Origin of the sequence: Agromyces sp. NPDC058104 (assembly GCF_042884835.1) — a bacterium.
Taxonomy (GTDB): Bacteria; Actinomycetota; Actinomycetes; order Actinomycetales; family Microbacteriaceae; genus Agromyces.
Genome location: NZ_JBHVTD010000001.1, coordinates 1434872 through 1547632 on the forward strand (window position 1 = coordinate 1434872; position 112761 = coordinate 1547632).

Genomic DNA, 112761 nt, shown 5'->3' on the forward strand with positions numbered 1-112761 from the left:
GATCGCGATGAAGGCCGCGATGAGGGCGACGTTCACCCAGACGATCCTCCGGCGTCGGGATGCCTCGGTGCCGGCCTTCGCCGCGGGCTTCGGGGTGTTCTCGGTCATGGGGTGTTCCTCCGGATCGGTTGCAGGGGTCGGTAGTCGGGCGTCGGGCGTCGGGCGACGCGGCGGCTTCGAGTCTCGTGCCGTGCGTCGGCGTCGCGCCGCCACGGATTCCCGGGCGGCGCGACGCGACAGCGGCTGCGGCTGCGGCGAGCCGCTATCCACGCGGAGACGCGCCGAGCAGCTCCTGCATCAGTGCGATCTCGTCGGACTGGGTGGCGACGATGCGTTCGGCCATCGCGACCGCGTCGGGGTGCTCGCCGTCGGCGATCTCGGCCTCGGCCATCTCGACCGCGCCCTCGTGGTGCACGATCATCTGCTCGAGGTAGAGCCGCTCGGCCTCGGCGCCGGCGGCGGCCTCGAGCGCGGCGAGGTCGTCCTCCGACATCATGCCGTCGCCGTGGTCCATGCCGCCCATGTCGACCTCCTCCTGGCCCCATTCGGCGAGCCAGTCGCGCAGCCGGTCGATCTCGGGCAGCTGCGCCGCCATGACGCCCTCGGCGAGCGCCCGCACCGGGTCGCTCAGCTCGGGCTCGGCGAGCAGCAGCTCGCTCATCTCGACGGCCTGCTCGTGGTGCGGGATCATCATCGTCGCGAAGGCGACGTCGGCGCCGTTCGCGCCCGCCGCCGAGGCGGCGCTCGAATCGGTCGCGGGGGTGGAGGCCGAGCCGTCGCCGTGGTCCATGCCCTCCATCGAGGTGTCGGCGCAGCCGGCGAGCGCGAGCGCGGTGGCCGCCGCTGCGGCCGTGATCAGGAGCTTTCGTGCAGTTCGCATCAGTGTTCTTCCATTCGTCGGGGTCGATCGGGTGACTGCCGACGGGCATGGCGAAGCCACGCCCGTTCGACGGGCGCCGGGTTCGACTCAGGTGCGACTGATGGAGAGAACGGTGAGATCGGGTCGGTGCAGGTGCGAGGGGATGGCCCGGAGGAGCCCCGCGAGCAGCGCCGTACCGCGATCGTGCAGCCGACGGAACACGGCCGGTCCGCCCGCGAGCAGCACGAAGGCGACGAGCACGAGCAGCATCGCGCAGCTCATCACCATGAGCGCGCAATCGCTCAACGCGCTCATGCACGCCTCGTCGCAGGCGACGGCGTCACCGGCCGAGCCGATGACGGACGCGACGAGCGCCGTCGTGCCGAAGCCCGCGAGCACGTGGTGCTCCGCGGCGGAGACGGCGGCAGGCGACGCGGCGTGATCGCCGCCGCCCGGCTCGGTCGCTGCGTGCGCCTGCGCGCCGTGCGAGACGGCGACGGTGGCGGTGTGCTCGGCGCCCGCCCCCGCCGTGTGCATCGCGAGCAGCCCGACGAGCACGGCGGCCACGCCGAGCAGTGCGAGCAGTGCGAGCAGTGCGCGCCGCACCGCGTCGATGCGTGAACGGCCGGCGGCACGGGCCGCGCTCGACGACATCGCACCTCCTGGCCGGGACGCTCGCGGGTCACCGCGGCGACGCCGCGGACGAATACCCCCCGAGCGTACTGCACCGCGCGAGGCGGCCGGCTGGGAATCCGCCGGGCGCGAGCCGGTGCGCCCCAGCGCTCACCCTGCGATCGTCTGCAGCTTCGTGCGGATCTCCTCGCTCGTGTGCGTCTCCTGGTCGAGGTTGGCCTGGAGCAGCGCGAGCGCTTCGGAGGCGCCCATCGCCGAGACGGGCACGATCAGCGACTCGTACGCCGAGATCTCGTAGTGCTCGTTGCCCAGGGCGCTCGCGAGGGCGGCCTGGTCTCGCAGCTGTGGGGCGCTCCGCTCGAGCAGCGAGGCGGCCTGGCGGCTGATGCCCTTCGTGCTCGGCGAGGGCGCGGTCGACTCGCGCAGCTCGAGCAGGCGGAACACCTGCTGCAGGTTCGCGATCTGCTCCTTCGTCTCGTCGGCGTGGTGGCGGAACAGCTTCTTGATCTCGGCGGTCTTCACCGCGGAGGCCAGCTCGCCGAGCGCCGCGAGGGAGTCGTTCTCCATCGTCAGCGCCGTGCGCAGCTGGAAGTGCAGCAGCTGTTCGGGACGTTCCAGGGTCTGCTTGACCATGTCATCTCCTTCGATCACCGGCCACGCTCGCATCGTCGCAACGGGTGCTCAAGGGGATTGACATCGCTCCGGCCGACGGCCGCACGCGCTCCTGGGGACGGATCGGCCGATCACTCGGCGTTCGCGAGGAACGGCTCGTGCCGGTACTGCCCGTCCTCGAGGATCGCGACCGTCGCCTCGGGCACCTCGACGAAGGCGCCGGGCAGGTTGCTGAGCGGCTCGGACACGATGACGCGCGCGCGGGCGCCGAACCCCCGCAGCCGCTCCTCCTCGGGATACATCTCCTGGAGGGTCGCCATCGCGATCGAGTGGAACAGGGTGCGGGTGCGCCCCTGCGAGGAGTACCGGAACGCCCACACGACCGAGCCGTCGGAGACCGCGACGGTGCCCTGCATCGGGAACTCGACGCCGTGCGAATGGCCGATCTCCTCGACCTTGCGGACCGCGGCGGTCATCGCGGCGACCGGGTCGTCGCGCAGCCCCAGCGTGAGGGCGAGATAGAACAGCAGCTCGGAGTCGGTCGTGCCCCGGATGAGCGGGTAGAACTCGGGCGCCACGGCGAGCGCGAGGTCGCGCCGCACACGCGAGAGGCCGGCGAGGGCCCCGTTGTGCATGAACAGCCAGTTGTCGTGCCGGAAGGGGTGGCAGTTCGTCTGCTGGATCGGCGGCCCCGCCGCCGCGCGCACGTGCGCGAAGAAGAGCGGGCTCTCGATCGCGTGCGTGATCTCGCGCAGGTTCTCGTCGTGCCACGCCGGCTCGATGCTGTGGAAGAACGTGGGCGACGTCCCGGGAGCGCCATCGGTCGGGTACCAGCCGACGCCGAAGCCGTCGCCGTTGACGGTCTCGGCGCCGAGCGGCGAGTTCAGCGACTGGGCGACGAGCGAGTTCTGCGTGTCGAGGATGAGCTTCGAGAGTTGGATCGGCTCACCCGAGTACGCCAGCCAGCGGCACATGATGCTCCCTCCCCAGGGGGTTACGGATGCCTCTGGGGAGAGGGTACGCCCAAACCCCTCGTCGCGGCAGGCCGACGCGGACCCGTCGGCGACCGGCCGGCGCTCAGACGGTGGGGGCCGCCTCGAGGCGCCCGGATGCGACCGCATCGAGCAGCGCGCGGTGGTCGCGCTCGTTCTGCTCGGCGTACACCGCGGCGAACTCGGCGATCGCCCGGTCGAAGCGGTCGCTCGACCCGAGGTAGGCGGCGATCGCCACCCGGTCGCCCGAGCGGGCGTGCGCCCGGGCGAGCGTCGCGCCGCAGATGCGCGCGTAGAGCCGCACCGCGTCGGGAGGCATCGCCTCGAGGTCGGTCGAGCCCTTCCAGTCGTGCAGCTGCCGCACGGTGTAGTCGCGCTCGACACCGTCATGACCGGTCACCCGCTGCCACCCGAGGCACAGGTCGCTCGCCGCCTGCATCAGCCGCTGTCCGCGCACGACGCGCTCACCGTGATGCGCGAACTCGCTCTGCGGCAGGAACCGCTCGAGCACGGAGGCCTCCGCCTGCTTGGCCTGGAGGAGCAGCCGGTCGTCGTCGTCGCGCCCGCGCAGCAGCAGGATCCACGCCCGCATGCCGACGCTGCCGACGCCGACGACCTTCCGCGCCATGTGCGCGTAGCGGTACTCGGCCAGGGGGTGCCGCGCGAGCGGCAGTGTGGCCTGGTAGTCGCGCAGGAGCCGGCGGAGCTCCCGCTCGTCGTCCTCGGCTGAGCGGCCCTCGGGCCTGAGGTCCTCGAGCGGCACGATGAGCGGCGGGTCGGCCATGATCCGCAGCTCGCCGTCGACGACTCCCACCAGCTTGCTCGCCGCCCGGATGCTGTCGCGGGTGCGCGCCTTCGCGAGCCCCGCCTCGGCACGCTTCACCTGCTTCGAGTCGACGTGATCGGCACGGTGCTCGGCCTGCACGAGCGCGAGGAACTGCTCGGCGTCGAGGCGGTCGTACCAGGCGTCGAGCACCCGAGACTCGGCCGCGTGCGTCATCTGCTCGCGATAGCCGCGGGCCGCCGCGAGCGCGATGCTCCGCCGCTCCTTCGCCCCGAACCCGCGATGCCGCCCGGCGACCTCGCAGCTCGCCGCGAGACGGGCCACGTCCCACTCCCACGGGCCGGGCAGCGTCTCGTCGAAGTCGTTGATGTCGAACACGAGCCGACGCTCGGGGGTGCCGAAGACCCCGAAGTTCGAGAGGTGCGCGTCGCCGCAGAGCTGCACGATGAGCCCCGAGACGGGCATGGATGCGAGATCGGCGGCCATGATGAGCGCGGCGCCGCGGAAGAACGCGAACGCGGAGGTCAGCATGCGGGCGTGCCGGATCGGCACGAGCTCGGGCACCCTGGTCGCCGCCTGCTCCTCGAGCAGGCCGACCGGATCGGGCCGGTCGGGCGCCGGCGACCAGTGCGCCGGCGAGTCTCGCGGTACACGCCGCCTCGCGGCCCGCCCGAGCTCTGCACGAGCGGCGAAATCACTCGCATCGACCTTCGCGTCATCGCCCTCGGGCGATGCGACCGACCATTCCTCCATTGGCAGCCCGGCTTCCGATGATCCGTGGAGACGACGAGCGGATGCTCGGCACCAGTATCGCAGCGGCGTCGAACGGCGCACGGCGCGACGCTCCGCACCGTTCGCTAGCCTGTCGGCATGGCCGACGGCGACGCATCCGAGTACTTCCAGCCCGAGTCCCGTGCAGCATGGCGATCCTGGCTGCTCGAGCACCAGGGCCGAGCGGACGGCGTCTGGTTCGTCTCGTGGCGCACCGCCACCGGGCGCCCGCGCATCCCCTACGAGGACGCCGTCATGGAGGCGCTCGCGGTCGGCTGGATCGACGGCCAGGCGAAGACCCTCGACGACGAGCGGCACGGACAGTGGTTCTCGCCCCGCAAGCCGCGCAGCCCGTGGGCGGCGACGAACAAGGCGCGCGTCGAGCGCATCGAGGCCGAGGGCTACATGCAGCCCGCCGGTCGCGCCGCGATCGAGGCCGCGAAGGCGAACGGCATGTGGACCGTGTTCGACGACGCCGACCGGCTCATCGAGCCGCCCGAGCTGACCGCCCTGCTCGATGCCGACCCGGCCACCCGCGCGAACTGGGAGTCCTTCCCCGCGTCGGTACGGCGGTGGGCCCTCTCGCAGATCGCCCTCGCGCAGCGAGCGGAGACGAAGGCCAAGCGCATCGCGGAGATCGCTCGCAAGGCGGCCGCAGGAGAGCGCCCCGGTCCGCGCTGAGCCGACGCCCGACGGCCGGGCTACCCCTCGGCCGGCTCCTCGGCCTCGGCTTCGACGGCGTCGGGCGCCGTCGGGCACAGCGCGAGCTCCTGCATCTTCGCCGTCGCCTGCTCGAGCGACCACGGCAGCTCGACGAGCGGCTGCTCGCGGCCCTCGCTCGCCTTGGCCTTCGACCCGATGGAGGCGAGGGCGAACGCCGTCTCGCGTGCGAAGGCCTCGCCCGACGTCGAGTTGTTGAGCGCGATGACGACCGTCAGCCCGGTCTGGGGATCGGTGAACGCAGCGGTCAGCGACCCGGCCGACTCGCCCGCGGTGCCGCGCAACGGACCGTACTGGGCACCGCCGAGGCCGAACTGCTCCCAGACCGGCGCGTCGCCGCCGAGATGCTCCGTCGTCCACAGCTCGCGGGCGCTGTGCTCGCCGACGATGGCCCCGGTCGCGAACGCCTCGCTCAGCCGACGGGTGTCGTCGAGGTCGGACCTCGCCCCCGCTGCGGTGGCGCCCATCGAGCTCGACTGGGCGGAGTCGTCGTGGATCACCGTGCAGTCGAGCTTGCCGTCGGCGCCGGTTCCCGCCGCGTAGGCGCCGAGGCTCCCCTCGTGACGCGTGTCGCCGGGCACCGGGATCTCGGTGTCGTCGAGGCCGAGGGGCTCGAGCACGTATTCCTCGGCGAGCTGGGTCCAGTCGCGCCCGGTCGCCTCCTCCATGGCGCGGGCGAGCAGCAGCACACCGGTGCGCGAGTACGCCCATGCTTCGCCGGGCTGACCGGTACGGGTGGTCGCGAGACCGCCGGCGAGCAGCTCGTTCGGCGACCAGATGCGCTCGGGGTTCGTGACGAAGTGCGCCTCGAGCCCCGGGTAGTAGTCGGCGATGCCCGAGGTGTGGCGGCACAGCTGCTCGAGCGTGATGCCCTCGAGTCCCGGCACGCGGTCGACGTACTCGGAGACCTCGTCGTCGAGCGAGAGCGTGCCGGCGTCGACGAGTCGCAACAGGATGAGACAGGTGATCTCGGACGTCACCGTCGTGAGGTGGAAGCCGGTCTCCTCGGTCACCTTCGGCGAGTTCTCGCGGAAGTCGACGGTGCCGGTCGCGCCGGTCCATCCGCCCGACCACGGCGACCACACGCCGGCGACGCCGCCGCTCGAGCCGCTGAGCGCGACGGCCTGCTCGAGCACCTGGTCGAGCTGCTCGGCGACGTCGGCGCTGAAGGCGGCGTCGACGGGCTCGAACCGACTCGCCGGATCGACGGATCCGCCGGTGCACCCGGCGAGCGCGAGGACGGCGATGATCGCCGCGAGTGCCGAAGCCGCTCGCCGCCTGCCCCCAGTACGGTCAGCCACCGTGCCCCCTCAGCCGTGTGTCCGGTCAAATTGTAACCCGCGATGCGGGATTCGCCCGGCTGGGCGGGCGACGAGGGGGCGGTCGGAGCTCCCCCTCAGAGGGTTATGTCCGGACGCGCGCCGATGGTTCCAGACGCGTCGCTCCGAAGGCACGCACCGGGCGGCCGCACCGTCGCCCGGCCGCAGCCGCGCACGACGGCTCAGCGGGCGGCAGTGCCGATCTCGCGGGCGGCACCCGCCATGAAGCGCTCGACGTTGCGGTCGACGATGATGTCGCTCGGCCGCAGCGGCCGCTGCAGGTACAGGCCCTCGAGCGAGGTGAGCCGGCTCAGCGCGACGTAGCTCTGGCCCGGGCTGAAGACGCGCGGCCCGAGGTCGACGATCGCCGTGTCGTAGCTCGCGCCCTGCGACTTGTGGATCGTCACCGCCCAGGCCAGCCGCAGCGGGAACTGGGTGAACTCGGCGACGATCTCCTTCTCGAGCTTCTTGCGCGTCGGATCCCAGGTGTAGCGGTACTTCTCCCAGGTGACGGGCTCGATCTCGTGCTCCTCGCCGTCGATCTCGACCCGCACCTCGCGCTTCAGCGAGGTGATCGTGCCGATCGTGCCGTTCACCCAGCGCTGGCCCTCTGGGCCGATCGCCGTGTCGTTGCGGAGGAACATCACCTGCGCGCCGACCTTCAGCTCGAGCCGCTCGTCGGCGGGGAACGCCCGGCCGCCGAAGTCGCCGTTGACCTCGGCGGCGTTCGCCTTCGAGGTGCCGGGGAGGCGCTTCAGCGCCGTCGCGTTGATGCGGTTCACCGTGCTGTTCGTCGTCGCGAGCGTGATCGCGCCCTGCTCGGGCAGCGGGCGCCGGGCGCCGACCCCGTTGAGGACGCCGGCCATCTCGGCCGTCACCCGCCCGTGCCGCACGGCGTTCAGCAGCTGCTTGAACTCGTCGTCGTGCTGCCGGTGGATCTCGCCGAGCTCGAAGATCTTGAGGTCGGCCTCGCGCCACACCTTCGCGTCGAAGAACCACATCGAGTCGTAGGTGTCGGCGAAGTACGCCCGCTCGTCGGCGTCGCCTGGCACCGGCGCGAGCTGGTACGGATCGCCGAAGAGCACCACCTGCGCTCCCCCGAACGGCTCGAGCGGCCGCTGCCGCGCCTGCCGCAGCGAGCGGTCCATCGCGTCCATCAGGTCGGCGTTCACCATCGACACCTCGTCGACGACGAGCGTGTCCATCGCGTTGAGGATCTTGCGGACGGTGTCGTTCTGGTCGATGTCGTGGTCGGCGATGACCCCGATCGGCAGCCGGAACAGCGAGTGGATCGTCTGCCCGCCGACGTTCAGTGCGGCGACCCCGGTGGGAGCGCAGATCACGATCTGCTTCTTCGTCTGCCAGTTGAGGTGGTTCAGCAGCGTCGACTTGCCGGTGCCCGCGCGCCCGGTGACGAAGACGTGCTCGCGGGTGTCTTCGATCGCCTGGAACACCGCGGCCTGTTCGCGGGAGAGGGTCACGTTCTGCACGGCGGTCTTTCGATGGGGCGGATGTCTCGGGCCGACGCCGCACCGGGGGCCCGCGCGGCGGCGCTCCCACTGTAACCGCGACCGGGGGCGGCCCGGGCTCACGGGGCCGACTCCGTGGCATCCGCCTCGTTCGCACCGGCTGTGGAGATGCTCAGCTTCCCGCCATCGCGAAACATAGACTGTGCGGGTGGGGAATGCTGGCGAGGTGCGGGGCCGGGTCTCGGTGCTGGCCGTCGCCGGGTGGGCCGGGCTCGCCGCGCTCCTCGTCGCCGCCTTCCTCGCCGCGCTCGGCGGGTTGAACCAGTCGATCTACGGCGCCTCCAGCTTCGTCCAGGGCTACCTCGAGGCGATCGCCGACGACGACATCGCGACCGCGTCGACGACGCCCGGTGTCGCCCTCGACGACGCCACGCTCGAGGAGCTCGGCCTGCCGGCCGACATCTCGACGGCGATGCTCCGATCGGGGGTCGTCGAGTCGGCGCCCGAGGACATCGAGATCGTCGAGGACGTCACGAACCCCGACGGCAGCCACACGGTGACGGCGAGCTACCGCCTCGGCACCGAGATCACCGAGTCCACCTTCGAGGTGCGCCCGATCGAGCCGCTCTACGGGGTGCTCGCCCGGTGGGAGTTCGCCGACAGCCCGCTCGCCGTGATCGACGTGACCGCGGCCCACAACCCGCTCTTCACCGTCGGCACGCTGACCCTCGACACCCGCGCGACCAAGACGGGCGACGAGCTCGCCGCCTTCACGCAGGTCGCCCAGTACCTCGCGATCGCCCCCGCCGTCTACGAGTTCTCGTACGACTCGCCCCTGCTCGCGGCACCGCACGTGACGGTTCCGGCGAGCGCGGCCGAGCAGGTCGCCGTCACCGTCGACGCACAGCCCACCCCGGCGTTCGTCGAGCGGGTGCAGACGAAGGTCGACGAGTACCTCGCGGCCTGCGCCGCGCAGAAGGTGCTGCAGCCGGCCGACTGCCCGTTCGGCATCGAGATCGACGACCGGGTCACGAGCGAGCCGACGTGGAGCATCATCACGACTCCCCAGGTGACGCTCACCGCGGGCGAGGACTCGTTCGACATGCCGCCCACCGAGGGCGTCGCGCACATCTCGGTCGAGGTGCAGGACCTCTTCGACGGCCACTACTACACGCTCGAGGAGGATCGCCCGTTCACCCTCGCGCTCGCGGCGACGATCCGCCCCGACGGCTCGATCGCGATCCAGCTGCAGTAGCGCGGGCGGCTCCGCCCTGCCCTGCCCTGCCCTGCTGCTGCTGCTGCTGCTGCTGCTGCTGCAGGAGAATAGGCTCCATGGTGCCCTGACAACCGGGGATGGGGCCTGATCTCCTGCAGAAGCAGCGTGCCGGGCGGGATGCCCCGGGCCGGTCAGCGTTCGTCGTCGCGGGCGGCGATCGCGGCGAGCCGGGCGTTGTACTCCTCGAGCTCCGCGTCGCCCGTGCGGTCGGCGTGCCGGTCGCGGCGCTTCGACTCCTTCTCGTCGCTGCGCGACCACTGGAACGCGACCGTGATCGCGAGCGCCACCGTCGGGATCTCGCCGATCGACCAGGCGATGCCGCCGCCGAGCTGCTGGTCGGCGAGCGCATCGGTGCCCCAGCCCATCGCGCCGTACCAGTCGGCGAGCAGGAGCCCCGTGCCGGTCATGATCGCGAGGCCGAAGAAGGCGTGGAACGCCATCGTGCCGAGCAGCAGCAGGAGCCGGAACGGGTACGGCAGCCGGTACGGCACCGGGTCGATGCCGATGAGCGACTGCACGAACAGGTAGCCCGTGATGAGGAAGTGCACGATCATCCACTCGTGGCCGATGTGGTCGAACATCGTCCAGCGGAAGAGCGGTGAATAGTAGAACACCCAGAGCGAGCCGGCGAAGAGCACGGCCGCGACGATCGGGTTCGCGATGATGCCGGCGACCTTCGAGTGCACGGCGAGCATGATCCACTCGCGGCCGCCGCGCGAGCCGTCCTTCCGGGGCTTGATCGCCCGGGCCGCGAGCGTCACGGGCGCACCGGGAACGAGCAGCACCGGCACGGCCATCGTGAGCACCATGTGCGCGAGCATGTGCGCCGAGAACAGGTACTGCTCGTAGACGTTCACGCCGCCGTTCGTGACGTACGCGAGCAGCAGCAGGCCCGAGACCCAGAGCACGGTGCGGTACGCGGGCCACTTGTCGCCGCGCTTGCGGAGGCGACGGACGCCCGCGAGGTAGAAGAAGATGCCGAAGCCGCAGGCGAGCAGCCAGATGAGGTCGGGGTTCCACTCGGTGAAGTAGCGGAAGGTCTCGGGCCACGGCGGCAACGGTTCGCCCGTGAGGATCTCGGCGGGCGTGCGCGCCAGTTCGCCGGCCTCCTCGGAGACGGGGGTCGCGGTGCGTGCGAGCGCCGCCGCCACGCCCGAGGCGAGCCCCATGAACGCGAGCTCGGCGACGACGAGCCACCAGAACGCGCCGGAGCCCGAACCCGCGCCCCGTGACATCCGGCCGATGAGGAACCGACGCTGCGCCGCACCGAAGAGGCCCAACGCGATCAGGGCGGCGACCTTCACCACGACGAGCGCGCCGTACGGCGTCGCCAGCTGGTCGAACGTGCCGATGCGCAGCGCCGCGCTCGCGTACCCCGAGACGGCGACGACGATGAAGCAGATGAGCGCGACGGTCGAGTAGCGCGCGAGCACGACGGGCAGGCGCTTCGCGCCGAGCTCGCGCTGCAGCAGCACGATCGTGAGGAGCCCGCCGAGCCAGACCGCCGCGAAGACGAGATGCAGGCCGAGCCCGGTGACGGCGGCGGCGTGACCCGCAGCGCCGGCGGCGTGGCCCTGCTGCGCCATCGGCACGAGCGAGGCGACCGCGAGCACCGTCACGAAGACGAGCGCGGTGTGGTTGCGCACGGCGAAGCAGAGCACCGTCACCGCGGCCGCGACGAGGGTCGTGATGAGCCACGACTGGCCGAGCTCGATGGTCGTGACGAACTGCCCGAGCTTCTGCCCGAAGGCGTCGCTGAGGTCGAACGGCACCGCCGTGACGAGGATGAAGGTGAACAGCCCCGTCGCCGCACTCGCGACGGTCATCACGGCGGCCGAGGCGGCGGCCACGTCGAGCGCGAGGTCGAACTCGCGCTTCTTCGGGCTCAGCGCCCACACGGCGAGCACGAGCGCGCCGATCATGCCGGCGGCGCCGAGGTTCACGAAGAGCTTCGCGACGGGCACGCCGTATCGGGCCAGCGGCCCCGGGTCCTGGATCAGCTGTTCGGCGGCGCCTCCGCCGAACGAGAGTGCGGCGAAGGTCGCCACGAGGGCGACGGCGGTGAGCACGGCAGGGCCGAGCACTCGGACGGAGCGGGGCACCGAACCAGCCTAGACGGCAGAGGCTGGATGCCTCGTGGGCGACCCCGTGGCATCCCCGCCCCCCCCTGAATGCGTGCGTTCTCTCCCGGGAGGAGCGCGTGCGGCCTCCGGGAACGACGAAGGGGCGCACGGCTCACGCCGCGCGCCCCTTCGGGAAGGCCCTGGTTACTTGGCAGCAGCCTTGAGCTTCGAACCGGCCGAGACCTTGACCGAGTAGCCGGCCGGGATCTCGATGGTGGCACCCGTCTGCGGGTTGCGGCCGGTGCGCGCAGCGCGGTGCGTGCGCTCGACGGCGAGCCAGCCCGGGATGGAGACCTTGGTGCCCGAGCCCACGGACTCGGCGAGCGCCTCGAACAGACCGCCGAGCACGGCGTCGACGGTGGCCTGGCTCTGGCCGGTCGACGCAGCGATCTTCGCGACGAGCTCGGTCTTGTTCAGCGACTTGTCAGCCATTGAATGTCCTCCTCGGACGTTCGCTGTATGTACAGCACTTTGTTGAAGATTCGGGAACGAGCTTGCGCCGCCCCCGTGGCCTTGAGGCCGCCTCGAATGTAACAGAGATCCGCGGAATCTCGCGGATTTCCGGGCTTCTTGGGTGTTTTCCCACGGCGTGTCGGAGCCCCAGGAGCGATTCCGAGTCGCTCCTGGGGCTCGGGGCTACTTCAGGAACTTGAACTTCGCGGTGCGGGTGACCCCGTCGTCGAGCTGCAGCTCGAACGTCCCGCAGGTGCCGGCCCAGCTCTTCTGGGTCTTCCAGACGTAGACGTACTGCCCCGTGACGGCGTCGTAGCTCAGGCTGCTGCCGCCGGCCGTGACCGTCGTCTCGATGGCGTCGACGGCGGCCGCGCCGCAGGCCGTGAACACGACCTTCGGGTACCCGTCCGCGATGATGTCGAGACCCTGGTCGCCGCCGAGGCTGAACTTCATCGGCACGGCGCTGCCGGCCTTGACCGAGTTGACCACGCCGCCCATGTCGACCGGACGGAAGAAGCCGTCGAAGTCGTAGATCACCCGGTACCCGCACGACACCGCGGCCGACGCGTTGCCGGCCTTGTCCAGCGCCGTGCCTTCGGCCGCCGTCGCGGTCTTCCAGCCGACGCTCGAGGTGTCGAGCGGGATCGAGCCGCTCTCGTAGCCGTCGGCGATGCCCGAGCCGCCCGCCTCGTCGGTCGCCGTCCAGCTCGCCTCGGCGACCGAGTCGAGCAGCACCGGCTCGGTCGGGCAGATGAGCGCCACGACCGGCGGCGTCACGTCGACGACGGTGAAGGTGCAGGAGGCCTCGGCCGAAGGGTTGCCCGCCTCGTCGACCGAGGTGCCGGCCGGGGCGGTGGCGGTGTGCTCACCGAGCGTCGACGTGTCGAGCAGGATCGAGCCGCTCTCGTAGCCCTCGGCGACGCCGGAGCCGCCGTCCTCGTCGTCGGCGGTCCAGGTCGCGTACGCCTCCTCCCCCTGCGGGATGGGGTCGGTCGGGCAGAGGAGCGTCACGATCGGGGCGGTCTCGTCGACGGGGTCGACGACGACGCCGCAGTTCTCGACGCTCCAGCTCACGTTCACCGACGCGGTCCGCAGCTTGGTATCACCGTTGACCACCGTGCCGCTCGCCTGGTAGCTCGCCTGCCCGCTGAAGGTGCCGTTCGTGTCCCCCGCCGCGACCGTGATCGTGGAGGTGGTCTTCGCGCTGTCGACGGTCGAGTGCTGGTCGAGGCTCGCCCAGTCGCCCGGGAGCGTGATGGTCGGGGGGATCGGCTGCGTCGCCGAGACGTTCGTCTGCGCGGTGCGGGAGAAGGTCAGCGTGGATCCGCTCTGGAAGATGGTCGCGGCCCCGTTGCCCCCTCGATCGAGGTTCAGCTTCACGACGACGTCCCTGCTCGTCTCGCATCCGAGCACGCCGAGCTCGACGACCGGGGTCGAGACGACGAGGTCGTCGACGGTGACCGTCGATTCGAGGTCATCGGCGTACGCGATCGCCCCTCCGCCCAGCACGAGTGCGGCGGCAGCGGCCGCCCCGAACATCGATCTGCTCCAGCGCTTCATCCGCTTGCCCTCCGTCGTCGGTGAACTCCCATGCGTGCGCATGCGCCCACGGGTGCGTCAACGCTAGGGGCGGCGACGCGACCGGCAGCAGGCCCCCGTGATGGTGCCACCACAACGGGGAGTCCCCCGAAATCGACGAAAGAGGGGCGCCCCGGATCTCTCCGGAGCGCCCCTCTTCGTGAAGCGTGAAGCTACGTGCTCACCAGCTCGACTTGGTGATGCCGGGCAGCTCGCCGCGGTGCGCCATGTCACGGAAGCGGACACGCGAGACACCGAACTTGGTGAGCACGCCACGGGGGCGGCCGTCGATGGCGTCACGCGAACGCACGCGGATCGGCGAGGCGTTGCGGGGCAGCTTCTGCAGGCCCACGCGAGCGGCCTCGCGGCTCTCGTCGGTGCCGTTCGGGTCGACGAGCGCCTTCTTCAGCTCGAGACGCTTCTCGGCGTAGCGGTCGACGATCACCTTGCGCTGCTCGTTGCGAGCGATCTTGCTCTTCTTCGCCATGATTTAGCGCTCCTCTCGGAAGTCGACGTGCTTGCGGATCACCGGGTCGTACTTCTTGAGCACGAGACGGTCGGGGTTGTTGCGACGGTTCTTGCGGGTCACGTAGGTGAACCCGGTGCCGGCCGTCGAACGGAGCTTGATGATGGGACGGACGTCCTGCTGCTTCGCCATTAGAACTTCACCCCACGAGCCTGCATGTCACGGACGACGGCCTCGATGCCGCGAGCATCGATGACCTTGATGCCCTTGGCGGACACGTTGATCGTGATGTTGCGACGGAGCGACGGAACGAAGTACGTCTTCTTCTGCACGTTCGGGTCGAAGCGGCGCTTCGTCCGGCGGTGCGAGTGCGAGATGTTGTGTCCGAAGCCGGGAACGGCTCCGGTCACCTGGCACACTGCTGCCATTGGTTTCCTCCAATACCGAGGGGCGGATGCCCCTCCCAAGGTCTCTTGTCTGCTGACGTTCCCACGCCGAATCCCGCGATTTCTCGCGGGGAAACGATGGGGATTGTCGCGGTCTGGGCAGTGGATGTACCCAGCCAACGAGCCAGTTTAGCAGAGCGGCCGGTCGGGGCCGAATCGAGCGCGGATGCCCCGGGTTCAGGCGCTCGGGGTGTCATCGCCGTTGGCGCGGCGCGACAGCAGCGCCGCGAGCAGGAAGCAGACCGCGCCGATGAGCGTTCCGAGGTTCGCCCAGAACATGCTCACGAGCGTTCCCGTGTCGGGATCGACGTACGCACCGACCGCCGAGACGCCGAACGCGATCGACCCGAGCATGTTCAGCCAGGTGCCGTGCCACGAGCGCGCGTCGCGATCCCAGAGCTCTCCGCGATCGCGCGTCGCGACGATCGCGAACGCGCTCGAGACGAGGAACGCGACCGAGCCGAACGCGTCGGGGCGCCAGCCCGCACCGAGCCGCGACGGGTCGGCGACGGCCGCGGCGAGCGCGACCGCGGTGCTGACGTTGAAGCACAGCGTGCCGGCGAACTGCACGGCCGCGGCCCACCAGTCCCAGAAGTCCGCCCGATTGGTGCCGCTCCTCGGCACCCGCCGTCCGCTGAGGCTCAGCTGGATGAAGGCGGCGAGCGTGAAGAAGATCGAGCCGACGAAGAAGGTGATGCCGACCCCCACGGCGCCCGCCCACTCCGCGTAGAACGGGATCGCGCCGACGAGGAAGCAGAGCGAGCCGACGGCGAACCCCCACGCCTCGCGACGCAGGCGGAGGCGACGGCGGGGCTCGACCGCCGCCCCGGCCCCGTCTGAGGCGCTCACGTCGCGTCCGCGCCGGGCGACGACGGGGCCGACCCGGATCCGGCGCCCGGTGCGGCGTCCGACGCCGCGGGCGTCGCGACCTCGTCCTCCTGGTGCGTCCCCCGTCTGCCCTTCTCGGCGTCGCTGCGCCGATCCCAGCCGGGTCTGCGCGCCGCGTAGAAGATGAGCGGCGGCAGGCCGAGCACCACGATGACCGCGCCGACGATCCAGGGATACGCCGCCGTCGGGAACGCCGTGAATCCGTCGGGCGGGATGAACGCGAGCAGGAAGGCGGCGAGGCACGCGAGGAAGCCGACCCCGGCGATCAGGTTCATCGCCGGAACCCGGTACGCGCGCTTCACGTCGGGCGCCGTGCGCCGCAGCATGATCGCCGACACGAACATCAGCATGTACATGATGAGGTAGAGCGCCGCGGCCATGTCGATCAGCGCGACGAAGGCGGCGCTGACGTCGGGCACGATGATGAAGATCGCGGCGAGCAGGGTGACGATCGTGCCCTGCAGCATCAGGATGCCGGTCTGCACTCCTTCCTTGTTGCGCTTCTGCAGCGCCGGCGGCAGCAGTCCGGTCTCCGCCGCCGCGAGCAGGCCCTTCGAGGGCCCGGCGATCCAGGCGACCACCGAGGCGAGCGCGCCGGCCGCGATGAGCGCCGAGACGACCGCCGTCGCCCACTCGCCGACGCCCCAGTGCCCGAAGTACTCCTGGAAGGCGAGCATGATGCCGTTCGTAAGCCCGAGCTCCTTCTGCGGCACGGCGACGGCGATCGCGATCGTCGGCAGGATGAACACGAGGAGGATGAGGATCGCCGCGAGGAACACCGAGCGCGGGTAGCCGCGCCCGGGGTCGCGCATCTGGTTCACGTGCACGGCGTTGACCTCCATGCCGGCGTAGGCGAGCACGTTCGAGACGATCAGCACGATCGAGGCGAGGCCGGTGAACGGCGGGATGACGGCGGACGCCTCGAGCGGCACCTGGCTCTTCTCACCGCCGAACACCCAGATCGCCCCGAACACCACGAGGAGCGCGGCCGGCAGCAGGGTTCCGAGGATGCCGCCCCACGAGCCGAGCTTCGCGAACAGGTTGCCGCCGCGCAGGGTGATCAGCGTCGAGCCCCAGTAGAGCACGAGGATCACGACCGCGGTGAAGAATCCCGAGTTCGAGAGCGAGGGGTCGAAGAACACGAACGCCAGCGCCGCCGCGATGAACGAGAGCTGGGTCGGGTACCAGACGACGTTCTGGATCCACTGCAGCCAGACCGCCGTGAACCCCCAGCGGTTGCCGAGCGCCTCGCGGACCCAGACGTACACCCCGCCCTTCCAGCCGGTCGCGAGCTCGGCGGCGACGAGCGCGGTCGGCACGAGGAAGAAGATGGCCGGGATCAGGTAGAGCGTGATGCTGCCGAGGCCGAAGACGGCCATCGCGGGCAGCGAGCGGAGGCTCGCCACGACGACGAGCGTGAGCAGCGCGAGCTGGCCGACGCCGAGGAAGCTCGTGACGGCGCTGCGCGGGGCCAGGGGATGGTTCGAGGCGGCCCGCCCCGATGCCTCCGTTGCGGCCGTCGCATCTGCAGGCATGACGGCCCCCTAGTGGTGGAACCCCGGTCGCTGGCCCTCGACCGGCATCGGCGACTCGAGCGCGTCGAGGTACGCGGTCTCGGTCTGGATGTCGCGGAGCAGCTCGGCCGCGAGGTCCATGCTCAGCCCGTTGCGCACGACGATGCGCTGCACCGTGCGGTCGCTGAGGTCGTCGGGCAGCGGGTAGGCCGGAACGAGCCATCCCTTCTGCCGGAGCCGGTCCTGGAGGTGGTAGAGGTTCCAGTTGTCGGTGTGGCCGGCCTTCAGTCGCCACGCGAACACCGGGATGTCGCTGCCGTCGCTGACGAGCTCGAACGCGTCGATCTTGGCGATGCCCTTCGAGAGGTACAGGGCGACGTCCTGCGAGGCCTGCTGCACCGCCGTGTACCCGGTGACACCGAGCCGGAGGAAGAGGAAGTACTGCAGCAGCACCTGGGCGCCGGGGCGCGAGAAGTTGAGCGCGAGCGTCGGCATCTCGCCGCCGAGATAGCTGACGCGGAAGATGAGGTCGTCGGGCAGCACGTCGGCGGTGCGCCAGACCACCCAGCCGAGGCCCGGGTAGACGAGGCCGTACTTGTGCCCCGAGGTGTTGATCGAGTGCACGCGCGGCAGCCGGAAGTCCCACTCGAGGTCGGGCTGCAGGAACGGGGCGATCATCGCCCCCGAGGCGCCGTCGACGTGGATCGGGACGTCGAGCCCCGTCTTGGCCTGGAGCGCGTCGAGCGCGTCGGAGATCTCCTTGACCGGCTCGTAGGCGCCCGTGTACGTGACGCCCATGATGACGACGACGCCGATGGTGTTCTCGTCGATGTACGGCTCGAGCTGCGAGCCGTCGAGCTTCGGGTGCTCGTCGCTCACCGGCACGTAGCGGGGCTCGATGTCGAAGTAGTTGCAGAATTTCTCCCAGCAGACCTGCACGGCGCTCGACATGACCATGTTGGGCTTCGAGGCGTCCTTGCCGGCGGCGCGGCGCGCCTGCTGCCACCGGCGCTTCATCGCGAGGCCGCCGAGCATTGCCGCCTCGGACGAGCCGATCGTCGACGTGCCGATCGTCGTCTCGGGGTCGGGCGAGTGCCAGAGGGCCGCGAGCATGCGCCAGCACTTCTCCTCGATCGCCGCGGTCTGCGGGTACTCGTCCTTGTCGATCATGTTCTTGTCGAAGGCCTCGGTGTAGAGCGCCTTGGCCTCGTCGTCCATCCAGGTGGTGACGAAGGTCGCGAGGTTCAGGCGCGCGTTGCCGTCGAGCATGACCTCGTCGCGGATGATCTGGTAGGCGGTCTGCGGCAGCGACTCCCCCGGTGGGATCCGATGACGGTCGGTGAGCGTCGCCTCACCGGGCCGTGCGAACCTCGGGGTGTACTGGTTGTCGTCCTGCTCGGCCATCGTCGTCCCTCCCGGGCATCGCCGCTCGCGGCACCGAGTCGACGGCACCGCAGATGCGCGACGGACGGATCCGTTCCCCCCGAAAAAGCGCATCCGAGTGCGATGGTAGTCCGCGACCCCGCTCGGGCGACATGCAGATCGCGTGATTCCGCACCCCACTTCCGGGGGAACGGCGAACGGGCGAGCGGAGACCCGCGGCCTCCCCTCGCCCGTCTTCGCCGTCAGCGGGTGCGGCTCACTCGGTGAGCGAGTCGACGTAGTCGCGGTGCTCGTCCATCCACGCCTCGACGACGGGGCCGTAGTCGTCGGTGTCGGACTCGTTGAACATCGCGTTCTCGAGCGAGAAGAGCAGCTCCGAGTCCATCTCGAAGTCGGCGATCCACATCGCGAGCGTCGGGAAGCGCTCGACGAAGGTCTTGCCGCCGAAGGCGTGGATGCCCTCGGCGTCGCCGAGCGCCCCCTCGGGGTCGGCGAGGTCCTTGAGCGGGAACGCGTCGTACGCCCAGTGCGGTCGCCACAGGGTGACGGCGATGTTCTCGCCGTTCTTCGTCGCCGCGGTCAGCTCCGAGAGCATCGCGGGCGTGGAGCTCGTGAGGTACTCCATGCCCTCGAGGCCGTAGCCCGGGATCACGGCGTCGGTCGTCACGCGGTTGAGGCCCGATCCGGGCTCGATGCCGACGAGGCGGTTGCCGAACAGGTCGGCCTTGGCGGCGAGCTGGTCGAGCGAGTCGATGGGGGCGTCCTCGTTCACGGCGATCGTGAGCTTCGCGTCCTCGTTCCAGGCGCCGAGGTCGATGAGCTCGTCGCCGTACTGCTCGATGTAGTCGGCGTGCGTGATCGGCAGCCAGGTGTCGAGCGTGACGTCGTAGTCGTCGGTCGTGAGACCCGAGTAGACGGGGGCCGGGTCGGCGTACTCGAGGGTGACGTCGTAGCCCTGCTCGGTGAGCACGGCCTTCCAGAGCTCGCTCGCGGCGATGCCCTCGTCCCAGCCGTTGAAGACGGCGATCGTGAGGTCCTTCTGATCGCCGTTCTCGTGCGTCTCGGAGGCGGCGGCGCCGGCGGCGCAGCCGCCGAGGGCGAGGGCGGAGACGGCTCCGAGTGCGAGGGCTCCGGTGAGGGTGCGCTTCTTCATGTGTTCCTTTCCTCCCGTGTGCTGTGGCACGGGTGTTGGGGAGCGCCGCGCGAATCCGCGCGGCGATTCGAGTGCTCGGTCCGAGCGGTTCAGGGGGCGGATGCCACGGGGCGCGCCTCGCCCGCGGCGGGCACGGGCGCGGCAGGCGCGTTCGCGGCGGGCACGGGCGCGGTGGGCTTCGGCGCGGTGCCCGGGGCATCCGTGCCCGACGAGCGCTTCGCGCGCTTGGCACCGCGGCCGCGCAGGCCGCCCAGCGCGCCGGTGAGCCGATCGAGGATGATCGCGAGGATCACGACGGAGAGCCCGGCCTCGAAGCCGAGGCCGACGTCGATCCGGGTGAGCGACTGCACCACCTCGCCGCCGAGCCCGCCCGCGCCGACCATGCCAGCGATGACGACCATCGAGAGCGAGAGCATGATGACCTGGTTGACGCCGGCCATGATGCTCGGCATCGCGAGCGGCAGCTGGATCTGGCGGAGGATGCGCCACGGGGAGGAACCGAAGGCGTGGCCGGCCTCGACGACCTCCTTGTCCACGCCGCGGATGCCGAGCTCGGTGAGCCGGACGCCCGGCGCCATGGCGAAGACGATCGTCGCGACGATGCCGGGCACGACGCCGACCCGGAACAGGATGAGCGCCGGGATCAGGTACACGAACGCGGGCATCGTCTGCATGAAGTCGAGGATCGGGCGGATGATCTTCGACGCCGAGTCGGAGCGCGCCGCGAGGATGCCGATCGGCACGGCGATCGCGATGGCGATCGCACTCGCGACGAGCACGAGCGCGAGGGTGTCCATGGCGTTCTCCCACTGCCCGACGCCGACGATGACGAGGAGGCCGAGGATGGTGCCGACGGCGAGCTTCCAGCCCCGGAGGAGGAAGGCGAGCGCGGCGAACACCGCGATGACCGCGACGAACGGCGGTGCGGAGAGCAACAGGTCGACGGCATCGTAGAGGCCCGCGAAGATCGTGCGGACGACGGCGAAGAAGCCGCCGAGCACGTCGGTCACGAGATCGATCACGGTCTCGGCGAGCTCGCCGAGGGGCAGCCGGAAGTCGTTCACGCCGGGCTCCTCTCCCCCGCGGCGGCCGCGGGTCGGTGGTCGGTGTGCAGGAGGGCGTCGGGCGATGCCGGGGCGTCGGCCGATGCCGGGGCGTCGGCGTTCGCCGCCTCGGCGGCCGCCGTGCGGTGCAGCGTCGCGGTGATGACGTCGACCGGGATCGTCGCCGGGGTCGCGATGATCGCCTGCTCGGCGGTGTCGGTCGGCACGTTGCCGAGGGCGGCGAGCAGGGTGACGCGCGGCACGGCGCCGAGCAACCGGCCCTGGCCGTCGACGACGGCGAGCGGCAGCTGGCTCTCGACGGCGCTGCCGAAGAGCTCGGAGAGGTGCTCGTCGACGCCGACGACGGGATGGTCGTCGCTGATGACGCCCGCGAGGTCGCGCTCCCCTCGCTGCACGAGGCGCAGCACGTCGCGATCGTGGGCGACACCGAGGAGCCGGCGGCCGTTGCCGACGACGAAGACCATCGAGGTCTGCAGGTCGCGCATCGTCCGCAGCGCGGCACGGGGACCGGCCGACGCGGTGACGACGGCGCGCGGCGCCTCCATCACGTTGCCCGCGGTCAGCACCCGCGCGCGGTCGACGTCCTGCACGAACTGCGCGACGTAGTCGTCGGCCGGATCGGTCAGGATCTCCTCGGCAGTGCCGAGCTGCACGATGCGACCGTCGCGCATGACGGCGATGCGGTCGCCGAGGAACATCGCCTCGTTGAGGTCGTGCGTGATGAACACGATCGTCTTGTCGAGCTCCTGCTGGAGTTCGACGAGCTGCTCCTGCATCTCTCGTCGGATGAGCGGGTCGAGCGCCGAGAAGGCCTCGTCCATGAGCAGGATGTCGGTGTCGGAGGCCAGAGCCCTGGCGAGGCCCACGCGTTGCTGCATTCCGCCGGAGAGCTCGGCGGGCATCTTGTCGCCCCATCCCCCGAGCCCGACCCGCTCGAGGATCCGGTCGGCGCGGTCACGGCGCTCGGCGGGCGGGACGCCCTGGATCTCGAGGCCGTACGCGGCGTTCTCGCGGACCGTCCGGTGCGGCAGCAACGCGAAGTGCTGGAACACCATGGAGACCCGGCGGCGGCGCACGGCGCGCAAGCGCTTCGGTGCGACATCCGTGATCTGCTCCCCCATCACCGTGACGGTGCCGTCGGTGGGCTCGAGGAGCCCGTTCAGCATCCGGATCAGGGTCGACTTGCCCGAGCCCGAGAGGCCCATCACGACGAAGCTCTCACCCCGGCGCACCTCGAAGTCGGCGTCGATGACGGCAGCGGTGCCGAGCGTCGCGACCTCGTCGCGGCCGGCGCCCTGCTTCAGGCGCTCGAGGGCTTCGCGCGGCCTCCGTCCGAAGAACTTGGTCAGGTGACGCACCTCGAGGGCGGTCGTCTCCGGCAGCTGCGAGCCGGTGTTCGGGTTGTCTGGCATGGATCGGGCTCCCTGAGGGCGCGCCGAACACCGCGCAGGTGAAGGGTTGCGCGGTCGGTTCGGAATGCGCCGAACTCGTGGGTCACGGCCGGGTTGGCGGTGAATCGGACGCCCTGCGCTCAAGCCCGGCGCATGGTGCGATCGTCGGGCGAAACAGGGCGTCGTCGCGTCCGGCCATCGGGGCCGGACACCTCACCGCCGAACCATACGCTCCGATGATTCCCGTACGGGAATATCGGACCGCGGACTGGGCGATCGGTCTTGCAGGACCGTCGTCCACGCTATCGATGATTCGGAGCCGAACCCAAATCGAGCCGAATTATTCTAGCTTGATCAGGGGTTCTATTGCGCAGCGTCGGATGCCACGCGCTCGCGCGCGGCGAGCTCGGTGCAGTTCGCGCAGAGGCCGAAGACGTCGACCACGTGCGCCGCCTGGGTGAAGCCGTGCTCGGCCGCGACGCCCTTGGCCCATGCCTCGACCTCGTCGGCGGCGATCTCGACGGTCAGCCCGCAGTTGCGGCAGATCAGGTGGTGGTGGTGACCGGTCGTCGAGCACGCCCGGTAGAGCGACTCGCCCTCGGGCGACTGCAGTGAATCGGCTTCTCCGCTCGTCGCGAGGTCGCCGAGCGCGCGGTAGACCGTCGCGAGCCCGATCGGCGAGCCGCTGGCGTGCAGCGCGGAGTGCAGCGCCTGCGCGCTGATGAAGCCCTCGGTCGAGTCGAGCGCCTCACGTACGGCCTCTCGCTGCCAGGTGTTGCGTTTCATGCGATCCGTGCGCCTTCCGCGGTCTCGACGGGGATGTCGGTCCGCCTCCACGCTAGCCCCCGAAGCTTGGAGAGTCCCAGCGCCAGCAGGAAGAAGGCCGTCGCGGCCAGCGCGATCGACGGCCCGGCCGCCACCGCGAACGAGCGGGAGGCGAGCACCCCGAGCACCCCCGACGCCGCACCGATGAGCGGCGCGACGAGGAGGACGCCGCGGAACGAGCCGACCACGAGCCTCGCGGCGGCGGCCGGCGCGGCGATGAGCGCGATCGCGAGGATGGCGCCCACCGCGGGGAGCGAGCTCACCACCGACGCGGCGGTGAGCCCGAGCACGAGGAGTTCCACCGGCCACTCCCGGTAGCCCATGGCGCGGAATCCCGCCGGGTCGAAGGTCGAGAGCGCGATCTCCTTGCCGAAGAGGGCGACCAGCGCCATCGCGACGACGGCGACGCATGCCGCAAGCAGAATGTCTCCGTCGCTGACGGTCAGGATCGAGCCGACCAGGAGGCTCTCGGCGCGCACGGGCAGGCCCGGGATGAGCGCCTGCAGCAGCGCACCCGCCGCGAAGCCGCCGGTGAGCACGATGCCCGCTGCGACCTGCGCGCCCTGCCGGCGCACGCGGGCGATGCCCGCCATGATCACCACGAGCACGACCGAGGCGACCGCGGCTCCTGCCGGCACGCTGACGCCGAGCGCCGCCGCGGCGACGGCTCCCGGGTACGTGCCGTGCGTGAGCGCCTGCGCGAAGAAGGTGCGCTTGCGCAGCACCACGAGCGCGCCCACGAACCCTGCGCCCACGCCGATCACGATGGCCGCGAGCAGCGCACGTTCGAAGTAGCCCATCAGCGCCCCTCCCCCGCCGGTGCGGCCGGTCGAGGGCGGCTCGGAGCGCCATCGACGGGTGGCGCGGCGGCCGGCGCGCTCCCCCGCACCCACTGCCGCAGGCCGAACACGGCGAGCGCCAGCGCGTACCCGACGACGAAGACGCCGACGACGGTCGCCCCGGCCGGCAGGTCGATGCCGGCGCCGACCGACACCGCGAACCCGGCGGCGAGCCCGAGCCAGGCCCCGACCGCGGCGAAGAGCGCTGCGACGGGGAACAGCCACCACAGCCGCGCGGTGGTCAGGCGTGCGACGGCGCCCGGCACGATCAGCAGCGCGAGCACCAGCAGCGTGCCCACGGTCGCCGCCGCCGCCACCACGACGAGCGCGATCGCGGCGTTCAGCACGAGGTCGAGCATGAGCACCGAATCGCCGGCGGCCCGGCTGCCGCGCGCGTCGAATGCGCGGAACAGCTGCTGCTTCAGCGTCACGACGACCGCGAGCAGCGCGACGAGGCTGACCGCCACGAGCGGGAGCACCTGCTCGGGCGGAATCGTGAGCACCCGGCCGAAGAGCAGCGCCTCGAGCTCCCCCGCGTAGTCGTCGCTCTTCGACACGACGATGACGCCGACGCTGAACGTCGCGGTGAGCACGATCGCGATCGCGGCGTCCGAGGTGATGCCCGCCCGGTCGAGCCAGGTCAGCGCGAGGGCGCCGCCGAGCGCGGCGATCGCGGCCCCGGGCACGAGCCCGCTCGTGCCCCCGACTGCGAGGCCGATCGCGAGCCCGGGGAACACGGCGTGCGTGAGCCCGTCGCTGATGAACTCGAGCCCGCGCAGGTTCACGAGCACGCCCACGACTCCGGCGACGACGGCGAGCACGAGCATCACGACGAGCGCGCGGGCCATGAACGGAATCGAGAACGCGGTGAAGAGCGCGTCGGTCAGCGACATCCCCCGCCCCTCCCCTGCGGCCTCGGACGGCTATATACGCTCATCGGCATTCAGTGGCCCTCGTGGCCGGGCACGACCAGGGTGTGCTCGTCGATCTCGACCTCCACGCCCTCGAAGCACTCCTGCACGTTGCCCAGGGTGAGCACCTCGTCGACGGGGCCGAACGCCAGCTGGGTGCCGTTGACGAGCAGGACGCTGTCGCAGACCCGTCGCGCGAGATCGAGGTCGTGGGTCGAGACGAGCACCGCGACACCGCGGGCCTTCAGTTCGCGCAGCGTGTCGACGAGGGCGTCGCGGTTGGGCTGGTCGAGGCCGTTGAACGGCTCGTCGAGCAGCAGGAGCGCCGGATCCGACGCGAGGGCGCGTGCGAGCAGCCCCCGCTGGCGCTGGCCTCCGGAGAGCTCGCCGAACGGGCGCTTCGCGAGCTCGGCGAGGCCCACGGTCTCGAGGGCACGCGCAACGGCGGCGCGATCGCCGCGGCCCGGCCAGCGGAGCAGCCCGAGCCCCCGGTACCTGCCCTGCATGACGACCTGCTCGAGGCTGATCGGGAAGTCGGGGTCGAGGTCGGCCGACTGGGGCAGGAACCCGATCATTCCGCTGGCGGCATGCGACGCGCGGCCGGTGCCGAGCGGCACGCCGCCGAGCTCGATGACGCCGGCCGTGCGCGGCACGAGCCCCAGCACGCCCTTGAGCAGCGTCGACTTGCCCGCGCCGTTCGGCCCGATGAGCGCGACCGCCTCGCCACGGGCGATCTCGAGCTCGAGCTCGGAGACGCCCGCCCCGCCGGGGTGCACGAAGGCCGCACCGGAGAGGCGGAGTACGGGGGAGTCGCTCATGCGAGTCATCCTTGCAGGGCGGAGGGGAGCGCGGTAGGCGCGACGCCCCATGATTCGAGGATCAGCCGCGCGTTGTGGATCTGGCTGCCGAGGTACGTCTCGCCGTCGGTGCCTGCGGCTCCCAGTGAGTCGCCGTAGAGCGCATCGGGCCCCGAGTACACCGCGACCCCCGATTCCGCGGCGATCGTCTCGGCGGCCTTCGGCGAGAGGGATGCCTCGGAGAACACCGCCTCGACACCCGTCGACTCGATCTTCGCGACGAGGTCGTCGATCTCGGCGGCGCTCGGCTCGGCGTTGTCGTCGAAGCTCGGGATGATGCTGCCCACGAAGGTCACGTCGTAGGCGTCGACGAAGTAGGTGAACGCGTCGTGGTTGGTCACGAGCAGCCGCTCGGCCGCCGGCACCTGCTCGACGTTCTCCTCGATCCACGCGTCGAGCGCTTCGAGCTTCGCGAGATAGGCCGCCTCGTTCGACTCGACGCTCGCGGCGTCGATCCCCTCGACCGTCGCGAGCCCGTCGGCGATGTTCTCGACCATGTCCTCGGCGAGCTCGGGATCGGTCCAGATGTGGGGGTTCCCCGCACCGTGGTCGTGACCCTCGTGGTCGTCGGCGTGGTCGTGCGCCGCGTCGTCGCCCGACTCGTGGTCGTGATCGTGGTCGTCGGCGGCCTCGTCGTGGCTCGCGTCGTCGTCGTGGTCGTCCCCCGAGGCATCCGCGTCGTCGTCGTGCGCGTGGTCGTCGGTGCCGAAGAGCTCGATGCCCGTGCTCGCGTCGATCAGCACGCCGTCGAAGCCGGAGGCGTCGATCGCGTCGTCGAGCCAGCTCTCGAGCCCGCCGCCGTTGACGACGAGCGCGTCGGCGTTCGTGAGGGCCAGCAGCTGCGCGGCCGACGGATCGAAGCCGTGCGCGCTCTGGCCGGGGGAGAGGAGCTGCGTGACCCCGGCGTCGCCGCCGAGCAGTTCTCGGGTGAAGTCGCCCACCTGGGTCGTGGTCGCGACGATCTGCGGGCCGTCGGCACTCGTGGATGCCGCTGGGCTCGCGCACCCCGCGAGCGCGACGACCCCGGCCGTGGCGATGGCGCCCGCCCCCAGCAGGGCGAGGCGGCGGCGTGCGGCGATCGGGGTGCGCGTGTCCATGCTTCGAACCTACGCTTATTGATAATGATTGTCAAAACCATCAGCGAACCGCGGAGTGAGGGGGCGCACTCGCCCCAACCCGAGGAGTTCATCCGGCATTCCACGTCATCCTGCGCACCGCACTTGGCGCCTGTCGGGGGCGCGTGCGAGAGTGAAGTACGTGGATACGACGACGGCCCCGATCACGCTGCACCGATTCACCGTCGCCGACGCCGAGCGCGTGCTCTCCGGCGCGGTCGATCCGCACGACGGGTGGGAGGGGGCGTACGCCTTCACCGACGAGCCCGAGCTCCTCGCCGAGTACGTGCGCGCGGTCCGCCAGAACGGCGACCCGATGCCCTTCGGGCCCTACCTGGTGCGCCGCGGCGAAGACGGCCCGGCCATCGGGGGAGTGAATCTCCTCGGCCCGCCCGACGCCGACGGGGCGGTCGAGTTCGACTTCGGCCTCGTGCCCGCCGTGCGCGGCCAGGGGCTCGCCTTCCACACCGTCCTGGCCGCCGTCGAGCTCGCGCGGTCGACCGGGCTCGCCCGCATCGTGCGCGCCTCGGCCGAGGTCGCGAACCTGCCCGCGCGCCGCACGCTCGAGCGCGTCGGCTTCGTCGAGTCGAGCCGCACCCCCGACACGATCACGACCGAGTACCGCCTCTAGCGGCCGACGGCACGCGGCGCCTACTCGAGCAGGAGCGCCGGCTCCTCGATGATCGAGGCGACGTCGGCGACGAAGCGCGAGACGACGTCGCCGTCGACGACGCGGTGGTCGAACGAGCCGCCGATCGTCGTGACGAAGCGCGGGCGCACCTCGCCGTCGACGACCCAGGGCTTCTGCTTGATCGTGCCGAGTGCGACGATGCCGACCTCGCCCGGGTTGAGGATCGGGGTGCCGGTGTCCATGCCGAACACGCCGATGTTCGTGATCGTGATCGTGCCGCCCTGCATCTCGGCGGGCTGCGTCTTGCCCTCGCGGGCGGTGAGCGTCAGCTGCTCGAGCGCGGTCGCGAGCTCGACCATCGACATGTCCTGGGCGTTCTTCACGTTCGGCACGATGAGCCCGCGGGGCGTGGCCGCCGCGATGCCGAGGTTCACGTAGTGCTTGACGATGATCTCCTCGTCGGTCCACTGCGCGTTGACCGTGGGGTTGCGCCGCACGGCCCAGAGCATCGCCTTCGCCATGATGAGCAGCGGCGAGATCTTGATGCCGGCGTAGTCGGGCGAGGCCTTGAGCCGCTTCAGGTACTCCATCGTGCGGGTGGCGTCGACGTCGACGAACACCGACACGTGCGGTGCCGAGTACGCGCTCTGCACCATGGCGTTCGCGATCGCCTTGCGCACGCCCTTCACGGGGATGCGGGTCTCGCGATCGGCCGGCGCCTCGGGCGTCTGGATGTTGCGGAACACGCTCGCCTGGCTCGCCTCACGGATCACGTCGTCGCGCGTGATGTCGCCGATCGGCCCCGTCGGGGCGACCCGCGAGAGGTCGACGCCGAGGTCCTTCGCGAGCTTGCGGATCGGCGGCTTCGCGATGACGGGCACGCGCGAGTCACCGCGCGTAGGGGCGGCGGGCGCGACGGCGGATGCCACGGCACCGGCGCGCTCCGCCGGAGCCGGCGCCGCGGCGGATGCGGGCGGCGCGACCACGGGCGGCGCGGGCGGAGCGGGCGGTGCGGCGAGCTTCTCGTGCGCACCGCCGGGGGAGGGGTGGCGACGACGACGCGTGGCTGCGGGGCCGGACGAGCCGTGGCCGACGAGCACGGCACCGCCGCGCTCCTCGGCGGGGGCGTCGGGAGCCGCAGGAGTCGCCGGGGCGGCGACGGCGGCGGCACCGCCCGGGCCGACGGCCGGCGCAGCGGCGCCCGCTCCGTCGCCGCCCGACGCGGCGGTCGGCGCCGCGCCCGCGGCATCCGTCTGGATCACGAGGATGGGCGTGCCGACGTCGACCGTCCTGCCCTCCTCGACGAGGAGCTCGGAGACGACGCCCTCGAACGCGCTCGGCAGCTCGACGAGGGACTTCGCGGTCTCGATCTCGACGAAGACCTGGTCGAGCGCGATGCGGTCGCCGGGCGCGACGCGCCACTGCACGATCTCGGCCTCGGTGAGGCCCTCGCCGACATCGGGAAGGGGGAATCGGATCTCGCTCATCTGTCTTACCCTCGCAGTCGAGTCATGCCGTCGGCGACATGTCTGAATCGTGTCGTGTCAGTAGGCCAGCGCGCGGTCCACGGCTTCGAGCACCCGGTCGGGGCTCGGCAGGTACTCGGTCTCGAGCGAGGCGGGCGGGAACGGCGCATCGAAGCCCGAGACCCGCAGCACGGGCGCCTCGAGCGAGTAGAAGGCCCGCTCGGCGACCGTCGCCGCGATCTCGGAGCCGACCGACACGTTGCCATACGCCTCCTGGGCGACGACGAGCCGCCCGGTGCGGTGCACCGACTCGAGCAGCGGGCCGTAGTCGATGGGGGAGAGGGACCGCAGGTCGACGACCTCGATGCTCGTGCCCTCCTCGGCGGCGACGTCGGCGGCCTGGAGCAGCGTCGAGACCATCGCGCCGTGGCCGACGACCGTGACGTCGGTGCCCTGGCGCACCACGCGGCTCGCGTGGAGCGGCAGGCCCGCGTGGTCGAGGTCGACGGGCCCCTTCGGCCAGTAGCGGCTCTTCGGCTCGAAGAACAGGACGGGGTCGCGCGACTCGATCGCCTCGCGGATCATCCAGTACGCGTCGTGCGGGTTCGACGGGCTCACCACGCGCAGGCCCGGGGTGTGCGCGAAGTACGCCTCGGGGCTCTCCTGGTGGTGCTCGATCGAGCCGATGTGCCCGCCGTACGGCACGCGGATGACGATCGGCATCGTGACCCGGCCCTCGTGCCGCAGCGTCTGCCGCGCGAGCTGGGTCGTGATCTGGTCGAACGCGGGGAAGATGAAGCCGTCGAACTGGATCTCGCACACCGGCCGGTAGCCGCGCATCGCGAGGCCGATCGCCGTGCCGACGATGCCCGACTCGGCGAGCGGGGTGTCGAGCACCCGCTTCTCGCCGAACTCGGCCGAGAGGCCCTCGGTGACGCGGAACACCCCGCCGAGCGGCCCGATGTCCTCGCCCATCAGCAGCACCTTCTCGTCGGCGCGCATCGCGTCCCGGAGGCCCGCGGTGATCGCCTTCGCCATCGACAGGGTCTGCACGCCGCGCATGGCGCCGGCGGGCTCGTCGGGTGCGGGTGCGGGTGCGGGGGCAGGGGCCGGAGCCGCTGCGGGGGCGGCTGCGGCCGCCTCGGGTGCGTCGGTCACGCGAACCTCCTCGTCGATGCGGCCGGTCATGCCGCGTCTCCGTCGAACGAGTTCTCGAACTCGTCGAGCCAGGCGTGCTGCTCGACCATGAGCGGGTGCGGCTCGCTGTAGACGTGCTCGAAGATCGCGGTACGGGTCGGCCCGGTCAGCTCGAGCGCGCGGCGGCGCACGTCGGCGGCGACGTCGGATGCCTCCTGGTCGACCTCGTCGAAGAACGCGGCCGAGGCGCCGCGGCCCTCGAGCCACGTGCGGTAGCGGGCGATCGGATCGCGCTCGGCCCAGTACGCCACCTCGTCGTCGGTGCGGTACTTCGTGGGGTCGTCAGCGGTCGTGTGCGCGCCCATGCGGTACGTGAGGGCCTCGATGAGGCTGGGGCCCTGGCCGGCACGGGCCTCTTCGAGCGACTGGCGGGTGACCGCGTAGCTCGCGAGCACGTCGTTGCCGTCGATGCGCACGCCCGGCATGCCGAAGCCGCCGCCGCGCAGCGAGAGCGGGCTGCGCGACTGCCGCGACACGGGCACGGAGATCGCCCACTGGTTGTTCTGGATGAAGAAGACCTGCGGCGTCTCGTAGCTCGAGGCGAACACGAGCGCCTCGTTGGCGTCGCCCTGCGAGGTCGAGCCGTCGCCGTAGTAGACGAGCACGGCCGCATCGGTCTCGGGGTCGCCCGTCGCGGTCGCGCCGTCGAACTGCAGCCCCATCGCGTAGCCCGTGGCGTGCAGCGTCTGCGAGGCGAGCACGAGCGTGTAGAGGTGGAAGTTGCCGTTCTCCTCGGGGTTCCAGCCGCCCTGCGTGATGCCGCGCAGCAGTGCGAGGATGCGCACGGGGTCGAGGCCGCGGATCATGCCGACGATGTGCTCGCGGTACGACGGGAACAGGTGGTCCTGCGGGCGGGCCGCATGGGCCGACCCAACCTGGGCGGCCTCCTGGCCGGAGCTCGGCACCCACAGCGCCAGCTGGCCCTGCCGCTGCAGGTTCGCACCCGCGACGTCGAGGCGGCGCGAGACCGTCATGTCGCGGTAGAAGCGCTGCAGTGTCGCGTCGTCGAGCGCCTCGACGAACGGCAGGTAGGCCTCTGCCTCGGGGCTCGGGCGCAACTCGCCCTCAGGGGTCAGGAGCTGAACCGTCGGCGCGGTGAAGTCTCTCTCGCGGGCTGCCACCGTTCCACGCTACCCGCTACTCGGGACGCCCTTCTTGTGAAGCCGGTACAAGCTCACCGAGAATCCGGAGGAGGGTATCGACAGACTCCTCCTCGCCGATCGACACGCGGATGCCCGCGGGCGGGAACGCCCGGGTCACGAGCCCGGCGTCGAAGAGACGCTCGGCGACCTCGACGGTGGCCTCGCCCGCGGGCAACCAGATGAAGTTGCCCTGGGCGACCGGGATGGGCCAGCCCTGGGCGAGCAGCGCCGCGCGCACGCGGTCTCGGCGTTCGGCGATGACCCCGACGCGCTCGAGCAGCTCGGCCTCGGCGACGGACTCGAGCGAGGCGAGGGCCGCCGCGGTCGAGGCGGCGGTCACGCTGAGCGGGGTGATGGTCGCCCGGGCGGCATCGAGGATCGGCACGGGCCCGATCGCGTACCCGACCCGGAGTCCGGCCAGGCCGTAGGCCTTCGAGAAGGTGCGGAGGATGACGAGGTTCGGGTAGCGCCCGAGCAGGGTGGCTCCGTCGACGGACGCCTCGTCGCGGACGAACTCGATGTACGCCTCGTCGAGGAGCACGAGCAGGTCGGCGGGGACCTTCGCCATGAACGCCTCGAACTCGGCCGCCGTGACGATGACGCCGGTCGGGTTGTTCGGCGAGCAGACGATCACGACGCGGGTGCGGTCGGTGATCGCCGCGGCCATCGCATCGAGGTCGTGCCCGTGGTCGTCGCGATTCGGCACCTGCACGCTCGTCGCGCCTGACACGGTGACGAGGCCCGGGTACGCCTCGAAGGACCGCCACGAATAGACGACCTCGTCGCCGGGCGCGGCGGCAGCCTGGATGAGCGCCGCGAGCAGCGCGACCGAGCCGGCCCCGACGAGTACCTCGTCGGCGGTGACCCCGTAGCGCAGGGCGAGCGACTCTCGCAGCGCGAGCGCCGTGGCGTCGGGGTAGCGATTGATCGTCGACGCCGCGTCGGCGACCGCCTCGACGACGGACGGCAGCGGGTCGGACGGGTTCTCGTTGCTCGAGAGCTTGAACCCGTCGGCGGGAGCCGGGCGACCCTGGCGGTAGGGCGGGAGTGCGGCGATCTCGGGGCGCAGGCGGACGCCTGGTCCTCGCGGTTCCGGTGCGTTCACGCGATCCACCGTACCCCTTCGCCCCCGGCGCCCCATCTGACAGAGTGGGGGCATGCGGTTCATCGTGAAGGTCATCGTCGTCGCCCTCGCTCTGTGGCTGACGACGTTCATCGTCTCGGGCGTCAGGGTGGTCCCCTACGACGACACCCAGGTCGCGACGGTGCTCACCTACCTGCTCGTCGCGTTCATCTTCGGGCTCGTGAACGCCATCGTCGGCACGTTCATCAGGGTCGTCGCGTTCCCGATCTACGTCATCACGCTCGGGCTCATCTCGTTCATCGTGAACGGCCTGCTCCTGCTGCTCGTCGACTGGATCAGCGGGCTCATGGGCTTCGGCCTCGTCGTCGAGAGCTTCTGGTGGGGCGTCCTCGGCGCACTGGTGCTGGGGCTCATCAGCTGGCTGATCGGCCTCGTCGTCCGTCCGTCGAGCGACTGAGCGGCGCGTCGCCGGCCGGCACGGTCGGCATTGCCGACGCCGTCGACGGCTCGGGCGCCCCTGCCTGGTCGCGTTCGGCGATCCACTCGCTGACCGCACAGGTGCCGCCGCCGGTGAAGGCGAGCAGCTCGCGGAGCTCGATGAGCTCCGCCGCCTCCGAGGCATCGATGAGCGCGGCGGTGTCGCGGTAGCTCTCGAGCGAGTGCGCCGGCAGCACGCCCTCGTAGCGGTGCCCGTCGCCCAGCACGCTGCGGGTGACGGTCGTTCGCTCGGCCGACGGGTGGCCGGTGCCGCCGACGGCCGGAACGAGGTCCTCGTCGTGCGCGACGTCGAGCACGGGCGCACCCGCCCGTGTCGGCGCGGAGTCGCCGGGCCCGCCGAGGTTCACCCCGCCGACCGCGTTGATCCCCGGGTCCTTCACGAGCTCGTGCACGATGATGCCGCCGCCCGAGTGCCCGGCGAAGTAGACCGGGTCGCCCGGCGCCATCCCTGCAGCGCGCATCGCGTCGCGCACGGCTCGCTCGCCCGCGCCGGACTCGGCACCCGCCAGCCGCAGCGCGTCGAGCGGAGCGTCGTCGGCGATGCCGTGGACGTTCGAGACCATGTCGAAGGGCTGCCCGCCCGCGACGACCGTCGGGTCGACGGTGCCGCTGACGTAGACGACCCAGCGCGGATCACCCGGGTCGCCGTAGCGTTCGATGCGGATCTGCGGCCCCTCGCCGCCGGGGATGCGGGAAGCGAGATCGGCGAAGCCGCCCGGTGCCCGCACGCTGCGCTCGGGGCCTTCGGACGGGTGCCCGGCGGGGGCTCGGCCGTCTCCGGCGCGATCGACGCCCTCGGCTCGGCGCACCGAGACCGGGCCGTCGACCAGCTCCCTCGAGCCGACGAGCGCGGCGATGCCGAGCAGGATCGAGGCGCTCTCGGGTGCGCCGACGAGGCTGCCGAACCCCGACGCGATGCCGCCGCCGCCGGGGAGATGCGCTGCACCCGCCGCGAACTCGTCGGCCGAGTCGACCGCGGCGCGCACCGCCCGCACGAAGGTCGGATCGGAGAGCAGCCCGCGGTTCGCGGCGAGCCAGTCGCCGAGCGGAGTGCTGCCCCAGTCGTCGGCGACCGCGGCGTTCAGGCCCGCCGCCACCGCGGCACCGCCAGCGAAGGCCAGGCCGGCTGGAGTGGTGAGCGCCGAGCCGAGCAGGTACGCGACGAGGCCGCCGCCGAGCTGCCAGAGCCGGTCGACGGCGCGCTCGGCGCACCCGTATCGCTCGGCGCTCGCGATGAGCGCGGCACGAAGCGCCTCGCCGTCGGCCTCGCACCGCCGCAGCTCGGCCTCGAGCCCGTGCACGAGCGCGCCCGGACGGGGCTCGGCCCAACCGCTGCCGACGTCGGCGCCGATCGCCTCGAGCTCGCCGCCGTGCTCGCCGGCCAGGCCCCGCGCAGCCGAGATCGCGGTCGCCGCCCCGCCGAGCCTGGTCGCGTCGGCGAACAGCTCGTCGGTCGCGACGGCCGTCGAGGTGCCGCCCGAGATCGTGATGGCGTCGCTCACGAGCGCTCCGCCGCGCGACGCGCGAGCCGTGCCTCCTCGGCGAGCGCGGCCTCACGGTCGGCGCGCGCCCGGGCCTCGGCATCGCGCTCGGCCTGCTCGAACGCGGCGAGCTCGGTGTGCATGCGGCGGATCCGTTCATCGAGCTCGGCAGCCGCCGCATCGAGACGCTCGACCGCCCCGAGCACGCGCGCCCGCAGTTCGTGCAGGCGCTCGGCGTACCGATCGGCCGCCGCCGACCGCCACTGTCCGCCGTCGGGCGGTAGCATCGCCGCGGCCTGCCCGAGGTCGGTGCGCAGGCTGCCGAGGCGCCCTCGGACGGCGGTGGCCGTCTCGATCCGCTCGGCGGTGACGGTGCGCCCCGTGAGGGCTGCGATCAGGGCGTCTGAGGCATCCATGGGTGCCAGACTGACGACCGCGACGACGATCGACGCCGGTGCGAGGCGAAACCGTGCGCAGACCGAGCCCCTGCTCGGGCTGGGGAGGAGCGGTCGGATGCGCGGGCGTCAGCCGGCGAGGACCTGCTCGATCGCCGACCGGCCCAGCCGGGCGATCGGCCCGTCGCCCGAGTCGTCGAGCACATCGACGACGGCGCTGCCCCAGACGACCGCCCACCCGCGGGCGCGGCGCCAGGTCGCGGCATCGACGGGGCGTCGCCGCTCGAGCTCGCGCACGAACTCCGCCCGGCCCGCGGCGTCGAAGCTCAGCCAGGCCGTCGCCGGGTCGGTCGCGGGATCGCCGGCGGTCAGGTCGCCGAAGTCGATCACGGCGGCGAGGCCACCTGGCACCCCGAGCACGAGGTTGCCCGGGTGCAGGTCGCCGTGCAGCCAGCATGGTGCGCCCGCCCAGGGCGGGGCGGCGAGCGCGTCCTCCCAGGTCTCGCGGAGGCGCTCGACGACCCGACCGCCGAGCACGGCCTCGAGCCGCCCGCGGGCGAGGCGCTCGCGCATCGACGCGTCGCGCTCGGCGAGCGGCACCCCGCGGTACGGGTTGCGCGGCGCGCCGGCGGGCGCCGGGACGTGCATCGCGTCGACGAAGGCGGCGAGGGCCGGTGCGAGCTCGACACGCTCGGCGGGGGAGCGGTCGGCCGCGTGCACGCCGTCGAACCACGGAACGACGCTCCACGGGGCGTCGTAGCCGAGCTCGGGCGCCGGACGACCAGCCCGCACGGGCGCCGGCACCGGAACGGGCAGCCGCCCGGCCAGCGTCGGCAGCCAGGCCAGCTCGTGCTCGATGAGCGGAACCGCGACCCGACGGCGGGGCAGGCGCACGCCGAACACGGCCCCCGGGGCCTCCAGGCGGTACATCGCGTTGTCCCAGCCGTTGGCGACGAACTCCACGGGGCCGGCGAGGTCGGGGTGCTGGGTCTCGATCAGCCGCGACACGAGCGCTGCGTCGACGTGCAGCTCGGGCGCAGGGGCATCCGCCATCTCGTCACCTCACCCATTCCTGAAAGTGGCATTCTCCTCCACAATGGATGCCATGACGCGAGCGGAACCGTCGGGGGACGCCGCGCAGCCGTTCCGAGTCTCGTTCGTGTGCACCGGCAACATCTGCCGGTCGCCGATGGCGGAGGTCGTGCTGCGCTCCCTCGCCGAGCAGGCGGGGCTCGGCGGCGCCATCGCGATCGAGTCCGCCGCGACCGGCGACTGGCACGTCGGCGAGCCCGCCGACCAGCGCACGGTCGAGGCGCTCGCGCGGGCGGGCTACGACGGCACGCACCACCGCGCCCGGCAGTTCGACGCGGGCGACTTCCCCGAGCTCGACCTCGTGGTCGCCTTCGACCGGGGGCAGGCGCGCATCCTGCGCAACTGGGCGGCCGGCGCGGCCGAGCAGCACAAGGTGCGCCTGCTGCTCGAGTTCGAGCCCGAGCTCGCCCCACTGCAGGACGTCCCCGACCCCTATTACTCGGATGCGGGAATGTTCGATCGAGTCCTTGAGATGATTGAACGGTCGACCACGGCGCTCTTCCGGCAACTCGCGCCGGCTCTCAGACAAGGAATCCGATGACTTCGCTGCCTCCCCAGCCGCTCAGCCCCCTCGACGGACGCTACCGCTCGGCGGTCGGCGAACTCGGCGAGCACCTCTCAGAGGCGGGCCTCAACCGGGCGCGCGTGCACGTCGAGGTCGAGTGGCTCATCGCCCAGACCGACCGCGGCTTCTTCGGCTCGACCCCGCTCACCGACCACCAGAAGGCCGCGCTGCGCCAGGTCGTCGCCGACTTCGGCCAGCCCGACATCGACGAGCTCGCGACCCTCGAGGCGACGACGCGTCACGACGTCAAGGCCGTCGAGTACTACGTGCGCCGCCGCCTCTCCGACCTCGGCCTCGACGCGATCGCCGAGCTCACCCACTTCGCCTGCACCAGTGAAGACATCAACAACCTCTCGTACGCGGTGACGGTGCGCGACGCCGTGCAGCAGGTCTGGCTGCCCAAGTACCGCGCCGTGATCGCGACGCTCCAGGCGCTCGCGGTCGAGCACCGGGATGCCGCGATGCTGAGCCGCACGCACGGCCAGCCCGCGACCCCCTCGACCATGGGCAAGGAGCTCGCGGTCTTCGTGTACCGGCTCGGCCGCATCGCCGACCAGGTCGAGGCGACCGAGTACCTCGGCAAGTTCTCGGGGGCGACGGGCACCTTCTCGGCGCACCTCGTCGCCGCGCCGGAGGTCTCGTGGCCGACCGTGTCGCAGGAGTTCGTCGAGTCGCTCGGCCTCACCTGGAACCCGCTCACCACGCAGATCGAGTCGCACGACTGGCAGGCCGAGCTCTACGGCAAGATCTCGCACGCGAACCGCGTGCTGCACAACCTCGCGACCGACATCTGGACCTACATCTCGCTCGGCTACTTCCGGCAGATCCCCGCCGCCGGCGCGACGGGCTCGTCGACGATGCCGCACAAGGTCAACCCGATCCGCTTCGAGAACGCCGAGGCGAACCTCGAGCTCTCGAGCGCACTGCTCGACTCGCTCGCCGCGACGCTCGTCACCTCGCGCCTCCAGCGCGACCTCACCGACTCCTCGGCGCAGCGCAACATCGGCGTCGGCTTCGGCCACTCGATGCTCGCGCTCGACAACATCCAGCGCGGGCTCGGCGAGATCGACCTCGATCGCGCCCTGCTGCTCGACGACCTCGACCACAACTGGGAGGTGCTCGGCGAGGCGATCCAGACGGTCATCCGCGCCGAGGTCGTCGCCGGCCGCTCGACGATCGCCGACCCCTACGCCCTGCTCAAGGAGCTCACCCGGGGCAAGCGCGTGGGCGCTTCGGATCTGGCCGAGTTCGTGTCGTCGCTCGAGATCGGCGACGAGGCGAAGCAGCGCCTGCTGGCGCTCACGCCCGCCACGTACGTCGGCATCGCCGACGAGCTCGTCGACCGGCTGCCGTAAGGCTCTCGGCTGCGGCGGCACTTCGTCGCCCGCGCCACGTTCACGCCCTCTGCGCCAGTTGAACCGGTGCGGAGGGCGGCGAAGTGGTGCAGAGCGCGGCGCGGCGCGCGTGCAAGACGGGCGCGGGTCGGCACAGAGATCATGGTGAACGCGCGAAGGAGCCGAGCATGACGAGCAGAGCACTGCGGACGACGGTCGATTCACCTCGTCGCGGGCGCGTCGCTGCGTTCGTGCTGGCGACCACGGCGGTGTGCCTCACCGCGGGTTGCGCGGCCTCCGGCGCGATGCCGGCGCCGACGACGGCCACGGCCACGCCCACTCCGACGGCCGCCGCGTCCGACCCGATGAAGCTCATCGGCATGTGGCGCGTCTCGGACGCCGCGGGCGAGGAGGTGGACACTTGGCTGCGCCTCGACGCCCCCGAGTTCGCGCTTTGGCGCGACTGCGGAATGATCAGCGGCGGATGGCTCGCGGGTGAGCGCATCTTCCTCGCACAGACCCTCGGCGCGAGCGGGGACTGCGCGAGCGGCTCGTTCCCGGAGGTCGCGTGGCTCGACGAGGCGGCCTCGTACCGTGCGACCGACGATGGGTGGCAGCTGCTCGACGCCGACGGCGAGCCCGTCGCGTCGCTCGCGATCGACGGCGCCCCTGACTCGATCGACACCGTGGCGGAGTTCTACGCCGAGCCCCCGGTGATCGACGACCGTGTGCGCGCGTACTTCGCCGATCCGGCGCCGCTTCCCGTGGGGCTGACCGCGGTCGAAGCCGACGACCTCCTCGGCCGATGGGTGCCGGCGGGCGGGTCGTTCGCATCCGATCCGCACGTCGACTTCCTCGCCTCAGGCACGTGGACCGGATCGGACGGCTGCAACGGCCAGGGCGGACGCTGGGCGGTCGAGGGCGACGGCGAACTGCTCGTGACCTCCGGCCCCTCGACGCTCATCGGGTGCGACGGTGCGCCGGCCCCCGGATGGGTCGCGGGCGCTGCCAGCGCCGCCTTCGACGACACGGAACTGGTGCTCATCGATCGCGACGGCGCCGAGCTCGGGCGCCTCGTGCGCGACGATCGCTGAGAAAGCCTCCGCTAGTGCGTCGGGCCCTGCGGTGCGGGCGGCTCCGCCGGGCCGGTGTCGCCCTCGCCGAGCTCCGCCTGCTCGGCGGCGTTCGGCTTGATCGCCATCTGCAGCAGCGCGAGCACCACGAGCACGATGATGAAGACGGCGCCGGTGCCGATGAGGGCGATCGTCCAGTCGCGGGTCGCGACGAGCGAGATCACGCCGACGAAGACCGCGGCGATCGCGGCGCCCCCGACGTACTCGGCGGGGCGCAGCCGGTCGCTCCGGCTCGGCTTGTACTCACCGGGGGACTGGGTCACGACTGCTGCTCCGCTCCTGCCGCGGCGGGGCCGTCGGCGGTCTGGTTCGCGGCCCACTTGAGCGAGAGGCCGCCGATCACGAGGAACACCCCGAGGATCACGAGATAGCCGCCGAGGAGGCCGACCGCGGTGACGGCGTCGGGCGGGAGGAGCAGGAACACGACCGCGAGGACCGCGGTGAAGGCGCCGACGGCGATCCAGTCGCGGGCCGCTGCGGTGCGGCCGCGCGAGCGGAGGCCCGCGTAGAGCTCGACGAAGCCGGTGACGGCGGCCCAGACGCTCACGAGGTAGAGCAGGAACGGCAGCCCGCCAGGCACCGAGAGTGCGAGGAGGCCCGCGACCACGGTGACGACCGCGTTGATCGCGAAGAGCGATCGGATGCCGCGCCCGACCAGCAGCCGCAGCGACAGGGCGCCGACGACGAGACCGGACACGACGGCCCAGATGCCGAACACGAGCAGCCCGAGTTCGGGCGAGTGGTTCGGGGAGAAGGTGATGACCACGGCGGGGACGACCGCGAGGAGTCCGCGGACGACCGGGACGACCCAGTACTGCGGGCGCTCCGGGGATGCATCGCGGGCGGTGGCCACGGCGACCTCTTTCACATCGGAGGGGGTTACCGATCCATCCTACGCGGGAGCGAACCGGACGGATGCCTCGTGCGGGTCGAGCGCGAGGCATCCGTCCGTGGGCTCACAGCGCCCGCAGGATGTCCTCCACGCGCTGCTTCGCGTCGCCGAACAGCATCTGCGCGTTGTCGCGGTAGAACAGCGGGTTCGCCACGCCGGCGTAGCCGGCCGACATCGAGCGCTTGAAGACGACGACGTTCTTCGCCTCCCACACGCGCAGCACCGGCATGCCCGCGATGGGGCTGCCCGGGTCCTCGGCGGCGGCCGGGTTGACCGTGTCGTTCGCGCCGATGACGAGGACGACGTCGGTCGCCTGGAGGTCGTCGTTGATCTCGTCCATCTCCTCGACGATGTCGTACGGCACCTTCGCCTCGGCGAGCAGTACGTTCATGTGCCCCGGCAGGCGGCCGGCGACGGGGTGGATGCCGAAGCGCACCTCGACGCCGCGCTCGCGCAGCCGGCTCGTCAGCTCGGCGACCGGGTACTGCGCCTGCGCGACCGCCATGCCGTAGCCGGGCGTGATGATGACGGTCGTCGCGTCGCCCAGCAGGGCGGCGACGGCCTCGGCGTCGACCTCGCGGGTCTCGCCCTCGACCTCGCCGCTCGACGACGGCGCCGCGATGCCGAAGCCGCCCGCGATGACCGAGATGAATGAGCGGTTCATCGCCTTGCACATGATGTACGAGAGGTAGGCACCCGAGGAGCCGACGAGCGCACCGGTGACGATGAGCAGGTCGTTGTTGAGCAGGAAGCCCGCGGCGGCGGCGGCCCAGCCCGAGTAGCTGTTCAGCATCGAGATGACGACCGGCATGTCGCCGCCGCCGATGGATGCCACGAGGTGCCAGCCGAGCGCGAGGGCGAGCGCCGTGACGACGACGAGCAGCCACAGCTCGGGGGTGATCACGTACCAGACGGTGAGCACCACGAAGGCGACCAGTGCCCCGAGGTTCAGCGCATTCTTGCCCGGCAGCATGAGCGGTGCCGACTTCATGCGCGCCGAGAGCTTCAGGAACGCGACGATCGAGCCCGTGAAGGTGACGGCGCCGATGAAGACGCCGATGAAGACCTCGGCATGGTGGATGTCGAGGAGCGCACCGGTCATGCCGGTTTCCTCCAGGGCGCCGTTCCAGCCGACGAGCACGGCCGCGAGGCCGACGAAGCTGTGCAGCAGCGCGATGAGCTCGGGCATGCCGGTCATGGCCACGACGCGGGCGCGCCAGAGGCCGATCGCGCCGCCGACGACGACGGCGACGACGAGCAGCACGAGCCCCGTCGTCACGTGCGGCTCCCCCCAGGCCCCGGCGAAGGTGGCGTAGACGGTGGCGACGAGCGCGATCACCATCCCCGCGATGCCGTAGCTGACACCGGCCTTGGCGGTGTCGTGTCGGCTGAGCCCCGCGAGGCTCATGATGAACAGCAGGGCCGCGACGATGTAGGCGGCTCCGGCGATCGACGCCGGGGTCAGCAGGGAAGCGGTCTCAGCCACGGTCGGCTCCAGTCCTGCCCGCCGAGAACATCGCGAGCATGCGTCGGGTCACGGCGAAGCCGCCGAAGATGTTGATGCTGGCGAGCAGGACGGCCACGCCGGCGAGGATCTGCACGACGAGCACGTCGCTCGTGATCTGCACCATCGCGCCGACCACGATGATGCCCGAGATCGCGTTCGTCACGCTCATGAGCGGAGTGTGCAGCGCGTGCGCCACCTTGCCGATCACGTAGAAGCCGACGACCACCGAGAGCACGAGCACCGTGAAGTGCTGCGGAAGCGGCGGCGGGGCGATCGCGTTCACGGCGAAGAGCACGGCGATGCCGGCGGCGACCAGCACCACCTTCCTCACGGGCGACATGGGCCGCTTCGGCTCGGCGGCGGGCGCGGCATCCTGCGCGGTGCTCGCGGCGGATGCCGCGGCCGCGGGCGCCGCGGAGACCTGAACCGGCGGCGGCGGCCAGGTGACCGCGCCGTCGCGGGCGACCGTCACCGAGCGCTGCACGATGTCGTCGAAGTCGAGCACGAGCTCGCCGTCCTTGCCGGGCGTGAGCAGCTTCACGAGGTTCACGACGTTCGTGCCGTAGAGCTGCGAGGCCTGCGTGGGCAGGCGCGAGGCGAGGTCGGTGTAGCCGAGGATCGTGACGCCGTTCTCGGTGACGACCTTCTCGCCCGCGACCGATCCCTCGACGTTGCCGCCCATGCCCGCAGCCATGTCGACGATGACGCTGCCCGACTTCATGCTCGCGACGTCGGCCGCGGTGATGAGCTTCGGCGCCGGGCGCCCAGGGATCAGCGCGGTCGTGATGATGATGTCGACGTCGGCCGCCTGCTCCGAGTAGATCTCGGCGGCGCGGCGGTCGTACGCCTCGCTCGTCGCCTTCGCGTAGCCGTCGGTCGACTGCTCGACCTCCACCTCGACCTTGAGGTACTCGCCGCCGATCGACTTCACCTGGTCGGCGACCTCGGGCCGCGGGTCGGTCGCCCGCACGATCGCGCCGAGGCTCGAGGCCGCGCCGATCGCGGCGAGCCCGGCGACGCCCGCGCCCGCGACGAGCACCTTCGCCGGCGGCACCTTGCCCGCGGCCGTCACCTGGCCGGTGAAGAATCGGCCGAAGGAGTGGGCGGCCTCGACGACCGCGCGGTAGCCCGCGATGTTCGTCATCGAGCTGAGCACGTCCATCGACTGGGCGCGCGAGATGCGGGGCACCGCGTCCATCGCGAGGGCCGTGACGCCGCGCGCGGCGAGCGCCTCGAGCAGTTCGGGCTTGAACGCCGGGGCGAGCAGGCCCACGACCGTCGCCCCGGGGACGAGCCCCGCGATCTCGGCCTCGGTCGGGGCGTTCACCTTCAGCACCAGGCCGCTCGCGAGGGCCTCGGCGCCGTCGACGATCTCGGCGCCCGCCTCGCGGTACGCGTCGTCGGCGAACGCCGACGCATGCCCGGCCCCCGCCTCGACCACGACCTCGTACCCCAGGGCGATCAACTGCTTCACCGTCGCGGGCGTGGCGGCGACCCGTGTCTCGGGCGGCTGCTCGGTGACGACACCGATGCGCGTCATGCGGCTCTCCTTCTTCGTCGAAGCGTCCGCGTCGAGTGCACGGACCTCAGCGTGCAGCACCGTCATCGCGGTGCCGGCTGAGCCGCTGCGGCGACGGTGCTGCATTACGGCACCACATCAGGGTGGTGCTGGCCTCAGCGTAGAGCGCGCCGGCGAACGTCGGCCGAATATCTCACCGAATCGCCACGAAGGAATCGCAGATCTTTCGCCGCGCGGAACTTCGCTCCGGCGGCGGGGCGGGAATCGGGCATCCGATCGTCGACGACGACCGGATGCCCGGCCCGTCATTCGATCGCGTCGTCGGCCCGCTCGCGCACCGCCGTGCCGCCGTGCTCGGGGATCAGCCTGAAGTCGGTCAGCAGCTCGCCCACCTGCGTGCCGTCGAGCCGAGTGAACAGGCGTTCCCGCAGGAACTTCGGGCCCGGCAGCGCGACCTCCTCGCCGTCGCGCAACCGGCTCGTCGCCTTGAGCAGGTGTCGCACGTCGTACGTCGAGCCGAACACCTCGGGCACGCCGCGGTCGATGCCGAGCAGGCGGTAGGCGGCCTCCATGCCCGTGCGCACCGAGTACTCGGTCGTGAAGATGCAGTCGCGGGTCGTCTCGGCGAACTGACCGATGAAGGCGAAGTTCTGCGCACCGGCGGGCACCACGTCGGGGCGGTCGCCCGCCTTGCGCGGCATGAAGAAGCTCGTGACGTACGGCATCATCACCGGCACGGCCGTCGCCGCGTTCGCGGCGAGCTCGTCGATCTGGTCGACCGGCACGCCGAGGTGGTACAGCCACTCCCGGGTGATCTCCTCGCCCGTCGACTCCTGCAGGGTCTTGCCCGTGTAGTCGCCCGGCACGTCGACGAAGAGCCCGTAGACCCACACGACGATCTGGTCCGCGGGCTGCTGCTTGAAGTGCGGCTGGCGATTCACCGTCCAGCTCATCAGCCAGGCCGAGTCGCGGGCGGTGACGATACCGCCCGTCACGACCCTGCCGCTGAACGGGTCGCGCTGCGCGATCTTCTCGATGTACGCGGGGATCCGGGCGTCGAGCGTCGTGACCGTCGCCGACTCCCACTTCGTCTTCTGGATGTCGCCGCAGAACACCTCGGGCCGGCCGAACGAGGGATGCTTCGCCGCGATGCGCTGCCAGAGCGCCCACCCTGCGGCGGGCGACTCGTCGAGCTTCGCCGGGGTGTGCTGGTCGCCCTCGTCGGAGTTCTCGGTGAGGCCGCCGATGGTCGCGAGCACGAGGTCGTCGGGTCCGAGGTCGACCCCGCCCCGGGCCCCGTCCCGCACCCAGTGGATGCGCGTCGCCCGCTTCGTGGCATCCGTGCCCTGCCCGTTGCCGCCCTCGAACGCGAAGTCGATGTCGGTGACCTGGGTGTCGAAGTGGAAGGTCACGCCCTGGTCGAGCAGCCACTTGTACAACGGCAGCACGAGCGACTCGTACTGGTTGTACTTCGTGAACTTGAGGGCCGACAGGTCGGGCAGGCCGCCGATGTGGTGCACGAAGCGGTGGATGTAGAGCTTCATCTCGAGGGCCGAGTGCCACTCCTCGAACGCGAACATCGTGCGCCAGTACAGCCAGAAGTTGCTCTCCAGGAAGTCCTTCGAGAACACCTCGTCGATGCGCTTGTCCTCCATCTCCTCGCGGGTGGCGAGGAAGACCCGCACGATGTCCTTCTGCGCGGCGTCGTTGAGGCCGAAGAGCTTGTTCGTGTGCGCGTCCTGCCCCTGCGCCTCGGTGACGCGGCAGAGCGAGAAGTTCGGGTCGTCCTTGTTGAGCCAGTAGAACTCGTCGAGCACGCTCGCGCCCTCGATCTCGAGCGACGGCACCGTGCGGAAGGCGTCCCACAGGCACTCCATGTGGTCCTCCATCTCGCGACCGCCGCGGATGACGAATCCCTTCTCGGGCCGCTTGATGCCGTCGAGGGCACCGCCCGGCAGCGGCAATCGCTCGAGGATCGTGATGCGATCGCCCGACATCTGCCCGTCGCGGATCATGAAGAGCGCCGACGACATCGACGCGAGCCCCGCGCCGACGAACCACGCCGACGTGCCGTCGACCCCCTCGGGCTTACGCGGACGCGCGAACGCCTCGTAGTTGCCACTGCTGTAGTACATGCTTCCCCCTTCGTCGCGCTGCGACGATGCGCAGCGCACCGCTTCCGACGCTACCCGCGGATGCCCCGGGCTGCACCCGCACGGATGTGCACGCTCGGCGGACGGACGGACGTCTCGCCGAGCGGTATTCGCCCATCGAACGCAGCGTCCTAGTATCGAACGAACGGCGGGGGACGGCCCGCCACGGGATACGCGGGAGGTCGGCCGATGGCGGCGGAGAGCACGAGTGCCGGATCGCAGACCCTGAGCCGAGGCATCCGCATCCTCGAGATCCTCGCCGACACCGACCGCGCCCTCTCCATCGACGAGGTCGCGGCCGAGCTCGGGGTTCACCGATCGGTCGCCTACCGGCTGCTGCGCACGCTCGAGCACCACGGGCTCGCCTCGCGCGACGCGGCCGGGCGCATCGGCCTCGGCGCCGGACTCGCGGCCCTCGCCGCCGGCGTGCAGCGCGACCTGCAGCAGCTCGCGCTGCCCGAGCTCGCCGACGTCGCCGAGGAGCTCGGGATGACCTGCCTGCTCGCGGTGCTGCTCGACGGCGACGAGGCCGTCACGCTCGTGAGCGCGTCGCCCCGCCGTACCGCGGCGGTGTCGTACCGACCGGGCCACCGGCATCCGATCACCCGCGGCGGGCCGGGCAAGGCCATCCTCATGGGGCTGCCCGAGTCGCGCTGGCCCGACGACGTGCCCGAGGCGCTGCGCGCCGAGATCGCCGAGAGCCGCGCGCGCGGCTACACCGTGAGCCACGACGAGGTCGTGCCGTCGCTGCGCTCGGTCGCCGTGCCCCTCAGCCTGCCCGGTCAGCCGCCCGCCGCGATCGCGGTGATCCACGTGTCGTTCCCGCGGCCCGAGCCCGAGCTCGCCGAGCGGCTGCTCGTCGCGGCATCGAACCTGGGCCGGGCCTCGGGGGCCTGAGCGGGCTCAGCGCGCGGTCAGCGCAGCCCAGCGCAGCTCAGCGCAGCTCAGCGCGCGAGCATCTGCCCGGCGAAGAACTCGCCGAGCTCCGCGGTCGCGGTGAGCGGCAGGATGTTCGCCACATAGCCGTCGGGACGCACGACGACGACCGCGCCGTCGCGCGAGATGCCGCGCTCCTCGAAGATGTCGGTCTGGCACCAGACGCTCGGCCCGGCCGCGAAGACCTTCTCCCAGTCCATGAGGCCGAGCGGACCGGTCTTCGGGTGGAACACCCCTGGCGCGAGCGTGACGTCGATCTCGTCGTGGGCCTGCTGGTAGACCACCTTCACGTCGAAGACCGCGTCGGCGTCGGCTCCCTCGGGAGTGAAGCGTGCGAGCGGCGACTCGTCCGACGACATCCACGCCGCCCACGAGGCGAGCGCCGAGGCATCCGCCGTGCCCGTCGCGGTGCCGGCCGCGGCATCGGCGAACGCGTAGACGCGCCACCGGCCGTCGGCCTTCGCATGGTGGCCGAGGTGCACGACGTTGCCGTCGCAGACGAACGACACCTGCGACGACTTGAACCGCTTGCCCAGGGGGAACCCGGTGGCGAGCGCCTGGTGCTCGCCCGAGCCGACGATCATCGAGGGGCCGTACTGCGTCATGAAGCCCGACGGGAACTCGGCGGTGCCGAGGTAGAAGGTCGCGAGCTCCTGCGGGTCCGAGATCTCCTCGGGCTTGCGCGCCATGAGCGACGACCACTCGCGGTCGAAGTCGATGAGCTGCTGGGCGACCGGCTGCCGCTCGGCCGAATAGGTCGAGAGCAGCGACTCGGGCGCGAGCCCCGAGACCACCGAGCCGAGCTTCCAGCCGAGGTTGAAGCCGTCCTGCATCGAGACGTTCATGCCCTGGCCCGCCTTCGCGCTGTGCGTGTGGCACGCGTCGCCGGTGAGGAACACCCGCGGCGAGGCATCCTCGACGTCGCTCTCGCGGTCGTCGAAGTGGTCGGTCACGCGGTGCCCGACCTCGTAGACGCTGAACCACGCCACGTCGCGCACGTCGAGCGTGTACGGGTGCAGGATGTCGTTGGCCTTCGCGATGATCGCCTCGATGGGCGTCTTGCGCACCTCGTGATTGTCGCCTTCTGCGACCTCCCCCAGGTCGATGTACATGCGGCTGAGGTAGCCGCCCTCGCGCGGGATGTGCAGGATGTTGCCCGCGGCCGAGTTGATAGCGCACTTCGTGCGCCAGTCGGGGAAGTCGGTGTTCACGACGACGTCCATGACGCCCCAGGCGTGCGCCGAGATGCCGCCGAGGTGCTTGCGGCCGATCGCCTCGCGCACCCCGCTGCGGGCACCGTCGCACCCGGCGACGTACTTGGCGCGCACCGTGCGCTCCTCCCCGGCGCGCTCGCCCGCGGTGTACCGGACGCGCACCTCGACCGGGTACTCGCCCGCCTCGGGCGACCCCGCCTCGTGCACGGTGAGGCCGACGAACTCGATGCCGTAGTCGGGCACGATGCGGCCCGGGCCGTGGGCGGCGGCCTCGGCGAAGTAGTCGAGCACGCGCGCCTGGTTGACGATGAGGTGCGGGAACTCGCTGATCTTGTAGCCGTAGTCCTCGGTGCGCGAGGTGCGCACGATGTTCTGCGGCGCCTCGGGGTCGGGGCCCCAGAAGTTCATCCAGCCGATGTTGTACGCCTCGGCGATGATGCGCTCGGCGAAGCCGAACGCCTGGAACGTCTCGACGCTGCGCGGCTGGATTCCGTCGGCCTGGCCGAGCACCAGCCGGCCGTCGCGTCGTTCGATGATGCGGGTGACCACGTTCGGGTACTGCGAGAGCTGCGCCGACAGCAGCATGCCTGCGGGGCCCGAGCCGACGATGAGCACGTCCATCTCGTCGGGCAGCTCCTCGGGCCGGTCGATGCCGACTCCCGCCGCGGGCTGCACCCGCGGGTCGCCGGACACGTAGCCGTGGTGGTGGAACTGCACGGGGGGCTCCTCACATCGTCGTGTCGAGACATCCGTGAAGCTGGATGTCTCGGGCTGCTGTTCGATAATCGAACGTGCTATTCGTTTATCGCGCGAGCCCATGGTAGGTCGCGGCGCGGCGCAGCACAAGCCCGGCGGCGACCGGCGCCGGCCGACGCGGGGTCGGCCCGACGAGGATCGTCGCCCCGGCGGCGGAACGTGTGGGAGTGGGCGCGTCGCGCGGCTCGCTCGGCGGGTCAGCGCTGGCGGCTGAACCGGCTCGCGCCGATGATCATCGCCAGGCCGGCGCCGATCGCCGACACGAGCGGCACTGCGACGACGGCGAGGGCGATCGTGTTGGGGCGGAACCGCAGGCCGTCGGGCCCGCCGATGTACGCCCCGATCGGCACGGCGTAGCCGCCGCCACCGCCGCCGCTGCCCTCACCCCGACCGGCCGGGGTCCTGTCGTTCTCCGGCATGTCGCCGGAGCCCTCGCCTCCGCCGAACCCGAAGGCCACGACCGCGACCGGAACGAACTCGCGCCCGTCGATCGTCGACTTCTCGCCGTACGCCACCTTCGCGCCCCACCTCGGCACCGATTCCGCCAGGTTCTCGATGAGCTTCGTCATGCGCTCGACGGTACGCCCGTCACCCGCCCGCGGCTAGGGCCCGGTACCCAGCACCGCACCGCCGCCCGGTACCGGCGGAACTCGTCGCCGAAGCGCGCCTCGAGCTCGGCCTCCTCGAGCGGGCGCACGACGAAGTTCCAGAACAGCCCGCCGGCGATCGCGTACCCGACGACCAGCCACGATTCGAGAATGAGCCCGACCGCGACCCCCTGCGTGATGCCGGCGACCGCCATCGGGTTGCGCACGAAGCGGTACGGGCCGGCGACCACCAGGAGGTTCGCCGTCGCCGCCGGCAGGGGAGTGCCGACTCCGCGGGTCGCCATCGCGACCGCCGACCAGATGCCGAGTGCGCTCGCGAGGGCGAACACCACGGCGCCGATCGGGAAGAGCCAGCCCGGCGCATCGACGGCGAGCCCCCAGCGCTGCTCGAGCCACGCGATCACGACCGGCACGACCCCGAGCAGTACTCCCCAGAAGACGACGATCTGCACTGCGGTCGCCACGAGGTGAGAGCCCGTCCTCGCCGTCGCGTCGGCACGACGGAATCGGAAGGGCCCGACGAGCATCCACTCGGTCGGCACCCGCCCCAGCACCATCAGGCTGAGCGCCACCGCGGATGCCACGGACGCCGCCCCCATGAGCAGCACGCCCCAGCCGGCCTCACCGGCGACGGTCGCGTACGCCGCCAGCGCCCCGGTGACGATCAGCGTCCACCCCGTCGCGACGAACGCCGCCGCCCGAACGCCGCACGCGGCGACCGCCGAGGCGCCGACGAAGAGCGGAAGGTCGAGCACGGCGACGAGCACCGCGTCGAGCCCACCGAGCGTCGCCTCCCGCACGACGGGCACCGTGAACACCGCGATCCACCAGGCCAGCCCGGCGACCGCCTGCACCCCGAAGTACGCCCGGCCGAGTCGTTCAGTCATCGAAGACGTGCCAGCAGATCGGGCTCCGGCGCAACTGGTCCTCGAGCACGAGCTCGCGGATCTCGGGGGGCAGCTGCGCGCGCTGCCAGTCGCGCTCCGCGAGCCGCGCCGGCTCCGCGGCATCCGCCCCGCCCTGCTCGACCGCGGCGGCGACCGCCGCCCTGATCGCGTACGCCGCCGCGCCGAGCTCGTGCTCGGCGACGTGCGCGACTGCGACCGCCTGACCCACCGCCAGCGCGGCGAACTTCACCGGTGCCGGCTGGTCGCGCCCGGCGGCGTTCGCGTGGAACGCCGCATGGTGCGCCTCGCGCATCGGCACCTCGCCCCGCACCCACCCGCGGGCGACCTCGAGCACCTCCCGCGGGCGCGGGTCGTCGGGCCGGGCGCGCTCGAACAGCGGCAGTACGTGCTCGGAGCAGGCGATCGCCCACTCGGCGAGCCGACGGTGGTCGTCGTCGCTCAGGGTTCCGCCACGACGGATCGTGACGAGCCGGGGGTCGCGTTCTTTCGGAAGGATCGGCACCCTGCCATTCCTACCACCGGGCGGATCGCCGCCTCAGGCGCCGCGCAGCTCGGCGAGCAGCTTCTCGACGCGGCGCACGCGGGTCTCGGCGCCCTTCGCCTGCTCGATCACCCGCGCGTGCTGGCGACGCTGGCTCAGCGTCAGGCCATCGAACGCGGCCCGCGCGGCCGGGTCGGCCTCGAGCGCCTCGCTGAGCTCGGCCGGTTCGTCGACGGTGATCGGCTCGCCGTCGACCGCGAGGTCGATCCGGACCTCGTCGCCCACCTCCGCCCCGGTGGCCGCCCGATTGGCATTGCTGAAGCCGATGAGGTTGCGCCCCCGCATGATCGCGATGCGCGTGCGCCACGAGTGGTCGCCGATCGTGACCACGACCCTCGGGCGCGCCCCGCCGCCGAGCGCCTCGACGACCCCGGGCGGCACCTCGAGGCCGCGCATCTTCTCGTGCGGTTCGACGATCGCGGTGAACTGCTCTGTCATGGGGCCATCCTGCCTGCAGGCACCCCCTCGCGGCATCCGACCCGCCCTCGTAGGCTCGACCGCGTGAGCGAAGACGTGCGCAACCTCAGGAAAGCCCTCGCCTCGATCGCCGAGCCGTGGCAGCCGCACCGGCTGGCGAGCGTCGACGACACCGACGTCAAGGTGGTCAAGCTCCTCGGCGAGTTCGTCTGGCACACCCACCCCGACGCCGACGAGCTGTTCCTGGTGCTGAGCGGGGAGCTCACCATCCAGCTGCGCGACCGCGACGTGGTGCTCAGGCCCGACGACGTGTTCGTCGTGCCGAAGGGGGTCGAGCACTGCCCGCGCGCCGACGCCGAGGTGCACGCCGTGCTCATCGAGCGCCGCGGCACCGTCAACACCGGGGATGCCGGGGGCGAGCGCACCTCGCCGCTGCGCGAGCTCGACTGAGCCGCGCGCGTTCGCGGCGCCCGTGGAACGACGACGCCGCCCGCACCCCGTGAGGGGCCGGGCGGCGTTCGTGGTGGAGCACCGAGCATGCGGTCAGCTCATCTTGCGCTTGTAGATCGCGATCGCCCAGACGTAGGCGACGACGAGGATGCCGACGAGCCAGGCCAGTGCCACCCAGATGTCGCTGCCCACGGGCTGCCCGGCGAACAGCGCCCGGATCGAGTTCACGATCGACGTCACCGGCTGGTTCTCGGCGAACCAGGCGACCGGGGCGGGCATCGAGTCGGTCGGCACGAAGGCCGAGCTGATGAACGGGAGGAAGATCAGCGGGTAGCTGAACGCGCTCGCCCCGTCGACCGTCTTCGCCGAGAGGCCGGCGATCACGGCGAGCCAGGTCAGGGCGAGGGTGAAGAGCACGAGGATGCCCGCCACCGCCAGCCAGACCGCGACGGATGCCCCGGTGCGGAACCCCATGAGCAGTGCGACGCCGATGACGATCGCGACCGAGATCAGGTTCGAGACGAGCGAGGTGAGCACGTGCGCCCAGAGCACGCTCGACCGGGCGATCGGCATCGACTGGAACCGCTCGAAGATGCCGCCCTGCATGTCGAGGAACAGCCGGTACGCGGTGTACGCGATGCCCGACGCGATCGTGATGAGCAGGATGCCGGGGAGCATGTAGTCGATGTACGACTCGTCGGACCCCGTGTTGATCGCCCCGCCCAGCACGTAGGTGAAGAGCAGCATCAGCGCGATCGGCGTGACCGCGGTGGTGATGATCGTGTCGGGGCTGCGGAGAATGTGGGTGAGCGAGCGGCCGGTGAGAACCCGGGTGTCGCTCAGGACGTGGGTGGTCATCATGCTTCCTTTCCGTTGTCGCTTCCGGCGCCGACCAGCGTGAGGAAGACCTCTTCGAGCGTCGGCTGCTTCTCGACGTACTCGACGGTGGCGGCGGGGAGGAGCTGCTTGAGCTCGGCGAGGGTGCCGTTCTGGATGATCGTGCCCTCGTGGAGGATCGCGATGCGATCGGCGAGCTGCTCGGCCTCGTCGAGGTACTGCGTGGTGAGCAGGACGGTCGTGCCGCGGCCGGCGAGCTCCTTGACGGTCTGCCACACCTCGATGCGCGCCTGCGGGTCGAGACCGGTGGTCGGCTCGTCGAGGAAGATGATCGGCGGGTCGCCGATCAGGCTCATCGCGATGTCGAGTCGGCGCCGCATGCCGCCCGAGTAGGTGCCGGCCTTGCGTCCGCCCGCCTCGGTGAGCGAGAAGCGTGCGAGCAGCTCGTCGGCGATCGCGCCGGGGTTCTTGAGGTGACGCAGCTTCGCGATGAGCACGAGGTTCTCGCGACCGCTGAGCACCTCGTCGACCGCGGCGAACTGCCCGGTCAGGCTGATCGACTCGCGCACGTCGCCGGGTGCGCCGGCGACGTCGAAGCCGTGCACGGTCGCGCTGCCGGCGTCGGACTTGAGGAGCGTCGACAGGATGCGCACGAGCGTGGTCTTGCCGGCGCCGTTCGAGCCGAGGAGGGCGAAGATGCTGCCCCGCGCGACCTCGAAGTCGACGCCCTTCAGCACCTGGAGTTCCTTGAAGGACTTCTCGATGCCCTGGACCCGGATGGCGGGTTCGGTGACGGTGGTCATGACTGCTCCTTCTTCGCCTCGTCGATCGCCGTGTTCAGGCGAGCGCGCTCCTTGTCGATCCACTGCTTGCCGCCGTACGCCTGCGTGAACTCCTCGGCGAAGGCGACGGGGTCGTCGCCGACGATCTCGGCGACGGGCGTGCCGTCGATCGCCGCGCGCTCCCACAGGTCGGCGAAGTCCTCGAGCATCTTCACCATGGTCTCGCCGTCGGTGATGCCGCCGGCGTACATGAAGTACCGGTCGAGCGCCTTGGCGCTGCCGCGGTAGGGCTCGGGGAGGGCCTCGATGCGGGCCTTGTACTGCTTGTACTGCTTCTTCTGCTCGAGCGAGCCGGTGAGGGCTTCGATCCACTTTGCAGCCATGATCAGTTCTCCAATTCGTCGGTGTGGCGGAGCTGTTCGATACGTTCTGCGAGGAAGCTCCACGTCCTCCAGAACTCTGCGAGTTCGCCTCGGCCCTGCTCGTTGAGCGTGAAGACCTTGCGCGGCGGGCCCTTCTCGGAAGGCACCTTCTCGACGTCGACGAGACCGCGCTGCTCGACCCGCACCAGGAGGGCGTAGATCGTGCCCTCGGCGATATCGGTGAACCCGCGCTCTCGCAGCCGCGCCGTGATGTCGTAGCCGTAGGCCGGCTGCTCGGCGAGGATCGCGAGGACGATGCCCTCGAGCGTGCCCTTGAGCATCTCGGTCATCTGCTTGCCCATGGAACGCTCCCTTCTGCTTGCTACTCTGTGTCGCTGGTAATCAGCGTTGCTGACTACCACTAGAAAGTAACACTGAGTACCGGTACTTAGCAACACCGAATAGCAAGATTCTCGAAATTCTTTCGAGCGGTGTTCGGATGCCTCGGCGTGCCGCGGCTCGCCTCGACCGGGGACCGACGCACCCGGGCATGCCGCACTTCGGCGCGGCGGTGCCCATCGCGCAAGGCGATCAGGATTCGAGAAGCGGCCGCCGGCGAAGCTCCGTAGCGTGGTCATCACACCGCATGACACACACGAGAAGGAGCAGATCATGGCCACCCAGACCGACGGACTCTCGACCGAGGAACGCGCCGCCGTCAAGCAGCGCGCCGCTGAACTGCGGGCGCAGGCGAAGGCCGGCAAGAACCGCGAAGCCGGCGAGAAGGCGATTCGCGAGGCCATCGCCGAGATGCCCGACGACGACCGGGAGCTCGCCGAGGGCATCGACCGCATCGTCAAGGAGGTCGCGCCCCACCTCATGCCGAAGACCTGGTACGGGTTCCCGGCCTATACCGACGCCGACGGCAAGGTGGTCGTCTTCTTCAAGGCCGCATCGAAGTTCACCACGCGGTACGCGACGCTCGGGTTCGAGGAGGCCGCGAACCTCGACGACGGCGACCTCTGGGTCACCTCGTTCGCACTCCTGAAGTGGACCCCCGAGGTCGAGGCGCGCATCGCCGAGGTCATCCGGAAGGCCGGCTCGGAACGCTGATCGCCCCGATGGGGCCGCCCCGCCGAGCAGCGGCCCAGTATGTCGGCGGCCCGTGCGACGATCCTCCCGTTGATCGAGGCCGCGATCGGGCCGCGATCGCGGCCCGGCTCCCAGTGATCGGTCGACGTCCGAACGGCGAGTCGAGCGACGGGAGACGCGATGCGAGGCGAGGCGACCGTGCTGCACGCCGACCTCGACGCGTTCTACGCCTCGGTCGAGCAGCGCGACGCGCCCGCCCTGCGCGGCCGCCCCGTCATCGTCGGCGGTGGCGTCGTGCTGGCCGCGAGCTACGAGGCGAAGGCGCGGGGGGTCCGCACCGCGATGGGCGGGCGGCAGGCGCGCGAGCTCTGCCCCGACGCCATCGTGGTGCCGCCGCGCATGGACGCGTACTCGGCGGCGAGCAAGGACGTCTTCGCGATCTTCCGCGACACGACCCCGCTCGTCGAAGGCATCTCGATCGACGAGGCCTTCCTCGAGGTGGGCGGACTGCGCCGGCTCTCGGGGACGCCCGAGGAGATCGCCGAGCGGCTCCGGGCCCGCGTCCGCGCCGAAGCGGGGCTCGCGATCTCGGTCGGCGTCGCGCGCACCAAGTTCCTCGCGAAGGTCGCGAGCGCCGTGAGCAAGCCCGACGGGCTGCTCATCGTCGAGCCCGACCGCGAGCAGGAGTTCCTGCTGCCCCTCCCGGTCGAACGCCTCTGGGGCGTGGGTGCCGTCACGGCCGAGAAGCTCCACCGGCTCGGCATCCGAACCGTCGGCGAACTCGCCGAACTCGAGGCCGCGACGGCCGAGCGGCTGCTGGGTCGCGCGGTCGGCGCGCACCTCCATGCACTCGCCCGCCTGCGCGACCCCCGACCCGTCGACACGACCCGGCGCCGCGGGTCCATCGGGTCGCAACGAGCGCTCGGCTCGCATCCGCGGTCGCCCGAGGAGCTCGACCTCATCCTCACGCAGATCATCGACCGGCTCGCGCGCCGCTTGCGTGACCGCGACCGCGCCTGCCGGTCCGTCGTCCTCCGCCTCCGCTTCGGCGACTTCACGAGGGCGACGCGCTCGCGCAGCCTGCGCACGCCGACCGACCGCACCTCGGTGCTGCTGGGCCTCGCCCGCGGTCTCCTCGACGCCGCGCAGCCGCAGATCGACGCACGCGGCATCACCCTGATCGGCGTGTCCTTCTCGCAGCTGTCACGCGTCGACGAGATGCCCCCTGAACTCCCGATCGACTGGGGCGACGGGCACCGCCTCGACACGGTGCTCGACAGCGTGCGCGACCGCTTCGGTGCCACATCGGTCTCCCGCGCCGCCCAGCTCGGCCGCAACCCCGGCATCGAGGCGCCGCTGCTGCCCGAACACGAATAGCGCGCCCGTCATCTCGAGTGCGGGGCACCCGATCGAACACCGATACGGGGACGCTCGAGGGGCTGAGCTACATCGGCGCCATGTCGGCGAACTTGGAGAAGTGACCCTGGAAGGCGACCGTGATCGTGCGGGTCGGACCGTTACGGTGCTTCGCCACGATGAGGTCGGCCTCACCGGCCCGGGGGCTGTCTCGCTCGTAGGCGGCCTCGCGGTGCAGCAGGATCACCATGTCGGCGTCCTGCTCGATCGAGCCCGATTCGCGGAGGTCGCTGATCGCGGGCATCTTGTCGGCGCGCTGCTCGGGCCCACGGTTCAGCTGCGAGAGGGCGATGACCGGCACCTGGAGCTCCTTCGCGAGCAGCTTCAGCGCACGTGAGAACTCCGAGACCTCCTGCTGGCGGCTCTCGACGCGCTTGCCGCTCGTCATGAGCTGCAGGTAGTCGATGACCACCATCTTCAGGCCGACCTTCTGCTTGAGGCGGCGGCACTTCGCCCGGATCTCGACGAGGGTCATGTTGGGGGAGTCGTCGATGTAGAGGGGCGAGTCGTTGATTCGGCCGCGAGTCGAGGCGATCGTCGTCCAGTCGCGGGAGTCGACGGTGCCCTTGCGCATGTTCTGGAGGGGCACGTTCGACTCGGCCGAGAGGAGGCGCATGGCGATCTCGCTCTTGCCCATCTCGAGCGAGAAGAAGACCGAGGGCAGGCCGTTCGTGATCGAGGCCGCACGGGCGAAGTCGAGCGCGAGCGTCGACTTGCCCATGGCGGGTCGGGCGGCGACGATGATCATCTGACCGGGGTGGAACCCGTTGGTCAGGTCGTCGAGGTCGGCGAAACCGGTCGGCACGCCCGTGAACTTGCCGTCGGTGTGCTTGGCCGCCTCGATCTCGTCGATGGCGACGGTGACCGCCTCCGAGAGGGGCACGTAGTCTTCGGTCTCGACCGAGCCGGTCACCGAGTAGATCTCGGCCTGGGCGTTGTTGACGAGGTCGACGACCTCGCCCTCACCGGCGTAGCCCATCTGCACGATGCGCGTGCCGGCCTCGACGAGTCGGCGCAGCAGCGCACGCTCGGCGACGATCGAGGCGTAGAAGCCGGCATTGGCCGCGGTGGGCACGAGGCTCGTGAGCGTGTGGAGGTACTCGACGCCGCCCGCGCGCTGCAGGTCGCCGGTCTTGGTCAGCTCATCGGTGACGGCGATGACGTCGGTCGGCTCGCCGTGGGAGTACAGCGTGAGCACCGCGTTGAAGATGACCTCGTGCTTCGGCACGTAGAAGTCGATGCCGCGGATCGTCTCGATGACGTCGGCCACGGCGTCCTTCGAGAGCATCATGCCGCCGAGCGCGCTCTGCTCGGCGAGGAGGTCGTGCGGCGGAACGCGTTCGCCTCGTCGGGCGTCGGTCTCATCGACCGGTTCGGCGAGCCCGATGTGCGCGATCGACAACTCCATGACCTCCGTGTTCGGGCTCGTTCCGGGCGAGCGACCCGCGCCCGCACTCCAGTGTCATCGGAGCCACCGACACCGGCTCATCGACGCGAGGGGATCCACTCTTCGTGGGACGCTGCTTCACGATATGAGCGGCCCGTCCACAGCACAAGCCGCCCTGTGGATAACTCTGGGGAGAATCTGGGCGAAACGCCGTTCAACATGTGTATTCCACCTGTGGAGAACTGTGGAAATCGTGTGAATTACACGAGTTGAATTCAGCGTTGATCAGGACAAAAAACTTTGCACACCTGTGGGGAAAAACTTCTTCAGGAACATTCCCCACCCAGTTCTCCACCTGTGTACAACAGTCACAGGGAATCCCAATGTGGACTTGCGCGCGACCCTCGCGCGGGTGTAGGTGCGACGACCGGTTCCGGGCGCGCGAGACACCCGTCCGGGGGACCCCTCATCGGCGTCGATGCGCCTGCGCACCACACAGGGCACGACCCCCGACACGACGAAGCGGCGGCCGGGAGCCGAAGCTCCCGACCGCCGCTCTGCGATCTCTCGGGCGATTACTTCGCCGCGACCACCTGAAGGATGATCGTCGCGGTGAGCTCGTCGTGCAGACGAACCGTCGCCTCGTGGTCGCCGACCGACTTGATCGGCGTGGGGATCTGGATCTTGCGCTTGTCGACCGAGCCGAGGCCCGCGGCCTCGACCGCGTTCGCGACATCCGCCGTCTTGACCGAGCCGAAGAGGCGGCCGCCGAGGCCGGCCTTGACGGCCAGCTTGACCTTGCCGGCCTCGAGCTTGGCCTTGAGGGCCTGCGCGTCTTCCAGCGAGTGCAGGGCACGAGCCGCGCGAGCGGCCTTGATCTGCTCGACCTGCTTCTCGCCACCGCGGGTCCACGGCGTCGCGAAGCCCTGGGGAACCAGGTAGTTGCGCGCGTAGCCGTTCTTGACCTCGACGACGTCGCCGGCCGTGCCGAGGCCGGTGACCTCGTGCGTGAGAATAACCTTTGCCATTGTCGTGCTCCTTAGCGGCCGGAGCCCGAGTAGGGCAGGAGCGCCATCTCGCGCGCGTTCTTCACGGCGCGGGCGATGAGGCGCTGCTCCTGCACGGAGACACCGGTGATGCGACGGGCGCGGATCTTTCCACGCTCCGAGATGAACTTGCGAAGGGTCGCAACGTCCTTGTAGTCGATGATGCCGACCTTGATCGACTTCGCCGGGGCGGCGTTCTTCGCGCCCTTCCCGCGGCTCGGCTTGCGGCGATCGCCGCTGCTCTTTCCAGCCATTGGTTTTCCTGTCTTGAGGATGCGGGCCCGAGGGCCCGCCGAATATTAGAAGGGGGTCTCGTCGCCGTAGCCGGTGCCGGGGGTGTTCCAGACATCCCCGCCGCCCTGCTGCTGCTGGGCTGCCGGAGCGCTGGGCGCCCACGCGTCGTCGGACTGGCCGCCCCCGAAGGAGCCGCCGCCGACCGCACCGCGGTTGGACTGCGCACGAGTGACGGTGGCGGTGGCGTACCGGAGCGAGGGACCGATCTCGTCGATCTCGAGCTCCATGGTGGTGCGCTTCTCGCCTTCCTTCGTCTCGTAGGAACGCTGCTTGAGACGCCCGGAAGCGATGACCCGGGAACCCTTGGTGAGTGAACCGGCGACGTGCTCGGCGAATTCACGCCAGCAGCTCGCGCGCAGGAACAGCGCTTCACCGTCCTTCCACTCGTTCGCCTGACGGTCGAACGTACGAGGAGTGGAGGCGATGGTGAAGTTGGCAACCGCCAGGCCGTTCTGCGTGTAACGCAGCTCGGGATCTGCAGTGAGGTTGCCCACCACGGTGATGATGGTCTCGCCGGCCATGGGGACTAGGCGTCCTTCTTGGCGGGGGCCTTGGCGGCGGCGGCGGCCTTCTTGGCGGCCTTCGCCTCCTGGGCCTTCGCGTGAGCGGCGACCTGGGCGATCGCCTCTTCTGCGCGGAGCACCTTCGTGCGCATGACGGCCTCGCTGAGGTTCAGCTGGCGGTCGAGCTCGTTGGTGGTCGCGGACTCGGCGGTGAAGTCGACGACGGCGTAGATGCCCTCGCTCTTCTTGTTGATCTCGTAAGCCAGGCGACGACGTCCCCAGATGTCGACCTTGTCGACGGTGCCGCCATCGTTACGGATGACGTTGAGGAACTTGTCAAGGCTGGGAGCAACGGTGCGCTCGTCGATCTCGGGATCGAGGATGACCATCAGCTCGTACTGGTGCATGACTAACCCACCTCCTTCGGACTCAGCGGCTGCAGGATCTCTGCAGCAGGAGGGTTGTGCATACGTCGCACCGAGGAGGCCTCGCAATCGAGGCGCACGGGCAACCTGTCAATGGTAACGGATGCCCGGCGCTGACGCCATTCGACCGCGAGGATGCCTCGAACTCCGCCGGAGGACGGTGGAGCCGTCGTTCAGCCGCGGGCGGCCCACCAGGCGCGCAGGCGCTCCGCCGCGGCATCCTCGCCGATGGGACCCTCGTCGAGCCGCACCTCGAGCAGGTACTTGTACGCCTCGCCGACCACGGGGCCGGGCGTGATGTCGAGCAGCCGCATGATCTGCTGGCCGTCGAGCTCGGGCCGCACCGCGGCGAGCTCCTCCTCCTCGGCGAGCACGGCGATTCGCTCCTCGAGGTCGTCGTACGCGAAGGCGAGCTGGTCGGCCTTGCGGCGGTTGCGGGTCGTCACGTCGGCGCGCGACAGGATGTGCAGCCGCTCGAGCTGTTGCGCATCGCCCGCGTCGCGCACGTAGCGGCGCACCGCCGAGTCGGTCCAGGCTCCGTCGGTGTACCCGAAGAAGCGCAGGTGCAGCTCGATGAGGCGCGAGACCGCGGCGACCGTGTCGTTGTCGAACCGCAGTGCGCGCAGGCGCTTGCGGGCGAGCTTCGCCCCGACGACGTCGTGGTGGTAGAAGCTGACGGCCCCTCCCGGCTCGTAGCGGCGGGTGGCCGGCTTGCCGATGTCGTGCAGCAGGGCGGCGAGCCGCAGCACGAGGTCGGGGGAGTCGAGCTGCGCGCGCTCGCGCTCGTAGCCGATCGCCTGCTCGAGCACGATGAGGCTGTGCTCGTACACGTCCTTGTGACGGTGGTGCTCGTCGCGCTCGAGCCGGAGGGCGGGCAGCTCGGGCAGCACGCGGGCTGCGAGGCCCGAGTCGACCAGGAGGCGCAAGCCCGCTCGCGGCGCGTCGGTGAGCAGCAGCTTCGCGAGCTCGTCGCGCACGCGCTCGGCCGAGATGCGGTCGATCTCGGGCGCGAGGTCGCTCATCGCCTGCGCGGTGCCGTCTTCGACGTCGAAGCCGAGCTGCGAGGCGAATCGCGCGGCGCGGAGCATGCGCAGCGGGTCGTCGCCGAAGGACTGCTCGGGCGCCGACGGCGTGCGCAGCACCTTCGCGACCAGGTCTTCGACGCCGCCCGACGGGTCGACCAGCTCGAGCTTCGGCAGCCGCAGGGCGAGCGCGTTCACGGTGAAGTCGCGGCGGGTGAGGTCGGCCTCGAGCGAGTCGCCGAATACCACCTCGGGCTTGCGCGAGTCGCCGTCGTACGCGTCGGCGCGGTAGGTGGTGATCTCGACCGTCTCGCCGGCGACCTTGGCGCCGATCGTGCCGAAGGCGCGGCCGATGTCCCAGTGGGCCTCGGCGATCGGCTTCACGATCGCGAGGATCTCGTCGGGCGTGGCATCCGTCGTGAAGTCGAGGTCGTTCACGGCCCGGCCGAGGAACGCGTCGCGGACGGGCCCGCCGACGAGTGCCAGCTCGTGGCCGGCGCGGTCGAACGCGTCGGCGAGCTTCGCGACGGTCGGCGAAGCCGCCGCCTCGGCCAGGCGGTCGAGGGCTGCCGCGACACTCTGCATGCCTCCCATGTTAAGCGGGCGAGGTCGACGGCACCGGGGGAGCGATGCCGAGCGGAACGCATCGAGCGGATGCCCGGCTCGGTCACCGTAGAATCGCCTGCATGGCAGCCGACCCGACTCCTGCGCGCGCGCGCGGCGATCGGCTTCCCTCGACGGCGTCGACCGATGGGGCGGATGCCTCGGGGCGGTCCTGGCCCCCGCTCGACGCCCCGCACGAACGAGGGGGCGCACCCGACGGGCGACGCCGCGGCGTCGTGCTCGGCATCGCCGCCGCTGCGGTGTGCGCGGTGGTCGCGGCTCCGCTCGGGGCGCTCGCCGTCGCAGGCGGACCCGACGACGCCCGGCGCTCGGTGCCGACCCCCGCGCAGGCCGTCGCCGAGGAGGCCGAGGGCGTGGCGCTGCACATCGCCCCGGTGAGCGCGACGACCATCGCGGCCGGGCAACCCCTGACCGTCCAGGTCGAGATCGAGAACGCCACCGCGGAGGCGCTCGCCGCCGGCACCCTGCGCCTCACCCGCGCCGACGACGCCATCGACGACTCGGACGAGCTCGACGCCTGGCTCGCGAGCACCGGCGCGACCGACACCGAGGCCGCGCCCGACGCCGTGACCCTCGGCGAAGCCGAGACCCGCCCCGTCTCCGCCGGTTCGAACGCCGTCGTCTCGTTCACCGTTCCCGCCTCGGCGATCGCCGCTGCCGGAAGCGCGCCCGTGCTCGGCCTCGGCGCCGAACTCGTCGTCGACGACGTCCTCGTGGCCTCGGGCACCGACGCCTTCGCCACCTCCGCCGCCCCGGCGACGAGCGCCACCTCGGTCGCCGTCGTCTACCCGCTGACCGTCCCCGCGAGCTCCGCTGGACTCTTCGACGCCGAGACGCTCCAGGAGTGGACCTCGCCGCTCGGCCTCCTCGACCGTCAGCTCGACGCGGTCGCCGGCCGCGCCGTGGCGATCGGCGTCGACCCGCGCATCATCGCCTCGATCCGCGTGCTCGGCAGCTCGGCGCCGACCTCGGCCGTCGAGTGGCTGAACCGCCTCGGCAGCGCCGGCAACGAAATATTCCCGCTCGCGTATGCAGATGCGGATGTCGCGCTGCAGGCGCAGCTCGGGCTGACCGACCTGCTCGCACCGACCGGCTTCGGCGATGCGCTCGACCCGGCCGACTTCCCCGAGCAGCCCGTCCCCGACGACGGGGGCGACGGCGGCGAGATCGACCAGACCGAAGCGCCCGCCGACGACGCGGCGACGCCGCCTCCGGGCGAGACCGACCCCGCCGAGCCCGAACCGACCCCGCCGGCACCCGGTGAGGTGCCCAGCACCGAGATGCTGCTCGACTGGCCCTACACGCGCACCGACATCGCGTGGCCCGCCGACGACACCGTCGCCACGGGCGACCTCGCGGTGCTCGACGCCGCAGGCCTCACGACGGCGATCCTCTCCTCCGGCAATGCGACGGTACCGGGAGACCAGGTCGGCGCCGCCGCCTCGATCGACGGCTCGACCGCCGTCGTCGCCGACGCCCGTCTCACCGCACCGCTGCGCGAGGCCTCGCTCGCCGACTCCGACACCGAGTGGCGATCGGCGACCGGTCGGCTGCTCGCCGAGCTCGCGCTCGATTCGGGAGACTCGCCCTCGGCCCTGCTCGCGACGTTCGACCGCGATGCGGGCGAGCACTCGGAGCGCGTGGCCGCGACGCTCGACGAGCTGGCGGCGTCGACGTCGACGCAGTCCGCCGGCCTCGCCGAGGCGATCGGCGCCCCGCCGACCGCTCGCGCACTCGTCGATCTCCCCGAGGACGACGCGCGAGTCGACTCCGCCCGACGGATGCTCGATGCCGAGGCCTCGGTCGCGGAGTTCTCCACTGTGCTCGACGAGCCCGCCCTGATGAACGACCCGGTGCGGCGCGACCTCCTCGCGATGCTCGACGTCGGCTGGCTCGGCGACCGTGCCGCGTGGGACACCGCGGTGACGGAATGGCTCGCCGCCCGACGCGCGACGACCGAGGCCGTCTCGGTCGTGCCCTCGTCGAGCGTCAACATCTTCGCGCGCGAGACGCCGCTGCCCGTCACGGTGCTGAACGCGCTGCCGTACCCCGTCACCGTGATCGTCTCTGCAGACCCGTCCAACGGTCGACTGGTGGTCGACGAGAGCGTCACCGCGTCCATCCCCGCTGAGTCGCGCAGCACGGTGCAAGTGCCGATCACCGCGGGAGTCGGTCGCGGCGAGGTCACCATCGCGATCTCCCTCACGTCGCCGACCGGGGTCCCCGTCGGACGCACCGTCTACATCAGTGGCAACGTCCAGGCCGACTGGGAGGGGCTCGGCGCCGGCATCCTCGCCACCGCGGTCGTGCTGTTCTTCGGATTCGGCATCTGGCGCAACATCCGCCGCCGCCGCAAGCAGCGCGTGGCGGAGGCCGCCGAGGCGTCCGAGCCCGGATCGCCGGCGGATGCCGACCCCCAACACGAGGACTCCAAGAGTGACTGACGACCGCATCGGCCGAGCCAGCCTGTTCCTCGCCTCCGGCACGATCGTCTCCCGGGTGCTCGGCTTCGTGAAGGCCGCGGTGCTCGTGAGCGCGATCGGCCTGACGAAGTCGCCGAGCGCCGACGCGTTCGCGGTCGCGAACCAGCTGCCGAACACCGTGTACGTCGTCGTCGCGGGCGGGGTCCTGAGCGCCGTGCTCGTGCCGCAGATCGTCCGAGCGGGCCTGCACGACGACGGCGGCCGCGCCTACATCAACCGGCTGCTCACACTCGCGCTCGTCGTGCTCGCCGGCATCACCGTCGTCGCGACCCTCGCTGCGCCGCTCCTCACGCTGCTCTACGGCATCAAGCTCGACGAGTCGACCCGCGACCTCGCGACGCTCTTCGCCTTCTGGTGCCTGCCGCAGATCTTCTTCTACGGCCTCTACACGCTGCTCGGCGAGGTGCTCAATGCCCGCCGCAGCTTCGGCCCCTTCACCTGGGTGCCGGTCATCAACAACGTCGTCGCGATCGCGGGGCTGGTCGTCTTCATGGCCATCTGGGGCAGCGACCCCGACGGCCACCGGGCGCCCGAAGCGTGGGACCCGGCGATGATCGCGGTGCTCGCCGGCTCGGCGACGCTCGGCATCGCGCTTCAGGCGGTCGTGCTGTTCTGGTTCTGGCGTCGCATCGGGCTGCGCTACCGTCCCGATTTCCGCTGGCGCGGCGTCGGCCTCGGCGACGCGGGTCGCATGGCGACGTGGACCTTCGGCATGCTGCTGCTCACCACCTTCGCCGGCCTCGTCGAGACGAACGTCGTCGGCATCGCCTCGGGACAGGGCGCGTCGGTCGCGGCGCTCGGCAACGCCTGGCTGCTGTTCATGCTGCCCCACTCGGTGATCACCGTGTCGATCGCGACGGCGTACTTCACCCGCATGAGCGAACACGCCTCGCACGGCGACATCGACCGCGTGCGCGCCGACCTGTCGAGCGCGGCGCGGGGCGTCGGCCTCATCATCGTGCTCGCCGCGAGCGTTCTGGTGATGTGCAGCTATCCGTTCGCCACCGCGTTCGCGAGCACCGCCTCGTTCGAGACGCACGTCGAGTTCGGCAACGTCGTGATGGCCTACATGCTGGGCCTGCTGCCCTTCAGCCTGCTCTTCATCGTGCAGCGCACGTTCTACGCACTCGGCGACACGAAGACCCCGTTCTTCTTCACGCTCTTCCAGGTGGTGCTGTTCAGCGCCGGTGCGCTGCTCCTGGTGAACGTGCTGCCCGAGTTCATCGCCATCGGCATCGCCCTGCTCACCTCGATCGCCTGCACCGCCCAGGTCGTCCTCGCCTCGGTGCTGCTCCGCCGTCGCCTCGGCGGTCTCGACGGCTGGCGCGTGGCATCGAGCTTCATCAGGTACGCGATCGGAGCCGTCCCCGCCGTCATCGTAGGATTCGTCGCCCTCGTGCTGCTCGGCGGCATCACCCCCGACGGCTTCGCAATGTCCGGCCTCATCCCATCCCTGGTCTCGATGGCGATCATCGGCGTGCTGATGTCAGCCGTCTACTTCGGTGTGCTGTGGCTGATCCACACCCCCGAGCTGCGCGGTTTCGCCGAGCCGGTGCTGCGGCGCCTCCGGCGCAGCTGAGCCCGATCCGGCACCGGGCGCGGTCACCACGCGACCGGCCGAGCACGGGCCATCCGTCACACGCCCGTAGGGGCGAGGCGGCTGGAATACCGGCCGCCTAGACTGTGTTGACCATGGCGTGACCTCCGGACTCCGGGGGCCGCACCACATGCAGCACCGCTGAGAGCATCAAGGAGCATCGTTGCGCGACATCATCATCATCGGTTCGGGCCCGGCCGGCTTCACCGCCGCGATCTACGCCGCCCGCGCGCAGCTCAACCCCCTGCTCATCGCGAGCTCGGTCGAGATCGGCGGCGAGCTCATGAACACCACCGAGGTCGAGAACTACCCGGGCTTCCCCGAGGGCATCATGGGCCCCGACCTCATGACGAACTTCCAGCAGCAGGCCGAGCGCTTCGGCACCGAGGTCGTCTACGACGACGTCGTCGAACTCGAGCTCGACGGCCCGGTCAAGCGCGTCAAGCTGGGCAACGGCGACACCCACGAGGCCGCCGCCGTCATCTACGCGACCGGATCGGCGTACCGCAAGCTCGGCCTGCCAGAAGAAGAGGTGCTGTCGGGCCACGGACTCTCGTGGTGCGCGACCTGCGACGGCTTCTTCTTCCGCCAGAAGACGATCGCGGTCGTCGGCGGCGGCGACTCGGCGATGGAGGAGGCGACCTTCCTCACTCGCTTCGCCGACAAGGTCTACGTGATCCACCGCCGCGACACGCTCAAGGCGTCGAAGATCATGCAGCAGCGCGCCTTCGACAACGAGAAGATCGAGTTCATCTGGAATGCCGAGATCGCGGCCATCCACGGCACCGAGGCGGTCACCGGCGTCACCCTGCGCGACACCGTGAACGGCGAGGAGCGCGGACTCGATCTCGACGGCCTGTTCGTCGCGATCGGCAACGACCCCCGCACCCACCTCGTGCACGGCAAGCTCGACCTGACCGCCGAGGGCACCATTGCGGTCGAAGGCCGCAGCTCGCGCACGAGCGTCACCGGCGTGTTCGCCGCGGGCGACGTCATCGACCCGAACTACCGCCAGGCGATCACCGCCGCGGGCTCCGGTGCCGCTGCGGCGCTCGACGCCGAACACTACCTCGCCGCGCTCGGCAACGAGAACGCCGCGGAGGCAGTGCTCGAGAACGAGTTCGCCGTCGTCAAGTGAGACGGCACGGGCTCCGGCGCACACGATCCTCGATCGACCGAGCCCTCGTTTCTTCAGCTTCCACTGAACTTCATCTAAGGAGAACGCAATGTCCGCACGTGCAGTGACCGAGGCCACCTTCGAGCAGGAGGTCCTCAAGAACGACAAGCCCGTCATCGTCGACTTCTGGGCCGAGTGGTGCGGCCCGTGCCGCGCCGTGAGCCCGATCCTCGACCAGATCGCGACCGAGCACGCCGACAAGATCGACATCGTCAAGCTGAACGTCGACGAGCACCCGAACCTCGCGATGAAGTACCAGATCACCGCGATCCCCGCGTTCAAGGTGTTCAAGGGCGGCGAAGTCGTGCAGAGCTTCGTGGGCGCCAAGCCCAAGCCGGCCCTCGAGGCCGACCTCGCCGCCTACATCGCGTAGTCGGCGGTCGATTCGTACGAAGACCCGTCCGGCGAATGCCGGGCGGGTCTTTTCGTGAGGCCGACCTCGCCGCCTACATCGCGTAGTCGGCGGTCGATTCGTACGAAGACCCGTCCGGCGAAAGCCGGGCGGGTCTTTCGCATACCCACGACGGAGGCCATGCGTCATCCGGTCATTTCGCCGGTTCACCGGCAACTAGCATGGAAATCCCGAGCAGAACGGAACTCGCAGTGACCTCTGACGGCGTCCCCCAGCGGACCGGCAACAACCTCGACCCCTGGTACGCGAACTACGCCGAGCGAGCCGCCGGCCTGGCCGCCTCCGAGGTTCGAGCCCTGTTCGCCGTCGCGTCGCGCCCCGAGGTGGTCTCGCTCGCCGGCGGCATGCCGTTCGTCTCCGCGCTCCCACAGGACCTGATCGTCTCCTCGATGGACAAGGTCATGCGCGAGCAGGGCCCGACCGCGCTGCAATACGGCTCTGGTCAGGGAATTCCCGCCCTCCGCGAGCAGATTCTCGACGTCATGGCGATCGAGGGCATCCGCGGCAACGTCGACGACGTCGTGACCGCCACCGGCTCGCAGCAGGCGCTCGACCTCGTCGCCAAGCTCTTCCTCGACCCGGGCGATGTCGTACTCGCCGAGGCGCCGTCGTATGTCGGAGCCATGGGTGTGTTTCGCTCGTACCAGGCGAACGTGGTGCACGTCGCCATGGATGAGCACGGCCTGATTCCCGAGGCCCTCCGGCAGACGATCGCCCACCTGCGCGGGCAGGGCCGGCGCATCAAGTTCCTCTACACGATCCCGAACTTCCACAACCCGGCCGGCGTGACGCTGTCGGCCGAGCGCCGTCCCGAGATCCTCGAGGTCTGCCGCAGCAACGAGATCCTCGTGCTGGAGGACAACCCGTACGGCCTGCTGCACTTCGACGAGCCGGCCCCGAACGCGCTGCGATCCCTCGACGCCGAGGGCGTCATCTATCTGGGTTCCTTCTCGAAGACCCTCGCACCGGGATTCCGCGTCGGATGGGCCCTCGCGCCGCACGCCATCCGCGAGAAGCTCATCCTCGCCGCCGAGTCCGCGATCCTCTCGCCGTCCTCATTCAGCCAGCTCGTCGTCTCGGAGTACCTCGCGACCGCTGATTGGCGCGCGCAGATCGACACCTTCCGCGGGGTCTACCGCGAACGCAAGGACGCGATGATCGAAGCGCTGGGGGAGTACCTGCCGCAGCTCTCGTGGACCAACCCGAACGGCGGCTTCTACGTCTGGGTCACCATGCCCGACATGCTCGACTCGAAGCAGATGCTGCCGCGCGCGGTGAAGGAGCTCGTCGCGTACACTCCGGGCACCGCCTTCTTCGCCGACGGTCGCGGCCGCCACGCGATGCGGCTGTCGTTCTGCTATCCGACGCCCGAGGCGATCCGGCTCGGCATCCGCCGACTCGCGACCGTCGTCAACGGCGAACTCGACCTGCTCGACACCTTCGCCGGAACGGGCACGCTGCAGCTGCCGCCGACCGCCGGGTACGAGTCGGCACCGCCGTCCGACCTCAAGTAGACCTCGACACTCGACCCACCCCCTCGCTGAGCGGAGAATCCCTGATCATGAGCGAATCCAACGGATTGCACGTCGTCGTTCTCGCGGGTGGCATCTCGCATGAGCGGGATGTCTCGCTGCGCTCCGGCCGCCGCGTCGCCGACGCCCTGACCGCGGCCGGCCATCGCGTGACGTTGCGCGATCCCGATGCCGGACTCCTCCCGTTCCTGGCGAGCGAACGACCCGACGTCGTGTTCCCCGCCCTGCACGGGTCGAGCGGTGAGGATGGTTCGCTGCTCGATCTTCTCGCGGCGCTCGGCGTCGCGTCGGTCGGCTCGTCGGGGCAGGCCGCCCGTCGCGCCTGGTCGAAACCCGTCGCGAGTTCGCTGCTGGCCGAGGCGGGGGTCGCGGTGCCCGAGTCGATCGTGCTCTCGCACGAGGCGTTCCGAGAGCTCGGCGCGTCGAGCGTGCTGCGGGTCGTGCGTGAGAAGCTCGCCGGCGAGCTCGTCGTGAAACCCGCATCGGGCGGATCGGCACAGGGCGTCACCATCGTCGAGACGACCGACGAACTTCCCCGAGCCATGGTCGAAGCGTTCACCTACGCCGATGTCGCGGTCGTCGAGCGACGCATCGTCGGCACCGAGATCGCCGTCACGGTCATCGACACCGGCGACGGCCCGACGACCCTGCCCGCGGTCGAGATCGAGCCGACGACCGGCATCTACGGATTCCAGGCTCGCTACAACGCGGGGGAGACGACGTTCTATGCGCCGTCGCGCCTCGGCGAGACCGAGCTCACTGCGGTGACCGACGCAGCGATCCTCGGGCACCGCACCCTCGGCCTGCGCGACCTGTCTCGAATCGACTTCATCGTGGATGCCTCGGGCACCCCCTGGTTCCTCGAGGCCAACGTGCTGCCCGGTCTCACCGAGACCTCGCTCGTGCCGCTCGCGATCGAGGCATCAGGATCGGACGCGGCATCGATCTACGGCGAACTCGTTCGTGCCGCACACGCTCGGACGGTCTCGGAATCCTCCGCCGCCTGAACTGAAATACGAGAACGGGGGTGGCTTCGGCCACCCCCGTTCTCGTGTTTCGCGACTCCCGAAATCGACGGTTTCAGTTCGTCAGGAGCGATCCTGCGACGGATTCCGGATCAGACGCCGTCGAGTTTCTCGCCGAGTTCGCTCAGGATCCGGCGCAAGTCCTGAACGGTTGCGAAATCGATGCTGATCTGGCCTTTTCGTGCCCCGAGCGCGATCTTCACGCGAGTGTTGAGCCGATCCCCGAGTCGCGTTGCCAGATCGTCGAGGAAGTCCTGGCGCTTGCCGGCCGACGGCTTGAGGCGCGACGCCTTCGGCGCCTTCGTCGCGATCGACTCGGCAGCGCGCACCGAGAGCTCCTCGTTCACGATCTTGTCGGCGAAGCGCTGCATCTCATCGGCGTCGCCGACCGAGAGAATCGCACGGGCGTGGCCCGCGGTCAGCACACCCGCGGCGACGCGCAACTGCACCGGCTCGGGCAGCTTGAGGAGGCGAAGCGTGTTCGAGATCTGCGGGCGCGACCGACCGATGCGGCTCGCGAGCTCCTCCTGCGTGATGCCGAAATCTGAGAGGAGCTGCTGGTAGGCCGAAGCCTCTTCGAGCGGGTTGAGCTGCGATCGGTGGAGGTTCTCGAGAAGGGCATCGCGCAGCATGTCCTCGTTCGCGGTGTCCTTGACGACAGCCGGAATCGTGTCGAGGCCGGCGGCCTTCGTCGCACGAAGCCGACGCTCACCCATGACGAGTTCGTACTTGCCCGCCTGGTCGGGGTGCGGGCGAACGACGATCGGCTGGAGCACGCCGAACTCGCGCACGCTGTGAACCAGCTCGGCCAGGTCTTCGGGGTCGAAGACACTGCGCGGCTGCACGGCGTTGGGCACGATGTCGTTCGGATCGAGGCGCGCGAGACGCGCGCCGGGCACCGCGACGAGACCCTCGGTCTCGGCCGCCTGCTCGACGACGGCGACCGCCACGGGGGAGGGGGAGGCCGAATCGGAGTCGGGGAAGAAGACATCGACCGGCCGGCTCGCGCGCGCTGCGTCGTCACCGCTCGGGATCAGTGCGCCGATGCCACGGCCCAGTCCGGTTCGCTTGCTTGCCATCAGTTCGACTCCTCAGGGGTTGCCGCGCCACGACGGGCGATCTCTGCGGCGGCTTCTCGGTAGGAAAGGGATCCGGTCGACGCGAAGTCGTAGCTGATCACGCTCTGCCCGTAGCTGGGGGCTTCGGAGACCCGCACCGATCGCGGAATGATCGTCTGCAACGTCTGCACCGGGAAGTGATCGCGTACCTCCTGCGCGACCTGCTGGGCGAGGTTGGTACGGGAGTCGTACATCGTCAGCAGGATCGTGGAGAGACGGAGCTCGGGATTGAGGTGCTTCTCGATCAGCTCGATGTTGCTGAGCAACTGCGAGAGGCCCTCGAGCGCGTAGTACTCGCACTGGATCGGGATCAGCACCTCGCGCGCTGCGACGAATGCGTTGATCGTCAGCAGTCCCAGCGACGGCGGGCAGTCGATGAAGACGTAGTCGTACGCACGCTCCATCGTGGCCAGGTGCGTGTCGAGTGCGCGCCGGAGGCGCTGTTCCCGGGCGACGAGCGAGACGAGCTCGATCTCGGCGCCCGCGAGGTGAATCGTCGCCGGAACGCAGTCGAGCTGCTCATGTTCAGTGGATGGGCGAATGACCTCGGCGAGCGGAAGGTCGGCGACGAGCACCTCGTAGACGCTCTTCTGCTCGGAGCGATGGTCGACGCCGAGGGCCGTGGAGGCGTTGCCCTGCGGGTCGAGATCGATGACCAGCACCTTCGCGCCCGAACGTGCGAGCGCCGCAGCCAAGTTGACGGCTGTCGTGGTCTTGCCGACGCCGCCCTTCTGGTTCGAGATGGTGAGCACGCGCGTGGCGGGCGGCAGCGGCAGCACCGATTCCTCGAGCGCGATGCGCCGACGGGTCTCGTCGGCAAGTTCGTAAGCCAGGGGAGTTCCTCCGTGATCGATCGATGTTTCACGTGAAACATCGGGGGCGGTGATCGGCTGGGCCGGCGCGGGCGCCACCGATTCCATGGGGATCTGTTCCGGCGAAGCCGGAGAATTTTCTGCGATCTCGCCGGTCTGCGCAGACAGTTCGACTTCAGGCGCAGCCTGGGGCTCCTCGTGCGATGCGGGCGGTTCCAGCCGGAGAGGGTGGGGCGGCACCGTGGCAGGCTCGGCCTCGGACGCGGGTGCAGCCTCGGCGACGGCCCTGACCGGGGTCTCGGTCGCAGCGGCGGTCTCGGTCGCAGGGGTCTCGGTCGCAGCGGCCGTCTCGATCGCGGTCCCATCGTCGAGGGCGCTGACGTGATCGGCGCTCGTCGCGACCGCAGTGCGAACCGCTTCGGACTCGGCCTCGCCCGACGCAGGCGGTGATTCCACACTGATCGGGGCCGTCTGCAGCGCTGATGCCGTGTCGACGGCAGCATCACCGACGATCTCCCGAATGAGGTCTTCGAGCAGCCGATCTGCCCCGTGCGCGTGGTCTACTCCGTGCGGCGCCGAAGCACCGCCATCGGCCGCATCATCCGAAAGTGCCGCCGCGGTCGCGGCGTCCCAGTCGATACCGGGGGAGGGGACCGGTCGAGGTGCCGGTTCCACGGAAGGAGCGAAGACAGGTACTTCGGGGCGGACGGGAGGGTCGTCACTCTGCATCACAGGAGCATCAGGCGCGCTCACCGGTGGTGGCTGCTCGGCCGTGACGACGTCGGCCTCATCGGGTCGGCCGGCGGCGCTGCTCGATTCGGCGACCGTGTCGACCTGCTGGGGGCGTTTGCGATGAAACCATCCACGTCCCCCGCCAGGTGTCATGCCCTCTGCTCCAAACCGATGATGCGCCGTGGCCCCGTTTCGTGGGCTCGACCCGAGAGACAAGCCTAACCGCCCCGACTGTCTTCAGTGGGCTGAAAGCACCGCTTCGTGGAGCGAAGTTCGCGAGATGGCGTCGCTGGGGAGGTGTTGACCAGAACGTAGCTCCGCCTCTCATCGATGACGCGATCGCGAGCGATGTTTCACGTGAAACATCGTGCCGAGACACCAGGACCCCGCCGATCGGGGTCCGCCTTGCTCGCAACGGCGACGCGACAGCCCGTGGCAGCTCGAGGTGTCATCACGGGTTGAGCGATGTAACCGTTCCCTCGAGCATCCGGCGGGCGAACACTCTCACGGCGTCCGCTGATCTGCCTCTGCGTCGGGGCAGCCGTCTTCGCAAGTGACTCTCGGAGGAGCGCCGGGCCACCCTCTCATCCCGAGGCGCCCCTCGGCAGAGTGCGAGGACGGCGACCCTGCGGTGTTCCGCCGCTACGCTGCAGCCATTCGATCAGATGGCGCCACTCCGGCATCGCGTCGGGCGGTGGAACATCCGGTCGGCGATCCAGCGTGCGCTCGCATTCCGTCACGAGAGCAAGCGCAGCCCCCACGGATGCCCGCTGAGTCGAGAACGTCCGCTGAGTCGAGGACGTCCGCTGCGGACGATGGGATCCTCGCCCAATCCGGCGCCCCCGATACCAGTCGCATCAGCCCGAGTGCTCCTGAACACGTCAGTCCAGAAGACGGATGGATGCCCCACATCGGAGCGGGTTCGACAGGCCGGGGGCATCGGGCGCTTCAACAGACCTCCACAGACTCTTTCGCGCACTGGCGAGAAGAACCACGCGGGGGTATGGGCGGATAAGCGCGCTCGGCGGGCGCCCGGCGCACGAGCGGGGGGGGCGCACCGACGCACGATCGGCGGGCACCGCACGATCGGCGGGCACGCACGATCGGATGGCACCGCACGATCGGCGGGCGCCGCCCACGAAGACCCGCCCGGATGAAGGACGGCAGCCTCCAGGCGCATCGACGGCAGGCTGGCAGAGCGAACGCCGAAGCTACCCAAGCGGAGACTGCCGCAGGCCCCCGACCGGAGACAGGGCCAGAGCGGAGACGGCCGCAGGACCCAGACCGGAAGCGCAACCGAGAACGAGCCCCTGCCCGCCAGCACCGGTGGGAGCGGTACCGACGTGCGGCGGGGAGCCGAGGCAGTCGGGTTTGCGCGAACGAGGGCGGAACCTGAATGGGAAGCTGACCCCCCGGGGAGCCAAGGCAGGGCCCGAGACGGCATCCGAGTCGGAGCGGGAGCGAGCATGAGCCGGAGCCGAAGCTGGAGCGGGAGCGTGGGAGCGAACCGGCACCGGAGCGCGTCGGAAGAACCCGCAGCGGAGCTTGAGGGAAAGGAAGACAACCAGGACCAGCATCTGTGGGCCGGTGGGGGCGCGACTCAGGTTCAGCCCTCGACTCAGAATCGAGACTGTGACGACGTCGCCCGCGCCTCGATCGTCGGTGAAGGCGGAGTGAGCCCGGCCCGCATCCCCAACCGATCCCACAGAGCTCCTCGGAGGCCACGGCCATCGTGGCCTCCTCGCCGGAAGGGCGATCCAGAGCAGAAGGAGAAGGGTTCGCAGCGAGCGATTCCCACAGCGAGCACCGCGGCCCGAGCGGGCACCCACATCCGCAGCTCAGCAAGACTCGGGGGACTGGGCGAACTCGGAGCGCGGAGCGGGAGCACGGGCGAAGGGGAAGACCGAAGGATCGGACCCGGATGGCAGCAGGGACACGAGCGCAAGCAGACGGCCTCCGGCGAGAAGCGGCGCCTGCGGAGACGACAGTTGGACAACCGGTGCACCTGTGCAGTCGACTACCTGTTCCCGCGACGTACATGCTCTATCGAGTGACCCGATGTCGGCCGGGGGGCACCCATCACGACGTCGTCGACAGGAGGTGCCACCGAGCCACCCGTGAACCCCAGCTCACCTCGCCCTACAGTGGCCGAACCGACACGAGTTCGGAGTCACCGAGCAACGAGCAGACGCCGACACCACGTCACCGAACTGACGCACCGAACCCGGGCATCTGGAGCGGTCGAACCCCTTGGGCCCTTCGCTTCACCCGGAGTGTTTCACGTGAAACATCAGCCGCGTTCATAAGCCCTGCCGGTTCACCGACCTTGCAGAGCACCGGCCGGCCGGCACACCCTGCCCTCGAAGGAGGTGCGTTCACGGCGATGCGCCGCATCCGCGAACCAAGAATGTCAGCCGATCCAATACTGGCGGGTCCGGCGCTGGGATCCGCCCGAGGCTGGACTCGCAACGGCAGACGCAGAACAGCTCGCGCGGATTGAACGCTACGAGCCGCAACCCCGACCCCTACCCCGAACTCAACCCCGACCCCGGACCCCGGACCCCGACCTCGACGACGACGACACTCTCCGGATCTCCTCGTCTCACCCGCACCGCCTCGCGAACCAGCAGGCCGACCTACCCACACACGCCGACCCCAAGCCGAAAGCGAAGGGCACCGTTTCACGTGAAACGGTGCCCTTCGCGGTGAGCTACGGGATGCTGACGAAGTCGAGTCAGTCGACCTTGGCGCGGAAGACCCGGGTCACCTCGGAGTCGGGGACGACGCCCTCTCCGAGCACGAGCACCTCGACCTCGCTCAGCTTGTACTTGCGGATGACCTTCTCGGCCGCACCGATCTCGCCGTCGACGCCGGCGCCCTTCATGAGCACCAGCTCGCCGCCGGCCCGAAGCAGGGGAGCGGTCACGGGAATCAGCGTGCGCAGGGCGCTCACGGCACGCGCCGTCACCTGGTCGAGCGAGTCGCCGAGCTTCGACTGTTCAGCGCGTGCCCGCACGACGGTGACGTTCGCGAGCTCGAGCTCCTCGGCCTGGCGCTCGAGCCAGGCCACGCGGCGCTCCATCGGCTCGATCAGGGTGAACTCGACATCGGGTCGCATGATGGCGAGCACGAGTCCGGGCAGGCCGGCGCCGGACCCGACGTCACCGACACGGCCGGGCCGGAGCAGCTGTGCGACGAGCGCACTGTTCAGCACGTGCCTGGTCCACAGCCGGGGCAGCTCGAGCGGACCGATGAGTCCGAGCTCCTCACCATGCCGCGCAAGCGCTGCCGTAAAGGCGCGCCCCTGCTCGAGGTGCGGGCCGAAGAGCTCGGCAGCCGCGGCAGGTTCGGGTTCGAGTCCGTCGATCATCGTGCCGTGCGCGTCGTCAGGCGCCGCGGGTGATGACGGTGTGCCGGTCAGCACCCTCGCCGCGCGACTCCGAGTGGAAGCCATGCTCGGCCACGAGATCGTGCACGAGCTTGCGCTCGTACGACGACATCGGGGGGAGCGACGCCTCGGCGGAGCCGGCCTCGATGCGTTCGACCGCGCGGGTCACGAGCGAGGCGAGCTCGTCGCGACGAGCGTCGCGCGAGCCGCCGATGTCGAGGATCAGGCGGGAGAAGGCACCGGTCTTCGTCTGCACGGCGAGGCGCGTGAGCTCCTGCAGGGCGCTGACGGTGTCGGGCTTCGAGAGGAGGTTGAGGTTCGCGCCTTCGCCGGCGTTCACCGAGATGTAGGCCCTGCCGTTGCGCGCGTCGATGTCGATGTCACCGTCGAGGTCGGTGATGTCGAGCAGCTCCTCGATGTAGTCGGCGGCGATGTCGCCCTCTTCTTCGAGCTGCGAGGTCGAACGCTCGGAGGCGTCGTGCTGCACGTCGGTCATGGTTACTTCCCCTGCTTCTTGGCGCGCGACTTGCCCATGGGCTGCTGGCGCTGAGTCTTCTTGGGCTCTTCGACGGCGATGGCGCCCTCGGCCTTCTCCTCCACGACGAGCTTGCCCTTCTTCGCAAGGCGAGCCTCGCGTGCCTTGGCGGCGTCGCTGCCGGGCGTGGGCATGTTGCGGATGACGACGAACTGCTGACCCATGGTCCAGAAGTTCGAGACGAGCCAGTAGAACATGACGCCGAGCGGGAACGCGACACCCGAGAAGGCGAACACGAGGGGGAGCAGGTACAGGAGGATGCGCTGCTGACGGAACATGGGGCTCGCCTTGGTCTCGGGCGACATGTTCTTCGAGACGATCTGCAGCTGGGTGATGAACTGCGAGGCGGTCATGAGGATGATCATCGCGAGGGCGATCAGCATGACGTTGAGGCTGAAGGGCATGCCCGCGACCATGAGATTCCACTCGCCGATGAAGGTCGACTTCAGCGGCGCACCGAGGAACTCGGCGTTGGCGAAGGAGTTCGCGAGGTCCTGCGTGAAGACGCCGACGCCGGCCTTGTCGTGCTGCGCGTCGTTGAGCACCGAGAACAGGCCGAAGAAGATCGGCATCTGCAGCAGCAGGGGAAGGCACGAGGAGAGCGGGTTGGTGCCCGTCTTCTTGTAGAGCTCCATGGTCTCGCGCGACATGGCCTCGCGCGAGTACTGGTCCTTCTTGCCCTTGTACTTGTCCTGGATCTTCTTGAGCTGCGGTGCCACCTCGAGCATGCGGCGCTGGCTCTTGATCTGCCGGACGAAGATCGGGATGAGCGCGGCGCGAACGACGATGACCAGGCCGACGATCGAGAGCACCCAGGTGGCGCCCGCGTTCGGGTCCATGCCGATAAAGGTCCACAGGGAGTGGAACGCGACGAGGATCAGCTCGATGACCCACTTGATGGGCCAGAGGATCAGGCTGATGATATCGGGCATGAGGCGGGTCAGTCCTTCCGGGACATGGTGGGGGAGGCGGTGACGATCGCCGCGTCGTCGCGGGTCGAAGACTGAGCCGGCTCGAGGCCGGTGGATGCCACGTGGTGGACGTGATCGTGGGGGTGCGCGTGCGGCGCGGAGCCCGAGGCATCCGCGTGGACCCACGCCGCCGGAACGACCCAGCCGAAGCGGGTGACCCGGTAGCGCTGGTGGCGGGCGGCGCGCACATCGTCGATGCCGCCGGGCGACCAGGGGTTGCAGCGGAGAATCCGCCACGCGGTGAGGGCCGAGCCCACGAGGAGCCCTCGCTGCTGCACGGAACCGAGTCCGTACGCCGAGCAGGAGGGGTAGTAGCGACAGACGTCGCCGTAGAGGGGGGAGATCAGCGCGCGGTAGCCGCGGATGAGCAGTACGCCGGCGTTCCGGGGAACGAGCGCCACGAAGAGCAGTGCGTCACGCATGTCATCCGCCCTTCACCCGGTCTCGGACGCGGCGGTCCGAGCAGGCGCCGATCACTTCGGAGCGAAGCGCCTCCCAGTCGGCGGCGGCCGCGGACGGCAGCGCGCGCACGACGATGTCGACTCCGCTGAAGCCGTCGCCGAGCACCTCGTGGCACGCGGCCTTGAGCCGGCGGCGGACGAGGTTGCGGCGGACGGCTCCGCCGACCTTCTTCGACACGATGAAGCCGAAGCGCGCGTCGGTGCCCGACTCCCGTGAGCGCACGTAGCTCACGGTGTGGGCACCGGCGACCTTCGCACCACGGCGCACGATGACTCGGTAGTCGTCGGCGTTCGTGATGCGATTGGCTTTGGCGAGCACCGAAGAACTATGCGGAGAGTTCGGTGCGGCCCTTGGCGCGGCGTGCCGACAGGATGGCACGGCCCGCGCGGGTGCGCATGCGAAGGCGGAAGCCGTGCTTCTTGGCACGACGACGGTTGTTCGGCTGGAACGTACGCTTGCTCATTCTTCTTCTCCGGCTGGTCGAATCTCCTCGCCGGGAAGTGGCTGCGACAGGTGCTGCAGCTCGGCGGCGGGAAAACTGGGTGCCCGAAAGGGCTGGGTCAACTGATTAAAACTACGGCCTCGCACGCGAACGGTCAAACCGAGCCGCCGAGATCGAGGTGCAGATCGAACCCGACAGTATCCCGTGAACCTCGACATCACCTGTGGACCGACACGCCGACACGATCGAATCCTCGAATCGGCATTTGTCGGCGGGGCCTTCCTCGGATAGCGTTTGACACCAGTTATCCCCAGCTTCGTGCGCGGAAACACGGGCAAGTCCCCGAATCTCCCCACAGGGGGTGGATAACACTGTGAACACTCGCCTCGCGCCGCTTGCTTTCGTCGATGGGGGATCGATGAGCGGCACACGAGACCACCAGAACCTGATTGCGGGGAACGATGACAGAACAGCCCATTTCCGACACTTGGGCGACGATCCTCGATCGACTGTCAGACGACGACGCGATCACCCCGATGCTGCAGGGGTTCCTCAACCTGGTCGAGCCGAAGGGCATCGCGGCCGGCACCTTCTACCTCGAGGTCCCCAACGACTTCACCGCGAGCATGCTGAACCAGCGCATGCGGGTCTCGCTCCTCTCCGCGATGAGCGCCGTCGAGGCGCCCTCGCCGGTAACCTCCTTCTACGTGGTGGTGAACCCCGAGCTCGAGGAGACGGTGCGCGCGGCCGAGACGCAGCCCGGGTACGGCACTGAGCCCGACCCCGTCGAGCTCCCCGCCTCCCCGCAGTCGGTCTTCGAGAACACGAGCCCGGTCTCCTCGCGCGACACCCGGCTGAATCCGAAGTACGCGTTCGAGAGCTTCGTCATCGGACAGTCGAACCGGTTCGCCCACGCCGCAGCGGTCGCCGTGGCCGAGGCGCCGGCGAAGGCGTACAACCCGCTGTTCATCTACGGCGACTCGGGGCTCGGCAAGACCCACCTCCTCCACGCCATCGGCCACTACGCGATGAGCCTCTACCCCGGCATCCGGGTGCGGTACGTCTCGTCGGAGGAGTTCACGAACGACTTCATCAACTCGATCGCGAACAACCGCGGTTCCCTCTTCCAGCAGCGGTACCGCAACATCGACATCCTGCTCATCGACGACATCCAGTTCCTGCAGGGCAAGGCGGAGACGCAGGAGGCGTTCTTCCACACCTTCAACACCCTGCACGACCACAACAAGCAGGTCGTCATCACCTCGGATGTCCCGCCGAAGCACCTGACCGGCTTCGAGGACCGCATGCGCAGCCGATTCGAGTGGGGCCTGATCACCGACGTCCAGGCGCCCGACCTCGAGACCCGCATCGCGATCCTCCGCAAGAAGGCGCAGTCCGAACGGCTCCAGGTGCCCGACGACATCCTCGAGTACATGGCATCGAAGGTGTCCTCGAACATCCGCGAACTCGAGGGCACCCTCATCCGCGTGACCGCATTCGCGAGCCTCAACCGCACCCCGGTCGACATGCCCCTGGTGCAGACCGTCCTGAAGGACCTCATCACCGACGACTCCGACAACGTGGTCGCGCCGGTCGACATCATCACGGCGACGGCCGACTACTTCAAGCTCACGGTCGACGACCTGTACGGCTCGAGCCGATCGCAGGCGGTGGCGACCGCCCGGCAGATCGCGATGTACCTCTGCCGCGAGCTCACGAACCTGTCGCTGCCGAAGATCGGCCAGCTGTTCGGCAACCGCGATCACACGACGGTGATGTACGCGAACAAGAAGATCTCGGAGCTCATGAAGGAGCGCCGCTCGATCTACAACCAGGTCACCGAGCTCACCGCGCGCATCAAGCAGACGACGCGCTACCGCTGAGCCGATCGGCCGAACCTGCCGTCCGACACGCCCGGAACGGTCTCTGCAGCGACCCTGCAGACCGATCTCAGCACGCTTCCCACAGTTGTGGAGAACCTGTGGATTGTTAACGAGCAACCGCCTGAGGACTGTTGAGACGCGTCGCCGGCCTGTGCAGAACGGTGTGCTGCGTTCCGATCGGCGTCGATGGGACCGGCATCGAATCCACACACCGTGCACAGATCGAATGGCCCGCGATCGGCGTCGTTCCGCGGGTCTCCGAACACCATCCACAGTTTCCACAACGGTTAACACCGTTAAGAGAGAGTTGTTTAAGGGGCGATTCCCACAACCTCGTCGTCGGCGAGCGTCGAGCGGGGGCTCGATCGAGCTCGCCCGGCCGCACGAGCGGCGGATTCTCCGACGCCGTCAACAGTCGTGCGGATAGCATGGGAGCCACCAAGCGACATCCACGACGGGAGAACCGTGAAGTTCCAGGTCAACCGCGACGTCTTCAGTGAGGCCGTGTCCTTCGCCGTGAAGCTGCTTCCGCAGCGCACGACGCTGCCGATCCTCTCCGGCGTCCTCATCAAGGCGACCACCGACGGGCTCGTGCTGTCCTCCTTCGACTACGAGGTGTCCTCGCAGACCGAGATCCAGGCCGACGTCGAAGAGCCCGGCACCGTGCTCGTCTCCGGTCGTCTCCTGGCCGAGATCGCCGGCCGGCTGCCGAACGCGCCCGTCCGCATCTCGACCGAGGAGAGCCGGATCTCGGTGAGCTGCGGCTCCGCGAGCTTCACGCTGCTCTCGATGCCGGTCGAGGAGTACCCGTCGATCCCCGAGATCGGCGAGCAGTCCGGTCTCGTCCCCGCCGAGGAGTTCGCGGCCGCGGTCGCCCAGGTCGCCGTCGCCGCCTCGCGCGACGACGTCACCCCGGTCATCACGGGCGTCCAGCTCGAGGTGCGCGAGAACAGCCTCGGTCTCGTCGCGACCGACCGCTACCGCGTCGCCGTGCGCGAGATCGACTGGGACGGCGGCAACGTCGCCGCTGGCGACGAGGCGATCACCGCACTCGTCCCGGCCCGCACGCTGCAGGAGGTCGGCAAGACGCTCGGCAACGCCGGCAACATCTCCGTGGCGATCACCAGCCGCGACGACCGCGAGCTCATCGCCTTCAGCGCCGACAAGAAGACCGTCACGTCACTGCTCATCAAGGGCAACTTCCCGCCCGTGCGCCGCCTCTTCCCCGAGACGGTCGACAACTACGCCGTGATGAACACCGCAGACCTCATCGAGGCGACCCGTCGTGTCGCGCTCGTCCTCGAGCGCGAGGCGGCGCTGCGGTACAGCTTCACCGCCGACGGCCTCACCCTCGAGGCGATCGGCTCCGAGCAGGCCCAGGCGTCGGAGTCGATCGACGCCATCCTGACCGGTGACGACACCGTCGTGTCACTGAAGCCCCAGTTCCTCCTCGACGGACTCGGCGCCGTGCACTCGGAGTTCGTGCGCATCTCGTTCACGAAGACCGAGAACCCGAACAAGCCCGGCCCCGTGCTGATCACGAGCCAGACCTCGCGCGAGCAGGCCGGCGCCGACAGCTACCGCTACCTGCTGCAGCCCAACCTGCTGCTGCGCTGAGGTCTCGGCGCCGCGCGGAGCTGGCCCGATCGTCGACGGCTCGTGTCGCTTCGACGGTCGACGATCGGGTTGGATGCCACGTGCCACGTGCCACGTGCCACGTGCCGCGGTGTCGGCGGCCGCCGGTAGCGTAGGCGTGGTCGAACGAGAGGAGCGGTGCCGTGCACGTCGCCCGACTCTCGCTCACCGACTACCGCAACTACGAGCGGGCCGAGCTCGAGCTCGGCCCCGGAGCGACCGTGCTCGTGGGCCGCAACGGCCAGGGCAAGACCAACCTCGTCGAGTCGATCGGCTATCTCGCGACGCTCGGCTCGCACCGGGTCTCCGGTGATCAGGCGCTGATCCGGGCGGGTGCCGACGCGGCGATCGTCCGGGCGCTGCTCGCCCACGGCGACCGCGAGCTGCTCGTCGAGCTGCAGCTCAACCGCCAGGGCGCCAACCGGGCTCAGCTCAACCGATCGCCCGTGAAGACCCGCGAGCTGCCCCGCTACGCGCACAGTGTGCTGTTCGCGCCAGAAGACCTCGCAATCGTCCGCGGCGAACCGGGCGTCCGCCGGCGCATGCTCGACGAGCTGCTCGTGCAGCGCACTCCGCGTCTCGGCGGGGTGATGGCCGACTACGACCGGGTGCTGAAGCAGCGCAACACGCTGCTGAAGAGCGCCCGGGCTCGAGGGCTCGCCGCAGACAGGCTCACGACGCTCGACATCTGGGACGAACGGCTCGTGGCGCTCGGGTCCGAGCTCATCGACCAGCGCCTCGCGCTCGTCGGCGAACTCGGAGAGCCCGTCGCGGCGGCCTACCGTTCCATCGTCGACGCCGATCACCGTCCGGAGCTCCGGGCGGTGCTGTCGATCGACGGCGGCGATGCCGAGGCCGACGACGGTGCGCTCGATGCGGGCCCGGCCCCGTCGGGGTCGGGGCGATCGACCGCGCCGACGGCCGAGCGTTTCGCCGCGGCGCTCGCAGTGCTGCGCGCGAAGGAGCTCGAGCGCGGCGTCACGCTCGTCGGCCCGCACCGCGACGACGTCCTCCTCCTCCTCAACGGCCTGCCGGCGAAGGGCTACGCCAGCCACGGCGAGTCGTGGTCGTTCGCCCTCGCCCTGCGACTCGCCTCGGCAGAGCTGCTCCGCCGCGACTCGAGCACCGGCGATCCTGTGCTCGTGCTCGACGACGTGTTCGCCGAGCTCGACCGCCTCCGCCGTGAACGGCTCGCCGGCGCGATCGCCGGGTTCGAGCAGGTGCTCGTCACCGCGGCCGTCCTCGAAGACGTGCCGGCACCGCTCATCGCGCGTATCGTGCACATCGAGTCGGGGCGCATCGTGGGCACCTCCGACGACGACGGCACTGAGCCCGGCGCCGAGTCGGGCGCCGAGGCATCCGAGCGAGAGAGCGATCAGGCCGATGGCTGAGGCATCCGAGGCGGCGCGGGTGTACCGGCACTTCCGCGAGATCTTCGGCGGCGAGCCCCGGCTGCGGGCCGGGCGAGCGACCCGCGTCCGCACGCGCGACGACAGCGACAACCAGCCGTTCACCCCTGGGCGCGACCCGAAGGCGCTCGGCGCGACGCTCGACGGCCTGAGCGCGCAGCTCGGCTGGACTGGTCCGCTGTCGCAGCACGACGTGCTCGCCTCGTGGGCCGAGATCGTCGGCGAAGACACTGCGAGGCACTCCGAGGCCATCGCGATCGAGGGCGGGGTGCTGCAGGTCCGCTGCGAGTCGACGGCGTGGGCGACCCAGCTCCGGATGATGCGCACGCAGCTCGTCACCGAGATCGTCTCGAGGTACCCCGGAGCGGGTGTCGAGACCATCCGCTTCCAAGGGCCAGACGCCCCCACCTGGAAAAAGGGTCCCAGATCGGTTCCAGGGCGCGGTCCGCGCGATACCTACGGCTGAGAAGGCCAAAACGGTCACTGAACCTGATTCGTTGCGCGAGAGCGGCCTTTCACGGCCCTGCGCCACCGCCTCTTTGATAGGATCGAGAGTCGCCAGAACGACGGTTTGGAGCCCGATTCACCCATGACAGCGGAACCGACGAAGGCCCAGGGCGCGCCCGAATACGGCGCAGACGCGATTCAGGTACTCGAGGGCCTCGAAGCGGTCCGCAAGCGTCCCGGCATGTACATCGGCTCGACCGGCCCGCGTGGCCTGCACCACTTGGTGTACGAGATCGTCGACAACTCGGTCGATGAGGCGCTCGCGGGCTACGCCGACCTGATCGACGTCACGATCCTCGCCGACGGCGCGGTCCGCGTCGTCGACAACGGGCGCGGCATCCCGGTGGACGTCCACAAGACCGAGGGCAGGTCGACCGTCGAGGTCGTGCACACCGTGCTGCACGCCGGCGGCAAGTTCGGCGGTGGCGGCTACGCGGTCTCCGGCGGCCTGCACGGCGTCGGCGCCTCCGTCGTGAACGCGCTCTCGACCCGGTTCGAGGTCGAGGTGCGACGGCAGGGCCACGTCTGGCGCCAAGCGTACGAGATCGGCGTTCCGCTCGCACCGCTCTCGCAGGACGAGGCGAGCGACGAGACCGGCACGACGACCACCTTCTGGGCGAGCCCCGACATCTTCGAGACCGTCGAGTACGAGTACGAGACGCTGCGCACCCGGTTCCAGCAGATGGCCTTCCTCAACAAGGGCCTGCGCATCACGCTGACCGACCTGCGCGCCGGCCACGACGTCGTCGACCCCGACGACACCGCCGAGGCCGAGGCGGAGTCCGCGTCGTCGGGCCCGCGCACCGACACCTTCCTCTACGAGCGCGGTCTCAGCGACTACGTCGAGTACCTCAACAAGTCGAAGCGCGCCGAGCTCGTCAACGAGGAGATCATCTCCTTCGAGGCGGAGGACACCGAGCGCAACATCGCCCTCGAGGTCGCGATGCAGTGGACGACCGCGTACACCGAGTCCGTGCACACCTACGCGAACACGATCAACACGCACGAGGGCGGCACCCACGAAGAGGGCTTCCGTGCCGCGCTCACGACGCTCGTGAACCGCTACGCGCGAGAGAAGAGCATCCTCAAGGAGAAGGACGACAACCTCTCCGGCGACGACGTGCGCGAGGGCCTGACCGCGGTCATCTCGGTCAAGCTGTCCGAACCGCAGTTCGAGGGCCAGACGAAGACGAAGCTCGGCAACACCGAGGCGAAGTCGTTCGTGCAGAAGGTCACGGCCGACCAGCTCGGCGACTGGTTCGAGCGCAACCCCACGCAGGCTCGCGACATCATCCGCAAGGCGATCCAGGCGGCGACCGCCCGCATCGCCGCCCGCAAGGCGCGAGAGGCGACCCGTCGCAAGGGCCTCCTCGAGTCGGGCGGCATGCCCGGAAAGCTGAAGGACTGCTCCTCGAAGGATCCGTCGGTCTCCGAGATCTTCATCGTCGAGGGCGACTCGGCCGGCGGCTCCGCCGTGCAGGGCCGCAACCCCGAGACGCAGGCGATCCTTCCGCTGCGCGGCAAGATCCTGAACGTCGAGAAGGCCCGCCTCGACCGAGCCCTCGCGAACAACGAGGTGCAGGCGATGATCACGGCGTTCGGCGCCGGCATCGGCGAGGACTTCAACACCGAGAAGGCCCGGTACCACAAGATCGTGCTCATGGCCGACGCCGACGTCGACGGCCAGCACATCACCACGCTGCTGCTCACGCTGCTGTTCCGCTACATGCGGCCGCTCATCGAGCTCGGCTACGTCTACCTCGCCCAGCCGCCGCTCTACCGCCTGAAGTGGACGAACGCGGACCACGAGTACGTGTACTCCGACAAGGAGCGCGACGCGCTCCTCACCGCGGGGCTCGCAGCAGGCAAGCGCATCCCGAAGGACAACGGCGTGCAGCGCTACAAGGGTCTCGGCGAGATGAACCACCAGGAACTGTGGGAGACCACGATGAACCCCGAGACCCGCACGTTGCTGCAGGTCACCATGGACGACGCGGCCGCCGCCGACGAGATCTTCTCGACCCTGATGGGCGAGGACGTCGAGAGCCGCCGCAACTTCATCCAGAAGAACGCGAAGGACGTGCGTTTCCTTGACATCTGATGTGATCGAGCCCGGCGCGGGCGGCGAGTTCGCCGCCGAGGAGAACGGCCCCGGCATCCACGGCAAGATCGACCAGGTCGACCTGCAGCTCGAGATGCAGCGCTCCTACCTCGACTACGCGATGAGCGTGATCGTGGGTCGCGCCCTGCCCGAGGTGCGCGACGGACTGAAGCCCGTGCACCGCCGCGTCATCTACGCGATGTACGACGGCGGCTACCGCCCCGACAAGGCGTTCTCGAAGTGCGCCCGCGTCGTCGGCGACGTCATGGGCCAGTTCCACCCGCACGGCGACACCGCGATCTACGACGCGCTCGTGCGACTCGTGCAGCCGTGGAGCCTCCGCTACCCGCTCGCGCTCGGCCAGGGCAACTTCGGCTCGCCCGGCAACGACGGCGCGGCCGCCCCCCGGTACACCGAGACGAAGATGGCTCCGCTCGCGCTCGAGATGGTGCGCGACATCGACGAGGAGACCGTCGACTTCCAGGACAACTACGACGGCCGCACCCAGGAGCCGTCGATCCTGCCCGCGCGCTTCCCGAACCTGCTCGTCAACGGCTCGGTCGGCATCGCGGTCGGCATGGCGACGAACATCCCGCCGCACAACCTCCGCGAGGTCGCCTCGGGCGCCCAGTGGTACCTCGAGCACCCCGAGGCATCCCGTGAGGAGTTGCAGGAGGCGCTGCTGCAGCGCATCAAGGGACCGGACTTCCCGACCGGGGCGCAGATCCTCGGCGTGAAGGGCATCACCGACGCCTACCGCACGGGCCGCGGCTCGATCACCATGCGGGCCGTCGTGAGCGTCGAGGAGCTGCAGGGTCGCACCTGCCTCGTCGTCACCGAGCTGCCGTACCAGGTGAACCCCGACAACCTCGCGATCAAGATCGCCGACCTCGTGAAGGACGGCAAGATCGGCGGCATCGCCGACATCCGCGACGAGACCTCGGGCCGCACCGGCCAGCGCCTCGTGATCGTGCTGAAGCGCGACGCGGTCGCCAAGGTCGTGCTCAACAACCTGTACAAGCACACCCAGCTGCAGGAGAACTTCGGCGCGAACATGCTCGCGATCGTCGACGGCGTGCCCCGCACGCTCTCGATCGACGGGTTCATCGCCCACTGGGTCGACCACCAGATCGACGTCATCGTGCGTCGCACGCAGTTCCGCCTCCGCAAGGCGGAGGAGCGCATGCACATCCTCCGCGGCTACCTCAAGGCGCTCGACGCGCTCGACGAGGTCATCGCGCTGATCCGCGCCTCGGCCACGGTCGACGACGCGCGTGCCGGCCTGAAGGACCTGCTCGACATCGACGACCTCCAGGCCGATGCGATCCTCGCGATGCAGCTGCGCCGCCTCGCGGCGCTCGAGCGTCAGAAGATCATGGACGAGGCCGAGGCGCTCGAAGCCGAGATCACCGACTTCAAGGACATCCTCGCGCGGCCCGAGCGCCAGCGCACGATCGTCTCCGAAGAGCTGGCCGAGATCGTCGACAAGTACGGCGACGAGCGCCGCACGCACATCATGCCCGGCTTCGACGGCGACATGTCGGTCGAAGACCTGATCCCCGAAGAGGAGATGGTGGTCACGGTCACGCGCGGCGGGTACGTGAAGCGCACGCGCAGCGACAACTACCGCTCGCAGCACCGCGGCGGCAAGGGCGTGAAGGGCGCGCAGCTGCGCGCCGACGACGTCGTCGAGCACTTCTTCGTGACGACCACCCACCACTGGCTGCTGTTCTTCACGAACATGGGCCGGGTGTACCGGGCGAAGGCGTACGAGATCCAGGAGGCCGGCCGCGACGCGAAGGGCCAGCACGTCGCGAACCTGCTCGAGATGCAGCCCGACGAGGAGATCGCCGAGATCCTCGACATCCGGGACTACGGGGTGGCGAAGTACCTCGTGCTCGCGACGCACGACGGTCTCGTGAAGAAGACCGCGCTCGAGGAGTACGACACCAACCGCTCGCGCGGCGTCATCGCGATCAAGCTCCGCGAGGGCGACGAGCTCGTCTCGGCGATGCTCGCCGACGAGCACGACGAGATCCTGCTCGTCTCGAAGAAGGGCATGTCGCTCCGCTTCGAGGCGACCGACGAGGCGCTGCGACCGATGGGCCGCTCGACCTCCGGCGTCAAGGGCATGAGCTTCCGCGACGGCGACGCGCTGCTCGAGGCCTCCGTGGTCCCGGGCTCGGGTGCCGCCGGTGAGATCCCTGAGAATGAGCCGGATGTCTCCGAGGAGGCCGACGGCGCGCAGTACGTGTTCGTCGTCACCGAGGGGGGCTACGCCAAGCGCACCGCGGTCGACCAGTACCGCCTCCAGAACCGCGGCGGGCTGGGCATCAAGGTGGCCAAGCTCAACGAGGATCGCGGCGATCTCGCCGGTGCCCTCATCGTCGGATCCGACGACGAGGTGCTGGTGGTTCTTGCCAGCGGCAAGGTGGTACGCTCCGATGTCGCCGAGGTTCCTGCCAAGGGCAGGGATACGATGGGCGTCGTCTTCGCGAAGTTCGCGGCAGACGACCGCATCATCGCCATCGCGAAGAATTCCGAACGGAATCTGGTGGAAGAGGCCGCAGAGTCCGACGCGGTCGAGCCCGCCGGAGAGGGAGTAACCGTCAATGAGTAGCGTCGCCGAGAAGCTGGCCCGCAAGTCGAGCAAGCGCGCCCCGGCCAAGCAGGTGCGCCTGCGGCTCGTCTATGTCGACTTCTGGTCGGCGGTGAAGCTGTCCTTCCTCGTGGCGGTGTGCCTCGCCGTCGTGTCGATCGTCGCGACGTTCCTCATCTGGACGGTGCTCAACTCGACCGACGTGTTCTCGAAGCTCAACGAGCTCGTGAAGGACGTCGCCGGCACGGGCGGCGACCTGTCGTCGATCCTGTCGCTCGGCAACGTCATGGGCTTCTCGGTCGTCGCCGCGCTGCTCAACCTGGTCGTGACGACCGCCCTTGGGGCGATCATCGCGGTGCTCTACAACCTCAGCGTGAAGATCACCGGCGGCATCCTGGTCGGGTTCACGAACAACTAGGCGCGCCGGATGCGGGGCGCTTCGCGCCCCGCCGGCGGCCGAGTTCGGCTCGATTCGGATATTCCTGAAGTCTCAGGTAGTCTTTCCTTCGGCCGAAACACGGGGATATAGCTCAGGCGGTTAGAGCGCTTCGCTGATAACGAAGAGGTCCGAGGTTCAAGTCCTCGTATCCCCACTCTGAAAATTCCACAACACATCGGGTGCATCGCATCCGCTCGGGGCCTTAGCTCAGTTGGTAGAGCGCCTGCTTTGCAAGCAGGATGTCAGGAGTTCGAATCTCCTAGGCTCCACTCGATCGAGAACCTCAGCCATCCGACTGGGGTTCTTCTCGTTTCCGCGTCGAGGAGGCGTCGGCCGGGGGCATTCAGCGCCTCAGTCGCGGTTCCCGCGTGCGGCGAGAAAATCACCCCCCATCGCCGCCTCGGCATTCGCTACTGTTGGCTCAACCCGGTGATCTCGCCGTGGTATTCGCTTTCAGGGGGTTCGGCCATGGCATTCGACACCAACTTCTGGGATGTCTTCAGCGGTCTGTTCGGCTTCTTCGTGTTCGTCGCCTATCTCGTGGCGCTCTTCTCGGTCATCGCCGACCTCTTCCGCGACACGAAGCTCTCGGGGTGGGGCAAGGCAGTCTGGCTGCTCTTCCTCATCTTCGTGCCGTTCATCACCGTGCTGGTGTACCTGATCGCCCGCGGTCACGGCTTCGCCGAGCGCGAGAACGCCCGGCGCGGCGTCTATCACGAGTACGTCGACGATCACGGCGACGTGTCGCAGGTCAACCCGAACGACGAGGTCGCCCGGGCGCAGGGCCTCGGTGGCGACCCGACGATCAGCGGTGCCCAGTTCGACGCCGTGCAGCGGGATTCGATGCGCGAGGGGTGAGCGGCACCCGGTGAGCTCGACGTCCACCCCGCCCTCGCGGGTAGGGTGACGGGATGGACATCCGCATCGCGGCGTATGGCGTGATCATCCGCGACGAGCACATCCTGCTCGCCCACTGGAACGAGCACGGTCGCTCGGGCTGGACGCTGCCCGGGGGCGGTGTGGAGGGCAGCGAGCATCCGCTCCAGGCGGCTCGGCGCGAGATCGCGGAGGAGACCGGCTACGAGGCATCCATCGATCGTCTGCTCGGCATCGACACGATGGTGATCCCGGCCTCGAAGCGTCGGACGGGCACCGAACCGCTCTACGCGATGCGCGTGATCTACCGGGCGTCGGTCATCGGCGGCGAGCTGCGCGATGAGGTCGACGGCTCGAGCGACGAGGCGCGATGGGTGCCCCTGTCCGAGGTCTCGAGCCTGCACCGCGTGAGCCTGCTCGACATCGCGCTTCGACTGAATGCGGCCGAGCCGGCCGACGGGGTGCCGCCGAGGGCGTAGCCGCGCGCAGCACTCGACCCCGACGTCGGCGTTCCGGCCGCGGTGGCGGTCGAACCGTCGGCGACGGGGTCGAGGGTGGTGCGCTGGGGCGCGAACGGCGCCGCCGCGAGGGCGACGGCGCCGTCCGGTGCTGGGGTGGTCGTGATGGCGTTCATGCGATCACGACTCAGAAGTTGGGGCCGATGAGGGCGATCCGCTGGAGATCGCCGGCACGGACCCGGTGCGCGAGCGCGGTGTTCTGCTGGCGCAGCATCACGGCCTCGTGCGAGACGCGCTCGCTCTGTCGACGGCTCCACGCGATGAGTGCGAGGCCGGCGCGCAAGGCGATCCGCTCGTTGAGTCGGCGTGCCTGGGCACGCATGGCGGTGGTCTGTCCGGTGCCGGACTGACCGAGGGCGAGAGAACTGGTGTTCACGTCGTGTCCTTCGTTGGGTGGTGTGGTGCACCGGTCGGTGCGGGGCGCCCGTCGACCGGTCGGTCGAGGGTCGTCTGGAGGTGGTGAGATCGGCGCGGGTCCGCGATCGTCGCGGGCCGGCATCCGGGGGAGCGCGGCGGAGCCGCTGGCCCTGGGTGGGCAGCGGATGGATCCGGTGGTCCGCTTGCCCGATCTGATCAGGCGATGGCGGATGCCACGGGAGAGTCGCTGCTCATGCCACGAGGGCGGAATGGCGTTCGCGCACTTGAGGCGCGAAGCCGGGGCGGAGAACTAGCAGGCCGGAGCGGCGAGGAGGATCACCGTGCGGCCGGCGGTAAATGCCGGGGTGAAGATGTACTTCATCATTGGGATCAACTCCTCTCTGTGGCTCGGGCGCGTTCGCACCGGTCACTGACACTAGCGGGAGATTCACACCCACCGCAAGGCATTTCTCCAGATTCGTGAGAAATCAGTGCGAGCACTGAGATCCGGCGGGCCTCAGCCTTCGGAATCGGGGGAGTTCCGAGCGTCTCGGCTCGCCTCTGCGACGCGCTCCGCCGACTGGATGACGGCCTCGACGCCGAGCAGGAAGAGCTCGCGGTCCTCGAGGTCGACCAGGCGCGAGTTGATCGAGGCGATCAGCGGGTAGCGACGCGGGTCGGCGAGGATGGGGCCCTCGAACCAGGGGCTCGGCGCGAACTCGTCGTCGACGCCGCCGCGCTCCCGCCGCTCGCCGCGCGCGCGGGCGATGCCCGCGGCGCTCGACAGTACGTGAGCGGCGAACAGCGCGTAGTGGCGCACCAGGTCGTCGTCGTCGAGGCCGGCGCGGGAGAAGGCGTCGAGCATGAGCTCGACGGCGCCGAGCTCGCCCGGGCCGTGGGTGGTGAGCACGGTCGCCTCGACGCCGATGGCCGGATGCGTCGCGAAGAGGTCGAGGGTCGCCACCGCGAGCTGGCGGAGCCGGTCGCGCCAGGCTTCCTCGGGGGCCGTGACCGATTCCAGGCCGCGGAGGGTCAGCTCGTCGAGGAGCGCCTCCATGAGCTGCTCCTTGTTGCGGAAGTGACGGTAGATCGCCGTCGGATCGGCACCGAGGTGCGACCCGAGCTCGCGCACCGAGAGCGACGACGAGGGGGCGTTCGCCGCGAGCTCGATACCGGCGGCCACGATCGACTCGCGATCGAGCCGGGCCTTTCCCCGCCCGCCGGTCGTGCGGCGTCGTGGGGTGCTCGTCGTGGGCATTCGCCCCTCCTCATCGGCTGCAGTGCCTCTTCATGCTGCCACGCCCGCGACCCCTGTGTCGCGATGACCTCGCGGGCGCGGCAGCCGGATCAGCATAACAATCGGGTCAAGGGCGATGTCAACGGCGTTGACATCGTGCATGGGGCCGGGCTATCGTCACCTCGTCCGACGCATTTCGATGAGGAAACGAGGGGCCGACGTGCCAGCAGATGTGGTGTTCACCGGGGGGTCCGTCTTCACGGGGTCGGGGCAGCCCCTCCAGGGGCGTGCCGTGGTGGTGACGGGCGGCCGCATCACCGCGATCGTCGCCGACTCCGAGGCATCCGCCCACATCGACGAGCAGACCCGCGTGGTCGACCTCGCGGGTGCGCTGCTCAGCCCCGGCTTCCAGGACGCGCACATCCACCCCGTCGGCGGCGGCGTCGAACTCCTGCAGTGCAACCTCACGGAGGCCGGCGACGCGGAGGAGGCGGTCGCCACGATCGCCGCCTACGCCGCCGCGAACCCCGACGAGGAGTGGATCCTCGGCGGCGGCTGGTCGATGGACCACTTCCCGGGCGGTGCGCCGGTGCGCGGGCTCCTCGACGCGATCGTGCCCGACCGGCCGGTGCTGCTCGTCAGCCGCGACCACCACAGCGCCTGGGCGAACACCGAGGCGATGCGCCGGGCCGGGATCGACGCCGGAACGAGCGACCCCGACGACGGGCGGATCGAACGCGAGAACGACGGGCACCCTGCAGGCACCTTCCACGAAGGTGCCGCCGAGCTGTTCTTCGCCGTGCGTCCCGCCATCGACCCCCAGCTCGCCTACGACGGACTGCTGCGCGCGCAGGACGAGCTCATCGCGCTCGGCATCACCGGATGGCAGGACGCGCTCATCGGCAACGCCGCCGGCGTGCCCGATGCACTCGCGGCCTACCTGCGGGCAGTCGAGGAGGGCACGCTCGAGGTGCACGTCGTCGGCGCCCAGTGGTGGGAGCGCTCGGGCGGGCTGGAGCAGGTCGCCGAGATGGTGCGGCGGCGCGACGAGATCACGGCCCTCGGGTACGGGGACCGGTTCAGCCTCGGCACGACGAAGATCATGGTCGACGGCGTCGCCGAGAACCAGACCGCCGCGATGCTGACGCCCTACCGGGACGCGCACGGGCACGACACCCACAACCACGGCCTCTCGTTCGTCGACCCCGAGCTGCTCGCCGAGGCCGTCGTCGCCCTCGATGCCGCGGGACAGCAGGTGCACATGCACGCGCTCGGCGACCGGGCCGTGCGCGAGGCGCTCGACGCCGTCGCCGCCGCACGCGCGGCGAACGGTCCGAGCGACGCACGCCACCACCTCGCCCACCTCCAGATCGTCGCCGAGGCCGAGACCTCCCGCTTCGCGGAGCTCGACGCGGTCGCGAACCTGCAGATGCTGTGGGCGACGCACGAGGACCAGATCGACGAGCTCACCCTGCCGTTCCTGCAGGACGGCCAGGAGGCGCGCCAGTACCCGTTCGGCGAGCTGGCCGAGCGCGGTGCGCGTCTCGCGGCCGGCAGCGACTGGCCCGTCTCGACCGCCGACCCGATCGCCGCGATCCACATCGCGGTGACGCGCGTCGCGCCCGGCATCGACGCCGGACCGCTCGGCGGCGCCGGCCAACGCCTCGACCTCGCGACCGCGCTGGCCGCCTACACCTCGGGCAGCGCGTACGTGAATCACCGCGACCACGACACCGGCCACATCCGCGAGGGGTACCTCGCGAACCTCGTCGTGCTCGAGCCCGACCCCTTCACCGTTCCCGCCGAGGACATCCACCGCACGACGGTGGCCTCGACCTGGATCGAGGGCGAGACGGCCTACCGCCGCGACACCCTGCCCAGCACCGTCCCCGTCACCGCCTGACCCCTGAGGAGACCACCGCATGTCCACCCTCCGCACCCCCGCCGGCCGGCGCAACGTCGCGCTCGTCGCCGGAGGCGTCGCCGCGCTGCTCGCGCTCACCGGCTGCACGTCCGACCCCGCAGCAGAGCCGAGCGGCGCCGACTGGGAGCTCTCGACCGAGACCCCCGCGCCGTCCGGCGACATCGACTCGTACAGCTGGGTGAGCTACGCCGAGCCGTACTCGCTCGACTACGCCTACGCCTTCGACTACGCCGACAACCAGGTGCTCGCGAACGTCTGCGAGTCGCTCCTCCGGCTGAACCCGGACTACACGCTGAGCCCCGGCCTCGCCGAGTCGTACGAGCAGACGAGCCCGACGACCTGGGTCTACACGCTCCGCGACGGCGTGACCTTCCACGACGGAACCCCGCTGACCGCGGCCGACGCGGTGGCCTCGATGAGCCGTCACCTCGACCCGGCCGTCGGCTCGTCGTGGTACTCGGTCTACCAGAACGTCGCGTCGATCGAGCAGACGGGCGACCTCGAGGTCACCGTCACCACCACGATCCCCGACTCGCAGTTCAACCAGGGCATGGGCGGCTCCGCCGGTGTCATCGAATCGGCCGCCACCCTCGCCGAGAAGGGCGCCGACTACGGCAACTCGAGCGGGCTCGTGAACTGCACCGGCCCGTTCGAGCTCACCGCGTGGAAGTCGGGCGAGTCGGTCACGCTCACGCGCTACGACGACTACTGGGACGAGGAGCTCGCCGCGAAGTCGGGCGAGGTCGAGTTCGTCTTCATGGGCGACTCGACGGCGCGCGTGAACGCGCTCAAGTCGGGCGACGTCGACGGCGGCTGGATGCTCCCGGTCGACGGCATCGCGCAGCTCCGCGAGACGAGCGGTGACGTGTACTTCGGCCTCAGCACCGCGGTCTCGAGCCTCATCGTCTCGAACCTCGAGGGCCCGCTCGGCGACGTGCGGGTGCGCAAGGCGCTGCTCATGGCGCTCGACCGCGAGGGCATCCTCGAGGCGGCCGCCAAGGGCTACGGCGAGGTGACGAACGCGCTCACCACCGAGTCGGTGTGGGGAGCGTCCTCCGACGCCACCCGCGACGACGCGTTCGGCGGTCTCGAGGACTACCCCTACGACGTCGAGGCCGCGAAGGCGCTCGTCGAGGAGGCCGGCGCGACCGGCGAGAAGATCGTGATCAAGACCGCGCCGATCGGCAACGACTTCGCCGTGATCTCGCAGGCCACGGTCGCGGCCGCTCAGTCGATCGGCCTCGAGGCCGAGATCGAGACGGTGACGCCGAGCGCGTACACGGCGCTGTTCAGCGACCCGACCGCTCGCGAGGGCGTCGACCTCTTCTACACGGTCTGGTACCTGTCGAGCCCCGATCCGCTCGAGATGTACGGCGTGCTCCGCACCGGCGAGTTCAGCAACTACGGAGGCTGGTCGAACCCCGAGTACGACGCGATCGCGAACGAGGCCGTCGGCATCTCCGATCCCGACGAGCGCGGGCAGAAGTCGGCGGAGCTCCAGAAGATCGCGAACGAGGAGCTGCCCTGGCTGCCGCTCTTCACCGGGCCGACCTCGCTCTACCTCGGGGAGCGCATCACCGGGGTGGCCCCGTCGATCAACTACCTCTACTACCCGTGGGCGGCCACCATTGGCGCTCGATAGTTCCACGGGAGCAGCGACCGACACCGTCGCGTTCGCCGCTCAGGACGCGGCGGCCGCGAACCCCCGGACCGGCGGCCGGTTCACGGCCGCCGGCCTCCGGCGGGTCGCCGGAAAGCTCGGCAGCCTCGTGCTGACGCTCTTCCTGGCCTCGCTGCTCGTCTTCTTCTCGCGGTTCCTCGTTCCGGGCGACCCGGTGACCTTCCTCCTGCGCGGCCGCAAGCCGAGCCCCGAGGCGATCGCCCAGGTCACGGCGCAGTACGGCCTCGACCTGCCCCCGTGGCAGCAGTACGTGAACTGGCTGCTCGGCGCGCTGCAGGGCGACTTCGGGCGTTCGCTGCAGTACCGGCAGGATGTCTCCACGGTGCTCGGTGACCGGTTGCCGGTCACCCTGATGCTCGTCCTGATGGCCGGCATCCTCATCGCGATCGTCGGCCTCGCCGCGGGCATCGTCGCCGCGCTCAACCGGGGCAGGGCGCTCGACCGGCTCACCCTCATCGGGCTCACGATGCTCAGCGCCATCCCGTCGTTCGTCGGCTCGATCGTGCTCATCGCGATCTTCGCGGTGCAGCTCGGCTGGTTTCCGACCTTCGGCTCGGGGGAGGGCTTCGCCGACACGGTCTACCACCTCGTCCTGCCGTCGATCGCGCTCGCGATCGTCTTCGTCGTGCTCGTCGGCAAGGTGACCCGCTCGTCGATGGTCGAGCAGCTCGACCGCGAGCACGTCGAGGTGGCGTTGAGCCGCGGCCTCAAGCGGGGCACGGTGATCCGTCGTCACGTCTTCCGGAACGCGCTGGGCCCCATCCTCACCGTCAGCGGCATCCTCGTCGCGGGCCTCCTCGTCGCGTCGACCATCGTCGAGGCCGCCTTCGGCCTCGCGGGCATGGGCTCGCTGCTCGTGCAGTCGGTCGACCGCCTCGACTTCCCGGTGGTGCAGGCGATCGTCATGTTCGTGGTCACCGCCTTCGTCGTCGTCAACGCGATCATCGACATCGCCGAACCCTGGATCGACCCCCGGTCCGCCGCAGGAGCTGCTGCCCGATGACCACTCCGACCCCCACCCTCGCCGTCGAGGTCATGCGCGCGCCGCGCCTGCGGCCTGCGGGCATCACCTTCGGCATCGCGATCGGCATCGTCTCGGCGATGACGCTCGCGGCGATCTTCGCCCCGTTCATCGCGCCCTACCCGCCCGACCAGCTCGACTTCGCGGCGGTGAACGCCGGCCCCAGCGCGGCGCACTGGCTCGGCACCGACAGCCTCGGGCGCGACCTGCTCTCGCGCCTCATCTACGGCGCCCGCACGGCGCTGCTCGGGCCGCTGCTCGTCGTCATCGGCTCGACGATCATCGGCATGCTGCTCGGCCTCCTCGCCGGCTGGCGCGGCGGATGGATCGACTCGGTGCTCGGGCGCGTGTTCGACGTGCTGTTCGCCTTCCCCTCGCTGCTGCTCGCGATCATGGCCGTCGCGCTGTTCGGCAAGGGGCTCATCGCGCCCGTCATCGCCATGAGCATCGCGTACGCGCCGTTCGTCGCGCGCCTCACCCGCGCGCTCGTGAAGGCCGAGCGCACCAGGCCGTACGTCGCGGCCTACCGGGTGCAGGGCTTCAGCGGTCCGTGGATCGCCCTCCGGCGCGTGCTGCCGAACGTCACCCCGATCGTCGGCGCGCAGTCGACGCTCAACTTCGGGTACGTCCTCGCCGAGCTCGCCGGCCTCTCCTTCCTCGGACTCGGCGTGCAACCGCCGACGCCCGACTGGGGCGCCATGATCAACGAGGCGCAGCCCGGCATCGTCGGCGGGTACTTCCTGCCGGCCATCGTGCCCGCCGTGGCCGTCGTGCTCGTCGTCGTCGCCGTCAACATCATCGGGGAAGAGCTCTCCGAACGCATCGGAGGGGAGATCCCCGCATGAGCCTGCTCGACATCTCGGAGCTCACGCTCGACCTGCCGAACGGCACGCGCCTGCTCGACGGCATCTCGCTCACCGTGGGGGCGGGCGAGACCGTCGGTCTCGTCGGCGAGTCCGGCTCGGGCAAGTCGCTCACCGCGCGCACGGTGCTCGGCCTCACCCCCGATCGCGCGCGACTCGGGGGCCGCGTCGTGCTCGACGGACGCGAGGTGATCGGTGCGAGCGCGGCCGGGATCCTCGATCTGCGGCGGCACGCGGCATCCATGATCTTCCAGGACCCGAGGGCGGGCATCAACCCGATGCGCACGCTCGGCGACCACATGACCGAGACGCTGCGCCTCTGCGAGGGCCGCTCGAAGGCCGACGCGACGGCGCGCGCCGTCGAGCTCCTCGCCTCGGTGCAGCTGCCGCGCCCCGAGGAGCACCTGAAGCAGTACCCCCACGAATTCTCGGGCGGAATGCTCCAGCGCGTGATGATCGCCGGCGCCCTGAGTAGCTCGCCGAAGCTGCTCATCTGCGACGAGCCCACCACCGCGCTCGACGTCACCACCCAGGCCGAGATCATCCGCGTGCTCATCGAGCAGCGTTCGAGCCGGGGCATGGGCATGCTCTTCATCACGCACGACCTGAACCTGGCGGCGTCGATCTGCGATCGCGTGGTCGTGATGAGCGCCGGGCGCGTCGAGGAGACGGGTGACGCGCGGCGCGTGTTCAGCGCTCCCGTCGCCGAGTACACGAAGCGCCTCGTGGCGGCGACGCCGACGATCGAGGCGCCGTCCGCCGAGCGGTCGACCGACGAGGCCGGCGGGGCTCGCGGGTCAGCCGGCGCCGTCGGGCGCGAGACGCGGCCCGAGACATCCGGCGCCGTCGAGCCGATGCTCGCGGCGGACGGCATCTCGAAGACCTACCACCTGCGCGGCAAGACCGAAGTGAACGCCGTCGTCGACGCGTCGATCTCGATCCCTCGCGGCGGCGCCCTCGGCGTCGTCGGCGAGTCGGGCTCGGGCAAGTCGACGCTCGCACGCATGATCGTCGGCCTCGAGCAGGCCGACAGCGGCGACATCCGCATCGCCGGACGCGAGCGGACCGCCGTCCCGCACGGCAGGCAGGCCCGTCTCGCGCACGCCCGCAGCGTCCAGATGGTCTTCCAGGACCCGTACCTGTCGCTCGATCCCCGCATCACGGCGGGTCGGTCGATCGAGGACGCACTGCGGCTGCACGCGAGGCTCTCGACGACGGACGCCCGCGCCCGCGTCCTCGCCCTCCTCGAGCAGGTCGGCCTCGGCGAGAAGCACGCCCAGGCGCGCCCGCGGACGCTCTCGGGCGGGCAGCGTCAGCGCGTCGCGATCGCCAGGGCGCTCGCCATCGATCCAGACGTGCTCGTCATGGACGAGGCCACCAGTGCGCTGGACGTCTCGGTGCAGGCCCAGGTGCTCGAGGTGCTCGCCGAGATCCGCCGGGAGCGCGGGCTGACGGTGCTCTTCATCAGCCACGACCTCGCCGTCGTGCGGCGCGTGTGCGAGGAGACGGTCGTGATGCGCCGCGGCCGGATCGTCGAGCGCGGGCGTACGGCCGAGCTGCTGGCCGCGCCGGAGCATCCCTACACGCAGCTGCTCATCGATTCGGTGCCGCGACCGGCGCGCGGTCCGGAGCCCATCGTGCGGAAGTCAGCCTGACCGGCATTCCGCGGTCTCACGACGCCGACTGAGCCCGAAACACGGAACGGCCCCGCGCATGCGGGGCCGTTCCGTCGTCTCAGCGGCTCAGACGCTCGTCGTGCCGTTCGGCTCGTCGTCGGCGACCCACAGCTCGTCGTCGGCGCGGAAGGTCTGCCAGACGGCGTACGCGACGCCGGCCGCCGCGACGATGCCGGCACCGATCGCGAGGTACGTGCCGACTCCGCGGCCCTGCTTCTTCTCGACGACCGCGACCGCGCGCGGCGAGACGCGCTCGACGGCGCGGCGCACGCGTGCGTCGTTGGCGATGTCGCCGATCGAGAGGATCGACCCGAGCACGTTGCCGAGGCCCTGCTCGACGTTGTCGCCCGCGGCCTTCGCGACCTGGCCGGCGCGAGCGACGGTCGGCCGGACGTAGCTCTCGTAGCCCGTGCGCACTCTCGGCACGACCTCTTCACGCGTGAGGTGACCCAACTGGCGGCTGGCCTCCCGTGCGACGGCATTCGCGTGCTCGAGCACGATCTGCTGGTTCCCCCAGAGGTCCTCCGCGCTGCTCTGCAGTCGCTTGAGTTCCTTCCGACGCTTGCGTGACAGGCTCATCTCGACCTCCATCGTTGTGCAGCGAACTCCTCCATCTTGCCACCGAACCGGCTGGAAACGCGGTGAGAGTCTCATTCCGGCATGCCGCCTTGCGAATCCGTGCATGACAGAATATGAGGATGCCGATTCACACCGCAGTCGCGACGCTCAACACCAACCACGGCCCCATCAAGGTCGACCTCTACGGCGATCACGCACCGAAGACGGTCAAGAACTTCGTCGGCCTCGCCACGGGCGAGATCGAGTGGACGCACCCCGCCACCGGCCAGAAGACCACCGATCCGCTGTACGACGGCGTCATCTTCCACCGCATCATCCCCGGTTTCATGATCCAGGGCGGCGACCCGCTCGGCCAAGGCATCGGCGGCCCCGGCTACCAGTTCGACGACGAGATCAACCCCGAGCTCGACTTCACCGAGCCCTACGTGCTCGCCATGGCCAACGCCGGCATCCAGATGGGCCGTGGCACCAACGGCTCGCAGTTCTTCATCACGGTCGGCCCCACCACGTGGCTGCAGGGCAAGCACTCCATCTTCGGCAAGGTGACCGACCCGGCGAGCCAGGCCGTCGTCGACAAGCTCGCCGCCGTGGCGACCGACGGTCGCGACAAGCCCCTCGAGGACATCGTCATCGAGAGCATCACCGTCGAGCAGGTCTGACCGGAAGGTGAGCGACCCGGCGACCGATCGGTCGAACTTCTGCTATCGGCACCCCGATCGGCAGAGTTTCGTGCTGTGCCAGCGCTGCGGTCGCACCATCTGCCCCGAGTGCATGACGCAGGCCGCGGTCGGCGTGGTCTGCCCCGAGTGCATGCGCGAGCAGCGCGCGAGCGCGCCCCGCACGAAGCCGGCCGTGCTCACGCGCGTGCGCTCGGCGGCGGGGCGCGGAGCGCCGGTCGTGACGTATTCCCTGATCGGCATCACGCTCGCGGTCTTCGTGCTGCAGCTGATCCCGGGGCTCGCGATCACCGACCGCCTGCTCTACGCCGGCGTGTACTCGATCCCGGGCAATCTCGAGCCGTGGCGCATGGTCACCTCGGTCTTCGTGCACTCGACCTCGCTCATCTTCCACGTGCTGCTCAACATGTACACCCTGTGGATCTTCGGGCAGCTGCTCGAGGGGCTGCTCGGCCGCTGGCGGTTCCTGTCGCTGTACCTGATCTCGGGTCTCGGCGGCTCGGTCGGCGTGCTCTGGCTCTCCGATCCGCGCGTGGGCGTGGTCGGGGCATCCGGAGCGATCTTCGGACTGATGGGCGCGTTCCTCGTGATCCAGCGACGGCTGGGCGGTCAGACGACCCAGCTGTTCGTGCTGCTGGGCATCAACCTCGTGATCGGTTTCGTGCCCGGGTTCAACGTCGCCTGGCAGGCGCACCTCGGCGGCCTCGTCACCGGTGCGCTCGTGGGCTTCATCTTCGTCGAGACGCGCAAGCGGTCGCAGCAGGCGCTGCAGGTCTGGCTTCTGGTCGGCGTGGTCGCCGTGCTGCTCGTGCTCGGCCTGCGGTACTTCTTCTTCCCGATCTTCTAGGTCGGCCGGCGCCGCTGTCGAGCCGCACACTTATCCACAGTGCTCTCCACAGCTGTTGAGAGTTACACCGGTGTAATTGCCGAGATCCCAGTGATCACGCGGATCCTCACTTGTGCACAACTGTGGAGAACTGTGGAAAAGCCTGTGGAACCGCAGTCGGGCATGCGAAAAGGGCGGATGCCGAAGCATCCGCCCTTTCGCGTGTCGAGAGCCGGCGTCAGCGCCAGCGGGTGGTCATGAGGAAGCCGACGAAGGCGATGCCGAAGCCGATCAGGATGTTCCACGAGCCGAGGTCGGCGATGGGGTAACGGCCCTGACTGATGTAGAAGACCAGGATCCACGCGAGTCCGAGCAGCATGAAGCCGAACATGACGGGCTTGAACCACACCGGGTTCGGGGCCTCCTCGCCGCTCGCTGCGACTTCAGCGCGCGCCGGCTTCGATGATTTCGTACGTGCCATGCCCGCAATTCTAGCCGAGCCCGCCGAGCACTCACAGCGAGAAGTCGTTTCGGCGGAATAGAATCGCCCCTATGTCCGAGTCGCTGCCCGACGGCCGGCGCGCGCGCCGCGCCGCGAGCCCGACCGCGCGTCCGAAACCACGGGTGAGCGTCGTCGGCGTCCTCGGCGAGCTGCTGCTGACCGCGGGGGTGCTGATCCTGCTGTTCCTCGGCTGGCAGCTGTGGTGGAACGACGCGATCATGGCGGGGCAGCAGTCGCAGGCGGCCTCCGAGCTCAGCGACAAGTGGGCCGAGCAGGATCGCGCGGACCGGGGCGACGCTCCGCCACCCGCTCCCGAAGACGTCGGCGAGCCCGTCGTCGACACCACCGAGTACGCGAACGCCGAGCCCTTCGCGGTCATGTACGTGCCGCGCTTCGACAGCGAGGGAACGCACGACTCCGCGAGGAACGTCGCCGAGGGCTACGGCCTCGACGTGCTCAACAGCTTCGACCTCGGCGTCGGCCACTACCCGGGCACGCAGATGCCCGGCGAGGTCGGCAACTTCGCGATCGCCGCCCACCGCAGCGCGTACGGCGGCGGCATGCACGAGATCGAGCAGCTCCAGCTCGGCGACGCGATCTACATCCAGACGAAGGACGGTTGGTACACCTACCGATTCCGCGACTTCGAGTACGTGACTCCGGCGACGACCGCTGTGCTCTCGCCCGTGCCCCACCACCCCGAGCTCCAGCCGACCGACCGCATCATCACGCTCACGAGCTGCAACCCGCTCTACTCGACCGACGAACGCATCATCGCGTACGGCGTGCTCGAGTCGTGGCAGCCCGGGGCCGCCAACCCGCCGGCCGAGATCGCCTCGGTCGTCGCAGAATGGGGTGACTGATGTACGGCGCACTCTGGCGCGTCCTTCCCGGACCGGTGTGGCTCCGCATCATCCTGATGCTCGTCCTCGTCGCCGCAGTCGTCTTCGCGCTCTTCACCTGGGTGTTCCCCTGGGTCGACGCGCAGCTCAATCCGATCAACGTCACGGTGGAAGAATGACCCGCATCCTCGTCATCGACAATTACGACAGCTTCGTCTACACGCTGAACGGCTACCTGCGCGAGCTCGGTGCGGAGACCGACGTGGTGCGCAACGACGACATCCCGCTCGACGAGGTCGCCGAGCGCATCGCCCAGTACGACGCCGTGCTCATCTCGCCCGGACCGGGCAAGCCCTCCGACGCGGGCATCTCCATCCCCGTCGTCGAGGCGGCGCTCGCGAGCGGTCAGCCGATCCTCGGCGTCTGCCTCGGCCACCAGGCCATCGCCGAGGCGTTCGGCGCCGTCGTCACCAACGCGGAAGAGCTCATGCACGGGAAGACCTCGCGCATCGAGCACGACGACAGTGCGTTCTACGAGGGCGTCCCCCAGCCGTTCACGGCGACCAGGTACCACTCGCTGGCCGTGGTCGACGACACGGTGCCGCCGTCGCTCGTCGTGACCAGCCGCACGAACGGCGGCGTGATCATGGGGCTCCGCCACGTCACCGCGCCGATCTTCGGCGTGCAGTTCCACCCCGAGTCGGTGCTGACCGAGGGCGGCTACCGCATGCTCGGCAACTGGCTGGCCGTCGCGGGACTGCCCGAGGCGCGCGAGCGCGCCGAGCACCTGAGCCCGCTGGTGCGCGCCAGCGCCTGACCCGGTGCACCCGGGGCCGGCGCGGCCGGCTCGAGGGTCAGCCCGCGCAGTACGTCAGCTCGACGTCGGAGCGCTGCGGAACGCCGCCCGGCGGCAGGGACTGCTGCGTGACGGGCGATCCGGGCGCCGACGGGCACGAGGCGTCGGGCTTCGGGATCGGGTTGAGCTGCAGCTCGTCGCTCGTCAGGAAGTCGGATGCCGCGGACAACGTCTGGCCGGTCAGGTCGGGCAGCGTGACCTGACCGTTCGACAGCACGAACTCGACGGTCGAACCCTTCTCGACCGAGGCGCCGGCCTCGGGCGAGGTCTGCATGACGATGTCGGCGGCGACGGTCGGGGAGTTCTGGCGCGTCTCCTTGCCGGGCACGAGACCGGCGGCCTCGAGCGCGGCCTTCGCATCGGCCAGCGGCATGTTGACGGTGTCGGGCACCGCGACCGCCTCGCGACCGGTCGAGATGTAGACGGAGACCGCGGTGCCCGCGTCGACGATCTCACCGGCGGCGGGATCGGTGCGCACGACCTGGTCGGCGGGGACGGTCTCGCTCGGCTCCTCGAGCCGCGTGGCCGGAAGCCCCAACGACTGCAGCTCCTCGACGGCCTGCTCGTACGTCATGCCGGTGAGTGCCGGCACCTCGCGGGCGTTCGACGGCAGGTCGTCCTTCGGCTGGAGGTTGAATGCCCAGTACATCACCGCGATCACGATCACGACGACGGCGACGATGCCCGCCCAGATCCAGATCGCCGGAGGGCGCCGCTGGGTGCGGGACATCGTCTCGTCCTCGGTGAGCTGGCGCAGTGCGAGCTCCGAGCTCGAGAGCGACGCGGTCGGCGCCCCGAAGAGCATCGTCGCCTGGTCGGGTTCGCGATGCACGGGCACGCGGCCGGCTGCCGCGGTGTCGACGTCGGCCCGGAACTCGACGGCCGTCTGGTAGCGCTCGTCGCGGTTCTTCGCGAGCGCGTGCAGCACGACGGCGTCGAGCGCCGGAGACACCTTGGGGTTGATGATGCTCGGCTTGACCGGTCGCTCGCTGACGTGCTGGTAGGCGACCGCCACCGGGGTGTCGCCGCGGAACGGCGGGCGCCCGGTGAGCATCTCGAAGAGCACGACGCCCGTCGAGTAGAGGTCGGTGCGCGCGTCGACCGTCTCGCCCTTGGCCTGCTCGGGCGAGAAGTACGAGGCTGTGCCGAGGATCGCGGTCGTCTGGGCGACCGTCGTCGCCGAGTCGGACACCGCGCGCGCGATGCCGAAGTCCATCACCTTCACCTGGCCGGCGGTGGTGATCATGATGTTGCCCGGCTTGATGTCGCGGTGCACGACGCCGGCGCGGTGCGAGTACTCGAGCGCGGTCAGCACCCCGTCGATGACCCGGACCGCCGCGGCGGGCTCGAGCGGCCCGTCGTGGATGATGTCCTTGAGCAGTCGCCCCTCGACGAACTCCATGACGATGAAGGGCAGCTGCACCTCCTGCCCGGCAGCGTCGACCACGGTCTCCTCGCCGGCGTCGAAGACGCGGACGATGGTCGGGTGCGCCATGCGCGCCGCGGACTGCGCCTCCTGGCGGAACCGCATGCGGAACGCCGGGTCGGTCGCGAGCTGCGGCTTCAGCAGCTTGATCGCGACCTGGCGGCCGAGCCGGGTGTCGGTGCCGACGTGCACGTCGGACATGCCTCCGCGGCCGATGAGGGTGCCCACGCGGTAGCGGCCGGCGAGCACGCGTCCTTCATCGCTCACGGTGGGCGGGTCCTTTCAGTCGGTCGGGGGGGGGGGTGAGTTGATCGGCGGGATGCTCGGGACTCGTCTAGCCGTTCGTGTCGGGGCCCTCAGCGCCCGCCGGCTGCACCTGCACGGAGCCGGCGGGAGATTCGGGGGAGCTCAGCTTGCCGCAGTAGTACAGGTAGGTCACCTTCACGGTGTCGCCTTCGACCGCGCTTCCGCTCACGGTGTACTGCTTGCTCGTCTCGCCGGGGCTCGCCGCGTTGGGTCCGGTCGCGGGTCCGCTGACGTTGATCGTGTACCCGGTGAGCGTCTGGCCTGCCGGGCACTGCGCGGTGGGCCACGAGACGGTGAACGTGCCGCCCGGTTCGACCGTTGCGGGATCGACCGTCGGTGCCGAACCCGGCGCCGACGGCTGCTCAGGCGAGCCGTAGTAGGTGATGGTCACCTCACTTCCGATCGGGACCGGGCCCGTGGGGTTCACCTCGTAGACGATGCCCTCCTGCGCAGGGTCGACGGCGGCGTTGCCCGGGACGGCGTTGGCGACCATCCCGAGGTCGCGCAGCTTGGCGCTCGCCTCGTCGGAGGAGAGACCGATGAAGTCGTCGGGATTGATCTGCTCCGTCGTCGGCGCCTCGCTCGTCGGAGGTGCGGAGGTCTGCGTCGCGGTGGTCGGCGGCGTCGACGGGGTCGACGACTTCACCGGGTCCTTCTCGCCGGAGTTCAAGGCGAGCGCGATGATCGTGCCGATGAGCACGATCGCGAGCAGCGCGATGAGCACGATCAGCGGCCACGTCCACGGGCTGCGCTTCTTCTTCTCGGGCTCGCCGTCCTCGCCGAGCTCCTCGCCGTCGGCGGCCGTCGGGAGGATCGTCGTCGCGGCGGTCGCCCCGGCCTGCGGCATCAGCATCGTCGCAGCGGTGAGGCCCGCGGCGCCGAGCACGGCCGGAACCGCGGCCGACGCGGCCTGCACGTCGCCGCGGCGCAGCGCGGTGGCCGCACGGGCGAGGTGCGCCGCGGTCTGCGGCCGATCGGCCGGGTTCTTCGCGATGCACGAGTAGACGAGGTTGCGCACCGGCTCGGACACCGTCACCGGCAGGTCGGGCGGCGTCTCGTTGATCTGCGCCATGGCGATGGCCACCTGCGACTCGCCCGTGAACGGGCGACGGCCCGCGAGCGCCTCGTAGGCGACGATGCCGAGCGAGTAGATGTCGGTCGTCGGCGACGCCGGGTGCCCCGAGGCCTGCTCGGGGGAGAGGTACTGCACCGTGCCCATGACCTGGCCGGTGGCGGTCAGCGGCACCTGGTCGGCGATGCGCGCGATGCCGAAGTCGGTGATCTTGACCCGCCCGTCGGGCGTGATCAGCAGGTTGCCGGGCTTGATGTCGCGGTGCACGAGGCCGGCCGCGTGCGCGGCCTGCAGGGCCGCCGCGGTCTGCGCGACGATGTCGAGCACCTTGTCGGTCGAGAGCACGTGCTCGCGCTCGAGGATGGTCGAGAGCGCCTCGCCGGGGACGAGCTCCATGACGAGGTAGGCGCTGCCCTCCTCCTCGCCGTAGTCGAAGACGTTCGCGATGCCCTCGTGGTTGACGAGCGCGGCGTGGCGGGCCTCGGCGCGGAAGCGCTCGAGGAAGCCCGGGTCGCCGAGGTACTCGTCCTTGAGGATCTTGATCGCGACCTGACGGCCGATGACGAGGTCGGTGGCCTGCCACACCTCGCCCATCCCCCCGATCGCGATGCGGGATTGCAGCTCGTAGCGCCCTCCGAAGGTGAGCCCTGCGCTCGGTCTCATTTGTTCAGCACCGCCTCTAGTACCTGCTTTGCGATGGGTGCGGCTATGAGATTGCCGTACCCCTCCTGACCAAGTCCCCCGCCATCCTCCACGAGCACCGTGATTGCATACTGAGGGTCGTCGGCGGGGGCGAATCCGGTGAACCACAAGGTATACGGGTCATCCTCGCCGTTCTCCGCTGTTCCGGTCTTCCCGGCCACGCTGACGCCGTCTATTCTTGCATTACTCGCGGCCCCGTTCTCGACGCCGTTGACCATCATCTGCACCATGGTGTCGGCCGTCGACTCGCTGATCGCGCGGCCGAACTCGCTCGCCTCGAACTCCTGCAGCGGGCGGAGGTCGGGGGCGGTGATCTGGTCGACGAGATTCGGGTTCATCACGATGCCGTCGTTGGCGATCGCGGCCGACACGAGCGCCATCTGCAGCGGCGTCGCGCGCACCTCGCCCTGGCCGAATGCCGAGAGCGCGGTCTGGGCGTCGTCGAGTCCCTGCGGGTACGTGCTCGGCTCGGTGCCGGTCGGGATCAGGAACTCGTGGTCGAAGCCGAACTTCTCGGCCTGGTCGCGGATCGCGTTGTCGCCGAGTTCGATGCCGAGCTCGGCGAAGGGGATGTTGCACGAGAGGCGGAGCGCATCGGCGAGGGTGACGGTGGCGCCCTCGCCGCAGGTGCCGCCGCCGGAGTTGCGCACGACCGAGCTCGAGCCCGGCAGCGTGAACTCGCCGGGGTTCGGGAACGTCGAATCGGGGGTGTACCGGCCCGACTCGAGGGCTGCGGCGGTGACGACGAGCTTGAACACCGAGCCGGGCGGGTTCATGTCGCCGCCCGTCGCACGGTTGAACAGCGGGTCGCCGGGGTCGGCGAGGAGGCCCTCGTAGGTCGCCTGCACCTGCTCGCCGTCGTGCACCGTCAGCGAGTTCGGGTCGAAGGTGGGCTTGGTGACCATCGCGAGGATGCGCCCGGTCTCGGGCTCCGTGACGACGACGGCGCCGGTGTAGTCGCCGAGCGCGTCCCACGCGGCCTGCTGCGCCACGGGATCGATCGCGACCTCGACCGAGGCGCCGACCGGGTCCTGTCCGGAGATGAGGCGGTTGAGCTGGTCGAAGAACTGGCTGGACGACTGCCCGCTGAGGTAGTCGTTGAGCGAGCGCTCGAGGCCGGTCGCCTCGCCGTTCACCGGGATGTAGCCGGTCACCGGCGCGTAGAGCGGCCCGTTCGAGTACGTGCGCTGGAAGCGGTAGAAGTCGTCGGTCGCCGTCGAGTAGGCGATGGGGTCGCCGCCGACGAGGATCGGCCCGCGCTCGACCGAGTAGCTCTCGTAGAGCGTGCGTGAGTTGCGGGGGTCGGCCGCGAGGCTGTCGGCCTGCACGAACTGGATCAGGGTCGACGACACGAGGAGCGTCACGAACATGATCAGGGCGACGATGGAGACGCGCTTGAGCTCTCTGTTCATCCGTCGATCACCAGCCTCGGATGGTTGCGGACGGTGTCGGAGAGCCGGAGCAGCAGCGCGACGATGATCCAGTTGGCCACGAGCGACGAGCCGCCCGCCGCGAGGAACGGCGTCGTGAGGCCGGTGAGCGGGATGACCCGCGTCACGCCCCCGACGACGATGAACACCTGGAGCGCCACCACGAAGGCGAGGCCGACGCCGAGCAGCTTGCCGAAGTCGTCCTGGCCGGCGAAGCCGATGCGGAACCCGCGCGCCACGAACAGCAGGTAGAGCGCGAGGATGGCGAAGATGCCGGCGAGGCCGAGCTCCTCACCGAGGCTCGCGATGATGTAGTCGCTCTGGGGCACCGGGGTGAGGTCGGGCCGGCCCTGCCCCCATCCGGTGCCGATGAGCCCGCCGTTGGCGAGTCCGAAGAGGCCCTGCACCAGCTGATAGCTGCCGCCCGGGTCGGCGTTGAACCGCTCGTCGCTGAACGGGGTCAGCCAGTTGGCGAAGCGGTTGCCGACGTAGTCGAGCGTCTGGCTCGCGATGATCGCGCCCGCGAGGAACAGCGAGAGGCCGAGCACGACCCATGACAGCCGGCTCGTCGCGACGTAGAGCATGACGAGGAACAGGCCGAAGTAGAGCAGGGCGGTGCCGAGGTCGCGCTGGAACACGATGACCGCCATCGAGAGCGCCCAGACCACGAGCAGCGGGCCGAGGTCGCGTGCGCGGGGAAACTTCATGCCGAGGAACTTCGTGCCCACCATCGACAGCGAGTCGCGGTTGCGCACGAGGTAGCCCGCGAAGAAGACCGCGAGGGCGATCTTCGCGATCTCACCGGGCTGGAAGGTGGCGATGTCGCCGAAGCCGATCCAGACCTGGGCGCCGCCGCGGGACTGCCCGAGACCGGGCACGAGCGGCAGGATCAGCAGGATGATGGCGACGAGGCCCGCGAGGTAGGTGTAGCGGAAGAGCACCCGGTGGTTGCGGATGACGATGATGGTCGCGATCGCGCAGATGAGGGCGATCGCGCTCCACGCGATCTGGCGCACCGCGGCGCTCTCCCAGCCGGCGTCGCCCTCGGCGATGTCGATCCGGTAGATCATCGCGATGCCGAGGCCGTTCAGCACGGTCGCGATCGGCAGCAGGAACGGGTCGGCGTCGCGTGCCACGAAGCGCATCGCGATGTGCAGGCCGAACACCAGGAACGAGAGGCCGGCGCCGAGCAGCACCAGCTGCGTGTCGATGCGGCCGAGCGCCCCGAGCTGCACGAGCACGATCGCCGAGGCGTTGATGAAGCAGGCGACGATGAGCAGCCAGAACTCGAGGTTGCGGAGCTTCTGCGGCATCCGGATGCGGCGGATCCCGCTCGGCGGCGTCGCCGGGCGCGACGGGGTGCCGCCGTCGCCGGCGGTGGTCACGCGACCGGTCGCGGCGTGGTCAGTCAAGGGACTCCTCCAAGCGCTGCACGATCTGGAATGCCTCGGTGAAGGACCCCGCGCTGATCGTCTGCTCGACGCGCTGCTGGTCGTAGGTGCGCAGCTCGGCGATGTCGATGTCGGTCTCGGTGTGCAGCTCGTGCAGCGAGATGGGGCCGAGGTTCTGCTGGATGCCCTGGTAGATGGCGACCCGCCCGTTCGACTCGCCCACGTAGTAGCGGGTCTGCGTCCACTGGTAGCTGAACACGATCGCCAGCACGATCGCCGCGACGAACAGCACGATCCAGAAGCCCCACACCCAGCGGCGGCGCCGCCGGCGGCGCGCGTCCTCCTCGATCAGCTCGTCGAAGTAGTCGGCGGAGTCGGGCTCGAAGTGCGTCTCCTGCACGGGGTGCGGCCTGAACGGCGTCAGTCGGATGCCTCGTGGTCGCACCGGCTCGGACGCGGCGCCGAAGGCGAGCGGGGCTGCCGCCGACCCGACGATGAGCGGCGGCGTCGCCGGGGCGGCGGGCTCGCCGATGTCGACGAGCACGACCGTGACGTTGTCGGGGGCGCCGCCGTCGAGCGACGCCTTCACGAGGCGGTCGGCGACCTGCTTCGCGCCGACGTCGGCCGACATGAACTCGTGGATCTCGTCGAAGGAGACGACGCCCGAGAGCCCGTCGGAGCAGAGCATCCACCGGTCGCCGTCGCGAGTGTCGAGCACCATCTGGTCGATCTCGGGCGAGGCCTCGACGTCGCCGAGCACGCGCATGAGCACCGAGCGGCGCGGGTGCACCATGGCCTCCTCGGCCGTGATGCGGCCGGCGTCGACGAGGCGCTGGACGAAGGTGTGGTCGGTCGAGATCTGGCTGAGCTCGCCCGAGCGCAGCAGGTAGATGCGCGAGTCGCCGATGTGCGAGATCACGACCCGGTCGCCGAGGTACAGCATCGAGCTGACCGTCGTGCCCATGCCGGTCAGTTCGGAGTGCTCGGCCACCGTCTCGGCGAGGCGCCGGTTGGCGGCGATGAGCGCGCCCTCGAGGGCGGCGGCCGCCTCGGGTGCGCTGTCGTAGTCGACGTCGGCCTCGGCGATGCGACGCGTCGCGATCGCGCTCGCGACGTCACCGCCGGCGTGGCCGCCCATGCCGTCGGCGACGAGGAACAACCGGCGCCCGGCGTAGCCGGAGTCCTGATTGTTCGAGCGGACCCGCCCGACGTGCGAGACCGCTGCGCTCGCCTTCACCGTCGGCATGGGCTACCGCCGCAGCTCGAACGTCGTCGCTCCGACCTTCACGGTGGCTCCGAGCGGGATCGGGGTGGGCACGGTCACTCGGGAGCCGTTGAGGAAGGTGCCGTTCGTCGAGTCGAGGTCCTGGATCATCCACCGGTCGTTCCACAGCATGAGCCGGGCGTGGTGGGTCGAGGTGTAGTCGTCGCGGATGATGATCGCCGAGTCGCTCGACCGGCCGATCGTGATCTCGTCGCGGCCGAGCGGGAACTCGACGCCGGACTTCGCGCCGCTCGTGATCACGAGGCGGGAGGCGTTGCTGCTCGATGCCACCTCGTCGCCGCCGGAGGCGGCGGGCGTCGACACCGGCGCGGTGGCCGCGGCGGACGGGACGGGCGAGCTCGGGAAGGCCGACGCCGCTGCGGGCGCGCCCGACGCGCTCTCGGGCTGCAGCTTGCGCACGCGCTGGCCGAACAGGTCGCTGCGGAGCGCGTAGACGATCGCGAAGATGAAGACCCAGAGCAGGATCAGGAAGCCCAGCTGGAGGACGACCAGGGTCAGTTCGCTCATTCGCCCGCTCCCCAGAATCCGCCCATGTCGTGGCGCTGCGTCGCCGGTGCCGCGCGGCGGGGCTCGCCTGCGCCGCCCGCGGCCTGCGCGAGCACCCGGAATACGATACGCGAGCGCCCGATGGTGATCACCGAGTCGGGCTCGAGGATCGACTCCTTCACGACGGCGCCGTTCAGCTGGGTGCCGTTCGTCGAGCCGAGGTCGCGCACCCGGGCGCGCGAGCCGTCCCATTGCACCTCGGCGTGGCGGCGCGAGGCGCCGGAGTCGTCGAGGGTGACGTCGGCCTCGCTGCCGCGGCCGATGACCGTGCGGCCCTTGAGGATCGGGTATCGCTTGCCGTCGACGTCGAGCACCGGGGTCCAGGCGACCTGGCCCTTCACGTTCTGGGAGTCGACCTGCACCATGCCCACGCTGAGGCTCTCGTCGGGGCGGAGCCCGATCGTGATGCCGCCCGCGAACTGGAAGTGCTGGCTCGCCGCGTGGCGCTGCACGAGGTCGACGAGCTCGTCGATGAGCGCCGGCCCGAGCGACGCCATGCGGTCGTGGTCGGCCGGCGACATGCGCACGGTGAAGTTGTTCGGCACGAGCACCCGGTCGCGCGACACGACGGCCGCCTTGGTGTCGATCTCTCGCTTCAGCGCCGAGGTGATCTCGACCGGTTGCAGCCCCGAGCGGAAGGTCTTCGCGAACGCGCCGTTGACGGCGCGCTCGAGACCTTTCTCGAAGTTGTCCAGTAGGCCCACAGGTCTCCCGATTCCGGTGTCTGACTTCGCGTCATGTTAGCGCGAGCGGCTGGCAACACCCCTGATCAATCGATCGGGATGACCGATTCCATGTCGTCCGCGTCGAGCGACAGGGTCGGGATCGACGCCGTCAGCAGGGTACCGTCCGCCCGTCGGGTGCCCGTGACATCCTGCATCGTCGGCGAGCCGTGCCTGCGCGGGCCCTGCCCGTCGAGCGGCACGGTCACCGGGGCATCCGCCTCGATCGTGACCTCGGTGCCGCGCACCGAGACCGTCGCGCCGGTGCCCTCCTCGACCGTGAAGGTGATGGCCCCCGGCTCGAGCTCGACCCGCAGCCGGGTGCCGCGGAGCGTGAGGCGGAAGGTGAGCCGGGTCCAGCCGTCGGGCAGGCGCGGATCGAAGGTGAAGCGCCCGCCGTGGTCGCGGAAGCCGCCGAAGCCCGAGACGAGGGCGCTCCAGACGCCGCCGGTGGAGGCCACGTGCACGCCGTCGGCCGCGTTGTGGTGCAGGTCGGCGAGGTCGACGAACAGGGCCGAGCGGAAGTAGCGCATCGCGAGCTCGTGGTAGCCGACCTCGGCGGCGATGATCGACTGCACGACCGCCGACAGGGTCGAGTCGCCCGTGGTCAGCGGGTCGTAGTACTCGAAGTTGGCCCGCTTCGCCTCCGCCGAGAAGCGGTCGCCCTGCAGGTACAGCGCGAGCACGACGTCGGCCTGCTTCAGCACCTGGAAGCGGTAGATGACGAGCGGGTGGTAGTGCAGCAGCAGCGGCCGGCGGTCGTCGGGCGTGTTCTCGAGGTCCCACAGCTCCTTCTGGAGGAACGCGGAGTCCTGCGGGTGGATGCCCAGCTGCTCGTCGAAGGGGATGTGCATGTGGGCGGCGGCGCGCCGCCAGCTCGCGACCTCGGACGGCGTCACGCCGAGACGCTCGACGAGCCGGTGGTACGCCGGGGCGTCGTTCACCTGGAGGGTGTCGATCGCGGCGGCCGCGGCGGCGAGGTTCGCCCGCGCCATCACGTTCGTGTACAGGTTGTCGTTCACGACGGTCGTGTACTCGTCGGGGCCGGTGACGCCGTGGATGTGGAACACGTCGTCGGCGTTCGAGCGCCAGAAGCCGAGGTCCTCCCACATGCGGGCGGTCTCGACGAGGATGTCGATCGCGCCGCGGGCGAGGAACTCCTCGTCGCCGGTGGCGGCCACGTACTGGCAGAGCGCATAGGAGACGTCGGCGTCGATGTGGTACTGGGCCGTGCCGGCCGCGTAGTACGCGCTCGACTCCTGGCCGTTGATCGTGCGCCACGGGAAGAGCGCGCCGCGCTGGTTCAGCTCGAGGGCGCGCGAGCGCGCGGCGTCGAGCATGCGCTGGCGGAAGCGCAGCACGTTGCGGGCGACGATCGGGGCGGTGTAGCTCAGGAACGGGAGGACGTACACCTCGCTGTCCCAGAAGTAGTGACCGCCGTAGCCCGAGCCGCTCACGCCTTTCGCGGCGACGCCGCCGCCGTCGGTGCGGGCGGTCGACTGGGCGAGCTGGAAGAGGTTCCACCTGGTCGCCTGCTGCAGCACCGGCTCGCCCTCGATCTGCACGTCGGACCGAGCCCAGTAGTCGTCGAGCCAGGAGCGCTGCTGGGCGAACAGCTCGCCCGTGCCGAGCTCGGCCGCGCGATCGAGGGTGCGGTCGCAGCGGTCGACGAGCTCGCGCGCCGGCACCTTGCGGGCCGTGTGGTAGCTCACCGTCTTCGTGATGCGGATCGGCATGCCCTGCTTCGCCTGCACCCGGTACACGTGCTTCGCCAGGTCGTCGCCGATCGTGCCGGTCTCGGTGAACGGGTTGTCGGTCGTGATCTGGTGCTCGGCGCCGACCGCGAGCGTCATGCCCGAGTTCGTGCACTGGTAGCCGAGCAGGTAGCGGCCGCCCTCCGAGCGCTTCATGCGCGGCTGGAGCACCCGCTCGGTGAACTGCTCGGCGCGCCGGGGGTCGAACGCGCCGGGCGCCTCCTGGGTCACCCCGCTGCGGTACTCGTCGCGGCCGTCCTGGCGGTTGAGGATCTGGCTCGAG

General features: G+C 70.2%; 107 protein-coding genes, 2 tRNA genes and 1 pseudogene (2 of these 110 only partly in view). 38 read left to right on the plus strand and 72 right to left on the minus strand.

Translation table 11 applies throughout. The features are described 5' to 3' along the window. The 6 genes from ACFVTH_RS06805 to ACFVTH_RS06830 form a co-directional block, all read right to left on the minus strand. Positions 1-108, minus strand: the beginning of a protein-coding gene (locus ACFVTH_RS06805) for a DsbA family protein (protein ID WP_387088153.1). The gene continues 624 nt to the left of window position 1, outside the view; the window shows 108 of its 732 coding nt (coding positions 1-108); its start codon is at positions 106-108; its stop codon lies off the left edge, out of view. Positions 109-262: 154 nt separating this feature from the next. After that, the gene (locus ACFVTH_RS06810) at positions 263-880 is read right to left on the minus strand and encodes a DUF305 domain-containing protein (protein ID WP_387088156.1); all 618 of its coding nucleotides are present in this window, start codon (positions 878-880) and stop codon (positions 263-265) included. A gap of 87 nt (positions 881-967) precedes the next feature. Further along, a complete protein-coding gene (locus ACFVTH_RS06815) occupies positions 968-1513 on the minus strand; it encodes a hypothetical protein (RefSeq protein WP_387088159.1) in 546 nt (181 codons plus the stop codon). A 129-nt stretch (positions 1514-1642) separates the two neighbouring features. Next, complete coding sequence (locus ACFVTH_RS06820) at positions 1643-2125, minus strand: ferritin-like domain-containing protein (protein ID WP_387088162.1); 483 nt, start codon at positions 2123-2125, stop codon at positions 1643-1645. A gap of 110 nt (positions 2126-2235) precedes the next feature. Further along, positions 2236-3078, minus strand: coding sequence for a class II glutamine amidotransferase (locus ACFVTH_RS06825; RefSeq protein ID WP_387088165.1), 843 nt, complete (start codon positions 3076-3078; stop codon positions 2236-2238). Positions 3079-3181: 103 nt separating this feature from the next. Then, the gene (locus ACFVTH_RS06830; RefSeq protein WP_387088168.1) at positions 3182-4633 is read right to left on the minus strand and encodes a DUF2252 domain-containing protein; all 1452 of its coding nucleotides are present in this window, start codon (positions 4631-4633) and stop codon (positions 3182-3184) included. Between the two features lie 117 nt (positions 4634-4750). Here ACFVTH_RS06830 and ACFVTH_RS06835 point away from each other — a divergent pair, with 117 nt between their 5' ends. Further along, positions 4751-5332 carry a YdeI family protein gene (locus ACFVTH_RS06835; protein WP_387088171.1) on the plus strand — a complete coding sequence of 194 codons (582 nt, stop codon included), beginning with the start codon at positions 4751-4753 and terminating at the stop codon, positions 5330-5332. A 20-nt stretch (positions 5333-5352) separates the two neighbouring features. On the opposite strand, the gene ACFVTH_RS06840 is transcribed toward ACFVTH_RS06835, so the two are convergent. Both ACFVTH_RS06840 and ACFVTH_RS06845 read right to left on the minus strand, forming a co-directional pair. After that, positions 5353-6672, minus strand: a complete 1320-nt coding sequence (locus ACFVTH_RS06840; RefSeq protein ID WP_387088174.1) for a serine hydrolase domain-containing protein — start codon at positions 6670-6672, stop codon at positions 5353-5355. Between the two features lie 200 nt (positions 6673-6872). Next, positions 6873-8180 carry an ATP-dependent RecD-like DNA helicase gene (locus tag ACFVTH_RS06845; RefSeq protein ID WP_387088177.1) on the minus strand — a complete coding sequence of 436 codons (1308 nt, stop codon included), beginning with the start codon at positions 8178-8180 and terminating at the stop codon, positions 6873-6875. A gap of 187 nt (positions 8181-8367) precedes the next feature. On the opposite strand from ACFVTH_RS06845, the gene ACFVTH_RS06850 reads away from it, so the two are divergent. Further along, positions 8368-9414 (plus strand): hypothetical protein, encoded by a 1047-nt coding sequence (locus tag ACFVTH_RS06850; RefSeq protein ID WP_387088179.1) that lies wholly within the window; start codon positions 8368-8370, stop codon positions 9412-9414. Positions 9415-9566: 152 nt separating this feature from the next. Here the strand turns inward: ACFVTH_RS06850 and ACFVTH_RS06855 are convergent, their stop codons facing one another. The 17 genes from ACFVTH_RS06855 to ACFVTH_RS06935 form a co-directional block, all read right to left on the minus strand. Next, entirely contained in the window at positions 9567-11537 is a 1971-nt protein-coding gene (locus ACFVTH_RS06855; protein ID WP_387088182.1) for a cytochrome c oxidase assembly protein, read from the minus strand. A 165-nt stretch (positions 11538-11702) separates the two neighbouring features. After that, positions 11703-11990, minus strand: coding sequence for an HU family DNA-binding protein (locus ACFVTH_RS06860; protein ID WP_022889039.1), 288 nt, complete (start codon positions 11988-11990; stop codon positions 11703-11705). Positions 11991-12194: 204 nt separating this feature from the next. Further along, complete coding sequence (locus ACFVTH_RS06865) at positions 12195-13571, minus strand: PxKF domain-containing protein (RefSeq protein WP_387088185.1); 1377 nt, start codon at positions 13569-13571, stop codon at positions 12195-12197. Between the two features lie 199 nt (positions 13572-13770). Continuing rightward, entirely contained in the window at positions 13771-14076 is a 306-nt protein-coding gene (gene rpsN / locus ACFVTH_RS06870; protein WP_022889040.1) for a 30S ribosomal protein S14, read from the minus strand. A gap of 3 nt (positions 14077-14079) precedes the next feature. Continuing rightward, the gene (gene rpmG / locus ACFVTH_RS06875; RefSeq protein WP_157423719.1) at positions 14080-14247 is read right to left on the minus strand and encodes a 50S ribosomal protein L33; all 168 of its coding nucleotides are present in this window, start codon (positions 14245-14247) and stop codon (positions 14080-14082) included. Beyond that, complete coding sequence (gene rpmB / locus ACFVTH_RS06880) at positions 14247-14483, minus strand: 50S ribosomal protein L28 (protein WP_157423720.1); 237 nt, start codon at positions 14481-14483, stop codon at positions 14247-14249. The genes rpmG and rpmB overlap by 1 nt, the downstream gene beginning before the upstream one ends. A 195-nt stretch (positions 14484-14678) precedes the next feature. Next, positions 14679-15350, minus strand: coding sequence for a hypothetical protein (locus ACFVTH_RS06885; RefSeq protein WP_387088188.1), 672 nt, complete (start codon positions 15348-15350; stop codon positions 14679-14681). Beyond that, positions 15347-16924 carry an amino acid permease gene (locus ACFVTH_RS06890; protein ID WP_387088191.1) on the minus strand — a complete coding sequence of 526 codons (1578 nt, stop codon included), beginning with the start codon at positions 16922-16924 and terminating at the stop codon, positions 15347-15349. The genes ACFVTH_RS06885 and ACFVTH_RS06890 overlap by 4 nt, the downstream gene beginning before the upstream one ends. Positions 16925-16933: 9 nt before the next feature. After that, positions 16934-18307, minus strand: a complete 1374-nt coding sequence (locus ACFVTH_RS06895; protein ID WP_387088194.1) for a glutamate decarboxylase — start codon at positions 18305-18307, stop codon at positions 16934-16936. 235 nt (positions 18308-18542) lie between these two features. Beyond that, positions 18543-19439: a glycine betaine ABC transporter substrate-binding protein gene (locus ACFVTH_RS06900; protein WP_387088197.1), complete on the minus strand. Its 897-nt coding sequence runs from the start codon at positions 19437-19439 to the stop codon at positions 18543-18545. An 89-nt stretch (positions 19440-19528) separates the two neighbouring features. Next, positions 19529-20503 (minus strand): ABC transporter permease, encoded by a 975-nt coding sequence (locus ACFVTH_RS06905; protein ID WP_387088200.1) that lies wholly within the window; start codon positions 20501-20503, stop codon positions 19529-19531. Then, complete coding sequence (locus ACFVTH_RS06910; protein ID WP_387088203.1) at positions 20500-21915, minus strand: glycine betaine/L-proline ABC transporter ATP-binding protein; 1416 nt, start codon at positions 21913-21915, stop codon at positions 20500-20502. Before ACFVTH_RS06910 ends, ACFVTH_RS06905 begins: the two co-directional genes overlap by 4 nt. A 342-nt stretch (positions 21916-22257) precedes the next feature. Next, positions 22258-22680, minus strand: a complete 423-nt coding sequence (locus ACFVTH_RS06915; RefSeq protein WP_387088206.1) for a Fur family transcriptional regulator — start codon at positions 22678-22680, stop codon at positions 22258-22260. Further along, a complete protein-coding gene (locus tag ACFVTH_RS06920) occupies positions 22677-23519 on the minus strand; it encodes a metal ABC transporter permease (RefSeq protein WP_387088209.1) in 843 nt (280 codons plus the stop codon). The genes ACFVTH_RS06915 and ACFVTH_RS06920 overlap by 4 nt, the downstream gene beginning before the upstream one ends. Next, positions 23519-24451 carry a metal ABC transporter permease gene (locus tag ACFVTH_RS06925; protein WP_387088212.1) on the minus strand — a complete coding sequence of 311 codons (933 nt, stop codon included), beginning with the start codon at positions 24449-24451 and terminating at the stop codon, positions 23519-23521. Before ACFVTH_RS06925 ends, ACFVTH_RS06920 begins: the two co-directional genes overlap by 1 nt. A gap of 50 nt (positions 24452-24501) precedes the next feature. Further along, entirely contained in the window at positions 24502-25287 is a 786-nt protein-coding gene (locus ACFVTH_RS06930) for a metal ABC transporter ATP-binding protein (protein WP_387088215.1), read from the minus strand. Positions 25288-25292: 5 nt separating this feature from the next. After that, positions 25293-26423 carry a metal ABC transporter substrate-binding protein gene (locus tag ACFVTH_RS06935; protein ID WP_387088218.1) on the minus strand — a complete coding sequence of 377 codons (1131 nt, stop codon included), beginning with the start codon at positions 26421-26423 and terminating at the stop codon, positions 25293-25295. Between the two features lie 160 nt (positions 26424-26583). Between ACFVTH_RS06935 and ACFVTH_RS06940 the strand changes: the two genes are divergently transcribed. Then, the gene (locus ACFVTH_RS06940) at positions 26584-27072 is read left to right on the plus strand and encodes a GNAT family N-acetyltransferase (RefSeq protein WP_387088221.1); all 489 of its coding nucleotides are present in this window, start codon (positions 26584-26586) and stop codon (positions 27070-27072) included. 20 nt (positions 27073-27092) lie between these two features. Here the strand turns inward: ACFVTH_RS06940 and ACFVTH_RS06945 are convergent, their stop codons facing one another. The 4 genes from ACFVTH_RS06945 to ACFVTH_RS06960 form a co-directional block, all read right to left on the minus strand. Continuing rightward, positions 27093-28559, minus strand: a complete 1467-nt coding sequence (locus ACFVTH_RS06945) for a dihydrolipoamide acetyltransferase family protein (protein WP_387088224.1) — start codon at positions 28557-28559, stop codon at positions 27093-27095. 57 nt (positions 28560-28616) lie between these two features. After that, the gene (locus ACFVTH_RS06950) at positions 28617-29600 is read right to left on the minus strand and encodes an alpha-ketoacid dehydrogenase subunit beta (RefSeq protein WP_387088772.1); all 984 of its coding nucleotides are present in this window, start codon (positions 29598-29600) and stop codon (positions 28617-28619) included. Between the two features lie 122 nt (positions 29601-29722). Beyond that, entirely contained in the window at positions 29723-30856 is a 1134-nt protein-coding gene (locus ACFVTH_RS06955) for a thiamine pyrophosphate-dependent dehydrogenase E1 component subunit alpha (protein WP_387088227.1), read from the minus strand. 16 nt (positions 30857-30872) lie between these two features. Further along, positions 30873-31982, minus strand: a complete 1110-nt coding sequence (locus tag ACFVTH_RS06960; protein ID WP_387088230.1) for a histidinol-phosphate transaminase — start codon at positions 31980-31982, stop codon at positions 30873-30875. A gap of 52 nt (positions 31983-32034) precedes the next feature. Here ACFVTH_RS06960 and ACFVTH_RS06965 point away from each other — a divergent pair, with 52 nt between their 5' ends. After that, positions 32035-32418: a phage holin family protein gene (locus ACFVTH_RS06965; protein WP_387088233.1), complete on the plus strand. Its 384-nt coding sequence runs from the start codon at positions 32035-32037 to the stop codon at positions 32416-32418. Here ACFVTH_RS06965 and ACFVTH_RS06970 read toward each other — a convergent pair. The 3 genes from ACFVTH_RS06970 to ACFVTH_RS06980 all read right to left on the minus strand — a co-directional run bounded on the left by ACFVTH_RS06970 (position 32375) and on the right by ACFVTH_RS06980 (position 35388). Then, a complete protein-coding gene (locus ACFVTH_RS06970; protein ID WP_387088236.1) occupies positions 32375-33961 on the minus strand; it encodes a hypothetical protein in 1587 nt (528 codons plus the stop codon). The two genes, ACFVTH_RS06965 and ACFVTH_RS06970, sit on opposite strands and share 44 nt — an antisense overlap. Next, the gene (locus ACFVTH_RS06975; RefSeq protein ID WP_387088239.1) at positions 33958-34356 is read right to left on the minus strand and encodes a hypothetical protein; all 399 of its coding nucleotides are present in this window, start codon (positions 34354-34356) and stop codon (positions 33958-33960) included. The genes ACFVTH_RS06970 and ACFVTH_RS06975 overlap by 4 nt, the downstream gene beginning before the upstream one ends. A 108-nt stretch (positions 34357-34464) precedes the next feature. Continuing rightward, on the minus strand, positions 34465-35388 hold the full coding sequence (locus ACFVTH_RS06980) for an aminoglycoside phosphotransferase family protein (RefSeq protein WP_387088242.1): 924 nt from the start codon (positions 35386-35388) through the stop codon (positions 34465-34467). 52 nt (positions 35389-35440) lie between these two features. Between ACFVTH_RS06980 and ACFVTH_RS06985 the strand changes: the two genes are divergently transcribed. The 3 genes from ACFVTH_RS06985 to ACFVTH_RS06995 all read left to right on the plus strand — a co-directional run bounded on the left by ACFVTH_RS06985 (position 35441) and on the right by ACFVTH_RS06995 (position 38420). Then, a complete protein-coding gene (locus tag ACFVTH_RS06985; protein ID WP_387088245.1) occupies positions 35441-35968 on the plus strand; it encodes a low molecular weight protein-tyrosine-phosphatase in 528 nt (175 codons plus the stop codon). Continuing rightward, positions 35965-37347, plus strand: coding sequence for an adenylosuccinate lyase (purB, locus tag ACFVTH_RS06990; protein ID WP_387088248.1), 1383 nt, complete (start codon positions 35965-35967; stop codon positions 37345-37347). Before ACFVTH_RS06985 ends, purB begins: the two co-directional genes overlap by 4 nt. A 167-nt stretch (positions 37348-37514) precedes the next feature. Further along, positions 37515-38420: a hypothetical protein gene (locus tag ACFVTH_RS06995; RefSeq protein ID WP_387088251.1), complete on the plus strand. Its 906-nt coding sequence runs from the start codon at positions 37515-37517 to the stop codon at positions 38418-38420. A gap of 11 nt (positions 38421-38431) precedes the next feature. On the opposite strand, the gene ACFVTH_RS07000 is transcribed toward ACFVTH_RS06995, so the two are convergent. The 5 genes from ACFVTH_RS07000 to ACFVTH_RS07020 form a co-directional block, all read right to left on the minus strand. Then, positions 38432-38722 (minus strand): hypothetical protein, encoded by a 291-nt coding sequence (locus ACFVTH_RS07000; protein ID WP_387088254.1) that lies wholly within the window; start codon positions 38720-38722, stop codon positions 38432-38434. Then, a complete protein-coding gene (locus ACFVTH_RS07005) occupies positions 38719-39312 on the minus strand; it encodes an HdeD family acid-resistance protein (RefSeq protein WP_387088257.1) in 594 nt (197 codons plus the stop codon). Before ACFVTH_RS07005 ends, ACFVTH_RS07000 begins: the two co-directional genes overlap by 4 nt. A gap of 103 nt (positions 39313-39415) precedes the next feature. Beyond that, positions 39416-40837, minus strand: coding sequence for a Re/Si-specific NAD(P)(+) transhydrogenase subunit beta (gene pntB, locus ACFVTH_RS07010; RefSeq protein WP_387088259.1), 1422 nt, complete (start codon positions 40835-40837; stop codon positions 39416-39418). Beyond that, positions 40830-42398 (minus strand): Re/Si-specific NAD(P)(+) transhydrogenase subunit alpha, encoded by a 1569-nt coding sequence (locus ACFVTH_RS07015; RefSeq protein ID WP_387088262.1) that lies wholly within the window; start codon positions 42396-42398, stop codon positions 40830-40832. Before ACFVTH_RS07015 ends, pntB begins: the two co-directional genes overlap by 8 nt. A 284-nt stretch (positions 42399-42682) precedes the next feature. Beyond that, complete coding sequence (locus ACFVTH_RS07020) at positions 42683-44512, minus strand: oleate hydratase (protein ID WP_387088265.1); 1830 nt, start codon at positions 44510-44512, stop codon at positions 42683-42685. 207 nt (positions 44513-44719) lie between these two features. Between ACFVTH_RS07020 and ACFVTH_RS07025 the strand changes: the two genes are divergently transcribed. After that, on the plus strand, positions 44720-45427 hold the full coding sequence (locus ACFVTH_RS07025) for an IclR family transcriptional regulator (RefSeq protein ID WP_387088268.1): 708 nt from the start codon (positions 44720-44722) through the stop codon (positions 45425-45427). Positions 45428-45474: 47 nt separating this feature from the next. On the opposite strand, the gene ACFVTH_RS07030 is transcribed toward ACFVTH_RS07025, so the two are convergent. From ACFVTH_RS07030 to ACFVTH_RS07050, 5 genes are all read right to left on the minus strand, one after another. Beyond that, the gene (locus ACFVTH_RS07030; RefSeq protein ID WP_387088271.1) at positions 45475-47397 is read right to left on the minus strand and encodes an FAD-dependent monooxygenase; all 1923 of its coding nucleotides are present in this window, start codon (positions 47395-47397) and stop codon (positions 45475-45477) included. 236 nt (positions 47398-47633) lie between these two features. Then, entirely contained in the window at positions 47634-48005 is a 372-nt protein-coding gene (locus tag ACFVTH_RS07035) for a hypothetical protein (RefSeq protein ID WP_386941397.1), read from the minus strand. Then, complete coding sequence (locus ACFVTH_RS07040; protein WP_387088274.1) at positions 48002-48931, minus strand: methyltransferase family protein; 930 nt, start codon at positions 48929-48931, stop codon at positions 48002-48004. The genes ACFVTH_RS07035 and ACFVTH_RS07040 overlap by 4 nt, the downstream gene beginning before the upstream one ends. After that, entirely contained in the window at positions 48924-49454 is a 531-nt protein-coding gene (locus ACFVTH_RS07045) for a putative immunity protein (RefSeq protein ID WP_387088277.1), read from the minus strand. The genes ACFVTH_RS07040 and ACFVTH_RS07045 overlap by 8 nt, the downstream gene beginning before the upstream one ends. Positions 49455-49487: 33 nt before the next feature. Beyond that, entirely contained in the window at positions 49488-49931 is a 444-nt protein-coding gene (locus ACFVTH_RS07050; protein WP_387088280.1) for a YdeI/OmpD-associated family protein, read from the minus strand. Positions 49932-49994: 63 nt separating this feature from the next. Here ACFVTH_RS07050 and ACFVTH_RS07055 point away from each other — a divergent pair, with 63 nt between their 5' ends. Continuing rightward, positions 49995-50360: a cupin domain-containing protein gene (locus tag ACFVTH_RS07055; protein ID WP_387088283.1), complete on the plus strand. Its 366-nt coding sequence runs from the start codon at positions 49995-49997 to the stop codon at positions 50358-50360. Positions 50361-50453: 93 nt separating this feature from the next. Here the strand turns inward: ACFVTH_RS07055 and ACFVTH_RS07060 are convergent, their stop codons facing one another. From ACFVTH_RS07060 to ACFVTH_RS07075, 4 genes are read right to left on the minus strand one after another with little or no spacing between them, the layout of a single operon-like run. Continuing rightward, on the minus strand, positions 50454-51218 hold the full coding sequence (locus ACFVTH_RS07060; protein ID WP_386899709.1) for an ABC transporter permease: 765 nt from the start codon (positions 51216-51218) through the stop codon (positions 50454-50456). Beyond that, positions 51218-52000, minus strand: a complete 783-nt coding sequence (locus ACFVTH_RS07065; RefSeq protein ID WP_387088286.1) for an ABC transporter ATP-binding protein — start codon at positions 51998-52000, stop codon at positions 51218-51220. The genes ACFVTH_RS07060 and ACFVTH_RS07065 overlap by 1 nt, the downstream gene beginning before the upstream one ends. Then, positions 51997-52362 (minus strand): DUF1048 domain-containing protein, encoded by a 366-nt coding sequence (locus ACFVTH_RS07070; protein ID WP_387088289.1) that lies wholly within the window; start codon positions 52360-52362, stop codon positions 51997-51999. Before ACFVTH_RS07070 ends, ACFVTH_RS07065 begins: the two co-directional genes overlap by 4 nt. A gap of 2 nt (positions 52363-52364) precedes the next feature. Beyond that, positions 52365-52703 (minus strand): PadR family transcriptional regulator, encoded by a 339-nt coding sequence (locus tag ACFVTH_RS07075; protein ID WP_386941406.1) that lies wholly within the window; start codon positions 52701-52703, stop codon positions 52365-52367. A gap of 310 nt (positions 52704-53013) precedes the next feature. Between ACFVTH_RS07075 and ACFVTH_RS07080 the strand changes: the two genes are divergently transcribed. Continuing rightward, entirely contained in the window at positions 53014-53454 is a 441-nt protein-coding gene (locus ACFVTH_RS07080) for an iron chaperone (RefSeq protein ID WP_387088292.1), read from the plus strand. A gap of 159 nt (positions 53455-53613) precedes the next feature. Further along, positions 53614-54810 carry a DNA polymerase IV gene (gene dinB, locus ACFVTH_RS07085; protein ID WP_387088296.1) on the plus strand — a complete coding sequence of 399 codons (1197 nt, stop codon included), beginning with the start codon at positions 53614-53616 and terminating at the stop codon, positions 54808-54810. Between the two features lie 67 nt (positions 54811-54877). Here dinB and dnaB read toward each other — a convergent pair whose 3' ends face one another. From dnaB to ACFVTH_RS07115, 6 genes are all read right to left on the minus strand, one after another. Continuing rightward, the gene (dnaB, locus tag ACFVTH_RS07090; RefSeq protein ID WP_376944598.1) at positions 54878-56251 is read right to left on the minus strand and encodes a replicative DNA helicase; all 1374 of its coding nucleotides are present in this window, start codon (positions 56249-56251) and stop codon (positions 54878-54880) included. Between the two features lie 560 nt (positions 56252-56811). After that, complete coding sequence (rplI, locus tag ACFVTH_RS07095; RefSeq protein WP_387088299.1) at positions 56812-57264, minus strand: 50S ribosomal protein L9; 453 nt, start codon at positions 57262-57264, stop codon at positions 56812-56814. 11 nt (positions 57265-57275) lie between these two features. Next, positions 57276-57536: a 30S ribosomal protein S18 gene (gene rpsR, locus ACFVTH_RS07100; protein ID WP_022889097.1), complete on the minus strand. Its 261-nt coding sequence runs from the start codon at positions 57534-57536 to the stop codon at positions 57276-57278. Between the two features lie 45 nt (positions 57537-57581). Next, entirely contained in the window at positions 57582-58097 is a 516-nt protein-coding gene (locus ACFVTH_RS07105; protein ID WP_022889098.1) for a single-stranded DNA-binding protein, read from the minus strand. A gap of 5 nt (positions 58098-58102) precedes the next feature. Then, complete coding sequence (rpsF, locus tag ACFVTH_RS07110; protein WP_376942722.1) at positions 58103-58486, minus strand: 30S ribosomal protein S6; 384 nt, start codon at positions 58484-58486, stop codon at positions 58103-58105. 191 nt (positions 58487-58677) lie between these two features. Beyond that, positions 58678-60111: a CCA tRNA nucleotidyltransferase gene (locus tag ACFVTH_RS07115; RefSeq protein ID WP_387088303.1), complete on the minus strand. Its 1434-nt coding sequence runs from the start codon at positions 60109-60111 to the stop codon at positions 58678-58680. Positions 60112-60212: 101 nt separating this feature from the next. Here ACFVTH_RS07115 and ACFVTH_RS07120 point away from each other — a divergent pair, with 101 nt between their 5' ends. The 6 genes from ACFVTH_RS07120 to ACFVTH_RS07145 all read left to right on the plus strand — a co-directional run bounded on the left by ACFVTH_RS07120 (position 60213) and on the right by ACFVTH_RS07145 (position 68358). Beyond that, complete coding sequence (locus tag ACFVTH_RS07120) at positions 60213-62594, plus strand: DUF6049 family protein (RefSeq protein WP_387088306.1); 2382 nt, start codon at positions 60213-60215, stop codon at positions 62592-62594. Further along, the gene (murJ, locus tag ACFVTH_RS07125) at positions 62587-64212 is read left to right on the plus strand and encodes a murein biosynthesis integral membrane protein MurJ (protein WP_387088309.1); all 1626 of its coding nucleotides are present in this window, start codon (positions 62587-62589) and stop codon (positions 64210-64212) included. Before ACFVTH_RS07120 ends, murJ begins: the two co-directional genes overlap by 8 nt. Before the next feature lie 181 nt (positions 64213-64393). After that, the gene (gene trxB, locus ACFVTH_RS07130; protein WP_387088313.1) at positions 64394-65368 is read left to right on the plus strand and encodes a thioredoxin-disulfide reductase; all 975 of its coding nucleotides are present in this window, start codon (positions 64394-64396) and stop codon (positions 65366-65368) included. An 88-nt stretch (positions 65369-65456) separates the two neighbouring features. After that, positions 65457-65780: a thioredoxin gene (gene trxA, locus ACFVTH_RS07135; protein ID WP_157423773.1), complete on the plus strand. Its 324-nt coding sequence runs from the start codon at positions 65457-65459 to the stop codon at positions 65778-65780. A gap of 200 nt (positions 65781-65980) precedes the next feature. After that, a complete protein-coding gene (locus ACFVTH_RS07140) occupies positions 65981-67333 on the plus strand; it encodes a PLP-dependent aminotransferase family protein (protein WP_387088316.1) in 1353 nt (450 codons plus the stop codon). Positions 67334-67380: 47 nt separating this feature from the next. Further along, complete coding sequence (locus tag ACFVTH_RS07145) at positions 67381-68358, plus strand: D-alanine--D-alanine ligase (RefSeq protein WP_387088319.1); 978 nt, start codon at positions 67381-67383, stop codon at positions 68356-68358. 110 nt (positions 68359-68468) lie between these two features. On the opposite strand, the gene ACFVTH_RS07150 is transcribed toward ACFVTH_RS07145, so the two are convergent. From ACFVTH_RS07150 to rpmH, 8 genes and pseudogenes are all read right to left on the minus strand, one after another. Then, the gene (locus ACFVTH_RS07150) at positions 68469-69455 is read right to left on the minus strand and encodes a ParB/RepB/Spo0J family partition protein (RefSeq protein WP_387088321.1); all 987 of its coding nucleotides are present in this window, start codon (positions 69453-69455) and stop codon (positions 68469-68471) included. Then, on the minus strand, positions 69455-70348 hold the full coding sequence (locus ACFVTH_RS07155; protein WP_387088777.1) for a ParA family protein: 894 nt from the start codon (positions 70346-70348) through the stop codon (positions 69455-69457). Before ACFVTH_RS07155 ends, ACFVTH_RS07150 begins: the two co-directional genes overlap by 1 nt. A gap of 3424 nt (positions 70349-73772) precedes the next feature. Next, positions 73773-74408, minus strand: a complete 636-nt coding sequence (gene rsmG / locus ACFVTH_RS07160) for a 16S rRNA (guanine(527)-N(7))-methyltransferase RsmG (protein WP_387088324.1) — start codon at positions 74406-74408, stop codon at positions 73773-73775. 16 nt (positions 74409-74424) lie between these two features. Beyond that, a complete protein-coding gene (locus ACFVTH_RS07165) occupies positions 74425-74922 on the minus strand; it encodes a protein jag (protein WP_386941419.1) in 498 nt (165 codons plus the stop codon). Between the two features lie 2 nt (positions 74923-74924). Further along, positions 74925-75893: a membrane protein insertase YidC gene (gene yidC / locus ACFVTH_RS07170; RefSeq protein ID WP_387088327.1), complete on the minus strand. Its 969-nt coding sequence runs from the start codon at positions 75891-75893 to the stop codon at positions 74925-74927. 170 nt (positions 75894-76063) lie between these two features. Further along, positions 76064-76354: pseudogene (gene yidD / locus ACFVTH_RS07175) on the minus strand (membrane protein insertion efficiency factor YidD); the annotation flags it as partial. 1 nt (position 76355) lies between these two features. Then, positions 76356-76712, minus strand: a complete 357-nt coding sequence (gene rnpA / locus ACFVTH_RS07180) for a ribonuclease P protein component (RefSeq protein ID WP_386941421.1) — start codon at positions 76710-76712, stop codon at positions 76356-76358. Between the two features lie 7 nt (positions 76713-76719). Further along, positions 76720-76857, minus strand: coding sequence for a 50S ribosomal protein L34 (gene rpmH, locus ACFVTH_RS07185; RefSeq protein WP_022889115.1), 138 nt, complete (start codon positions 76855-76857; stop codon positions 76720-76722). A gap of 440 nt (positions 76858-77297) precedes the next feature. On the opposite strand from rpmH, the gene dnaA reads away from it, so the two are divergent. From dnaA to ACFVTH_RS07240, 11 genes are all read left to right on the plus strand, one after another. After that, positions 77298-78719, plus strand: a complete 1422-nt coding sequence (gene dnaA / locus ACFVTH_RS07190; protein WP_387088330.1) for a chromosomal replication initiator protein DnaA — start codon at positions 77298-77300, stop codon at positions 78717-78719. 465 nt (positions 78720-79184) lie between these two features. Then, positions 79185-80336 carry a DNA polymerase III subunit beta gene (dnaN, locus tag ACFVTH_RS07195; RefSeq protein ID WP_387088333.1) on the plus strand — a complete coding sequence of 384 codons (1152 nt, stop codon included), beginning with the start codon at positions 79185-79187 and terminating at the stop codon, positions 80334-80336. A 161-nt stretch (positions 80337-80497) separates the two neighbouring features. Beyond that, positions 80498-81745 (plus strand): DNA replication/repair protein RecF, encoded by a 1248-nt coding sequence (gene recF / locus ACFVTH_RS07200; protein WP_387088336.1) that lies wholly within the window; start codon positions 80498-80500, stop codon positions 81743-81745. Next, positions 81738-82229: a DUF721 domain-containing protein gene (locus tag ACFVTH_RS07205; RefSeq protein ID WP_387088339.1), complete on the plus strand. Its 492-nt coding sequence runs from the start codon at positions 81738-81740 to the stop codon at positions 82227-82229. The genes recF and ACFVTH_RS07205 overlap by 8 nt, the downstream gene beginning before the upstream one ends. Positions 82230-82352: 123 nt before the next feature. Further along, a complete protein-coding gene (gene gyrB, locus ACFVTH_RS07210) occupies positions 82353-84371 on the plus strand; it encodes a DNA topoisomerase (ATP-hydrolyzing) subunit B (protein ID WP_387088342.1) in 2019 nt (672 codons plus the stop codon). A 94-nt stretch (positions 84372-84465) separates the two neighbouring features. After that, positions 84466-86991 carry a DNA gyrase subunit A gene (gene gyrA, locus ACFVTH_RS07215; RefSeq protein WP_387088780.1) on the plus strand — a complete coding sequence of 842 codons (2526 nt, stop codon included), beginning with the start codon at positions 84466-84468 and terminating at the stop codon, positions 86989-86991. Beyond that, positions 86984-87388, plus strand: coding sequence for a DUF3566 domain-containing protein (locus ACFVTH_RS07220; RefSeq protein ID WP_386941425.1), 405 nt, complete (start codon positions 86984-86986; stop codon positions 87386-87388). The genes gyrA and ACFVTH_RS07220 overlap by 8 nt, the downstream gene beginning before the upstream one ends. A gap of 101 nt (positions 87389-87489) precedes the next feature. Continuing rightward, positions 87490-87563, plus strand: a tRNA-Ile gene (locus ACFVTH_RS07225). A gap of 42 nt (positions 87564-87605) precedes the next feature. Next, positions 87606-87678, plus strand: a tRNA-Ala gene (locus ACFVTH_RS07230). Positions 87679-87877: 199 nt separating this feature from the next. After that, entirely contained in the window at positions 87878-88267 is a 390-nt protein-coding gene (locus tag ACFVTH_RS07235) for a PLD nuclease N-terminal domain-containing protein (protein ID WP_386941426.1), read from the plus strand. Between the two features lie 53 nt (positions 88268-88320). Next, positions 88321-88764 (plus strand): NUDIX hydrolase, encoded by a 444-nt coding sequence (locus ACFVTH_RS07240; protein ID WP_387088345.1) that lies wholly within the window; start codon positions 88321-88323, stop codon positions 88762-88764. A 166-nt stretch (positions 88765-88930) separates the two neighbouring features. Here ACFVTH_RS07240 and ACFVTH_RS07245 read toward each other — a convergent pair whose 3' ends face one another. Both ACFVTH_RS07245 and ACFVTH_RS07250 read right to left on the minus strand, forming a co-directional pair. Next, positions 88931-89179 carry a hypothetical protein gene (locus ACFVTH_RS07245; RefSeq protein ID WP_387088348.1) on the minus strand — a complete coding sequence of 83 codons (249 nt, stop codon included), beginning with the start codon at positions 89177-89179 and terminating at the stop codon, positions 88931-88933. Positions 89180-89677: 498 nt separating this feature from the next. Further along, positions 89678-90418, minus strand: a complete 741-nt coding sequence (locus ACFVTH_RS07250; RefSeq protein WP_387088350.1) for a TetR/AcrR family transcriptional regulator — start codon at positions 90416-90418, stop codon at positions 89678-89680. 199 nt (positions 90419-90617) lie between these two features. On the opposite strand from ACFVTH_RS07250, the gene ACFVTH_RS07255 reads away from it, so the two are divergent. Genes ACFVTH_RS07255 through ACFVTH_RS07275 form a run of 5 tightly spaced genes read left to right on the plus strand, consistent with a single transcriptional unit; the run spans position 90618 to position 97541 of the window. Continuing rightward, a complete protein-coding gene (locus tag ACFVTH_RS07255; RefSeq protein ID WP_387088353.1) occupies positions 90618-92300 on the plus strand; it encodes an amidohydrolase in 1683 nt (560 codons plus the stop codon). Positions 92301-92319: 19 nt separating this feature from the next. Next, the gene (locus ACFVTH_RS07260; protein WP_387088356.1) at positions 92320-93963 is read left to right on the plus strand and encodes an ABC transporter substrate-binding protein; all 1644 of its coding nucleotides are present in this window, start codon (positions 92320-92322) and stop codon (positions 93961-93963) included. Beyond that, positions 93950-95005 (plus strand): ABC transporter permease, encoded by a 1056-nt coding sequence (locus ACFVTH_RS07265; RefSeq protein ID WP_387088358.1) that lies wholly within the window; start codon positions 93950-93952, stop codon positions 95003-95005. The genes ACFVTH_RS07260 and ACFVTH_RS07265 overlap by 14 nt, the downstream gene beginning before the upstream one ends. Further along, positions 95002-95868, plus strand: a complete 867-nt coding sequence (locus ACFVTH_RS07270) for an ABC transporter permease (RefSeq protein WP_387088360.1) — start codon at positions 95002-95004, stop codon at positions 95866-95868. The genes ACFVTH_RS07265 and ACFVTH_RS07270 overlap by 4 nt, the downstream gene beginning before the upstream one ends. Next, complete coding sequence (locus tag ACFVTH_RS07275; protein ID WP_387088363.1) at positions 95865-97541, plus strand: dipeptide ABC transporter ATP-binding protein; 1677 nt, start codon at positions 95865-95867, stop codon at positions 97539-97541. The genes ACFVTH_RS07270 and ACFVTH_RS07275 overlap by 4 nt, the downstream gene beginning before the upstream one ends. 87 nt (positions 97542-97628) lie before the next feature. Here ACFVTH_RS07275 and ACFVTH_RS07280 read toward each other — a convergent pair whose 3' ends face one another. After that, complete coding sequence (locus ACFVTH_RS07280; protein ID WP_387088365.1) at positions 97629-98141, minus strand: hypothetical protein; 513 nt, start codon at positions 98139-98141, stop codon at positions 97629-97631. A 119-nt stretch (positions 98142-98260) separates the two neighbouring features. Between ACFVTH_RS07280 and ACFVTH_RS07285 the strand changes: the two genes are divergently transcribed. Both ACFVTH_RS07285 and ACFVTH_RS07290 read left to right on the plus strand, forming a co-directional pair. Further along, positions 98261-98800 carry a peptidylprolyl isomerase gene (locus ACFVTH_RS07285; protein ID WP_386941436.1) on the plus strand — a complete coding sequence of 180 codons (540 nt, stop codon included), beginning with the start codon at positions 98261-98263 and terminating at the stop codon, positions 98798-98800. A gap of 112 nt (positions 98801-98912) precedes the next feature. After that, positions 98913-99665, plus strand: a complete 753-nt coding sequence (locus ACFVTH_RS07290) for a rhomboid family intramembrane serine protease (protein WP_387088368.1) — start codon at positions 98913-98915, stop codon at positions 99663-99665. A 217-nt stretch (positions 99666-99882) separates the two neighbouring features. Here ACFVTH_RS07290 and ACFVTH_RS07295 read toward each other — a convergent pair whose 3' ends face one another. Beyond that, positions 99883-100125 carry a cell division protein CrgA gene (locus tag ACFVTH_RS07295; protein WP_157423800.1) on the minus strand — a complete coding sequence of 81 codons (243 nt, stop codon included), beginning with the start codon at positions 100123-100125 and terminating at the stop codon, positions 99883-99885. A gap of 71 nt (positions 100126-100196) precedes the next feature. Here ACFVTH_RS07295 and ACFVTH_RS07300 point away from each other — a divergent pair, with 71 nt between their 5' ends. The 3 genes from ACFVTH_RS07300 to ACFVTH_RS07310 are packed head-to-tail and all read left to right on the plus strand — an operon-like array spanning position 100197 to position 101805. Then, complete coding sequence (locus ACFVTH_RS07300; protein ID WP_387088371.1) at positions 100197-101009, plus strand: class E sortase; 813 nt, start codon at positions 100197-100199, stop codon at positions 101007-101009. After that, on the plus strand, positions 101009-101167 hold the full coding sequence (locus tag ACFVTH_RS07305; protein ID WP_387088374.1) for a hypothetical protein: 159 nt from the start codon (positions 101009-101011) through the stop codon (positions 101165-101167). Before ACFVTH_RS07300 ends, ACFVTH_RS07305 begins: the two co-directional genes overlap by 1 nt. Next, positions 101164-101805: an anthranilate synthase component II gene (locus ACFVTH_RS07310; RefSeq protein WP_387088377.1), complete on the plus strand. Its 642-nt coding sequence runs from the start codon at positions 101164-101166 to the stop codon at positions 101803-101805. Before ACFVTH_RS07305 ends, ACFVTH_RS07310 begins: the two co-directional genes overlap by 4 nt. Positions 101806-101842: 37 nt before the next feature. On the opposite strand, the gene pknB is transcribed toward ACFVTH_RS07310, so the two are convergent. From pknB to ACFVTH_RS07350, 8 genes are all read right to left on the minus strand, one after another. Beyond that, on the minus strand, positions 101843-103537 hold the full coding sequence (gene pknB, locus ACFVTH_RS07315; RefSeq protein WP_387088380.1) for a Stk1 family PASTA domain-containing Ser/Thr kinase: 1695 nt from the start codon (positions 103535-103537) through the stop codon (positions 101843-101845). A gap of 67 nt (positions 103538-103604) precedes the next feature. Next, entirely contained in the window at positions 103605-105311 is a 1707-nt protein-coding gene (locus ACFVTH_RS07320; RefSeq protein WP_387088383.1) for a protein kinase, read from the minus strand. Beyond that, complete coding sequence (locus ACFVTH_RS07325) at positions 105308-106762, minus strand: peptidoglycan D,D-transpeptidase FtsI family protein (RefSeq protein WP_387088386.1); 1455 nt, start codon at positions 106760-106762, stop codon at positions 105308-105310. The genes ACFVTH_RS07320 and ACFVTH_RS07325 overlap by 4 nt, the downstream gene beginning before the upstream one ends. Beyond that, positions 106759-108093, minus strand: coding sequence for an FtsW/RodA/SpoVE family cell cycle protein (locus tag ACFVTH_RS07330; protein WP_386941543.1), 1335 nt, complete (start codon positions 108091-108093; stop codon positions 106759-106761). The genes ACFVTH_RS07325 and ACFVTH_RS07330 overlap by 4 nt, the downstream gene beginning before the upstream one ends. A 91-nt stretch (positions 108094-108184) precedes the next feature. Further along, the gene (locus tag ACFVTH_RS07335) at positions 108185-109417 is read right to left on the minus strand and encodes a PP2C family protein-serine/threonine phosphatase (RefSeq protein ID WP_386941446.1); all 1233 of its coding nucleotides are present in this window, start codon (positions 109415-109417) and stop codon (positions 108185-108187) included. A 3-nt stretch (positions 109418-109420) separates the two neighbouring features. Beyond that, positions 109421-109963 carry an FHA domain-containing protein gene (locus ACFVTH_RS07340; RefSeq protein WP_386941447.1) on the minus strand — a complete coding sequence of 181 codons (543 nt, stop codon included), beginning with the start codon at positions 109961-109963 and terminating at the stop codon, positions 109421-109423. Beyond that, complete coding sequence (locus ACFVTH_RS07345) at positions 109960-110706, minus strand: FhaA domain-containing protein (RefSeq protein WP_387088388.1); 747 nt, start codon at positions 110704-110706, stop codon at positions 109960-109962. Before ACFVTH_RS07345 ends, ACFVTH_RS07340 begins: the two co-directional genes overlap by 4 nt. A 65-nt stretch (positions 110707-110771) precedes the next feature. Next, on the minus strand, positions 110772-112761 hold the 3' portion of the coding sequence (locus ACFVTH_RS07350) for a glycoside hydrolase family 65 protein (RefSeq protein ID WP_387088391.1). Its footprint extends 524 nt past the window's final position; only the last 1990 of its 2514 coding nucleotides appear in the window; its start codon lies beyond the right edge, outside the window; its stop codon occupies positions 110772-110774.

Bases quoted from the DNA above. Each gene is read 5' to 3' on its own strand.
- ACFVTH_RS06810 (WP_387088156.1), bottom strand. From the start codon at position 880: ATGCGAACTGCACGAAAGCTCCTGATCACGGCCGCAGCGGCGGCCACC.
- ACFVTH_RS06815 (WP_387088159.1), bottom strand. From the start codon at position 1,513: ATGTCGTCGAGCGCGGCCCGTGCCGCCGGCCGTTCACGCATCGACGCG.
- ACFVTH_RS06820 (WP_387088162.1), bottom strand. From the start codon at position 2,125: ATGGTCAAGCAGACCCTGGAACGTCCCGAACAGCTGCTGCACTTCCAG.
- ACFVTH_RS06825 (WP_387088165.1), bottom strand. From the start codon at position 3,078: ATGTGCCGCTGGCTGGCGTACTCGGGTGAGCCGATCCAACTCTCGAAG.
- ACFVTH_RS06830 (WP_387088168.1), bottom strand. From the start codon at position 4,633: ATGGAGGAATGGTCGGTCGCATCGCCCGAGGGCGATGACGCGAAGGTC.
- ACFVTH_RS06835 (WP_387088171.1), top strand. From the start codon at position 4,751: ATGGCCGACGGCGACGCATCCGAGTACTTCCAGCCCGAGTCCCGTGCA.
- ACFVTH_RS06860 (WP_022889039.1), bottom strand. From the start codon at position 11,990: ATGGCTGACAAGTCGCTGAACAAGACCGAGCTCGTCGCGAAGATCGCT.
- ACFVTH_RS06865 (WP_387088185.1), bottom strand. From the start codon at position 13,571: ATGAAGCGCTGGAGCAGATCGATGTTCGGGGCGGCCGCTGCCGCCGCA.
- rpsN (WP_022889040.1), bottom strand. From the start codon at position 14,076: ATGGCGAAGAAGAGCAAGATCGCTCGCAACGAGCAGCGCAAGGTGATC.
- rpmG (WP_157423719.1), bottom strand. From the start codon at position 14,247: ATGGCGAAGCAGCAGGACGTCCGTCCCATCATCAAGCTCCGTTCGACG.
- rpmB (WP_157423720.1), bottom strand. From the start codon at position 14,483: ATGGCAGCAGTGTGCCAGGTGACCGGAGCCGTTCCCGGCTTCGGACAC.
- ACFVTH_RS06890 (WP_387088191.1), bottom strand. From the start codon at position 16,924: ATGCCTGCAGATGCGACGGCCGCAACGGAGGCATCGGGGCGGGCCGCC.
- ACFVTH_RS06895 (WP_387088194.1), bottom strand. From the start codon at position 18,307: ATGGCCGAGCAGGACGACAACCAGTACACCCCGAGGTTCGCACGGCCC.
- ACFVTH_RS06900 (WP_387088197.1), bottom strand. From the start codon at position 19,439: ATGAAGAAGCGCACCCTCACCGGAGCCCTCGCACTCGGAGCCGTCTCC.
- ACFVTH_RS06910 (WP_387088203.1), bottom strand. From the start codon at position 21,915: ATGCCAGACAACCCGAACACCGGCTCGCAGCTGCCGGAGACGACCGCC.
- ACFVTH_RS06915 (WP_387088206.1), bottom strand. From the start codon at position 22,680: ATGAAACGCAACACCTGGCAGCGAGAGGCCGTACGTGAGGCGCTCGAC.
- ACFVTH_RS06920 (WP_387088209.1), bottom strand. From the start codon at position 23,519: ATGGGCTACTTCGAACGTGCGCTGCTCGCGGCCATCGTGATCGGCGTG.
- ACFVTH_RS06925 (WP_387088212.1), bottom strand. From the start codon at position 24,451: ATGTCGCTGACCGACGCGCTCTTCACCGCGTTCTCGATTCCGTTCATG.
- ACFVTH_RS06930 (WP_387088215.1), bottom strand. From the start codon at position 25,287: ATGAGCGACTCCCCCGTACTCCGCCTCTCCGGTGCGGCCTTCGTGCAC.
- ACFVTH_RS06935 (WP_387088218.1), bottom strand. From the start codon at position 26,423: ATGGACACGCGCACCCCGATCGCCGCACGCCGCCGCCTCGCCCTGCTG.
- ACFVTH_RS06945 (WP_387088224.1), bottom strand. From the start codon at position 28,559: ATGAGCGAGATCCGATTCCCCCTTCCCGATGTCGGCGAGGGCCTCACC.
- ACFVTH_RS06950 (WP_387088772.1), bottom strand. From the start codon at position 29,600: ATGCGCGGCGTGCAGACCCTGTCGATGGCGAAGGCGATCACCGCGGGC.
- ACFVTH_RS06965 (WP_387088233.1), top strand. From the start codon at position 32,035: ATGCGGTTCATCGTGAAGGTCATCGTCGTCGCCCTCGCTCTGTGGCTG.
- ACFVTH_RS06975 (WP_387088239.1), bottom strand. From the start codon at position 34,356: ATGGATGCCTCAGACGCCCTGATCGCAGCCCTCACGGGGCGCACCGTC.
- ACFVTH_RS06980 (WP_387088242.1), bottom strand. From the start codon at position 35,388: ATGGCGGATGCCCCTGCGCCCGAGCTGCACGTCGACGCAGCGCTCGTG.
- ACFVTH_RS06985 (WP_387088245.1), top strand. From the start codon at position 35,441: ATGACGCGAGCGGAACCGTCGGGGGACGCCGCGCAGCCGTTCCGAGTC.
- purB (WP_387088248.1), top strand. From the start codon at position 35,965: ATGACTTCGCTGCCTCCCCAGCCGCTCAGCCCCCTCGACGGACGCTAC.
- ACFVTH_RS06995 (WP_387088251.1), top strand. From the start codon at position 37,515: ATGACGAGCAGAGCACTGCGGACGACGGTCGATTCACCTCGTCGCGGG.
- ACFVTH_RS07015 (WP_387088262.1), bottom strand. From the start codon at position 42,398: ATGACGCGCATCGGTGTCGTCACCGAGCAGCCGCCCGAGACACGGGTC.
- ACFVTH_RS07020 (WP_387088265.1), bottom strand. From the start codon at position 44,512: ATGTACTACAGCAGTGGCAACTACGAGGCGTTCGCGCGTCCGCGTAAG.
- ACFVTH_RS07025 (WP_387088268.1), top strand. From the start codon at position 44,720: ATGGCGGCGGAGAGCACGAGTGCCGGATCGCAGACCCTGAGCCGAGGC.
- ACFVTH_RS07035 (WP_386941397.1), bottom strand. From the start codon at position 48,005: ATGACGAAGCTCATCGAGAACCTGGCGGAATCGGTGCCGAGGTGGGGC.
- ACFVTH_RS07040 (WP_387088274.1), bottom strand. From the start codon at position 48,931: ATGACTGAACGACTCGGCCGGGCGTACTTCGGGGTGCAGGCGGTCGCC.
- ACFVTH_RS07050 (WP_387088280.1), bottom strand. From the start codon at position 49,931: ATGACAGAGCAGTTCACCGCGATCGTCGAACCGCACGAGAAGATGCGC.
- ACFVTH_RS07060 (WP_386899709.1), bottom strand. From the start codon at position 51,218: ATGACCACCCACGTCCTGAGCGACACCCGGGTTCTCACCGGCCGCTCG.
- ACFVTH_RS07065 (WP_387088286.1), bottom strand. From the start codon at position 52,000: ATGACCACCGTCACCGAACCCGCCATCCGGGTCCAGGGCATCGAGAAG.
- ACFVTH_RS07070 (WP_387088289.1), bottom strand. From the start codon at position 52,362: ATGGCTGCAAAGTGGATCGAAGCCCTCACCGGCTCGCTCGAGCAGAAG.
- ACFVTH_RS07075 (WP_386941406.1), bottom strand. From the start codon at position 52,703: ATGGGCAAGCAGATGACCGAGATGCTCAAGGGCACGCTCGAGGGCATC.
- ACFVTH_RS07080 (WP_387088292.1), top strand. From the start codon at position 53,014: ATGGCCACCCAGACCGACGGACTCTCGACCGAGGAACGCGCCGCCGTC.
- dinB (WP_387088296.1), top strand. From the start codon at position 53,614: ATGCGAGGCGAGGCGACCGTGCTGCACGCCGACCTCGACGCGTTCTAC.
- rplI (WP_387088299.1), bottom strand. From the start codon at position 57,264: ATGGCAAAGGTTATTCTCACGCACGAGGTCACCGGCCTCGGCACGGCC.
- rpsR (WP_022889097.1), bottom strand. From the start codon at position 57,536: ATGGCTGGAAAGAGCAGCGGCGATCGCCGCAAGCCGAGCCGCGGGAAG.
- ACFVTH_RS07105 (WP_022889098.1), bottom strand. From the start codon at position 58,097: ATGGCCGGCGAGACCATCATCACCGTGGTGGGCAACCTCACTGCAGAT.
- rpsF (WP_376942722.1), bottom strand. From the start codon at position 58,486: ATGCACCAGTACGAGCTGATGGTCATCCTCGATCCCGAGATCGACGAG.
- ACFVTH_RS07115 (WP_387088303.1), bottom strand. From the start codon at position 60,111: ATGCAGAGTGTCGCGGCAGCCCTCGACCGCCTGGCCGAGGCGGCGGCT.
- ACFVTH_RS07120 (WP_387088306.1), top strand. From the start codon at position 60,213: ATGGCAGCCGACCCGACTCCTGCGCGCGCGCGCGGCGATCGGCTTCCC.
- trxA (WP_157423773.1), top strand. From the start codon at position 65,457: ATGTCCGCACGTGCAGTGACCGAGGCCACCTTCGAGCAGGAGGTCCTC.
- ACFVTH_RS07140 (WP_387088316.1), top strand. From the start codon at position 65,981: ATGGAAATCCCGAGCAGAACGGAACTCGCAGTGACCTCTGACGGCGTC.
- ACFVTH_RS07145 (WP_387088319.1), top strand. From the start codon at position 67,381: ATGAGCGAATCCAACGGATTGCACGTCGTCGTTCTCGCGGGTGGCATC.
- ACFVTH_RS07150 (WP_387088321.1), bottom strand. From the start codon at position 69,455: ATGGCAAGCAAGCGAACCGGACTGGGCCGTGGCATCGGCGCACTGATC.
- rsmG (WP_387088324.1), bottom strand. From the start codon at position 74,408: ATGATCGACGGACTCGAACCCGAACCTGCCGCGGCTGCCGAGCTCTTC.
- ACFVTH_RS07165 (WP_386941419.1), bottom strand. From the start codon at position 74,922: ATGACCGACGTGCAGCACGACGCCTCCGAGCGTTCGACCTCGCAGCTC.
- yidC (WP_387088327.1), bottom strand. From the start codon at position 75,893: ATGCCCGATATCATCAGCCTGATCCTCTGGCCCATCAAGTGGGTCATC.
- rpmH (WP_022889115.1), bottom strand. From the start codon at position 76,857: ATGAGCAAGCGTACGTTCCAGCCGAACAACCGTCGTCGTGCCAAGAAG.
- dnaA (WP_387088330.1), top strand. From the start codon at position 77,298: ATGACAGAACAGCCCATTTCCGACACTTGGGCGACGATCCTCGATCGA.
- ACFVTH_RS07205 (WP_387088339.1), top strand. From the start codon at position 81,738: ATGGCTGAGGCATCCGAGGCGGCGCGGGTGTACCGGCACTTCCGCGAG.
- gyrB (WP_387088342.1), top strand. From the start codon at position 82,353: ATGACAGCGGAACCGACGAAGGCCCAGGGCGCGCCCGAATACGGCGCA.
- gyrA (WP_387088780.1), top strand. From the start codon at position 84,466: ATGCAGCGCTCCTACCTCGACTACGCGATGAGCGTGATCGTGGGTCGC.
- ACFVTH_RS07220 (WP_386941425.1), top strand. From the start codon at position 86,984: ATGAGTAGCGTCGCCGAGAAGCTGGCCCGCAAGTCGAGCAAGCGCGCC.
- ACFVTH_RS07235 (WP_386941426.1), top strand. From the start codon at position 87,878: ATGGCATTCGACACCAACTTCTGGGATGTCTTCAGCGGTCTGTTCGGC.
- ACFVTH_RS07240 (WP_387088345.1), top strand. From the start codon at position 88,321: ATGGACATCCGCATCGCGGCGTATGGCGTGATCATCCGCGACGAGCAC.
- ACFVTH_RS07250 (WP_387088350.1), bottom strand. From the start codon at position 90,418: ATGCCCACGACGAGCACCCCACGACGCCGCACGACCGGCGGGCGGGGA.
- ACFVTH_RS07260 (WP_387088356.1), top strand. From the start codon at position 92,320: ATGTCCACCCTCCGCACCCCCGCCGGCCGGCGCAACGTCGCGCTCGTC.
- ACFVTH_RS07270 (WP_387088360.1), top strand. From the start codon at position 95,002: ATGACCACTCCGACCCCCACCCTCGCCGTCGAGGTCATGCGCGCGCCG.
- ACFVTH_RS07275 (WP_387088363.1), top strand. From the start codon at position 95,865: ATGAGCCTGCTCGACATCTCGGAGCTCACGCTCGACCTGCCGAACGGC.
- ACFVTH_RS07280 (WP_387088365.1), bottom strand. From the start codon at position 98,141: ATGAGCCTGTCACGCAAGCGTCGGAAGGAACTCAAGCGACTGCAGAGC.
- ACFVTH_RS07285 (WP_386941436.1), top strand. From the start codon at position 98,261: ATGCCGATTCACACCGCAGTCGCGACGCTCAACACCAACCACGGCCCC.
- ACFVTH_RS07290 (WP_387088368.1), top strand. From the start codon at position 98,913: ATGACGCAGGCCGCGGTCGGCGTGGTCTGCCCCGAGTGCATGCGCGAG.
- ACFVTH_RS07295 (WP_157423800.1), bottom strand. From the start codon at position 100,125: ATGGCACGTACGAAATCATCGAAGCCGGCGCGCGCTGAAGTCGCAGCG.
- ACFVTH_RS07300 (WP_387088371.1), top strand. From the start codon at position 100,197: ATGTCCGAGTCGCTGCCCGACGGCCGGCGCGCGCGCCGCGCCGCGAGC.
- ACFVTH_RS07305 (WP_387088374.1), top strand. From the start codon at position 101,009: ATGTACGGCGCACTCTGGCGCGTCCTTCCCGGACCGGTGTGGCTCCGC.
- ACFVTH_RS07310 (WP_387088377.1), top strand. From the start codon at position 101,164: ATGACCCGCATCCTCGTCATCGACAATTACGACAGCTTCGTCTACACG.
- ACFVTH_RS07320 (WP_387088383.1), bottom strand. From the start codon at position 105,311: ATGAGACCGAGCGCAGGGCTCACCTTCGGAGGGCGCTACGAGCTGCAA.
- ACFVTH_RS07325 (WP_387088386.1), bottom strand. From the start codon at position 106,762: ATGAACAGAGAGCTCAAGCGCGTCTCCATCGTCGCCCTGATCATGTTC.
- ACFVTH_RS07330 (WP_386941543.1), bottom strand. From the start codon at position 108,093: ATGCCGCAGAAGCTCCGCAACCTCGAGTTCTGGCTGCTCATCGTCGCC.
- ACFVTH_RS07335 (WP_386941446.1), bottom strand. From the start codon at position 109,417: ATGCCGACGGTGAAGGCGAGCGCAGCGGTCTCGCACGTCGGGCGGGTC.
- ACFVTH_RS07340 (WP_386941447.1), bottom strand. From the start codon at position 109,963: ATGAGCGAACTGACCCTGGTCGTCCTCCAGCTGGGCTTCCTGATCCTG.